102 protein-coding genes and 5 tRNA genes (1 of these 107 only partly in view) are annotated in these 114,384 nt (G+C 63.2%); 69 read left to right on the top strand and 38 right to left on the bottom strand.

Translation table 11 applies throughout. The features are described 5' to 3' along the window. Positions 1–187: 187 nt before the first annotated feature. Both CAG44_RS04800 and CAG44_RS04795 read right to left on the bottom strand, forming a co-directional pair. The gene (locus CAG44_RS04800; RefSeq protein ID WP_170929275.1) at positions 188–607 is read right to left on the bottom strand and encodes a YbaN family protein; all 420 of its coding nucleotides are present in this window, start codon (positions 605–607) and stop codon (positions 188–190) included. Then, a complete protein-coding gene (locus CAG44_RS04795) occupies positions 561–1,148 on the bottom strand; it encodes a YecA family protein (RefSeq protein ID WP_025340148.1) in 588 nt (195 codons plus the stop codon). Before CAG44_RS04795 ends, CAG44_RS04800 begins: the two co-directional genes overlap by 47 nt. A 246-nt stretch (positions 1,149–1,394) precedes the next feature. On the opposite strand from CAG44_RS04795, the gene recQ reads away from it, so the two are divergent. Both recQ and CAG44_RS04780 read left to right on the top strand, forming a co-directional pair. After that, a complete protein-coding gene (gene recQ, locus CAG44_RS04785; RefSeq protein WP_025340147.1) occupies positions 1,395–3,542 on the top strand; it encodes a DNA helicase RecQ in 2,148 nt (715 codons plus the stop codon). Between the two features lie 150 nt (positions 3,543–3,692). Next, positions 3,693–4,130 (top strand): MarR family transcriptional regulator, encoded by a 438-nt coding sequence (locus tag CAG44_RS04780; protein WP_085691673.1) that lies wholly within the window; start codon positions 3,693–3,695, stop codon positions 4,128–4,130. Positions 4,131–4,252: 122 nt separating this feature from the next. Here the strand turns inward: CAG44_RS04780 and CAG44_RS04770 are convergent, their stop codons facing one another. Then, positions 4,253–6,439: a patatin-like phospholipase family protein gene (locus tag CAG44_RS04770; protein ID WP_085691672.1), complete on the bottom strand. Its 2,187-nt coding sequence runs from the start codon at positions 6,437–6,439 to the stop codon at positions 4,253–4,255. A 67-nt stretch (positions 6,440–6,506) separates the two neighbouring features. Here CAG44_RS04770 and CAG44_RS04765 point away from each other — a divergent pair, with 67 nt between their 5' ends. After that, the gene (locus CAG44_RS04765) at positions 6,507–6,788 is read left to right on the top strand and encodes a SelT/SelW/SelH family protein (RefSeq protein ID WP_025340145.1); all 282 of its coding nucleotides are present in this window, start codon (positions 6,507–6,509) and stop codon (positions 6,786–6,788) included. Position 6,789: 1 nt separating this feature from the next. Here the strand turns inward: CAG44_RS04765 and CAG44_RS04760 are convergent, their stop codons facing one another. Both CAG44_RS04760 and CAG44_RS04755 read right to left on the bottom strand, forming a co-directional pair. Beyond that, entirely contained in the window at positions 6,790–7,680 is an 891-nt protein-coding gene (locus CAG44_RS04760) for a DMT family transporter (RefSeq protein ID WP_025340144.1), read from the bottom strand. A gap of 178 nt (positions 7,681–7,858) precedes the next feature. After that, complete coding sequence (locus CAG44_RS04755) at positions 7,859–8,632, bottom strand: AraC family transcriptional regulator (protein ID WP_085691671.1); 774 nt, start codon at positions 8,630–8,632, stop codon at positions 7,859–7,861. 131 nt (positions 8,633–8,763) lie between these two features. On the opposite strand from CAG44_RS04755, the gene CAG44_RS04750 reads away from it, so the two are divergent. After that, entirely contained in the window at positions 8,764–9,576 is an 813-nt protein-coding gene (locus CAG44_RS04750; protein ID WP_085691670.1) for a UDP-2,3-diacylglucosamine diphosphatase, read from the top strand. An 82-nt stretch (positions 9,577–9,658) separates the two neighbouring features. Here CAG44_RS04750 and CAG44_RS04745 read toward each other — a convergent pair whose 3' ends face one another. Further along, positions 9,659–9,970 carry a DUF962 domain-containing protein gene (locus CAG44_RS04745; protein ID WP_025340141.1) on the bottom strand — a complete coding sequence of 104 codons (312 nt, stop codon included), beginning with the start codon at positions 9,968–9,970 and terminating at the stop codon, positions 9,659–9,661. A gap of 152 nt (positions 9,971–10,122) precedes the next feature. On the opposite strand from CAG44_RS04745, the gene CAG44_RS04740 reads away from it, so the two are divergent. Continuing rightward, positions 10,123–11,184 carry an AraC family transcriptional regulator gene (locus CAG44_RS04740; RefSeq protein WP_025340140.1) on the top strand — a complete coding sequence of 354 codons (1,062 nt, stop codon included), beginning with the start codon at positions 10,123–10,125 and terminating at the stop codon, positions 11,182–11,184. On the opposite strand, the gene CAG44_RS04735 is transcribed toward CAG44_RS04740, so the two are convergent. Further along, positions 11,141–12,595 carry a TrkH family potassium uptake protein gene (locus CAG44_RS04735; protein ID WP_013973677.1) on the bottom strand — a complete coding sequence of 485 codons (1,455 nt, stop codon included), beginning with the start codon at positions 12,593–12,595 and terminating at the stop codon, positions 11,141–11,143. The two genes, CAG44_RS04740 and CAG44_RS04735, sit on opposite strands and share 44 nt — an antisense overlap. A 102-nt stretch (positions 12,596–12,697) precedes the next feature. Here CAG44_RS04735 and CAG44_RS04730 point away from each other — a divergent pair, with 102 nt between their 5' ends. Next, positions 12,698–13,255 (top strand): nitroreductase family protein, encoded by a 558-nt coding sequence (locus CAG44_RS04730; RefSeq protein ID WP_085691669.1) that lies wholly within the window; start codon positions 12,698–12,700, stop codon positions 13,253–13,255. Between the two features lie 235 nt (positions 13,256–13,490). Here the strand turns inward: CAG44_RS04730 and CAG44_RS04725 are convergent, their stop codons facing one another. The 5 genes from CAG44_RS04725 to CAG44_RS04705 all read right to left on the bottom strand — a co-directional run bounded on the left by CAG44_RS04725 (position 13,491) and on the right by CAG44_RS04705 (position 17,125). Then, the gene (locus CAG44_RS04725) at positions 13,491–14,831 is read right to left on the bottom strand and encodes a HAMP domain-containing sensor histidine kinase (protein ID WP_085691668.1); all 1,341 of its coding nucleotides are present in this window, start codon (positions 14,829–14,831) and stop codon (positions 13,491–13,493) included. Between the two features lie 60 nt (positions 14,832–14,891). Beyond that, positions 14,892–15,308, bottom strand: coding sequence for a Spy/CpxP family protein refolding chaperone (locus CAG44_RS04720; RefSeq protein ID WP_025340137.1), 417 nt, complete (start codon positions 15,306–15,308; stop codon positions 14,892–14,894). A 101-nt stretch (positions 15,309–15,409) separates the two neighbouring features. Next, the gene (locus tag CAG44_RS04715; RefSeq protein ID WP_025340136.1) at positions 15,410–16,087 is read right to left on the bottom strand and encodes a response regulator transcription factor; all 678 of its coding nucleotides are present in this window, start codon (positions 16,085–16,087) and stop codon (positions 15,410–15,412) included. Between the two features lie 143 nt (positions 16,088–16,230). Beyond that, positions 16,231–16,530 (bottom strand): YciI family protein, encoded by a 300-nt coding sequence (locus CAG44_RS04710; protein WP_015271283.1) that lies wholly within the window; start codon positions 16,528–16,530, stop codon positions 16,231–16,233. A gap of 1 nt (position 16,531) precedes the next feature. After that, positions 16,532–17,125, bottom strand: coding sequence for a septation protein A (locus CAG44_RS04705; protein ID WP_003259096.1), 594 nt, complete (start codon positions 17,123–17,125; stop codon positions 16,532–16,534). A 67-nt stretch (positions 17,126–17,192) separates the two neighbouring features. Between CAG44_RS04705 and CAG44_RS04700 the strand changes: the two genes are divergently transcribed. The 6 genes from CAG44_RS04700 (at position 17,193) to CAG44_RS04675 (ending at position 23,806) form a co-directional block, all read left to right on the top strand. Further along, a complete protein-coding gene (locus CAG44_RS04700; protein ID WP_085691667.1) occupies positions 17,193–18,053 on the top strand; it encodes a PHP domain-containing protein in 861 nt (286 codons plus the stop codon). A 13-nt stretch (positions 18,054–18,066) separates the two neighbouring features. Beyond that, positions 18,067–18,696 (top strand): L-threonylcarbamoyladenylate synthase, encoded by a 630-nt coding sequence (locus tag CAG44_RS04695; protein ID WP_038408376.1) that lies wholly within the window; start codon positions 18,067–18,069, stop codon positions 18,694–18,696. A gap of 125 nt (positions 18,697–18,821) precedes the next feature. Then, positions 18,822–19,547 (top strand): ScpA family protein, encoded by a 726-nt coding sequence (locus CAG44_RS04690; protein ID WP_162276787.1) that lies wholly within the window; start codon positions 18,822–18,824, stop codon positions 19,545–19,547. Further along, positions 19,534–20,304 carry an SMC-Scp complex subunit ScpB gene (scpB, locus tag CAG44_RS04685; protein ID WP_085691665.1) on the top strand — a complete coding sequence of 257 codons (771 nt, stop codon included), beginning with the start codon at positions 19,534–19,536 and terminating at the stop codon, positions 20,302–20,304. The genes CAG44_RS04690 and scpB overlap by 14 nt, the downstream gene beginning before the upstream one ends. A gap of 274 nt (positions 20,305–20,578) precedes the next feature. Continuing rightward, positions 20,579–21,646 carry a 23S rRNA pseudouridine(2605) synthase RluB gene (gene rluB, locus CAG44_RS04680; RefSeq protein WP_075045968.1) on the top strand — a complete coding sequence of 356 codons (1,068 nt, stop codon included), beginning with the start codon at positions 20,579–20,581 and terminating at the stop codon, positions 21,644–21,646. 741 nt (positions 21,647–22,387) lie between these two features. Then, on the top strand, positions 22,388–23,806 hold the full coding sequence (locus CAG44_RS04675; RefSeq protein WP_075047028.1) for an amino acid permease: 1,419 nt from the start codon (positions 22,388–22,390) through the stop codon (positions 23,804–23,806). Between the two features lie 178 nt (positions 23,807–23,984). Here the strand turns inward: CAG44_RS04675 and CAG44_RS04670 are convergent, their stop codons facing one another. After that, positions 23,985–24,869, bottom strand: a complete 885-nt coding sequence (locus tag CAG44_RS04670; RefSeq protein WP_013973663.1) for a LysR substrate-binding domain-containing protein — start codon at positions 24,867–24,869, stop codon at positions 23,985–23,987. 152 nt (positions 24,870–25,021) lie between these two features. Between CAG44_RS04670 and CAG44_RS04665 the strand changes: the two genes are divergently transcribed. Further along, complete coding sequence (locus CAG44_RS04665; RefSeq protein WP_085691664.1) at positions 25,022–28,042, top strand: FAD-binding and (Fe-S)-binding domain-containing protein; 3,021 nt, start codon at positions 25,022–25,024, stop codon at positions 28,040–28,042. 136 nt (positions 28,043–28,178) lie between these two features. Here CAG44_RS04665 and CAG44_RS04660 read toward each other — a convergent pair whose 3' ends face one another. From CAG44_RS04660 to phhA, 4 genes are all read right to left on the bottom strand, one after another. After that, entirely contained in the window at positions 28,179–29,378 is a 1,200-nt protein-coding gene (locus tag CAG44_RS04660; protein WP_085691663.1) for an MFS transporter, read from the bottom strand. A 90-nt stretch (positions 29,379–29,468) separates the two neighbouring features. Then, positions 29,469–29,597, bottom strand: coding sequence for a hypothetical protein (locus tag CAG44_RS29065; protein WP_256202935.1), 129 nt, complete (start codon positions 29,595–29,597; stop codon positions 29,469–29,471). Between the two features lie 291 nt (positions 29,598–29,888). Continuing rightward, complete coding sequence (locus tag CAG44_RS04655) at positions 29,889–30,245, bottom strand: 4a-hydroxytetrahydrobiopterin dehydratase (protein WP_003254532.1); 357 nt, start codon at positions 30,243–30,245, stop codon at positions 29,889–29,891. A gap of 39 nt (positions 30,246–30,284) precedes the next feature. Beyond that, positions 30,285–31,073 (bottom strand): phenylalanine 4-monooxygenase, encoded by a 789-nt coding sequence (phhA, locus tag CAG44_RS04650; RefSeq protein ID WP_025340130.1) that lies wholly within the window; start codon positions 31,071–31,073, stop codon positions 30,285–30,287. A gap of 256 nt (positions 31,074–31,329) precedes the next feature. Here phhA and CAG44_RS04640 point away from each other — a divergent pair, with 256 nt between their 5' ends. Next, entirely contained in the window at positions 31,330–32,889 is a 1,560-nt protein-coding gene (locus CAG44_RS04640; RefSeq protein WP_024087504.1) for a sigma-54-dependent phenylalanine hydroxylase transcriptional regulator PhhR, read from the top strand. A 155-nt stretch (positions 32,890–33,044) separates the two neighbouring features. On the opposite strand, the gene CAG44_RS04635 is transcribed toward CAG44_RS04640, so the two are convergent. After that, complete coding sequence (locus tag CAG44_RS04635; RefSeq protein ID WP_003260110.1) at positions 33,045–33,299, bottom strand: DUF2790 domain-containing protein; 255 nt, start codon at positions 33,297–33,299, stop codon at positions 33,045–33,047. A gap of 398 nt (positions 33,300–33,697) precedes the next feature. Here CAG44_RS04635 and acs point away from each other — a divergent pair, with 398 nt between their 5' ends. From acs to astE, 13 genes are all read left to right on the top strand, one after another. After that, complete coding sequence (gene acs / locus CAG44_RS04630) at positions 33,698–35,659, top strand: acetate--CoA ligase (protein ID WP_015271271.1); 1,962 nt, start codon at positions 33,698–33,700, stop codon at positions 35,657–35,659. Positions 35,660–36,281: 622 nt separating this feature from the next. Then, complete coding sequence (locus tag CAG44_RS04625; RefSeq protein ID WP_054903345.1) at positions 36,282–37,067, top strand: ABC transporter substrate-binding protein; 786 nt, start codon at positions 36,282–36,284, stop codon at positions 37,065–37,067. Between the two features lie 88 nt (positions 37,068–37,155). Beyond that, a complete protein-coding gene (locus tag CAG44_RS04620; protein ID WP_003260113.1) occupies positions 37,156–37,845 on the top strand; it encodes an ABC transporter permease in 690 nt (229 codons plus the stop codon). Then, positions 37,842–38,540 (top strand): ABC transporter permease, encoded by a 699-nt coding sequence (locus CAG44_RS04615; protein ID WP_085589096.1) that lies wholly within the window; start codon positions 37,842–37,844, stop codon positions 38,538–38,540. Before CAG44_RS04620 ends, CAG44_RS04615 begins: the two co-directional genes overlap by 4 nt. Positions 38,541–38,562: 22 nt before the next feature. Beyond that, a complete protein-coding gene (locus tag CAG44_RS04610) occupies positions 38,563–39,327 on the top strand; it encodes an ABC transporter ATP-binding protein (protein WP_085691662.1) in 765 nt (254 codons plus the stop codon). Positions 39,328–39,425: 98 nt separating this feature from the next. Further along, positions 39,426–40,406, top strand: coding sequence for a transcriptional regulator ArgR (gene argR / locus CAG44_RS04605; protein WP_085663961.1), 981 nt, complete (start codon positions 39,426–39,428; stop codon positions 40,404–40,406). A 342-nt stretch (positions 40,407–40,748) separates the two neighbouring features. Beyond that, positions 40,749–41,969, top strand: coding sequence for an aspartate aminotransferase family protein (locus CAG44_RS04600; RefSeq protein WP_013973653.1), 1,221 nt, complete (start codon positions 40,749–40,751; stop codon positions 41,967–41,969). A 148-nt stretch (positions 41,970–42,117) separates the two neighbouring features. Then, a complete protein-coding gene (gene aruF, locus CAG44_RS04595; RefSeq protein WP_025340125.1) occupies positions 42,118–43,137 on the top strand; it encodes an arginine/ornithine succinyltransferase subunit alpha in 1,020 nt (339 codons plus the stop codon). 78 nt (positions 43,138–43,215) lie between these two features. Beyond that, positions 43,216–44,244 (top strand): arginine N-succinyltransferase, encoded by a 1,029-nt coding sequence (gene astA / locus CAG44_RS04590; protein WP_085589092.1) that lies wholly within the window; start codon positions 43,216–43,218, stop codon positions 44,242–44,244. Next, entirely contained in the window at positions 44,245–45,708 is a 1,464-nt protein-coding gene (astD, locus tag CAG44_RS04585) for a succinylglutamate-semialdehyde dehydrogenase (protein ID WP_085691661.1), read from the top strand. 23 nt (positions 45,709–45,731) lie between these two features. Then, positions 45,732–47,081, top strand: coding sequence for an N-succinylarginine dihydrolase (gene astB / locus CAG44_RS04580; RefSeq protein ID WP_085589089.1), 1,350 nt, complete (start codon positions 45,732–45,734; stop codon positions 47,079–47,081). 14 nt (positions 47,082–47,095) lie between these two features. Beyond that, complete coding sequence (locus CAG44_RS04575; RefSeq protein ID WP_003256592.1) at positions 47,096–47,386, top strand: topoisomerase II; 291 nt, start codon at positions 47,096–47,098, stop codon at positions 47,384–47,386. A gap of 10 nt (positions 47,387–47,396) precedes the next feature. Further along, entirely contained in the window at positions 47,397–48,404 is a 1,008-nt protein-coding gene (gene astE / locus CAG44_RS04570) for a succinylglutamate desuccinylase (RefSeq protein ID WP_075045959.1), read from the top strand. Between the two features lie 21 nt (positions 48,405–48,425). Here astE and CAG44_RS04565 read toward each other — a convergent pair whose 3' ends face one another. After that, entirely contained in the window at positions 48,426–49,706 is a 1,281-nt protein-coding gene (locus CAG44_RS04565) for a M91 family zinc metallopeptidase (RefSeq protein WP_085691660.1), read from the bottom strand. A gap of 265 nt (positions 49,707–49,971) precedes the next feature. On the opposite strand from CAG44_RS04565, the gene alaS reads away from it, so the two are divergent. The 8 genes from alaS to mgtE all read left to right on the top strand — a co-directional run bounded on the left by alaS (position 49,972) and on the right by mgtE (position 57,047). Continuing rightward, positions 49,972–52,596, top strand: a complete 2,625-nt coding sequence (gene alaS / locus CAG44_RS04560; protein WP_025340119.1) for an alanine--tRNA ligase — start codon at positions 49,972–49,974, stop codon at positions 52,594–52,596. Between the two features lie 245 nt (positions 52,597–52,841). Continuing rightward, positions 52,842–54,077, top strand: a complete 1,236-nt coding sequence (locus tag CAG44_RS04555; RefSeq protein ID WP_013973645.1) for an aspartate kinase — start codon at positions 52,842–52,844, stop codon at positions 54,075–54,077. A gap of 164 nt (positions 54,078–54,241) precedes the next feature. After that, on the top strand, positions 54,242–54,430 hold the full coding sequence (gene csrA, locus CAG44_RS04550; RefSeq protein WP_003254503.1) for a carbon storage regulator CsrA: 189 nt from the start codon (positions 54,242–54,244) through the stop codon (positions 54,428–54,430). 72 nt (positions 54,431–54,502) lie between these two features. Beyond that, positions 54,503–54,593 (top strand) — tRNA-Ser (locus tag CAG44_RS04545). Between the two features lie 106 nt (positions 54,594–54,699). Beyond that, positions 54,700–54,776 (top strand) — tRNA-Arg (locus CAG44_RS04540). A 71-nt stretch (positions 54,777–54,847) separates the two neighbouring features. Beyond that, positions 54,848–54,924, top strand: a tRNA-Arg gene (locus CAG44_RS04535). Positions 54,925–54,997: 73 nt separating this feature from the next. Further along, positions 54,998–55,074, top strand: a tRNA-Arg gene (locus tag CAG44_RS04530). A 530-nt stretch (positions 55,075–55,604) separates the two neighbouring features. Next, positions 55,605–57,047, top strand: a complete 1,443-nt coding sequence (mgtE, locus tag CAG44_RS04525) for a magnesium transporter (RefSeq protein ID WP_085691659.1) — start codon at positions 55,605–55,607, stop codon at positions 57,045–57,047. Between the two features lie 226 nt (positions 57,048–57,273). On the opposite strand, the gene CAG44_RS04520 is transcribed toward mgtE, so the two are convergent. Then, positions 57,274–57,600 carry an Arc family DNA-binding protein gene (locus CAG44_RS04520; protein WP_012273554.1) on the bottom strand — a complete coding sequence of 109 codons (327 nt, stop codon included), beginning with the start codon at positions 57,598–57,600 and terminating at the stop codon, positions 57,274–57,276. A 345-nt stretch (positions 57,601–57,945) separates the two neighbouring features. Here CAG44_RS04520 and phnN point away from each other — a divergent pair, with 345 nt between their 5' ends. The 3 genes from phnN (at position 57,946) to CAG44_RS04500 (ending at position 60,354) form a co-directional block, all read left to right on the top strand. Next, positions 57,946–58,539 carry a phosphonate metabolism protein/1,5-bisphosphokinase (PRPP-forming) PhnN gene (gene phnN, locus CAG44_RS04510; RefSeq protein WP_085589085.1) on the top strand — a complete coding sequence of 198 codons (594 nt, stop codon included), beginning with the start codon at positions 57,946–57,948 and terminating at the stop codon, positions 58,537–58,539. A gap of 111 nt (positions 58,540–58,650) precedes the next feature. Next, a tRNA-Arg gene (locus CAG44_RS04505) sits at positions 58,651–58,727 on the top strand. 298 nt (positions 58,728–59,025) lie between these two features. After that, a complete protein-coding gene (locus CAG44_RS04500; RefSeq protein WP_085589083.1) occupies positions 59,026–60,354 on the top strand; it encodes an MFS transporter in 1,329 nt (442 codons plus the stop codon). A 188-nt stretch (positions 60,355–60,542) separates the two neighbouring features. On the opposite strand, the gene CAG44_RS04495 is transcribed toward CAG44_RS04500, so the two are convergent. Next, a complete protein-coding gene (locus CAG44_RS04495; RefSeq protein ID WP_085691658.1) occupies positions 60,543–60,869 on the bottom strand; it encodes an AzlD domain-containing protein in 327 nt (108 codons plus the stop codon). After that, on the bottom strand, positions 60,866–61,600 hold the full coding sequence (locus tag CAG44_RS04490) for an AzlC family ABC transporter permease (protein ID WP_085691657.1): 735 nt from the start codon (positions 61,598–61,600) through the stop codon (positions 60,866–60,868). The genes CAG44_RS04495 and CAG44_RS04490 overlap by 4 nt, the downstream gene beginning before the upstream one ends. A gap of 121 nt (positions 61,601–61,721) precedes the next feature. Between CAG44_RS04490 and CAG44_RS04485 the strand changes: the two genes are divergently transcribed. After that, positions 61,722–62,600 carry a LysR family transcriptional regulator gene (locus tag CAG44_RS04485; RefSeq protein ID WP_085691656.1) on the top strand — a complete coding sequence of 293 codons (879 nt, stop codon included), beginning with the start codon at positions 61,722–61,724 and terminating at the stop codon, positions 62,598–62,600. A 91-nt stretch (positions 62,601–62,691) separates the two neighbouring features. Beyond that, entirely contained in the window at positions 62,692–63,690 is a 999-nt protein-coding gene (locus CAG44_RS04480) for a diguanylate cyclase (protein WP_085691655.1), read from the top strand. Between the two features lie 243 nt (positions 63,691–63,933). On the opposite strand, the gene lpdA is transcribed toward CAG44_RS04480, so the two are convergent. From lpdA to CAG44_RS04455, 4 genes are read right to left on the bottom strand one after another with little or no spacing between them, the layout of a single operon-like run. Continuing rightward, the gene (gene lpdA / locus CAG44_RS04470) at positions 63,934–65,313 is read right to left on the bottom strand and encodes a dihydrolipoyl dehydrogenase (RefSeq protein ID WP_085691653.1); all 1,380 of its coding nucleotides are present in this window, start codon (positions 65,311–65,313) and stop codon (positions 63,934–63,936) included. Between the two features lie 2 nt (positions 65,314–65,315). Further along, positions 65,316–66,602 (bottom strand): dihydrolipoamide acetyltransferase family protein, encoded by a 1,287-nt coding sequence (locus tag CAG44_RS04465; protein ID WP_085691652.1) that lies wholly within the window; start codon positions 66,600–66,602, stop codon positions 65,316–65,318. After that, positions 66,603–67,661 (bottom strand): alpha-ketoacid dehydrogenase subunit beta, encoded by a 1,059-nt coding sequence (locus CAG44_RS04460; RefSeq protein ID WP_015271253.1) that lies wholly within the window; start codon positions 67,659–67,661, stop codon positions 66,603–66,605. A 1-nt stretch (position 67,662) separates the two neighbouring features. Next, the gene (locus tag CAG44_RS04455) at positions 67,663–68,895 is read right to left on the bottom strand and encodes a 3-methyl-2-oxobutanoate dehydrogenase (2-methylpropanoyl-transferring) subunit alpha (protein WP_085614551.1); all 1,233 of its coding nucleotides are present in this window, start codon (positions 68,893–68,895) and stop codon (positions 67,663–67,665) included. A gap of 198 nt (positions 68,896–69,093) precedes the next feature. On the opposite strand from CAG44_RS04455, the gene bkdR reads away from it, so the two are divergent. Continuing rightward, positions 69,094–69,579, top strand: a complete 486-nt coding sequence (gene bkdR, locus CAG44_RS04450) for a Bkd operon transcriptional regulator BkdR (protein WP_012273540.1) — start codon at positions 69,094–69,096, stop codon at positions 69,577–69,579. Positions 69,580–69,672: 93 nt separating this feature from the next. Here the strand turns inward: bkdR and CAG44_RS04445 are convergent, their stop codons facing one another. Beyond that, on the bottom strand, positions 69,673–70,254 hold the full coding sequence (locus CAG44_RS04445) for a hypothetical protein (RefSeq protein ID WP_085691651.1): 582 nt from the start codon (positions 70,252–70,254) through the stop codon (positions 69,673–69,675). A 247-nt stretch (positions 70,255–70,501) separates the two neighbouring features. Between CAG44_RS04445 and CAG44_RS04440 the strand changes: the two genes are divergently transcribed. Next, entirely contained in the window at positions 70,502–71,842 is a 1,341-nt protein-coding gene (locus CAG44_RS04440; protein WP_003257254.1) for an MFS transporter, read from the top strand. 341 nt (positions 71,843–72,183) lie between these two features. Here the strand turns inward: CAG44_RS04440 and CAG44_RS04435 are convergent, their stop codons facing one another. From CAG44_RS04435 to flgA, 4 genes are all read right to left on the bottom strand, one after another. Next, positions 72,184–72,927, bottom strand: a complete 744-nt coding sequence (locus tag CAG44_RS04435) for a flagellar brake protein (RefSeq protein WP_025340106.1) — start codon at positions 72,925–72,927, stop codon at positions 72,184–72,186. A gap of 80 nt (positions 72,928–73,007) precedes the next feature. Continuing rightward, positions 73,008–73,475 (bottom strand): flagella synthesis protein FlgN, encoded by a 468-nt coding sequence (locus CAG44_RS04430; protein ID WP_039612676.1) that lies wholly within the window; start codon positions 73,473–73,475, stop codon positions 73,008–73,010. Positions 73,476–73,524: 49 nt separating this feature from the next. Beyond that, positions 73,525–73,839 carry a flagellar biosynthesis anti-sigma factor FlgM gene (flgM, locus tag CAG44_RS04425; protein WP_085691650.1) on the bottom strand — a complete coding sequence of 105 codons (315 nt, stop codon included), beginning with the start codon at positions 73,837–73,839 and terminating at the stop codon, positions 73,525–73,527. Positions 73,840–74,003: 164 nt separating this feature from the next. Further along, positions 74,004–74,756, bottom strand: a complete 753-nt coding sequence (gene flgA, locus CAG44_RS04420; protein ID WP_015271246.1) for a flagellar basal body P-ring formation chaperone FlgA — start codon at positions 74,754–74,756, stop codon at positions 74,004–74,006. 77 nt (positions 74,757–74,833) lie between these two features. Here flgA and CAG44_RS04415 point away from each other — a divergent pair, with 77 nt between their 5' ends. From CAG44_RS04415 to CAG44_RS04340, 16 genes are all read left to right on the top strand, one after another. Further along, a complete protein-coding gene (locus CAG44_RS04415; RefSeq protein WP_039612677.1) occupies positions 74,834–75,763 on the top strand; it encodes a chemotaxis protein CheV in 930 nt (309 codons plus the stop codon). 51 nt (positions 75,764–75,814) lie between these two features. Continuing rightward, positions 75,815–76,642 carry a protein-glutamate O-methyltransferase CheR gene (cheR, locus tag CAG44_RS04410; protein WP_015271244.1) on the top strand — a complete coding sequence of 276 codons (828 nt, stop codon included), beginning with the start codon at positions 75,815–75,817 and terminating at the stop codon, positions 76,640–76,642. A gap of 349 nt (positions 76,643–76,991) precedes the next feature. Then, positions 76,992–77,402 (top strand): flagellar basal body rod protein FlgB, encoded by a 411-nt coding sequence (gene flgB / locus CAG44_RS04405; protein WP_015271243.1) that lies wholly within the window; start codon positions 76,992–76,994, stop codon positions 77,400–77,402. Positions 77,403–77,404: 2 nt separating this feature from the next. Beyond that, positions 77,405–77,848 (top strand): flagellar basal body rod protein FlgC, encoded by a 444-nt coding sequence (gene flgC / locus CAG44_RS04400; protein WP_003257260.1) that lies wholly within the window; start codon positions 77,405–77,407, stop codon positions 77,846–77,848. A 15-nt stretch (positions 77,849–77,863) separates the two neighbouring features. Then, positions 77,864–78,568, top strand: coding sequence for a flagellar hook assembly protein FlgD (gene flgD, locus CAG44_RS04395; RefSeq protein ID WP_075045943.1), 705 nt, complete (start codon positions 77,864–77,866; stop codon positions 78,566–78,568). Between the two features lie 31 nt (positions 78,569–78,599). Beyond that, positions 78,600–79,955 carry a flagellar hook protein FlgE gene (gene flgE / locus CAG44_RS04390; RefSeq protein ID WP_075045942.1) on the top strand — a complete coding sequence of 452 codons (1,356 nt, stop codon included), beginning with the start codon at positions 78,600–78,602 and terminating at the stop codon, positions 79,953–79,955. Positions 79,956–80,027: 72 nt separating this feature from the next. Next, positions 80,028–80,213, top strand: a complete 186-nt coding sequence (locus tag CAG44_RS04385; protein WP_039612679.1) for a hypothetical protein — start codon at positions 80,028–80,030, stop codon at positions 80,211–80,213. A gap of 274 nt (positions 80,214–80,487) precedes the next feature. Next, a complete protein-coding gene (locus CAG44_RS04380) occupies positions 80,488–81,228 on the top strand; it encodes a flagellar basal body rod protein FlgF (RefSeq protein ID WP_015271240.1) in 741 nt (246 codons plus the stop codon). A gap of 47 nt (positions 81,229–81,275) precedes the next feature. Then, positions 81,276–82,061: a flagellar basal-body rod protein FlgG gene (gene flgG, locus CAG44_RS04375; protein WP_015271239.1), complete on the top strand. Its 786-nt coding sequence runs from the start codon at positions 81,276–81,278 to the stop codon at positions 82,059–82,061. A 50-nt stretch (positions 82,062–82,111) separates the two neighbouring features. Further along, a complete protein-coding gene (gene flgH / locus CAG44_RS04370; RefSeq protein ID WP_085589051.1) occupies positions 82,112–82,807 on the top strand; it encodes a flagellar basal body L-ring protein FlgH in 696 nt (231 codons plus the stop codon). Positions 82,808–82,819: 12 nt separating this feature from the next. Continuing rightward, complete coding sequence (locus CAG44_RS04365; protein ID WP_015271237.1) at positions 82,820–83,929, top strand: flagellar basal body P-ring protein FlgI; 1,110 nt, start codon at positions 82,820–82,822, stop codon at positions 83,927–83,929. Positions 83,930–83,940: 11 nt separating this feature from the next. Next, positions 83,941–85,095, top strand: a complete 1,155-nt coding sequence (gene flgJ / locus CAG44_RS04360) for a flagellar assembly peptidoglycan hydrolase FlgJ (protein WP_075045940.1) — start codon at positions 83,941–83,943, stop codon at positions 85,093–85,095. A gap of 12 nt (positions 85,096–85,107) precedes the next feature. After that, complete coding sequence (gene flgK, locus CAG44_RS04355; protein WP_085589049.1) at positions 85,108–87,141, top strand: flagellar hook-associated protein FlgK; 2,034 nt, start codon at positions 85,108–85,110, stop codon at positions 87,139–87,141. 13 nt (positions 87,142–87,154) lie between these two features. Next, complete coding sequence (locus CAG44_RS04350; RefSeq protein ID WP_085589047.1) at positions 87,155–88,738, top strand: flagellar hook-associated protein 3; 1,584 nt, start codon at positions 87,155–87,157, stop codon at positions 88,736–88,738. Positions 88,739–88,814: 76 nt separating this feature from the next. Further along, the gene (locus CAG44_RS04345; protein ID WP_085589045.1) at positions 88,815–92,390 is read left to right on the top strand and encodes a glycosyltransferase; all 3,576 of its coding nucleotides are present in this window, start codon (positions 88,815–88,817) and stop codon (positions 92,388–92,390) included. A 54-nt stretch (positions 92,391–92,444) separates the two neighbouring features. Then, complete coding sequence (locus CAG44_RS04340) at positions 92,445–95,165, top strand: glycosyltransferase (protein WP_085691649.1); 2,721 nt, start codon at positions 92,445–92,447, stop codon at positions 95,163–95,165. 123 nt (positions 95,166–95,288) lie between these two features. Here the strand turns inward: CAG44_RS04340 and CAG44_RS04335 are convergent, their stop codons facing one another. From CAG44_RS04335 to CAG44_RS04305, 7 genes are read right to left on the bottom strand one after another with little or no spacing between them, the layout of a single operon-like run. Then, complete coding sequence (locus tag CAG44_RS04335) at positions 95,289–98,792, bottom strand: glycosyltransferase family 2 protein (protein ID WP_085691648.1); 3,504 nt, start codon at positions 98,790–98,792, stop codon at positions 95,289–95,291. A gap of 2 nt (positions 98,793–98,794) precedes the next feature. Beyond that, the gene (locus tag CAG44_RS04330; protein ID WP_085589204.1) at positions 98,795–99,523 is read right to left on the bottom strand and encodes a bifunctional 2-polyprenyl-6-hydroxyphenol methylase/3-demethylubiquinol 3-O-methyltransferase UbiG; all 729 of its coding nucleotides are present in this window, start codon (positions 99,521–99,523) and stop codon (positions 98,795–98,797) included. Positions 99,524–99,528: 5 nt separating this feature from the next. Beyond that, positions 99,529–100,308: a phytanoyl-CoA dioxygenase family protein gene (locus tag CAG44_RS04325; RefSeq protein ID WP_085691647.1), complete on the bottom strand. Its 780-nt coding sequence runs from the start codon at positions 100,306–100,308 to the stop codon at positions 99,529–99,531. Beyond that, positions 100,305–100,862, bottom strand: a complete 558-nt coding sequence (locus tag CAG44_RS04320; protein ID WP_085589037.1) for a GNAT family N-acetyltransferase — start codon at positions 100,860–100,862, stop codon at positions 100,305–100,307. Before CAG44_RS04320 ends, CAG44_RS04325 begins: the two co-directional genes overlap by 4 nt. After that, on the bottom strand, positions 100,859–101,839 hold the full coding sequence (locus tag CAG44_RS04315; protein ID WP_085691646.1) for a hypothetical protein: 981 nt from the start codon (positions 101,837–101,839) through the stop codon (positions 100,859–100,861). The genes CAG44_RS04320 and CAG44_RS04315 overlap by 4 nt, the downstream gene beginning before the upstream one ends. Then, on the bottom strand, positions 101,832–102,575 hold the full coding sequence (locus tag CAG44_RS04310) for a WbqC family protein (protein WP_178076912.1): 744 nt from the start codon (positions 102,573–102,575) through the stop codon (positions 101,832–101,834). The genes CAG44_RS04315 and CAG44_RS04310 overlap by 8 nt, the downstream gene beginning before the upstream one ends. After that, on the bottom strand, positions 102,572–103,690 hold the full coding sequence (locus CAG44_RS04305) for a DegT/DnrJ/EryC1/StrS aminotransferase family protein (RefSeq protein ID WP_085589031.1): 1,119 nt from the start codon (positions 103,688–103,690) through the stop codon (positions 102,572–102,574). Before CAG44_RS04305 ends, CAG44_RS04310 begins: the two co-directional genes overlap by 4 nt. Positions 103,691–104,001: 311 nt before the next feature. Between CAG44_RS04305 and CAG44_RS04300 the strand changes: the two genes are divergently transcribed. The 11 genes from CAG44_RS04300 to fliF all read left to right on the top strand — a co-directional run. Beyond that, positions 104,002–104,937, top strand: a complete 936-nt coding sequence (locus CAG44_RS04300; RefSeq protein ID WP_085589029.1) for a ketoacyl-ACP synthase III — start codon at positions 104,002–104,004, stop codon at positions 104,935–104,937. A gap of 251 nt (positions 104,938–105,188) precedes the next feature. Further along, the gene (locus tag CAG44_RS04295; RefSeq protein ID WP_015271225.1) at positions 105,189–106,037 is read left to right on the top strand and encodes a flagellin domain-containing protein; all 849 of its coding nucleotides are present in this window, start codon (positions 105,189–105,191) and stop codon (positions 106,035–106,037) included. 69 nt (positions 106,038–106,106) lie between these two features. Then, positions 106,107–106,466, top strand: coding sequence for a flagellar protein FlaG (locus CAG44_RS04290; protein WP_015271224.1), 360 nt, complete (start codon positions 106,107–106,109; stop codon positions 106,464–106,466). Positions 106,467–106,544: 78 nt separating this feature from the next. Next, positions 106,545–107,963, top strand: coding sequence for a flagellar filament capping protein FliD (gene fliD, locus CAG44_RS04285; RefSeq protein WP_085691644.1), 1,419 nt, complete (start codon positions 106,545–106,547; stop codon positions 107,961–107,963). Between the two features lie 134 nt (positions 107,964–108,097). Beyond that, positions 108,098–108,493, top strand: a complete 396-nt coding sequence (gene fliS / locus CAG44_RS04280; RefSeq protein ID WP_003257284.1) for a flagellar export chaperone FliS — start codon at positions 108,098–108,100, stop codon at positions 108,491–108,493. Positions 108,494–108,507: 14 nt separating this feature from the next. Beyond that, positions 108,508–108,804 (top strand): flagellar protein FliT, encoded by a 297-nt coding sequence (locus CAG44_RS04275; protein WP_075045931.1) that lies wholly within the window; start codon positions 108,508–108,510, stop codon positions 108,802–108,804. Positions 108,805–108,970: 166 nt separating this feature from the next. Further along, a complete protein-coding gene (fleQ, locus tag CAG44_RS04270) occupies positions 108,971–110,446 on the top strand; it encodes a transcriptional regulator FleQ (RefSeq protein WP_046614590.1) in 1,476 nt (491 codons plus the stop codon). Between the two features lie 383 nt (positions 110,447–110,829). Further along, on the top strand, positions 110,830–112,047 hold the full coding sequence (locus CAG44_RS04265) for a PAS domain-containing sensor histidine kinase (RefSeq protein ID WP_085691643.1): 1,218 nt from the start codon (positions 110,830–110,832) through the stop codon (positions 112,045–112,047). Beyond that, on the top strand, positions 112,047–113,402 hold the full coding sequence (locus CAG44_RS04260; protein WP_085589021.1) for a sigma-54 dependent transcriptional regulator: 1,356 nt from the start codon (positions 112,047–112,049) through the stop codon (positions 113,400–113,402). The genes CAG44_RS04265 and CAG44_RS04260 overlap by 1 nt, the downstream gene beginning before the upstream one ends. 209 nt (positions 113,403–113,611) lie before the next feature. Next, positions 113,612–113,944, top strand: a complete 333-nt coding sequence (gene fliE, locus CAG44_RS04255) for a flagellar hook-basal body complex protein FliE (RefSeq protein ID WP_013973606.1) — start codon at positions 113,612–113,614, stop codon at positions 113,942–113,944. 15 nt (positions 113,945–113,959) lie between these two features. Then, a protein-coding gene (gene fliF / locus CAG44_RS04250; RefSeq protein WP_025340086.1) for a flagellar basal-body MS-ring/collar protein FliF crosses the window boundary here: on the top strand, positions 113,960–114,384 show its start. Its footprint extends 1,354 nt past the window's final position; the window shows 425 of its 1,779 coding nt (coding positions 1–425); its start codon is at positions 113,960–113,962; its stop codon lies beyond the right edge, outside the window.

Raw genomic sequence — 114,384 nt, 5'->3', positions numbered from 1 at the left:
AGATTTCTTCATATCAAATTGCCATATAATATATAAATTGTCTAATAGGCCCGCAGGAGGACCCAGGGGAATGGCAGCGGAAAGTCCATGAAAGCCAATTAATACGGGGGTTTAGCAGAGTTCCAGAATCATTTCGGATAAGGAGAATAGTCGTTAGGCGAAATTGATATTTGGCGACAGAATATTGTCACTTTGGCTTGTGCAAAGTTTTCTGGCTGAGGATGTACAGGCTTACCAGTACGGCGCTGGTCAACATGAAGGCGCGCGCCCAGAACAGAGGCACCAGATAGCACGACAGGCCGATGCTGGCCCACATCAGGCCGATGGCGTAGACCTTGCCCTTGAGGGGGATGCCCTCACCACTGAGGTAGTCACGGATCCATGGCCCGAGCTTGGGGTGATGGACCAGCCAGTGGTGAAAGCGCGGCGAGCTGCGGGCAAAGCAGGCGGCCGCCAATAGCAGGAACGGGGTGGTGGGCAATACCGGCAGGAATATCCCCAACACCCCCAACGCGACGCTGAGCCAGCCGGTGGCCAGCAGCAGGTAGCGCACAGGCGACTTAGTGGTGGCGTGGCTTGAGCAGCGCCGGTTTTTCGTCTGGGGCATGCAGCAGCAGGAACAGCGCCGTCAGCGCTTCGGGGATCTGTACGATCATGTCGTCCTGCAGGTTGGCGTTGCTGGCGATGTCGGCGAACTCCGGCTGCTCGTCGAACAGGCCCGAGCCGACCATGATCGGCAGCAGCATCTCGCTGACTTCTTCCTCGGCGTTCTCGAACCAGGCCTCTTCACGCAGGAATACGCCTTCCATGAAGCCGATGCACCAGCCGCGCAGGTCGGAATCGTCCGGCTCGTCGGTCAGGTCGAGGTCGCATGGCAGCTCGAACTCGTCGTCGCTGGCCAGCTGGCGGGCGATGTGCGCTTTCAGCGCCACCAGGGTGGCCTCGATCTCGGTGCGCTGAGCATCGCTGGCGTAGTGCGGCTCTTCAGCGAACAGGGCGTCGATCCACTCGCGCTCGGGCACTTCCTCGGCATTGATCGAAAGGGCGGTGAGGTAGCCGTGGGCGGCGACATAGTCCAGCGCTTCCTCATGCAGCTCGTCGGCGTCGAGGAAGGCTTGCAGGCGGGTCAGTTGCTCGGCGAAGGACATTACAGGGCTACCTTGGGGAATAAACGATAACGAATTCTAGCACCTTGCGACGGCGGCGGGGTAAAGGGAACGTCTATCGCCGTGGTGTCCTGCGCGGGGCGGTGCTGCGGTATACTCCGCGATTTTTCATCCAGGGGCAGGGTTTGCCGGCTACCTGGCAAAAACCGCTTACGCATTTGGCGTGTGCGGGGCGGGTTTTTCGTCCAGCCTGTATCCGGGATGGTACGGCGATTTGTGGAGTTGCACATGCTCGAACAGGCTCAGCGCGTTCTCAAGGACGTCTTCGGCTACGACAGTTTCCGCGGGCGCCAGGCAGCGATCATCGACTGCGTGGCCAATGGTGGCGATGCCCTGGTGCTGATGCCCACCGGCGGCGGCAAGTCGTTGTGTTTCCAGGTGCCGGGGCTGCTGCGCCCGGGCCTGACGGTGGTGGTTTCGCCACTGATCGCACTGATGGACGACCAGGTCGCCACGCTAGACGAACTGGGTGTGCCGGCCGCTGCGCTGAACTCCACGCTGACCCCGGAGCAGCAGCGTGACCTGGCCGGGCGCCTGCGCCGTGGCGAAGTGAAGATGCTGTACCTGGCGCCGGAGCGCCTGGTGCAGCCGCGCATGCTCGACTTCCTGCGCGACCTGGATATCTCGTTGTTCGCCATCGACGAGGCCCACTGCGTGTCGCAATGGGGCCACGATTTCCGCCCCGAATACCTGCAACTGGGCCAGCTGGCCGAACTGTTCCCGCATGTGCCGCGCATCGCGCTGACCGCCACCGCCGACATGCGCACCCGCGAGGAGATTGTCCAGCGCCTGCACCTGCAAGGCGCCGAGCGCTTCCTGTCGAGTTTCGACCGGCCCAACATCTTCTACCGCATCGTGCCCAAGGAGGCGCCGCGCAAGCAGCTGATGGCGTTCCTCGGCGAGCGCCGCGGCAACGCCGGTATCGTCTATTGCCTGTCGCGCAAGAAAGTCGACGAAACCGCCGCATTCCTCTGTGACCAGGGCTTCCCCGCGCTGCCGTATCACGCCGGCCTGGCTGCCGAGACGCGTGCAGCCAACCAGCACCGCTTCCTCAACGAGGAAGGGCTGATCATGGTCGCCACCATCGCCTTCGGCATGGGTATCGACAAGCCCAACGTGCGCTTTGTCGCCCACCTTGACCTGCCCAAGTCGCTCGAGGCGTATTACCAGGAGACCGGCCGTGCCGGCCGTGACGGGCTGCCGTCCGATGCCTGGATGGCCTACGGGCTGCAGGACATGGTGATGCTCAAGCAGATGCTGCAGAACTCCGAAGGTGACGAGCGCCACAAGCGCATCGAGCAGCACAAGCTCGACGCCATGCTGGCCCTGTGCGAAGAAACCCGCTGCCGCCGCCAGTCGCTGCTGGCCTATTTCGACGAAACCCTCGAGCAACCGTGCGGGCACTGTGACAACTGTGTCGACCAGGTGCAGACCTGGGACGCCACCGAGCCGGCCCGTCAGGCGCTGTCGGCGGTGTTCCGCACCGGCCAGCGCTATGGCGTTGGTCACCTGGTCGATGTGCTGCTGGGCAAGGACACCGAGAAGGTGCGCAATTTCGGCCACGAGAAGCTCTCGGTGTTTGGCGTCGGCAAGGGGCTGGCCGAAGTCGAGTGGCGTTCGCTGTTCCGTCAGCTGGTGGCGCGTGGCCTGGTCGACATCGACCTGGAAGGCTACGGCGGCCTGCGCCTGTCCGACAGCTGCCGGCCGCTGCTGCGTGGCGAAGTGACCTTGCAGCTGCGCCGTGACCTCAAGCCGCAGACCACCGCCAGGACTTCGTCGTCCAGTGGCGGCAGCCCGGCCAGCCAGCTGGTGCGTGCCGAAGAGCGCGAACTGTGGGAAGCGCTGCGTACCCTGCGGCGCAAGCTGGCCGAGGAGCACAGCGTGCCGCCCTACGTCATCTTCCCCGACTCGACGCTGCTGGAGATGCTGCGCAGCCAGCCGGCCAGCCTCAGCGACATGGCCCAGGTCAGCGGCGTGGGCGCGCGCAAGCTGGAGCGTTATGGCCAGGCCTTCCTCGAGGTGCTGAACAACAGCGGCGGCACCGACGAAGCGCCGAAAGTGGTACTCGACCTGCGCCACGAACTGGTCAGCCTGGCCCGTGCCGGCATGACCCCGGCGCAGATCGCCGGGCAGCTCAACTGCAGCGAGAAGAACGTCTACAGCCTGCTGGCCGAGGCGCTGGGCCGCCAGGAACTGAGCCTGGAACAGGCCCTGGACCTGCCGGAAGATCTGTTGATGGAAGTGCAGGATGCCTTCCTCGATGGCGAGGGCGAGCTGCCACCGGTATCGGCAATTGCGCCGCTGTTCGGTGCGCGGGTGCCGGAGGGCGTGCTGTACTGCGTGCGGGCTGCGCTGGCGGCCGAGTTCGAGCTGTAAGTGACGACAGGATCGAAGGCAGAACTGCCATCTGCTGACCTTTGTCATGTTTTTTGACGATTATCGAACATTCCAGGGTGCCCGAGCCTTGCCTCGTGGGACGGGCCATGGTTAGCTGCCTAATAATTAGATCTGTTCAATGAGTTGCTTATGCCCCTGACCGACAACCAACACCGCTTCGGCATGCAGCTGGCCCAGATGTCCCGGGGGTGGCGTGCCGAGCTGGACCGCCGCCTGGCCGGGCTCAACCTGTCCCAGGCGCGCTGGCTGGTGTTGCTGCACCTGGCCCGTTTCGAAGAGGCCCCGACCCAGCGTGAGCTGGCCCAGAGCGTGGGCGTCGAAGGCCCGACCCTGGCGCGCCTGCTCGACAGCCTGGAGGCGCAGGGGCTGGTACGCCGGCAGGCGGTGCTGGAAGACCGGCGGGCCAAGAAGATTATGCTGTGCCCGCCGGCCAAACCGCTGATCGACCAGATCGAGACCATTGCCAATCAACTGCGGGTTGAGCTGTTCACCGGGGTGGACGAGGCGGAGCTGCAGGTGTGCATGCGGGTGCATGCCAAGATTCTGGCCAACCTGGAGAAATCCTGAGGGGCCTGGGGCCGCTTTGCGGCCTGTGGGAGCGGGTTTACCCGCGAAGAATGCAACGCGGTGTATGGCACCGGCTTCGCCGGTGTTCGCGGCTAAAGCCGCTCCCACAATGTGTCCGGCACCTAGAAGGTATGCCCAAGGTTCAGGTACACCGCCTGCTCATGCGCACTGTTGGCCCCGTAGCTCAGGTTCAACGGCCCCAGCGGCGTCTCCAGCCCCAGGAAGATGCTCGCCGCATTGATGTAGCCACTGTCGAAATCGTTGTCGTTGTTCCACGCCCGCCCTCGCTCCAGCGACCCGCCGATGTACAGCGGGAAGTCCAGCGGCACGTAGGCCCGTGGTGTCAGGCGGCGGTAGTAGACCATGCGCATCAGGCTCACGTTCTGCCCCGACACCGAGTCCTGGCGGAAGCCTGACAGCTCCCGCGCGCCACCCAGCACGAAGCTCGAGGTCACCACTTCGGTATCATCCAGCGTGCGCCCGTAGCGCCCGCCCAGCACGAAGGTGTTCGGCCCGCTGCTGAGGGCCTTGTCCAGGTTGAACATCCACTGCCGGTAATCCTGGTCGGAATCCAGCGACTGGTCATACTTGCGCAAGGTCAGGCCGATATCCTCGCCGCTGTGCGGGAAGTACAGGTTATCGAGGGTGTCGAACGAGTACTTCAGCTCGTAGAAACCTTCGTTGAAACTGACCTTGGGCAGGTCCTGATCACCGATGCGTACCTCGGCCTCGCCCCAGGCCTTGCCCACACCCAGGCGCACTTCACCGTTGGTGCCGATCTGCCGCCCCACGTTAAGGCCAAAGCCGTAACGCTCCAGGCGGTACTCGGCCACCGGGTCGTTGTCCAGTGTGGCTTCGATGTTCTGCGAGCTGAAGTCCAGGTACGGCGCGATGAAGTAGCGCGAGCCCACGTCCAGCGGCTGGTAGAACTCGCTGTACAACTCCTGCTGGTCGCCGATCTGGCCACGGGTCAACCATTCGGCGCCGAGGCTGTTGATGCCGTTGACCCGGTAGCTGGCGCCCAGGTTGAAGGCGCTGTCGCCGCGCAGGTCGTCCGACAGGTTCAGGCCCAGGCGCAGGTAGTCGGTGCCACCGCGTCGGCCGCGGGCGTTGATCACCAGGGTGTTGTCGTCGCCCTTGTGCACCACGCGGTACTGCACCCGGTCGAAGTAGTCCAGGCCGTACAGCGTGCCCATGTCGGTCTGCAGGCGGCCTAACTCCAGCGGCGCATCGATCGGTTGGCGGATGTACGAGCGGATGACCTCGTCGCTGACCTTGGAGTCGTTTTCGATCCTGATCGCGGTGATCGTCGGCGTGCGTTGGCGCGGCGAGCGGGCCACGGCCAGGCTGCTGTCACCTTCGGGCTGGCGCAGGGCGGCAAGGCGCGGGTCGAGCAGGCGGGTGGCGCGGTAGCCGGCCTCGATCATTTCCCGAGCGCGGCCAAAGTCGGTGACGCCAAAGGCGGTCAGTGGTGGCTGGATGAGGATGTCGTCGCGGTGCAGGCTGGCCAGTTGTTCTTCCGAGTTGCGCCGGGTCATCAGGGTGATCGACTGGTTGAGCACATCGACCACCGTGGCCAGCTGCTTGCGGTCACGCAGCGGGGTGCCGATGTCGACCACGATGGCCAGGTCCACACCCATTTCGCGGGCGACGTCCACCGGGATGTTGTCGACCATGCCGCCGTCCACCAGCAGCCGGCCGTCCAGTTCGACCGGGGCGAATACCGCCGGGATCGACATGCTGGCGCGGATCACCTGGGGCAGGTGGCCACGGCGGAACACTACCTTTTCGCCACTGGCGATGTCGGTGGCCACTGCGCGGAAGGGAATGGGCAGCTTGTCGAAGTCACGGGTGTCGGCGGTGTGCGCCAGCTTGCTTTCCAGCAGCAGCGCCAGGTTCTGGCCCTGGATCACCCCCAGCGGCAGGCCCAGGCTGCCGTCGTCGCGAAAGCTGAGCTTCTGCTTGACCAGGAAGTCGCGGTCATCCTGCTTGCGCCGGAACGGCACATCCTTGCGCGGCGGGGCATCGGACAGCGCCTGTTGCCAGTCGAGGGTGGTGGCAAGCTTTTCCAGCTCTTCGACACTGTAGCCCGAGGCATACAGGCCGCCGACCACCGCGCCCATGCTGGTGCCGGCGATGGCGTCGATGCGCACGCCCTGTTCCTCCAGGGCCTTGAGCACACCAATGTGGGCCAGGCCACGGGCCGCGCCCCCCGACAGCACCAGGCCAACCTTGAGCCTGGCCGGTTCGGCGGCGAATACCGTGAGGGAGGTGAGGGTGAGCAGGAAACAGAACAGCAAACGGCGCATCGTGAGTCTCAAACCGTGGGCTAAAGACCGCTAGTATAAGCGGCCCCTCACCTGGAGATGCCTCACCATGGCCGACAGCAAACCGGAAATCGTCATCACGTATTGCACGCAGTGCCAATGGCTGCTGCGTGCCGCCTGGCTGGCCCAGGAACTGCTCAGCACCTTCACCGACGACCTTGGCCGGGTGGCCCTGGAGCCTGGCACCGGCGGTATCTTCCGCATAACCTGCAATGGCGTGCAGATCTGGGAGCGCAAGGCCGACGGTGGCTTCCCCGAGGCCAAGGTGCTGAAGCAGCGGGTGCGCGACCAGATCGACCCGCAGCGTGACCTGGGCCACAACGACCGCTGAATCAGGCGCCCTCGGCCAGGGGCCGCTGCCTGGGCGGTTGCTCGGCGGCCAGGCGGCTGGACAGCACGATGGCGAAGATGATCAGCGCGCCGCCCAGCAGCATGCGCAGGGTCGGGGTTTCGGCGAACACCACCCAGGCCACGGCAATGCCGTAGACCGGTTCCATGCCGAACACCACGGCGGCGGTGCGCGCCTTGATCACCGACAGGCTGGCGACGAACAGGCTGTGCGCCACGCCGGTGCAGAAGATGCCGAGCAGGGCGATCCACAGCCAGTCCATGGTGGCTACGCCGGCCAGGTCCGGTGCCGCGAACGGCAGCAGGCACAAGCCCACCACCAGGTTCTGCCACAGCGCCGCCTGCACTGCAGGTAGGCGGCCGGAGCCGGCGCGGTTGGTGAGTGACAGCAGGGAGAACAGCAGCCCCGACAGCAATGACCAGAGCAGGCCGCCGGTGGCTTCACTGGCCAGGTCGAATGCCGGTGTGACCAGTACCAGGCCGATGCTGACCAGCAACACCAGCAAAGCCTCGTTGCGGCGGATGCGTTCGCGGAACAGCAGGCCTTCGAGGATCACGGTAAAGGCCGGGAAGCTGGCGAAGCCGAGGGTGGCGATGGCCACGCCGGCGACCTTTACCGCAATGAAGAAGCTGACCCAGTGCCCGGCCAGCAGCACGCCGCCGAGCAGCAGGCGGCGGGCGTCCTGGCCGCTCAGGCGTTGCCAGCCCGGCCCGGCCAGGCTGGCGAACAGGGCCAGGGCGAGCACGGCGAAGGCGGCGCGTCCGAAGACGATGATCGCCGGGCTGGCGCTGGCGGCCAGTTTGCCGAAGACGCCGGTGAGGCCGAAGAACAGCGCGCCGATGTGCAGGGCGCCGAGGGCGGTGCGGTGGTTCATGGGTGGTCCTTGCTCAAGATCTCTACTGGCTGTGCCGGCCTCTTCGCGGGCATGCCCGCTCCCACAGGTACTGCACAGGTGTTGAAAACGGTGCAACACCTGTGGGAGCGGGCGCGCCCGCGAAAGGGCCGGCACAGGCTCAGTGTATAGGCTCAGAAGGATGCATTCTGTCGCAAGGCTAGTGTGAGTTGTCGCCAGACTCTCGCCGCAATGCCAACGGCGTACACCCGAACGCCCGCAACATCGCCGCCGAAAACGCACTCTGCGAGCTGTACCCCACCTGCGCCGCAATCTCCCCCATCGGTAGCAAGGTCTGCATCACCAGCCGCCGCGCTTTGAGCAAGCGCCGCTGGCGAATGTAGTCCATCGGCGTCATCCCGCATTCTGCGGTAAAGCGCGCATGCAGGCGGGCACTGGACAACCCGGCGATGCGCGCCAGGTCAGCCACTTGCAGCGGGTAGGCGGCATGCCGCTCGATATGCGCATCGAAGGCGGCATAGGGCAGGCGCTGGCTGGCTGCGACGCTGGCTGCCGCCGTTGGGTTGAGGCTGGCCAGCAGCAGCGCTGCCCCTTGCCGGGCAATCAGCGGGTCGTGCATGGGGCTGGTCGCCAGCCAGTCCACCAATTGCTGCTGGCGCTCGTCCAGGCCCAAGGCGGCGGGGCGGTCGAGCAGGCGGCGGCTGGCATCGGCATGTTCGCCCAGTTGCTCGCGCAACCAGTGGTCCCCTGGTACATCCAGCACCAGGCAATCGCTGCCGCCATCGCTGGCGCAGGTGTGATGGGCGCCCGCCGGTACCACGATCAGCCCCTGTCGATCGATCCCGGCGCCATGCCCCTGCACCTCGAACTCCAGGCGACCGCGCAGGCCGAACACCAGTTGCGGGTGTTCGTGGCTGTGGGCGATCAGGCTGTCGCGGTAATGGCGCAGCGAGAGGATCGGGCCGGCGGTCATGGGGAGAGTCGTCCTCGCAGGGCAGAACCGCATTGTGCCTCATTCCCTGCAGTCCATCACTCGTAACGGTTTTGCCACTGCGCTGTCATCCGCGCCTGCCAGTCTCCAGCAAACTGCGCCGGAGCCTGCCCATGACCCATGCCGAACTGTCCCGTCCCTCGCGCAAGCAACGCGTGCGTACCCTGTGGATTTCCGATGTGCATCTGGGCACCCGCGACTGCCAGGCCGAACACCTGTCGCAGTTCCTCAAGGGCTACCAGGCCGACCGCATCTACCTGGTGGGCGATATCATCGATGGCTGGAAGCTGCGCGGCGGGATCTACTGGCCTCAAGCCCACACCAACGTGATTCGCCGCCTGCTGACCATGAGCAAGCGGGGCACCGAGGTGATCTACGTCACCGGCAACCATGACGAATTCCTGCGCCGTTACTCCAAGCTGATCCTCGGCAACATCCAGCTGGTGGACGAGGCCGAGCACCTGACCGCCGATGGCCGCCGCCTGCTGGTGATCCATGGCGACCAGTTCGACGTGATTACCCGTTACCACCGCTGGCTGGCGTTCCTCGGCGACCGTGCCTACGAGTTCACCCTGGTGCTCAACCGCTGGCTCAACCACTGGCGTGCCCGCTATGGATACGGCTATTGGTCACTGTCGGCATACCTGAAGCACAAGGTCAAAGGCGCGGTGAACTTCATCAGCGACTTCGAGGATGCCATTGCCCACGAGTGCACCCGCCGCGGTTTTCATGGGGTGGTGTGTGGGCATATCCACCATGCCGAGATTCGCCAGGTGGGGGAGGTGGAGTACCTCAATTGCGGGGATTGGGTGGAGTCGTGCACGGCCCTGATCGAGCATTGGGATGGCACGATCGAGCTGTACCGGTTGGCCGAGGCACAGGCGCGGGAGGCGCAGGCAGCGGCGGCGGTGCGCGAACCGGCGTAGGGTTTGAGGGCCAAGGGGGCTGCTTTGCAGCCCATCGCGACACAAGGCCGCTCCCACAGGCCGCAAAGCGGCCCCAAAAAATCTACAGGCTGATCTTGCCCAACAGGATATCCCTGAACATCACGAAATCCCCGATCAGGCTGTACAGCGGATGGGTAAAGGTCGCAGGCCGGTTCTTTTCGAAAAAGAAATGCCCGACCCAGGCAAAGCCGTAGCCGAACACGGGCAAGGCCAGCAGCAGCAACCATTTGCCACTGCCGATGATATAGGCCAGCAGGGCTATCACCAGGCTGGTGCCGACGAAGTGCAGGCGGCGGCAGGTGGGGTTGCTGTGCTCCCCCAGGTAGTAAGGGTAGAACTCGGCAAAACTGCGAAACTGCGCTGTGCGGTTCATGACAGTGCTCCGGGATTAATACTTCTGGACAAGATGTACGGCGTGGAGCCTGAATCGAGTCTAGAGTGACTGGCGAGGCCTATCAGTGACAATAGGCGCCAATTGAATATCCTTGGGGTTCACCGCAGGAGCGGTCAGCATAAATGCCTTTCATGAGCGAAAGAACCACGTCAGCCAGCTGGGCATCAGGGATCGTGAAGGCACTCGAGCTGGAAGGGCTGGACTGCCGGGCCATGTTCAAGCAGCTGGGGCTGGATTTCGCTGCCCTCGACGACCCCGACGCGCGCTTCCCCCAGGACTCCATGACCCGGCTGTGGCAACTGGCGGTGGAACTGTCGGGCAACGAGGCCATAGGCCTGAACATGGCGCGGGTGGTGCGCCCGGCGTCGTTCCATGTGGTGGGCTATGCGTTGATGTCCAGCCGCACCCTGGCCGAAGGCTTCGAGCGCCTGGTGCGTTACCAGCGCATCATCGCCGAAAGCTCCGACCTCAGCTTCGTCCTCGGCCCCGAGGGTTATTCGCTGATCCTGACCGTACACGGCGACCATCTGCCACCGACCCGGCACAGTGCCGAGGCATCGCTGGCCTGCGCGCTGGCGCTGTGCAGCTGGCTCAGCGGTCGGCCGGTGCAACCGCGCCGGGTGCTGGTGCAGGGGCCGCAGCCAAAGAATATCGAGCCGTACAAGGTGGCGTTCCATTCGCCGCTGGTGTTCGGGGCGCCGCACGATGCGCTGGTGTTCGAACGCGCCGACATGGAGGCGCCGCTGCCCACCGCCAACGAAGCCATGGCCATCCTGCATGACCGCTTTGCCGGCGAATACCTGGCGCGTTTCTCGGAAAGCCGGGTCACCCACCGCGTGCGCCAGGTACTGTGCCGCATCCTGCCGCAGGGCGAGCCCAAGCGCGAAACCCTGGCCCAGGCCCTGCACCTGTCGCAGCGCACCTTGCAGCGGCGGCTGCAGGAAGAAGGCACCAGCTTCCAGACCCTGCTCGACGATACCCGCCGCGAACTGGCCGAACAGTACCTGGCGCAGCCAGGCATGACCCTGCTGGAAACCGCCTACCTGCTGGGTTTTGCCGACCCCAGCAACTTCTACCGGGCGTTCCGCCGCTGGTTCCATGCCACACCCAGTGAGTACCGCGCCCGCCTGGGTGCCGAGCCTGAGGTGGTCAGTGACGCCAGAACGCCGGCATGCACAACACTAGCACGGTGATGATTTCCAATCGGCCGAGCAGCATGCCGCTGGCGAGAATCCACTTGGCAGCGTCCGGCAGCGTGGCGTAGTTGCCCGACGGGCCGATCACTTCACCCAGGCCCGGGCCCACACCCGAGACCGTGCCGGCAGCGCCGGTCAGGGCGGTCATCCAGTCCACGCCAAGCAACGACAGCAGCAGCGCCATGACGCAGATGGTGATGGCGAAGAAGAACGAGAAAGTCAGGATCGAACGCACGATTTCTTCGTCGAGGCGGTGGCCGTTGTACTTCTGCTTGATCACCGCGCGTGGATGGATCAGCTGGTTGAGGCTGGCCTTGAGCAGGATGTAGGCGACCTGGAAGCGGAAGATCTTGATGCCACCCGCCGTAGAGCCGGAGCAGCCACCGACGAAGCCCAGGTAGAAGAACAGCATCAGCGAGAAGTTGCCCCACAGGCTGTAGTCACCCAGGGCGAAGCCGGTGGTGGTGACCACCGAAGTCACGTTCAGCGCCACGTGGCGCAGGGCGTCGAGCCAGTGCAGGTTGGTGGTGGCCCAGTACCAGGTGCCAAGCACCAGCCAGGTGACCACCAGCATGCCCAGCAAACCCTGCACCTGCTGGTCGCGGATCAGTGCCTTGCGGTTGCCGCGCAGGGTCGCCACGTAAAGGGTGAAGGGCAGGCTGCCGAGGATCATCACCACCACCGCGACCCAGTGCACGGCCGGGATATCCCACTTGGCCAGCGACTGGTCGGAGGTGGAAAACCCGCCAGTGGAAATCGCCGACATGGCGTGGTTGATCGCATCGAACGGGCTCATGCCGGCCCACCAGAAGCCCAGCGCGCCCAGGATCGAGAAGCCGACGTATACCCCCACGATCGACTTGGCGACCATGTGCGAGCGCGGCATGACCTTCTCCGAGCGGTCGGACGATTCGGTCTGGAACAGGCGCATGCCACCGATGCGCAGCAGCGGCAGGATCGCTACCGCCATGCCGATGAAGCCGATGCCGCCGAGCCAGTGCAGCATCGAGCGCCACATCAGGATGCCCGGTGACATGTTGTCCAGCCCGCTGAGCACGGTGGCGCCGGTGGCGGTGATGCCCGACATGCTTTCGAAGAAGGCGTCGGTGTAGCTGATGTGCTGGGTCAGCAGGAACGGCAGGGCGGCGAACACGCACACCACCAGCCAGCTGCTGACGGTCAGCAGGTACATGTCGCGCGGGCGCAGGTGCACATGTTCGGGGCGGCCCTGGAGCACCAGGGCCAGGCCGGCGATGAAGGTGATCAGGCTCGACCAGAGGAACGACGGCATGTCACGGGTGCGTTCGAAGATCACCAGGGTCGCCATGGGCACGGCCATGCTGACGGCGAGGGTAATCAGGAAGATGCCGATGATGAAACCAATGATCCTTAAGGTCGGCAACGCCATGTGATCTGCTCTGACTCGAAACGGAAGGGCGCCATTCTACCTATGGGTCTGGTGATGTAAACGCTAGAATGGCGGCACATTTACCTGCCAGGAGGGTAGCCGATGGAGGCTCTCGACGCATTGCTCAACCGTGTTTCCGTGCCACGCCTGACCGACCCGGCGCCCAATGCCGCCCAGCGCGAGGCGCTGTTCCAGGCCGCCCTGCGCGCCCCGGACCACGGTCAGCTGCGGCCGTGGCGCTTTCTCACCATCGAAGGCCAGGGCCGCGAGAAGCTGGGTGAGCTGTTCGCCGAAGCGCTGCAGCACAAGGGGGATGCCACCCAGGCAGCCCTGGACAAGGCCCGCGCCATGCCCCTGCGGGCGCCGTTGCTGATCGTGGTGGTTGCCAAGCTGCAGGACCACTTCAAGGTGCCCAAGTCCGAGCAGCGGCTGGCGGCAGGCTGTGCGGCGCACGGCATCCTGATTGCGGCGCATGCGCAAGGTATCGGTGCGGTGTGGCGCACCGGGGACATGGCTTTCGATGCCCATGTGCACAAGGGCCTGGGGCTGGCCGCGAACGAGGAGCTGATCGGGTATCTGTATGTGGGTACGCCGCTGACCGAGCCGCGCACCGCGCCGATTCTGGAAACTGCTGATTTCGTCAGTGCCTGGGGCGAGTAACGCAGCCTTGGGCTGATTGCCGTATCAAGGCATCCGGCCCTTTCGCGGGTAAACCCGCTCCCACAGGTGTTGCGCAAATTTCAGGCCTTGCACAGTACCTGTGGTAGAGGGCGGGTGCCTTTACAGCACATCAACCGCCCGCCGCTCCCACAGGAGGTGCGAAAATTTCACGCCTTGCACAGGTACCTGTGGGAGCGGGTTTACCCGCGAAGAGGCCGGGAGCATTTGCATCAAATCAACTGCCTGTCGCTTCAGTCACAGGCAACTCCAGCCGCGCCACAAAGCCCCCCTGTGGATGGTTCTCCAGCACCAGGCTGCCGCCATGCCGCTCCGCCGCCTTGCGTGCAATCGCCAACCCCAGCCCATGCCCCGGCGCATCCTGCCCCGGCGCACGGAAGAACGGTTCCCCCAGCTGCGCCAGGTGTTCCGCCGCCGCCCCCGGCCCATGGTCACGCACGCTGATCACGATACGGTCCTGCTCGCGCATGGCGCTGACTTCGATCGGCTGGCCCTGCGGGTTGAAGCGCAGGGCGTTGCGCAGCAGGTTGTCCACGGCACGCTCGATCAGCGTTGGCCAACCCTGCAAGGTCAACCCCGGCTGTGCCTCCAGGCGCACATCCTGCTCTGGTGCGCTGAGCTGGGCGTCCTTGCGCACGCTGCCGAGCAGGGCGTTGAGGTCGACCGGCTCGGCATGGGCCTGTTCGGCATCGACCCGCGCCAGGGCGAGAATTTCGCTGATCAGGTCTTCCAGGCGGTCGCATTCGCGGGTCAGGCGTGGCCACAGCGCCTCACGCTGCTCAGGCTCGGCGCGCTCGGCCAGGGCCAGGGCGATACGCAGCCTGGCCAGCGGTGAGCGCAGTTCATGGGACACATCGCGCAGCAACTGGCGCTGGCTGCCGATGGTGCTTTGCAGGCGCGCGCCCATCTTGTTGAAGTCCTTGGCCAGCACGCCGAACTCGTCACGCCGCGCCGCCAGCTGCGCCAGGCTGTTCTGCTGGTAGGTGGTCTGGCCCAGGTCATGCACGGCGCTGCGCAGGCGGCTGAGCGGGCGGGTGATGGACAGGGTCACCAGCAGGCTGAACAGGGTCAGCACCACCAGGGCAATGCCCAGCGCACTGAGCGGCCATAACAGGCTTTCGCGGTGCCAGGCATCCAGCGCCGGGTGGGGGATGCGGTAGATCAGCAGGTACGTCTCGCCGGTGTCGGGGCTGGTGTACTCCTCGGTCAACCGGCGCCACGGCAGGCGCCGCTGGTCATTGTGCTGGCGTGCCTCGAAGGCCGCCGCACGGCGCGGGAAGGTGCCGGGCACCACGGCTTCGCCACTGTCGTCGAGCACCTGCACGTCGATCTTGTAGCGGTCCTTGCGCCGTTCCAGGAAGTGCTGTGCCGAAGCCAGGCCTTCCTGTTCGTAATGCTTGGCCCACTTGCTGGCCAGGGTATTCAGGCCCGGGTGGCGGCTGAGGATCCAGGCGTCCTGGTTGAGCATATGGCCCAGCAGGATCGACAGGCCCGCAACCAGGGTGATGGCCAGCCAGAAACTGGCCAGGATGCGCCAGAACAGTGAACGCAAGTGCACCTCCTGCAAACAAGAAAAGCCCGGCTCGCACTGAGGCGGGCCGGGCATCGGGCGGACAGCTTACTGGGCCTTGTTGCCTTTTTCAGCTTTCCAGGCCTGGAACTCCTGCCACTCGGCTTTCTGTGCGGCGCGTTCCTTCTGCAGTTCGTCGAACTTCTTCTGCTGCTCAGGCTTGAGCAGGGCACGGACCGCGCTGTCGGTCTTGTCGCGGTTGGCCTGCAGTTCGTCCTTCATCGCCTTCTGGTCGGCGGCCGGCAGTTTGGACAGGTAGCGCTCGGTGATGTCGCGGCGCTGTTTCATCTGCTCGCCCATCAGTTTGCCGATCTGCTGGCGCTGGTCACGGCTCAGGTCCAGCTGGTGGAAAGGCGCATCACCGCGATGATGTGGGCCGTCGTGGCGCGGGCCGCCTTCAGGCATGGCCATGGCCACGGTCGGCAGGGCGGCGGCGAACATCAGGGCGATAAGGGTCTTGCGCATGGTGTCTCTCCTTTCATGGGCCGGTGGTTACCGGATGAGCACAGTCTAGGAAGATCACCGTCAAGCGCGGTCAGTGGATGGTAAAGGCTCGGTAAAGATGTTCAGAGGCAGTAGTAATAACCACGGCTGCGCAGGGCAACGATGCGCGGCCGGCCATCGGCGTGGGGGCCGATTTTCTTGCGCAGGTTGCTGACGTGCATGTCCAGGCTGCGGTCGTACAGGGTCAGCTTGCGGCCCAGGCCGATCTGCGCCAGTTCCTGCTTGTCCAGCGGCTCGCCGGGTTGGCGCAGCAGGGCTTCGAGAATGCGGCTTTCGGACAGGGTCAGGGTCATTTCGCGGCCATCGATGCTGGCCACGCCACGGGCAGGGCTGTAGACCAGGTCGCCCAGTTCCACCTGGCTGGTGGTGGCGGTGGGGTGGCTGCGGCGCAGCACGGCACGCAGGCGAGCGGTGAGTTCACGCGGGTCGCAGGGTTTGGCCAGGTAGTCGTCGGCGCCCAGTTCCAGGCCGAGGATGCGGTCCAGCGGCTCGCCGCGGGCCGAGAGCATCAGCACCGGCAGTTCGGCATGCTCGCTGCGCAACTGCTTGAGCAGTTCCAGGCCACTGCCGTCGGGCAGCATCACGTCCAGCACCACGGCCGCCGGGGCATGCGTGGCCAGGGCCTGGCGTGCGCTCTGGCCATCGTGGCAGGCGCGCACGGTAAACCCTTCCTGGGTCAGCCAGCTGCCGAGCAGCTCGCACAGCTCCTGGTCATCATCTATCAGTAACAGCTCGCTCATGACTCACTCAATTCAACCATTGACGGCGGCTATTCGGCCCGCCAGTGGCAAAGATACCGCAGACTGATGGCAACAGTATAACTGCCGGTACCGCGTGGGCTTCTTCGCGGGCAAGCCCGCGAAGAAGCCCACGCGGTCTCAGATCAAGGCAGCACTTGCTTGAACGGCTTGACCACCACCTTGTCGTACACGCCCGCGGCAATGTAAGGGTCGGCATCGGCCCAGGCCTGCGCCGCGGCCAGGGAGTCGAACTCGGCAACGATCAGGCTACCGCTGAAACCCGCTTCACCCGGGTCGTTGCTGTCGATGGCCGGGTGCGGGCCGGCCAGTACCACGCGGCCCTCGGCCTTCAGCTGCTGCAGGCGTTCGATGTGCGCCGGGCGGGCGGCCAGACGCTTTTCCAGGGAGTTTGCGACGTCGCTGGCGATGATGGCGTAGAGCATGTCAATCCTTGGGTTTGGAGGTAGAAGGGTCGTCGTGCAGGTGGCGCGACAGGTACACGCCCTGCGCTACCAGGAACATCACGGTCATGCCCAGGCTGCCGAACACCTTGAAGTCGACCCAGAAGTCCTGGAAGGTGAAGGCGACGAACAGGTTGGCCGCGCCGCAGAACAGGAAGAAGCCGATCCAGGCCAGGTTCAGGCGGGTCCAGATGGCATCGGGCAGGCTCAGGGCGTGGCCCATGATGCGCTTGATCAGCACCCGGTCGCCGATGAAGTGGCTACCGGCGAAGCCCAGGGCGAACAGCCAGTTCACCACCGGCGCCTTCCACTTCAGGAAGGTTTCGCTGTGGAAGGTCAGGGTCAGGCCGCCGAACACCAGGCAGGCCACCAAGGTCAGCCACTGGCCCTTTTCCAGCTTGCGCTGGCGCAGGAACAGCGCGCCGTAGACCACCAGCGAGCTGATGATCAGCATGGCCGTGGCGCTGTAGATGCCGCCGAATTCGAAGCTGTGGCCGGCGACTTCCATGGGGCGCGGGTCGAGCTTGTAGACGATGAAGAACAGCAGCAGCGGAATGAAATCGATGAATTGTTTCACAATGGCAGCCAGAATCGGGATGTGACGGCATAATAACAAACATCGATTCCAGCGAAAGCGCTCCTCCATGAATGTTGATCTGCACTGTCACAGCACGGCCTCCGACGGCGCCCTGTCGCCCTCGATACTGGTCGCCCGGGCCCATGAGCATGGGGTGCAAACGCTGGCACTGACCGACCATGACACCATCGAAGGCCTGCCCGAGGCGCGCCAGGCGTGCCGCGACAAGGGCATGCACTGGGTCAGCGGGGTGGAGCTGTCGTGCACTTGGGGTGGCGCGACCATCCATGTGCTGGGCTACGACTTCCCGCTCGACGCACCGCCCCTGCTGGCGGCGATCGAAGCGCTGCACCGCGGCCGCTGGCTGCGCGCCGAAGAAATCGACAAACGGCTGGCGGCCAAGGGCATGCCCGGTACCCTCGACGGCGCCCGCGCCGTGCAGCACGAACTGGGCGATAGCGGCAACGCCCCGGCGCGCCCGCATTTTGCCGAGTACCTGGTGCGTGCCGGGCACGTCAAGGACCGCGGCGAGGCGTTTCGCAAATGGCTGGGCGCCGGCAAGCTGGGGGACGTCAAGCAGCACTGGCCTACCCTCGATGAAACCGTCGCCACCCTGCGCCAGTCCAACGCTTGGGTGAGCCTGGCGCATCCCATGCACTACGATCTGACCCGCAGCAAGCGCAGAAGGCTGATTGCCGACTATATTCAGGCAGGCGGGCAGGCGCTTGAAGTGGTCAACGGGTTGATGCCTGCCGAGCAGGTGGGCACCATGTCCATCCTCACCCGTGAGTTCGGCCTGCTGGCAAGCGCTGGCAGTGACTTCCACGGCCCCGGCACCTGGGGCGAGATCGGTGCCTACCGGCCTTTGCCCGAGGACCTGCCACCTCTGTGGCGCCGATTCAGCCATGAACAGCCTTTGGCGGTATGAACAGGACGACTACGTGAGCCAATTTTTCCAGATTCATCCGGAGAACCCGCAGCAGCGCCTGATCAAGCAGGCCGTCGAGATTATCCGCAAGGGCGGTGTAGTGGTGTACCCGACGGATTCGGCCTATGCGCTGGGTTGCCAGATGGGTGACAAGGCGGCCATAGAACGGGTGCGGCGCCTGCGCGGGCTGGACAAGACCCACAACTTCACCCTGATGTGCTGCGACATGTCGCAGCTGGGGTTGTACGCCAAGGTCGACACCGGCACGTTCCGGCTGCTCAAGGCACATGTGCCGGGACCTTACACGTTCATCCTCAACGGCACGCGCGAAGTGCCGCGCCTGCTGTTGCACGATAAACGCCGCACCATCGGGCTACGGGTGCCGGCCCATGCCATTACCCTGGCCCTGCTGGCCGAACTGGGCGAGCCGTTGATGAGTGTGAGCCTGATCCTGCCGGGCGACACCGAGCCGATGACCGACCCTTACGAGATCCGCGAGCGCCTGGAGCACCATGTCGACCTTGTGATCGACGGCGGTTTCGGTGACCTCAAGGCATCGACCATCATTGACCTGTCCGGCGATGAACCGGAACTGGTCCGTGAAGGCTGCGGCGACCCCACGCCGTTCCTGGTCAACGCGTGAGCCAGGTGGAAACGCCCGAGGCTCCGGCCGAACAGGCCGAAACGCCTCGGCAGCTGCAGCTGGCACTGGTCTATGGCGAAGCCCTGACCGAGCTGCCGCTGGACCTGTACATCCCGCCGGACGCCCTGGAAGTCATCCTCGAAGCCTTCGAAGGCCCGCTGGACCTGTTGCTGTACCTGATCCGCAAGCAGAACATCGACATCCTCGACATCCCGGTGGCGGAAATCACCCGCCAGTACATGGGCTACGTGGAGCTGATGAAGAGCGTGCGCCTGGAGCTGGCCGCCGAATACCTGGTGATGGCTGCCATGCTCGCCGAGATCAAGTCGCGCATGTTGCTGCCGCGCTCGGCCGACGTCGAGGAGGAGGAGGGCGACCCGCGCGCCGAACTGATCCGCCGGCTGCAGGAGTACGAGCGCTTCAAGGCCGCCGCCGAAGGTATCGATGAATTGCCACGGGTTGGCCGCGAGGTGGTGGTGCCGCGCCTGGAGGCGCCGCAGGCCAAGGTGCGCAAGCTGTTGCCCCAGGTCAGCCTGGAGGAGCTGCTGGTGTCGATGGCCGAGGTGATGCGCCGCAACGACCTGTTCGAAAGCCATCAGATCACCCGCGAGACCTTGTCCACTCGCGAACGCATGAGCCAGGTGCTGGAACGCCTGAAGGGCGGCGGTTTCGTGCCGTTCGTCGAGCTGTTCGCCGCCGAGGAGGGCAAGCTGGGTGTGGTGGTGACGTTCATGGCGATTCTCGAGCTGGTGAAGGAATCGCTGATCGAACTGGTGCAGAATGAACCCTTCGCCGCCATCCACGTGCGGCTTCGCCCCGCGCTTGTTGAAGAACCTGATGAACCTGAATGAACCCCGCGACCTGGCGTCGCTGATCGAAGCCTTCCTGCTGGCTTCGGGCAAGCCGCAATCCCTGGAGCGCCTGTACGAACTGTTCGAGGAAGCCGAGCGACCGGAGCCCAAGGTCTTCAGGCAGGCTCTGGAGCTGCTGGGCAAGTCGTGCAATGGCCGCGCCTTCGAGCTCAAGGAGGTGGCCAGCGGTTACCGCCTGCAGATTCGCGAGGACTTTGCGCCGTGGGTCGGGCGCCTGTGGGAAGAACGCCCGCAGCGCTACTCGCGCGCGCTGCTGGAAACCCTGGCCCTGATCGCCTACCGCCAGCCCATCACCCGTGGCGAAATCGAGGATGTGCGGGGCGTGGCGGTGAACAGCAACATCATCAAGACCCTGATGGAGCGCGAGTGGATCCGCGTGGTCGGCTACCGCGAAGTGCCCGGGCGGCCGGCGATGTTCGCCACTACCAAGGCGTTTCTCGACCATTTCAACCTCAAGAGCCTGGACGAGCTGCCAGCCTTGGCCGAGCTGCGGGAGATGGAGCCCGAGCCGCTGCTCGACCCGGATGATGCGCCAGTGCCGGCGCACCTGCAGGCATTGGCGGATGCCAGCCTTGGGGAAGAGGAAGAGGTTGCCGAGCCGAAGGAGGAGACCAGCTTCCGTAGCCTGCTGGTGGAGCTGGATGCGATGGAAGAGGGGCTGAAGACCGATTTCGATGATTTGCGCGAGGTAGAGGCTGAGGCCTCGTTGGAAGAAGAGGGCAAGTCACTGCCCTGATTCCTTCGTTGCCTGTACCGGCCCATTCGCGGGCTCGCCCGCTCCCACAGGTACTGCGCAGCCCTCAGGACCTGTGATATCCCTGTGGGAGCGGGCGTGCCCGCGAAAGGGCCGGCCATGCCCACACACCACCATTAGGCAGAAACCCCTCGCAAAGCCCACAAAACCCTCTACCCTCCAGTGCGTTCCCCCGCCGAACCGCGTATGATGCGCGACCTTTTGGCGCGTTCGTCGCCAGAACCCTTATTTCATTCCTACACCGGGAGGTGCCCAGATGAGTGAGCAAGACCTGCAAGATACCGAAATCACCCCTCCATCCGGCGAAAAGCTGCAGAAAGTGCTGGCGCGCATTGGCGTTGGCTCGCGCCGTGACGTCGAGGCCTGGATCAGCCAGGGCCGCATCAAGGTCAACGGCGTCGAGGCCACCCTCGGCCAGCGCGTCGACCTGCACGACGCCATTGCCGTGGATGGCAAGCTGATCAAGCGCGAAGAGGCCGCCGAGGCCACCCGCCGGGTGATCATGTACAACAAGCCCGATGGCGAAATCTGCACCCGTGACGACCCGGAAGGCCGCCCGACCGTGTTCGACCGCCTGCCACGGCCGAAAGAAGGCCGCTGGATCAACATTGGCCGCCTCGACATCAACACCACCGGCCTGCTGCTGTTCACCACCGACGGTGAACTGGCCAACCGCCTGATGCACCCGTCCTACGAGATGGACCGTGAATACGCGGTACGTGTGCGTGGTGAGGTCGACGACGAGATGATCGAGCGCCTGAAGGCCGGCGTGATGCTGGAAGATGGCCCGGCCAAGTTCACCGACATCCAGAAGGCACCAGGTGGCGAAGGTTTCAACCACTGGTACCACTGCGTGGTGATGGAAGGCCGCAACCGTGAAGTGCGTCGCCTGTGGGAGTCTCAGGGCATGGTGGTCAGCCGCCTGAAGCGCGTGCGTTTCGGCCCGGTGTTCCTCAACTCCGACCTGCCGATGGGCCGCTGGCGTGAAATGAGTCAGGGCGAAATCGACATCCTCGCTGCTGAAGTGGGCCTGCAGCCGGTGGCGCTGCCAGCCATGAAGCTCAAGGCCAAGGACAAGATGGAGCGCCTGCAGCGCAAGTCGACCCGCCCGCTGGGCCGTGGCGAGCGCGTGCGCAACCTGCGCCCGGCTCACGAAGGTGCTGCTGCTGGCGAACGCCCGGCGCGCCAGCCGCGTGAAGAGGCCCCGCGCAAGACCGGCCGTGGCAGCACCGTGGCCGAACGCCCGAGCGAGATGCGCAAGCGTCCGGCCAAGCCTGAAGGTGACAAGCCGGCAGGGCGTGGCCGCGGCAAACCGCGTGGCTGATTGGCCTGTGTGGTAATCGAGAAACCAGCCTTCGGGCTGGTTTTTTATGCCTGTCAGATTTTGGGGCTGCTTTGCAGCCCATCGCCGGCAAGCCAGCTCCCACAGGGTCACCACAATGGCCGCACCTGTGATCATCCTGTGGGAGCTGGCTTGCCGGCGATGGGCCGCAAAGCGGCCCCAAGATATTGAACAAAAAGAATTTTCGGACGACTGGCAAGTTCCCGAACCACCCTGTAAAGAAAATTGTACGAATGTGGTCGGTTTCAGCCCGGATTTCAGATTAGGTCGAATCGTGTAAACAAACCTTGCCGCCGACTCCCGGTCAAAACAGCCAGCCTAGCCCCACCCACTCTTGCCCAAAGCCCCGCCCCACGGTGTTATAGCCGCCATTGCCGTGTGCAAAAGCCTGTCCACAGAGCCAGGCTGACAAAACAACAAATGGAGGCGCCATGTACGCCGATCACTTCGCCTTTCAAGGCCCACACCACAGGATCGCTGCGTTTTTTCCCGAGGAAACGATGCAACGCGTTGACGCCTGCGCGTTTGCAGGGGTATACAGTGCGCCGCGTTTTACCTGTGACTCCCTTGCGTACCGCGCACTCTTGATCACGCCTGGTTGACCCGCCCCGGCGGCACCTGAGGTCAGGAAACCCAAGGTAACCACCTTGCCCATTCCGCTGCGCCACGAGCGCGGTGGGTCCGATTCCGTCACAGATAAAAACAATGCAGGTGACTTCGTTCATGAGTGGACAAAACATGCATTCAGGCGAGCTCAAGCGGGGCCTGAAGAACCGCCATATCCAGTTGATCGCCCTCGGCGGTGCGATTGGTACCGGCCTGTTCCTCGGCTCGGCAGGCGTGATGAAATCCGCTGGCCCGTCGATGATCCTTGGCTACGCCATCTGCGGCTTCATCGCCTTCATGATCATGCGCCAGCTCGGCGAAATGATCGTCGAAGAGCCGGTGGCCGGCTCGTTCAGCCATTTCGCCCACACCTACTGGGGTGGTTTCGCCGGCTTCCTGTCGGGCTGGAACTGCTGGGTGCTGTACATCCTGGTGGGCATGTCGGAGCTTTCGGCGGTCGGCAAGTATGTCCACTACTGGTGGCCGGAGATCCCTACCTGGGTCACGGCGGCAGCGTTCTTCGTGCTGATCAACGCCATCAACCTGATGAACGTGAAGTTCTTCGGTGAGGCCGAATTCTGGTTTGCCATCATCAAGGTGGTGGCCATCGTCAGCATGATCGGCCTGGGTGCCTACCTGCTGACCAGCGGCAGCGGCGGCCCTGAAGCCACCGTGGCCAACCTGTGGTCGCACGGCGGCTTCTTCCCGAACGGTGTCAGCGGGCTGGTGATGGCCCTGGCCTTCATCATGTTCTCCTTCGGTGGCCTGGAAATGCTCGGCTTCACCGCCGCCGAGGCCGACAAGCCGAAGACCGTGATTCCCAAGGCGATCAACCAGGTCATCTATCGTATCCTGATCTTCTATGTCGGTGCCCTGGTGGTGCTGCTGTCGCTGACCCCATGGGACAACCTGGTCGCCAGCATCGATGCGTCCGGCGGCAGCTATGGCAGCAGCCCGTTCGTGCAGGTGTTCTCGCTGCTGGGCAGTGACGTGGCTGCGCACCTGCTGAACTTCGTGGTCCTGACTGCAGCGCTGTCGGTGTACAACAGCGGCACCTACTGCAACGCCCGCATGCTGCTGGGCATGGCCGAGCAGGGCGATGCCCCGGCGTCGCTGGCCAAGGTCGACAGCCGTGGTGTACCGGTGCGCTCGATCCTGGTGTCGGCAGGCGTGACGCTGATCGCGGTGCTGCTCAACTACCTGATGCCGCAAAACGCGCTGGAGCTGCTGATGTCGCTGGTGGTGGCCACCCTGGTGATCAACTGGGCGATGATCAGCTACTCGCACCTGAAGTTCCGCCAGCACCTGGACCGCACTGGCCAGAAGCCGCTGTTCAAGGCGCTGTGGTACCCCTATGGCAACTACATCTGCCTGGCGTTCGTGGTGCTGATCCTGGGCATCATGGCGATGATCCCGGGTATCCAGGTTTCCGTGTATGCGATCCCGGTGTGGCTGTTCGCCATGTTCGTGGTCTACATGGTCAAGCCGCGTCGCAGGGCGCAGGCGCTTGGGGCTGCTGGTAGCGTGGCCAAGTAAGGCGCTGCGGCGATAGAAAAACCCGAAGCCGGGTGACTGGCTTCGGGTTTTTTGTTGCCTGTGCCGCCCCTTTCGCGGGCACGCCCGCTCCCACAGGATCACCACAGGTTCCAGCTCAGCGCGGTCCCTGTGGGAGCGGGCGTGCCCGCGAAAGGGCCGGTACAGGCAGCCCAGACATTCAGATCTGCTCCAGCAACCAACTGCGAAACGCCCGCAGCGACGGCAGCGCCTCATTGCGCGGTGGGTAGATCAGGTAATAACTGCGCTGACTGGCAAATGCCACCCCAGGGCTGTACAGCTCACCCTTGGCCAGTTCTTCCTCCACCAGTATGCGCGGCACCAGGCCGATGCCGATCCCGGCCCGTACCGCCTGGATCAGGTGCGAGGTCAGCTCGAAGCTCGGCCCCAGGCGCATCGCCCGGTGCGCCAGGCCATGGTGCGAGAACCACTCGCCCCAGGCATGCGGGTTGTTGGCCACATTCAGCAACACCTCTTCACTGATGCGTGCAGGGCTCCAGCCCTGGCTGTCCGCGCCAGCCTCCGGCGGCAATATCACCACCAGTTCCTCGGCATGCAGGCGATGGCAGATCAACCCCGGCAGGTCGTGGCTGGCCACGCCGATGGCGGCATCGATCTCGCTGGTGTCGAAGTTGATGGCTTCGATGCGTGAATGTATGTGCACCAGCATGCCCGGGTGGGCGCTGTAGAAGGCGTGCAGCCGTGGCAGCAGCCATTTCGAGCCGAAGGTGGGCAGGGTGGCCAGGCGCAAGGTGCCCACCCCCGACTGGTAGGCCAGTGCCTGCAAGGTGGCGCTGCGAATGCGCCCCAGTGCCTCGCTGAGCTCGCGCTGGTACAGGCGGCCGACGTCGGTCAGTTGCACCTGGCGCCCCTCGCGGCGGAACAGGGTCAGGCCCAGTTGCTGCTCCAGCGCCTGCACCTGGCGGCTGACCGCGCTCTGGGTCAGTGACAGCTCGGCGGCGGCGCGGGTGTAGCTTTCATGCCGGGCGGCAGCCTCGAAAGCCAGTAGCAGCGACATGGATGGGGTCAGATGGCGGTAATTCATTCATGAAAGTCATCAATAGCGGCAGGATTATCCGTTTGCCCCTGAAGCGAAACTACAGGAACATTGGCCTGCACGTCACCTCCGCATGCCATCACCCATGCCGGAACGACAGGAATCCCGTGAATTAGCCAATATCAAGAGGCCATCCTTCGATGATCGCCCAGCTGCCGACCGTTGCCCCGAGCGCCAACTACCCCGAATTCCTCGAAGCCCTGCGCAACAGCGGCTTCCGTGGCCAGATCAGTGCCGACTACGGTACCCGCACGGTGCTGGCCACCGACAACTCGATCTACCAGCGCTTGCCACAGGCGGCGGTGTTCCCGCTGGACGCCGACGATGTGGCGCGGGTCGCCATGCTGATGGCCGAGGAGCGCTTCCAGCAGGTCAAGCTGACCCCGCGCGGTGGTGGTACCGGCACCAACGGGCAGTCGCTGACCGACGGTATCGTCGTCGACCTGTCGCGGCACATGAACAAGATCCTCGAAATCAACGTCGAGGAACGCTGGGTACGGGTGCAGGCCGGTACCGTCAAGGACCAGCTCAACGCCGCGCTCAAGCCGCACGGGCTGTTCTTCGCCCCCGAGCTGTCCACCTCCAACCGCGCCACTGTCGGCGGCATGATCAACACTGATGCCAGTGGCCAGGGCAGCTGCACCTATGGCAAGACCCGCGACCACGTACTGGAGCTGCACAGCGTGCTGCTCGGTGGCGAGCGCCTGCACAGCCTGCCGATCGACGATGCCGCGCTGGAACAGGCCTGTGCCGCGCCCGGCCGGGTCGGCGAGGTGTACCGCATGGCGCGGGAAATCCAGGAAACCCAGGCCGACCTCATCGAAACCACCTTCCCCAAGCTCAACCGTTGCCTGACCGGCTACGACCTGGCGCACCTGCGCGACGAGCAGGGCCGCTTCAACCTCAACAGCGTGCTGTGCGGTGCCGAGGGCTCGCTGGGCTATGTGGTCGAAGCCAAGCTCAATGTGCTGCCGATCCCCAAGTACGCCGTGCTGGTCAACGTGCGTTACACCAGCTTCATGGATGCTCTGCGTGACGCCAACGCGCTGATGGCGCACAAGCCGCTGTCGATCGAGACCGTCGACTCCAAGGTACTGATGCTGGCGATGAAGGACATCGTCTGGCACAGCGTCGCCGAATACTTCCCGGCCGACCCCGAGCGCCCGACCCTGGGCATCAACCTGGTGGAGTTCTGCGGCGACGAGCCGGCCGAGGTCAATGCCAAGGTGCAAGCGTTCATCCAGCACCTGCAGAACGACACCAGCGTCGAGCGCCTGGGCCACACCCTGGCCGAGGGGGCCGAGGCGGTGACCCGCGTCTACACCATGCGTAAACGTTCGGTGGGCCTGCTGGGCAACGTCGAGGGCGAAGTACGCCCGCAACCGTTCGTGGAAGACACCGCGGTACCGCCGGAGCAACTGGCCGACTACATCGCCGACTTCCGTGCACTGCTCGATGGCTACGGCCTGGCCTACGGCATGTTCGGCCACGTCGATGCCGGCGTGCTGCACGTGCGCCCGGCACTGGACATGAAGGACCCGGCCCAGGCCGCACTGGTCAAGCCGATTTCCGACGCCGTGGCGGCGCTGACCAAAAGCTATGGCGGCTTGCTGTGGGGCGAGCACGGCAAGGGCCTGCGTTCGGAATACGTGCCGGAGTATTTCGGCGAGCTGTACCCGGCGCTGCAGCGCCTGAAGGGCGCTTTCGACCCGCACAACCAGCTCAACCCGGGCAAGATCTGCACCCCGCCAGGCAGCGCCGAAGGCCTGACCAAGGTCGATGGCGTAACCCTGCGCGGCGACCTCGACCGCACCATCGACGAACGCGTGTGGCAGGACTTCCCTAGCGCCGTGCATTGCAACGGCAACGGCGCCTGCTACAACTACGACCCCAACGACGCCATGTGCCCGTCGTGGAAGGCCACCCGTGAACGCCAGCATTCGCCCAAGGGCCGTGCTTCGCTGATGCGCGAATGGCTGCGCCTGCAGGGCGAGGCCAACATCGACGTGCTGGCGGCGGCGCGCAACAAGGTGTCGTGGCTCAAGGGCCTGCCGGCACGCCTGCGTAACAACCGTGCGCGCAGCCAGGGCCAGGAAGACTTCTCCCATGAGGTGTATGACGCCATGGCCGGCTGCCTGGCGTGCAAGTCGTGCGCCGGGCAGTGCCCGATCAAGGTCAACGTGCCGGACTTCCGCTCGCGCTTCCTCGAGCTGTACCACGGCCGCTACCAGCGCCCGCTGCGTGACTACCTGATCGGTTCGCTCGAGTTCACCATCCCGTACCTGGCCCACGCGCCCGGGCTGTACAACGCGGTGATGGGCTCGAAGTGGGTGAGCAAGCTGCTGGCCGACAAGGTCGGCATGGTCGACAGCCCGCTGATCAGCCGCTTCAACTTCCAGGCCACCCTGACCCGCTGCCGTGTCGGCGTGGCCAGCGTGCCGGCCCTGCGTGAACTGACCCCGGCCCAGCGCGAGCGCAGCATCGTGCTGGTGCAGGATGCCTTTACCCGTTACTTCGAGACACCGCTGCTGTCGGCCTTCATCGACCTGGCGCACCGCCTGGGCCACCGGGTGTTCCTGGCGCCGTACAGTGCCAACGGCAAGCCACTGCACGTTCAGGGCTTCCTCGGTGCGTTCGCCAAGGCGGCGATCCGCAATGCCACCCAGCTCAAGGCCCTGGCCGAGTGCGGCGTGCCGCTGGTGGGCCTGGACCCGGCGATGACCCTGGTGTATCGCCAGGAATACCAGAAGGTGCCGGGCCTGGATGGCTGCCCGCAGGTGCTGTTGCCGCAGGAGTGGTTGATGGATGTGCTGCCGGAGCAGGCACCGACCGCGCCGGGCAATTTCCGCCTGATGGCGCATTGCACCGAGAAGACCAACGTGCCGGCCAGCACCAGGCAGTGGGAGCAGGTGTTCGCCCGCCTTGGCCTGAAGCTGGTGACCGAGGCGACTGGCTGCTGCGGTATGTCCGGTACCTATGGGCACGAGGCGCGTAACCAGGACACTTCGCGGACCATCTTCGAGCAGTCGTGGGCGACCAAGCTGGACAAGGAAGGCGAGCCGCTGGCGACCGGTTACTCGTGCCGCAGCCAGGTCAAGCGCATGACCGAGCGGCAGATGCGCCACCCGCTGGAAGTGGTGCTGCAGTACGCTCAGCGCTGACCTTCAGGGCCCCGGGGGCTGCCTTGCAGCCCATCGCCGGCAAGCCAGCTCCCACAGGTGTAGCGTCAGCCTTGGTTCATGCGGACCCTGTGGGAGCTGGCTTGCCGGCGATGGGCCAGTGCAGGCAGTACATAAATCAGGTTTCCTGTGCGCGATCCCGCCTTCGCTGCGCCTGCCGATACAGATACAAACTCAACACCAGCCCGCAAGCCGCCGCCGCTGCCGCAAACAGAAACATCGAAGCAAACCCGAACCCCGCCGCCACCGCGCCCACCAGCGGCCCGGTCACCCCCAGCGACAAATCGATGAACAGCGAATAAGCCCCCACCGCCGCCCCGCGGTTGGCCGCCGACACCTGGTTCACCGCCTCCACCCCCAGTGCCGGGAACACCAGCGAGAAGCCGAACCCGGCCAGCGCGGCCCCCGCCAACGCCAGTTCGGCGCTGGGCGCCAGCCACAGCATCAGCAGCCCGAGCGTTTCCACCGACAGGCAGGCAATCGCCACCCGGAACCCGCCAAGCCGGTTGATCAGGTTGCCGAACAGCAGTCGCGCACTGATGAAGCTGGCGCCGAACAGGCTCAGGGTCAGTGCTGCATTGGCCCAGCCACGGCTGGCGTAATACAAGGTGATGAAGGTGGCGATGGTGCCAAAGCCGATCGAGCCCAAGGCAAGCCCCGAGCCGTGCGGGAACACCTTGCCCAGCACCCGCAGGAACGGCAGGCGCACGCCACTGACGATCGGTGCGGCCTGTTTGGGCCAGGCCAGCAGCAACCCGAGCGCACACAGCAGAATGATGCTCACGCCCATGCTCCACAGGCCCAGGCTCTTGACCATCAGCACGCCCAGCGGAGCGCCGATGGCCAGCGCGCCATAGCTGGCGATGCCGTTCCAGGAAATGACCTTGGCCGTGTTTTCGGCACCTACGCGGCCAATGCCCCAGCCAATGGCACCGGAGCCCACCAGGCTTTCCGCACTGCCAAGTACCAGGCGGCCGACCAGCAGGCAGGCCAGGCTCAGCCAGGGCAGGTGGGTGAGGAAGGCGCAGGCCAGCATGAACACCCCGCTGAGCCCGCAGCCGACCAGGCCATACATGACCGCCTTCTTGCTGCCGTGGTTGTCGATGATGCGGCTGGCGGTGGGCCGGCTGAGCAGGGTGGCCAGGTACTGCACGCTGATCACCAGGCCCGCGACCACGGCACTGAAGCCCAGATCGTTGTGCACATAGCCGGGCAATACGGCCAGCGGGATGCCGATGTTCAGGTAGCCGATGAAGGTGAAGAGGACGATGGAGACGACTTGCAGGGTGACCGCAAGGGGGCGCGGTGAGTGGGGCATGAGGGCCTACGTGGGTTCTGGACGGTGTGAAAACGTGATGACGGGGGTAGCCCGCAGGTCAGCCGTTTTCACACAGTCGGGGATGCGCGGTTATTCCTGGTCAGCGCTGGATTGATCGTCACCATCCTGCTCGACGGCAGTTGCCGGTTCGGCGTGAACGGTAACGGTTGGCTCTTCTGGGTTCAGGCTTGGGAAGGGAAGATTCGGGATTTCATGCATCTCGTCGTTCCTCGCAAGTGTGAGTGAAAAGTCTGCGCCAGGCGCGTTTGAAGCTTCGCAAAGCTGGGGCAGGATACACAAGTCTGGATGACAGTTTGGGTTTTTTTGGCGGTCGCTTGTCGGTTTTGCGGGCGAACAGCGGACATTTTTCCCATAAAAAATGGGGCCGCTTCGCGCCCCTTCGCGGGCTTGCCCGCTCCCACAAGGACCGCGAAAATCAAGGATTACGCGGTCCCTGTGGGAGCGGGCGTGCCCGCGAAGGGGCGCGAAGCGGCCCCAGTTTCTCTGTGCTTACTTGCGGCCTTCAGCCGTCTCCGCCACCTTGTCGGTGCGTGCGCACATGATGAAGTCATTGCGGTGCAGGCCTTTGATCGAGTGGCTCCACCAGGTCACGGTAACCTTGCCCCACTCGGTCAGCAGGCCCGGGTGGTGGCCTTCGGCCTCGGCGATCTCGCCCACGGCATTGGTAAACGCCAGGGCGTGCTTGAAGTTCTTGAACAGGAACACGCGCTCCAGCTCCATGTGGCCGTCACGTACTTCGATGTTCCAGTCCGGGATTTCGCGAATCAGCTCGGCCAGCTCTTCGTCGGTGACCTTTGGTGCGTCGGCGCGGCAGGCTTCGCAATGGGCTTGGTTCAAGGCATTCATGTGGTGTTTTCCGGTTCGAGTTGTTATCGGCAAGGTCGCTCAGGCAGCGACCTTGGGTGGAAACTTCGGTGCGTGCAGGCCCAGCTGCATGGCTTTGTGAACCATGCCCATGATGTCTTCGTGGGCCAGGTCGAACAGGCACTTCATGTTCGGCAGCACGAAATACAGTGGCTGCAGGATGTCGATGCGATACGGTGTGCGCATGGCCTCGATCGGGTCGAAGGCCTGGTGCTCGGGCTCGCCAGACAGACTGTAGACGGTCTCCTTTGGTGACGAGAGGATGCCGCCGCCATAGATCTTGCGGCCCTGCGCGGTTTCCATCAGGCCGAACTCGATGGTCATCCAGTACAGGCGCGCCAGGTACACGCGTTGTTCCTTGGTCGCGGCCAGGCCGAGCTTGCCGTAGGTGTGGGTGAATTCGGCGAACCAGGGGTTGGTCAGCAGCGGGCAGTGGCCGAAGATCTCGTGGAAGATATCGGGCTCTTGCAGGTAGTCCAGCTCTTCCGGGGTGCGGATGAAGGTGGCCACCGGGAAGCGCTTGCTGGCCAGCAGTTCGAAAAAGGTCTGGAAGGGGATCAGCGCAGGGACCCGGGCAACCTGCCAACCGGTGGTGGCGCCCAGCACCTTGTTGATCTCGCCCAGTTGCGGAATACGGTCATGAGGCAGCTTGAGCTGGTCGATGCCGTCCAGGTATTCCTGGCACGCGCGGCCTTCGATCACTTTCAGCTGACGGGTGATCAGGGTGTTCCATACCGCATGCTCTTGCTGCGGGTAATCGATAAAACCATGCGCATCGGGCTCGCGTGCCACGTATTGCGTCTGTTTCATGTGGCTCTCCTGGTGAGGGCTTTTCTTGTTATGTGCAGGACATGCCTTAGGAATATCCCTTCACTGACCGCTTTGCACTGGGTGGGCCAGTGGGCGGGGCTGGCTTTGGGCGACGTTTTCGTAACGATAATTTTACAAAAAGGCGCAGGTGTCGGAAAATCCGAGGCATCTGGCTGAGGCTTCGGCTGTTTTTGTCAGCTTATCTTTACGACTTTTCCGCGCGGTGTTGAAAAACATTGGCGCTTCGAGAGCCCTCATGCGTATCAAAGTGCATTGCCAGAACCGTATTGGCATCCTGCGCGACATCCTCAACCTGCTGGTGGAGTACGGCATCAACGTGCTGCGCGGCGAGGTGGGCGGTGACCATGGCAACGCCATCTACCTGCATTGCCCGAACCTGATCAATTTGCAGTTCCAGGCGCTGCGGCCGAAGTTCGAGGCGATTGCCGGGGTATTCGGCGTCAAGCGCGTGGGGCTGATGCCCAGCGAGCGCCGGCACATGGAGCTGAATGCGCTGCTGGGGGCGCTGGACTTCCCGGTGCTGTCGATCGACATGGGCGGCAGCATCGTCGCCGCCAACCGTGCCGCTGCGCAGCTGCTGGGGGTGCGGGTGGACGAGGTGCCGGGCATGCCACTGGCGCGCTATGTGGAGGACTTCGACCTGCCAGAGCTGGTGCGCGCCAACAAGTCGCGCATCAATGGCCTGCGCATCAAGGTCAAGGGCGATGTGTTCCTGGCCGATATCGCGCCGCTGCAGTCCGAGCACGACGACAGCGAGGCGCTGGCTGGCGCGGTGTTGACCCTGCACCGCGCCGACCGTATCGGTGAGCGCATCTACAACGTGCGCAAGCAGGAGCTGCGCGGTTTCGACAGTATCTTCCAGAGCTCGCGGGTGATGGCTGCGGTGGTGCGCGAGGCGCGGCGCATGGCGCCGCTGGACGCACCATTGCTGATCGAGGGCGAGACCGGCACCGGCAAGGAGTTGCTGGCGCGTGCCTGCCACTTGGCCAGCCCGCGCGGCCAGTCGCCGCTGATGGCGCTCAACTGCGCCGGGTTGCCCGAGTCGATGGCCGAGACCGAGCTGTTCGGTTACGGCCCCGGGGCATTCGAAGGGGCGCGGGCCGAGGGCAAGCTGGGGCTGCTGGAGCTGACCGCCGGTGGCACGCTGTTCCTTGACGGGGTAGGGGAGATGAGCCCGCGCCTGCAGGTGAAGCTGCTGCGTTTTCTGCAGGATGGCTGCTTCCGTCGTGTCGGCAGCGATGAAGAGGTATACCTGGATGTGCGGGTGATCTGCGCGACCCAGGTGGATTTGTCCGAATTGTGTGCCCGTGGCGAGTTTCGCCAGGACCTGTATCACCGGCTCAATGTGTTGTCGCTGCACATTCCGCCATTGCGCGAATGCATGGATGGTCTGGAAGGGCTGGTGCAGCACTTTCTCGACCAGGCCAGCCGACAGATCGGCTGCGCCATGCCGCGCCTGGCGCCGGCGGCGATGGACAAACTTGGCCAGTATCATTGGCCGGGTAATGTAAGGCAGTTGGAAAACGTGTTGTTCCAGGCGGTTTCGTTATGCGAAGGCGGCGTGGTCAAAAGTGAACATATACGTTTGCCGGATTACGGCGTGCGCCAACCGCTGGGTGAGTTTTCGCTGGACGGGGATCTTTCGCAGATTGTCGGGCGCTTTGAAAAAGCGGTGCTGGAAAGTTTGATGGGGGAATTCCCGAGTAGTCGGGCTTTAGGTAAAAGACTGGGTGTTTCGCATACGACTATTGCCAACAAGTTGAGGGATTATTCGTTGGGCAAGTCGGTAGATTAATAAGCGGTTGGTCAATAACCTGTTAATCAGGTGCAATATTCTTCGCGGGCTTGCCCGCTCCCACAAGTACCGCGCCAAATTCAAGGCAGGCGCTGTACCTGTGGGAGCGGGCAAGCCCGCGAATGGGGCCCGCAGGGCCCCCAATTCACAAGGTGTCAGCCGTTCGAGCAGCCGTTCCCCATCACGCGGTATTCGAGAATGTGCTTCTGGCCCTTGGAGTCCTCGTAGGTCATGCGGGCTGGCACGACTTCGCACACATTGGGCACTTCGCTCATGGAAATGACGCGGGCAATGTCCAGGTGCTGCGAGTAACTGTACTGTTCAACCGGAATCTGCTCGGCATCTTTGGCTTCGCCGGCCATCGCCGCGCCGCAAAGACTGCCAAGTACCAATACCAGTAAAGCTTTCATTTTCAATTTACCTGTCTAAGGTCGTGAGGGGGCACGCGGCGCTTATGGCGCCGCGAGTATTGCTAGTTTTAACTATCGGGTTTGGATGGGGATTAACGTTTGCCTTCGTGGGGGCTGTTACCAGTTGTTAATCGCCTTGCCGTTGCTGGCGAGGTGAATTTTATGGCTGGGGCCAAGGCCGAAACAGTGGGTCTTTTGATAAAGTGTTTTGACAGAATCTGTAACAATCCTCTGGTAAAGGGCCCCATTTTTTCCTCGCCATGGCTGTAAGGTGCGTGCCAGAGCGCTTTGTAAGGACGGGCGTACCAAATTACTACCAACGTCGAATGGCTTTTGTCGCTCTGGTACAGTTACAAACGGTTCCATACAAAAACAACTATTACACCGAGGTAACACAGATGAGTGCGGCTCCACTGTATCCCGTTCGTCCCGAGGTTGCGGCCACCACCCTGACCGACGAGGCCACCTACAAGGCCATGTACCAGCAATCGGTGATCAACCCGGACGGCTTCTGGCGCGAGCAGGCCCAGCGCATCGACTGGATCAAGCCGTTCACCAAGGTCAAGCAGACCTCCTTCGACGACCACCACGTCGATATCAAATGGTTCGCCGACGGTACTCTGAACGTTTCCTCCAACTGCCTGGACCGCCACCTTGAAGAGCGCGGCGACCAGCTGGCCATCATCTGGGAAGGCGACGACCCTTCCGAACACCGCAACATCACCTACCGCGAACTGCACGAGCAGGTCTGCAAGTTCGCCAACGCCCTGCGTGGCCAGGATGTGCACCGGGGTGACGTGGTCACCATCTATATGCCGATGATCCCTGAGGCCGTGGTCGCCATGCTGGCCTGTGCCCGTATCGGTGCGATCCATTCGGTGGTGTTCGGCGGCTTCTCGCCCGAGGCGCTGGCCGGCCGTATCATCGACTGCAAGTCCAAGGTCGTGATTACCGCCGACGAAGGCGTGCGCGGTGGCCGGCGTACCCCGCTCAAGGCCAACGTCGACCTGGCGCTGACCAACCCTGAAACCAACAGCGTGCAGAAGATCATCGTGTGCAAGCGCACCGGTGGCGACATTGCCTGGCACCAGCACCGCGACATCTGGTACGAAGACCTGATGAAAGTCGCCTCCAGCCACTGCGCGCCGAAAGAGATGGGTGCCGAGGAAGCGCTGTTCATCCTTTATACCTCCGGCTCCACCGGCAAGCCGAAGGGCGTGCTGCACACCACCGGCGGCTACCTGGTATACGCCGCGCTGACCCATGAACGCGTGTTCGACTATCGCCCGGGCGAGGTGTACTGGTGCACCGCCGACGTGGGTTGGGTCACCGGCCACAGCTACATCGTCTACGGCCCGCTGGCCAACGGCGCCACCACCCTGCTGTTCGAAGGCGTGCCGAACTACCCCGACATCACCCGCGTGTCGAAGATCGTCGACAAGCACAAGGTCAACATCCTGTACACCGCGCCAACCGCCATCCGCGCGATGATGGCCGAAGGGCAGGCTGCTGTTGAAGGTGCCGATGGCTCCAGCCTGCGGCTGCTGGGCTCGGTGGGTGAGCCGATCAACCCCGAAGCCTGGAATTGGTACTACAAGACCGTGGGCAAGGAGCGTTGCCCGATCGTCGATACCTGGTGGCAGACCGAGACCGGCGGCATCCTGATCAGCCCGCTGCCGGGCGCCACCGGCCTCAAGCCGGGCTCGGCAACCCGCCCGTTCTTCGGCGTGGTGCCGGCGCTGGTGGACAACCTGGGCAACCTGATCGAGGGCGCTGCCGAAGGCAACCTGGTGATCCTCGATTCCTGGCCGGGCCAGTCGCGTTCGCTGTACGGCGACCACGACCGTTTCGTCGATACCTATTTCAAGACCTTCCGTGGCATGTACTTCACCGGCGACGGTGCGCGCCGCGACGAGGATGGCTACTACTGGATCACCGGCCGCGTGGATGACGTGCTGAACGTGTCCGGTCACCGCATGGGTACTGCCGAGATCGAAAGTGCCATGGTGGCGCATGCGAAAGTGGCCGAGGCCGCGGTGGTGGGTGTGCCGCACGACATCAAGGGGCAGGGCATCTATGTGTATGTCACCCTCAATGCCGGTATCGAGGCCAGCGAGCAGCTGCGCCTGGAGCTGAAGAACTGGGTGCGCAAGGAAATCGGCCCGATCGCCTCGCCGGATGTGATCCAGTGGGCGCCGGGGCTGCCGAAGACCCGGTCGGGCAAGATCATGCGCCGCATCCTGCGCAAGATTGCCACGGGTGAGTACGATGCCCTGGGCGATATCTCGACCCTGGCCGACCCGGGCGTGGTGCAGCACCTGATCGATACCCACAAGGCCATGAGCCTGGCTTCGGCCTGATAGCGAAGCAGGGCGCGGCCCCTGTAGGCGCCGCTTTGGGTGGGAGCGGGCATGCCCGCGAACACCGGCGCAGCCGGTGCCATCCACCGCGCCGCCTGCTTCGCGGGCACGCCCGCTCCCACACAAGGCCGCTCCTACAGGGGCGTGTGCCGCCAACAAAACCCCGTCCGGGCAACCGGCGGGGTTTTTTGCTTTACTGTTACCCGACATTCATCGGTAACTGTTCTGTCACCGGCGCCGCACAATATCGGGGCGCCAGGAAACAAATCCGGCCTGTTTCAGTGCGTTTTCGCAGCCTTTTTTGCGACACGGCACGCTGCACTTGCCGTAGTACAAGGCTTTGCCAATAATAGGCCCGGGAATTGCTAGTACTATAGGTTCTATTTCTTGCGCTCTTGCATATTTTGCAATGGCTGTCAACATCGCCCGCTGCCGTTTCAAGCGCTTCTGTAAGTAGTTGTCGCTTTGAAGAAATATCGACTACCGGGCTGTCGTTAAAATGCCAATCACTCGCTCGTGGTCTGCGACCTTGGTCGAACCCTGCGCGGCTCGCGTTGTACCCATTCGCATAGAGGGCAGCCGTTACCTGCCTTGTATTGCTCCGTACCGATGGAGTTACCTGATGAAGAAGCTCGCACTGCTTGGCGCCCTGGCGCTGTCCGTGTTTTCCCTGGTGTCGCAGGCCGATGAAAAACCGCTGAAAATCGGCATCGAAGCCGCCTACCCACCCTTCGCCTTCAAGCAGCCAGACGGCAGCATTGCCGGTTTTGACTACGACATCGGCAACGCCCTGTGCGAAGAGATGAAAGCCAAGTGCACCTGGGTCGAGCAGGAGTTCGACGGCCTGATCCCGGCGCTGAAAGTGCGCAAGATCGACGCCATCCTGTCGTCCATGTCGATCACCGAAGACCGCAAGAAATCGGTCGACTTCACCAAGCGCTACTACCTGACCCCGGCGCGCCTGGTGATGAAGGAAGGTACCGCCGTCAGCGACAGCCTGGATGAGCTCAAGGGCAAGAAGATTGGTGTGCAGCGCGGTTCGATCCACGACCGCTTCGCCAAGGAAGTGCTGGGCGCCAAAGGTGCCACCGTGGTTCCTTACGGCACCCAGAACGAAATCTACCTGGACGTGGCAGCTGGCCGCCTCGATGGCACCGTGGCTGACGCCACCCTGCTGGAAGACGGCTTCCTCAAGACCGACGCCGGCAAGGGCTTCGCCTTCGTAGGCCCGGCCTTCACCGACGCCAAGTACTTCGGTGACGGCATCGGTATTGCCGTGCGCAAGGGTGACAAGGCCAACGTCGACCGCATCAACGCTGCCATCGACGCCATCCGTGCCAACGGCAAGTACAAAGAAATCGAGAAGAAGTACTTCAACTTCGACATCTACGGTCCAGACTCGAACTAAGACGTCGGGTTTCACCTGTGCAATGGTGCAAACAGCAGAGGCTCTGAGGTTTGCACCATTTTTCATTCTCTAGGTCGAGGACCTCATCATGTTGAAAGGCTACGGGGCAGTCATCCTCGACGGGGCGTGGCTGACGCTTCAGCTCGCCCTGTCGTCGATGGCCCTGGCCATCGTGCTCGGCCTGATCGGTGTGGCACTGCGCTTGTCGCCGGTGCGCTGGCTGGCCTGGCTGGGCGATCTGTATTCCACGGTGATTCGTGGTATTCCGGACCTGGTCCTGATCCTGCTGATCTTCTACGGCGGGCAGGACATCATCAACCGGGTTGCGCCGCTGCTCGGTTATGAAGACTACATCGACCTGAATCCGCTGATCGCGGGTATCGGTACCCTGGGCTTCATCTTTGGTGCCTACCTGTCGGAAACCTTCCGCGGTGCGTTCCTCGGTATTCCGAAAGGCCAGGCCGAAGCGGGTGTGGCGTATGGCATGAGCAACCGCCAGGTGTTCTTCCGCATCCAGGTGCCGCAAATGATTCGCCTGGCGATCCCGGGCTTCACCAACAACTGGCTGGTGCTGACCAAGGCCACCGCGCTGATTTCGGTAGTGGGCCTGCAGGACATGATGTTCAAGGCCAAGCAGGCGGCCGACGCCACCCGCGAGCCTTTCACCTTCTTCCTGGCGGTGGCGGCCCTGTACCTGGTGCTGACCAGCATCTCGCTGCTGGCCCTGAAGTATCTCGAGCGCCGCTACTCGGTTGGCGTCAAGGTGGCTGAACTATGATCTTCGACTACAACGTCGTCTGGGAGGCACTGCCGATGTACTTCGGCGGCCTGCTGACCACCCTCAAGCTGCTGGCGATTTCGCTGTTCTTCGGGCTGCTGGCGGCCATTCCGCTGGGCCTGATGCGGGTGTCCAGGCAGCCAGCGGTCAATCTCGTGGCGTGGCTGTACACCTACGTGATCCGCGGCACGCCGATGCTGGTGCAGCTGTTCCTGATCTACTACGGCCTGGCGCAGTTCGAGGCGGTGCGCGAAAGCTTCCTGTGGCCGCTGCTGTCCAGCGCTACCTTCTGCGCCTGCCTGGCGTTCGGCATCAACACCAGTGCCTACACCGCCGAAATCATCGCCGGCAGCCTCAAGGCCACGCCCCATGGCGAAATCGAGGCGGCCAAGGCCATGGGCATGTCGCGCATGAAGATGTACCGGCGCATCCTGCTGCCGTCGGCCCTGCGCCGGGCGCTGCCGCAGTACAGCAACGAAGTGATCATGATGCTGCAGACCACCAGCCTGGCGTCGATCGTCACCCTGATCGACATCACTGGCGCTGCGCGCACGGTCAATGCCCAGTACTACCTGCCTTTCGAGGCCTATATCACGGCGGGCGTGTTCTACCTGTGCCTGACCTTCATCCTGGTGCGCCTGTTCAAGATGGCCGAACGCCGCTGGCTCGGCTACCTGGCGCCGCGCAAGCACTGACCGCTTTGTGAGAATCGACAGCATGTACAAACTCGAAGTCCAAGACCTGCACAAGCGCTACGGCAGCCATGAAGTGCTCAAGGGCGTGTCCCTGTCGGCCAAGGCAGGCGATGTCATCAGCATCATCGGCTCCAGCGGTTCGGGCAAGTCGACCTTCCTGCGCTGCATCAACCTGCTGGAGCAACCGCACGCCGGCAAGATCCTGCTCAACAACGAAGAGTTGAAGCTGGTACCGGGCAAGGACGGCGCGCTCAAGGCCGCCGACCCGCGTCAGCTGCAGTGCATGCGCTCGCGCCTGTCGATGGTTTTCCAGCACTTCAACCTGTGGTCGCACATGACCGCGCTGGAAAACATCATCGAAGCGCCAGTGCATGTGCTGGGCGTGAACCGCAAGGAAGCCCTGGAAAAGGCCGAGCACTACCTGGCCAAGGTGGGTGTCGCTCATCGCAAGGACGCTTTCCCGGGGCACATGTCCGGCGGCGAGCAGCAGCGTGTGGCAATTGCCCGGGCGCTGGCCATGGAGCCGGAGGTCATGCTGTTCGACGAGCCGACCTCGGCGCTGGACCCGGAACTGGTGGGCGATGTGCTCAAGGTGATGCAGGCGCTGGCCCAGGAAGGCCGCACCATGGTGGTGGTGACCCACGAAATGGGCTTTGCCCGTGAGGTGTCCAACCAGCTGGTGTTCCTGCACAAGGGCCTGGTGGAAGAAACCGGCTGCCCGCGCGAAGTGCTGGCCAACCCGCAGTCGGAGCGCCTGAAGCAGTTCCTCTCCGGCAGCCTGAAGTAAAAACTGCAATTTTGCACCAGAATAGGGCATGCTGCGCGGCGAGCGCAGCCTGACCCGGCGCACAGACTCGAACGACCTCAGGTTTCGGACCGCACCCTATGACCACCCAGCGAATCGGTTTTCTCATTTGGCCCAGCACCCGGCCCTTGACCCTGGCGCTGGCCGAGGAAGTGTTGCAGGTGGCGCAGCGGGTGCACCCGGAGGTGGTCTACGAGCTGGTCTTCCTGCAGGCGGAGCCGGCGCAAGAGGGCAGCTGGCGCCTGCCGGGCGAGCCGTGGAACGGCCGCCTTGAGGGGTGCCACAAGCTGTTCCTGTTGGCTGACGAGCAGCCGCCGGCGGTGGGGGCTGCGTTGTCGGCGGCGCTCAAGCAACTGGCGCGCAGTGGCTGCATGATCGGCGGCCTGTCGGCTGGGGTCTACCCCTTGGCGATGCTGGGCCTGCTCGACGGTTACCGGGCTGCGGTGCACTGGCGCTGGCAGGATGATTTTGCCGAGCGCTTCCCCAAGGTCATCGCCACCAGCCACCTGTTCGACTGGGACCGCGATCGCCTGACCGCTTGTGGCGGCATGGCCGTTACCGACCTGCTGCTGGCGGTGCTGGCCCGTGACCACGGGGCGGAGCTGGCCGGGGCAGTGTCGGAGGAACTGGTGGTCGAGCGCATCCGCGAGGGTGGCGAGCGCCAGCGCATTCCGCTGCAGAACCGCCTGGGCTCCAGCCACCCCAAGCTGACCCAGGCGGTGCTGCTGATGGAGGCCAACATCGAAGAGCCGCTGACCACCGACGAAATTGCCCAGCACGTGTGCGTTTCGCGCCGGCAGCTGGAGCGTATCTTCAAGCAGTACCTGAACCGCGTGCCGAGCCAGTACTACCTGGAGCTGCGGCTGAACAAGGCGCGGCAGATGCTGATGCAGACCAGCAAGTCGATCATCCAGATCGGGCTGTCCTGCGGCTTCTCCTCGGGGCCGCATTTTTCCAGTGCCTACCGCAACTTCTTTGGCGCAACGCCGCGGGAAGACCGCAATCAGAGGCGTAGCAGCAGCCCGTTCGAACTGAGCTCGGCGCCTGCCGAAAAAGGCTGATTGCCCTGTAGTCTGTACTGGCCCTATCGCCGGCAAGCCAGCTCCCACAGGATCACCACAGGCCTTGATGGTTACGGGGCACTTGTGGGAGCGGGCGAGCCCGCGAATCGGCCGGTACAGGCAACCACGCTTCTATATGTGTACACCCGTTCACCCAGCCCCCTCTCTCCCGTACACTGCGCGATTGCGACAGTGTTTGTCGCATTGCCGAAAGCCTTGTCAAAACTGGGTTTTGCGCTGTAACAAGTTGTCGCTTGGCCGCAAGGACAGGCGCGGATCAGTCCTTACAATCCCCCCATCGCTCGCCACTTCCAGGCCAGCGTTCCTCTTCAGGAGACTCAGATGTCCGTTGAGCAAGCCCCGGTGCAACGTGCCGATTTCGACCAGGTCATGGTCCCCAACTATTCTCCGGCGGCCTTCATTCCTGTGCGAGGCGAGGGTTCCCGCGTCTGGGACCAGTCGGGTCGCGAATTGATCGACTTTGCCGGTGGCATCGCGGTCAACGCCCTGGGCCACTGCCACCCGGCACTGGTCAAGGCCCTGACCGAGCAAGCCAACACCCTCTGGCACGTATCCAACGTGTTCACCAACGAGCCGGCCCTGCGCCTGGCCCACAAGCTGGTGGACGCCACCTTTGCCGACCGTGCGTTCTTCTGCAACTCCGGCGCCGAGTCCAACGAGGCCGCCTTCAAGCTGGCCCGTCGTGTTGCCCACGACCGCTTCGGCCCGGAAAAGCACGAAATCATCGCCACCGTGAACAGCTTCCACGGCCGTACCCTGTTCACCGTCAGCGTCGGTGGCCAGCCGAAGTACTCCGATGGCTTCGGCCCGAAGATCACCGGCATCAGCCATGTGCCGTACAACGACCTGGAAGCGCTGAAGGCACAGATTTCCGACAAGACCTGCGCCGTGGTGATCGAGCCGATCCAGGGCGAGAGCGGCGTGGTGCCGGCCGACAAGGCCTACCTGGAAGGCGCGCGCAAACTGTGTGACGAACACAACGCCCTGCTGATCTTCGACGAAGTGCAGACCGGCGTTGGCCGTACCGGTTCGCTGTATGCCTACCAGCACTACGGCGTTACCCCGGACATCCTGACCAGCGCGAAGAGCCTGGGCGGCGGTTTCCCGATCGGTGCCATGCTGACCACCACCGAGCTGGCCAAGCACCTGGCCGTTGGCACCCACGGCACCACCTACGGCGGCAACCCGCTGGGCTGCGCTGTCGCCTGCGCGGTGCTGGACGTGGTCAACACCCCGGAAACCCTGGCCGGCATCAAGGCCAAGCATGAGCGCTTCAAGGTCCGCCTGGAGCAGATCGGCCAGAAGTACAACCTGTTCAGCCAAGTGCGTGGCGTTGGCCTGCTGCTGGGCTGCGTGCTGACCGAAGCCTGGAAAGGCAAGGCCAAGGACGTGCTCAACGCCGCCGAGAAAGAAGGCGTGATGGTGCTGCAGGCCGGCCCGGATGTGGTCCGCTTCGCACCAAGCCTGGTGGTTGAAGACGCCGACATCGACGAAGGCCTGGACCGCTTCGAGCGCGCCGTGGCCACCCTGACCAAGGGCTGATCCGCCTGCGGTTCCTTCGCCGGCCCCGGTACAGGCTCAACCCGAGCCTGTACCGGGGCCGGTGATACCCGATTCCAGTGCAGGTGCCAGTGCACCTGCCGTTTTTCCGTGCCGCCGTGAGCGGCCCGTATTCCAAAGGAGTGACACCATGCTGGTGATGCGCCCCGCGCAAATGGCTGATCTGAACGAAGTGCAGCGCATGGCTGCAGACAGCCCCATTGGTGTCACCTCGCTGCCGGACGACACCGCTCGCCTGGGCGACAAGATCGCCGCATCCGAGACTTCCTTCGCCGCCGAGGTCAGCTTCAACGGTGAAGAAAGCTATTTCTTCGTGCTCGAGGACAGCGAAACCGGCAAGCTGGCCGGTTGTTCCGCCATCGTCGCTTCGGCCGGCTACTCCGAGCCGTTCTACAGCTTTCGTAACGAGACCTTCGTGCACGCCTCGCGCGAGCTGAAGATCCATAACAAGATCCACGTGTTGTCGCTGTGCCATGACCTGACCGGCAACAGCCTGCTGACCAGCTTCTATGTGCTGCCGGAACTGGTGAACAGCGGCTGGGCCGAGCTCAATTCGCGCGGCCGCCTGCTGTTCATGGCCGCTCACCCGGAGCGTTTCGCCGACTCGGTGGTGACCGAGATCGTCGGCTACAGCGACGAGCAGGGTGAATCGCCGTTCTGGGATGCCATCGGCCGCAACTTCTTCGACCTCAACTATGCCCACGCCGAGCGCCTGTGCGGCCTGAAGAGCCGCACCTTCCTCGCCGAACTGATGCCGCACTACCCGATCTACGTGCCGCTGCTGCCTGACCTGGCGCAGGAAGCCATGGGCCAGGTGCACCCGCGGGCGCAGATTACCTTCGACATCCTCATGCGCGAAGGCTTCGAGACCGAGCACTACATCGACATCTTCGATGGCGGCCCGACCCTGCATGCGCGTACCTCGGGTATCCGCTCCATCGCCCAGAGCCGGGTGGTGCCGGTGAAGCTCGAGGACGCCCCGGTCAAGGGCGGGCGCCCGTACCTGGTGTGCAACGGCCAGTTGCAGGACTACCGGGCGGTACTGCTGGACCTGGACTGGGTGCCGGGCAAACCGGTCAGCCTGAGCCCGGCCGCCGCCGAGGCGCTGGGGGTGGGCGAGGGTGCCAGCGTGCGTCTGGTTGCGGTCTGAGGTCTGGCAACAGACGTTTCGGGATTGATGCGTTAGAAGAGTTTCGCGCCGGCCGCCGCCGCCGCAAAAGGAGATAGCATGATCGTTCGTCCTGTACGCAGCAGCGATTTGCCTGCGTTGATCGAATTGGCACGCAGCACCGGTACCACCGGGCTGACCACGCTGCCGGCCAACGAAGAGCGCCTGGGGCATCGCGTTGGCTGGGCGGAGAAGAGCTTCCGCGGCGAAGCCGAGCGTGGCGACACCGACTACCTGTTCGTGCTGGAAAACGACGAAGGCATGGTGGTGGGCATCAGTGCCATCGCCGGTGCCGTCGGCCTGCGCGAGCCTTGGTACAACTACCGGGTCGGCCTGACGGTCAGCGCCTCGCAGGAGCTGAAGATCTACCGCGAAATCCCCACCCTGTTCCTGGCCAACGACCTGACCGGCAACTCCGAGCTGTGCTCGCTGTTCCTGCGCAGCGACTACCGCTCCGGCCTCAACGGCCGCTTGCTGTCGCGGGCGCGCATGCTGTTCATCGCCGAGTTCCCCGAGCTGTTCGGCAAGAAGATCATCGCCGAAATGCGCGGCATGTCCGACGAGCAGGGCCGCTCGCCGTTCTGGGAAAGCCTGGGCCGGCACTTCTTCAAGATGGAGTTCAGCCAGGCCGACTACCTCACCGGCGTGGGCAACAAGTCGTTCATTGCCGAACTGATGCCGAAGTTCCCGCTGTACACCTGCTTCCTGTCCGAAGCGGCGCGCAACGTGATCGGCCGCGTGCACAAGGACACCGAGCCGGCGCTGGCCATGCTCAAGCAGGAAGGCTTCAACTACCAGGGCTACGTCGACATCTTCGACGCCGGCCCCGCCATCGAGTGCGACACCTCCAAGATCCGCGCCGTGCGCGAGAGCCAGACCCTGGTGCTGGCGGTGGGCACGCCGGGCGATGACGCGACGCCTTACATCATCCACAACCGCAAGCGCGACGACTGCCGCATCACGGCTGCACCTGCGCGGCTGGCTGCCGGTACCCTGGTGGTCGACCCCCTGACCGCCAAGCGCCTGCGCATGGGCGCCGGCGACAACGTGCGCGCCGTGCCGCTGTCGGCAAGCCGGGAGGCCCAGTAAATGACCACGCATTACATCGCAGGCAATTGGCAGGTTGGCCAGGGCGAAACCCTACAGTCGCTCAACCCGGTGACGCAAGCCGTCGTCTGGGAGGGGCAGGGCGCTGACGCCAGCCAGGTGGATGCCGCCGTGCAGGCAGCCCGTCAGGCCTTCCCGGCCTGGGCGCAATTGAGCCTGGAAGCGCGTATCGATTTGCTGGAGAAGTTCGCCACGCAACTGAAAGCGCATGCCGAAGCCATGGCCCAGTGCATCGGTGAGGAAACCGGCAAGCCCCTGTGGGAGTCGGCGACCGAAGTCACCAGCATGATCAACAAGGTAGCGATCTCGGTGCAGAGCTACCGCGAGCGCACCGGCGAAAAGAGCGGCCCGCTGGCCGATGCCACGGCCGTGCTGCGGCACAAGCCCCATGGTGTGGTGGCGGTGTTCGGCCCTTACAACTTCCCCGGCCACCTGCCCAACGGCCATATCGTGCCGGCGCTGCTGGCGGGCAACTGCGTGGTGTTCAAGCCCAGTGAGCTGACGCCCAAGGTCGCCGAGCTGACCGTCAATTGCTGGATTGCCGCCGGGCTGCCGGCGGGTGTGCTCAACCTGGTGCAGGGCGCGCGCGAAACCGGTGTGGCGCTGGCCGCCAACCCGGGTATCGATGGCCTGTTCTTCACCGGCTCCAGCCGCACCGGCAACCTGTTGCACCAGCAGTTCGCCGGCCGCCCGGACAAGATTTTGGCCCTGGAGATGGGCGGCAACAACCCGCTGGTGGTGGACGAGGTCAAGGACCTCGATGCGGCGGTGTACACCATTATCCAGTCGGCGTTCATTTCCGCCGGCCAGCGCTGCACCTGCGCCCGCCGTCTGCTGGTGCCGCAAGGCGCCTGGGGCGATGCGCTGATCACGCGCCTGGTCGAGGTGAGCAAATCCATCACGGTCGGTGCGTTCGACCAGCAGCCGGCGCCGTTCATGGGCTCGGTGATTTCGCTGCAGGCAGCGCGGGCGCTGATTGCAGCCCAGGCCGAACTGGTCGCCAAGGGCGCCGTGAAGCTGCTGGAAATGACCCAGCCACAGGCCGATGCCGCACTGCTGACCCCGGGCATTGTCGATGTCACCGCGGTGGCCGAGCGCCCGGACGAAGAGTTCTTCGGCCCGCTGCTGCAGGTGATCCGCTATGCCGACTTCGATGCCGCCATCGATGAGGCCAACAACACCCAGTACGGCCTGGCTGCCGGCTTGCTGTCCGATTCCCGCGCCCGTTACCAGTACTTCTGGCTGCGCAGCCGCGCTGGCATCGTCAACTGGAACAAGCAACTGACCGGTGCCGCCAGCAGTGCACCGTTCGGCGGCGTGGGCGCCAGTGGCAACCATCGCGCCAGCGCCTATTACGCAGCGGACTACTGCGCTTACCCCGTGGCTTCGCTGGAGACCGCCAGCCTTGCCTTGCCGGCAACCCTGACGCCGGGCGTCACCCTATAACAACAGGTCACGGAGCCTAGCCGATGAAATCCTATGAAGTGAATTTTGATGGCCTGGTGGGGCCTACCCACAACTATGGCGGCCTGTCCTACGGCAACGTGGCTTCGCAGAGCAACAGCCAGCAGGGTTCCAACCCGCGCGAAGCCGCGCGCCAGGGCCTGGCGAAGATGAAAGCGCTGGCCGACATGGGCTTCAAGCAGGGCGTGCTGGCGCCGCAGGAGCGCCCGGACGTGGCCGCACTGCGCCGCCTGGGCTTCAGCGGCAGCGATGCCGAAGTGATCCAGCGTGCCGCCAAGGAGGCCATGCCATTGCTGGTGGCCAGCTGCTCGGCCTCGAGCATGTGGGTGGCCAACGCCGCCACGGTCAGCCCCAGTGCCGACACTGCCGATGGCCGCGTGCACTTCACTGCTGCCAACCTCAACTGCAAGTACCACCGCAGTATCGAGCACCCGACCACCAGCCGAGTGCTGGGTGCCATGTTCAGCAACGACAAGCACTTTGCCCACCACGAGGCACTGCCTGCCGTGGCACAGTTCGGTGACGAGGGGGCAGCCAACCACACGCGCTTCTGCCGTGCATATGGCGAGGCCGGCGTGGAGTTCTTCGTCTACGGCCGCAGCGCCTTCGACAGCCGCTACCCGGCGCCGCAGAAGTACCCGGCCCGGCAAACCCTGGAAGCCTCCCAGGCTGTGGCTCGGCTGCATGGCCTGAGCGATGACGGCGTGGTCTACGCTCAACAGAACCCGGCCGTGATCGACCAGGGCGTGTTCCATAACGATGTAATTGCGGTGGGTAACGGCGAGGTGCTGTTCTATCACGAGGACGCTTTCCTCGACACCGAGGCGGTACTTGGCCAGCTGCGAGCTAAACTGGCCAGCAAGGGTGGCAACTTCCAGGCCATCTGCGTGCCGCGGGCAGCGGTGACGGTAGAGGACGCGGTGCGTTCCTATCTGTTCAACAGCCAGCTGCTCAGCCGCGACGACGGCTCCATGCTGTTGGTGGTGCCGGAAGAGTGCCGCAACAACGAGCGGGTCTGGGCCTACCTGGGCCAGTTGACCAGCCAGGGCGGCGCGGTGAAGGAGGTCAAGGTATTCGACCTCAAGCAGAGCATGCAGAACGGCGGTGGGCCAGCTTGCCTGCGTTTGCGCGTGGCGTTGAAGGAAACGGAACTGGCAGCGGTCAACCAAGGCGTTATCATGACCGCCTCGCTGTACGACACCCTGTTGCAGTGGGTCGACAAGCATTACCGCGATCGCCTTGGCGAGGCGGACCTGGCCGACCCGCAGTTGCTGGTGGAATGCCGTACGGCACTGGACGAATTGACCCAGATCCTGAAGTTGGGCTCGGTGTATCCGTTCCAACGCCAACCTTGAAGAGAGACTTTGCAATGACCGACGCCCTGCGCCTTATCCTGGAAGATGAAGACGGCACCCAGCTGGAAACTTCCTGCACCCGCTTTGCCGTGGTCTGGCAAGGCAAGGAAGTGTGGATTCAACAGGATGGTCGTGGCCAGCTGCTGATCGGCGTGGATGTCGAGGAAGACGACACCGAGTACGCCAACTTGCTGCTGCGCCCGATGGCCACCAACCTGGTCAGCCTGCAGCTGGAAATGGAACCGGCGGAGGTCGGCGAAGACGACGATCACGTCCATGGCCCCGACTGCGGCCACCACCACTAAGGAAGTACCTATGCTCGCCCTTGGCAAATTGCTTGAGCTGACCCTCACCGATCACGAACCGGCCGAGAAGACCCAAGTGACACCCAAGGGCGCGCGTTTGCGTTGGCTGGGGGAGGGCGCGCTCGAAGTGCGCCCGGCCGAAAACGAGGATTGCGGGCTGGACTTGCTGTTGTCCGCCGGCATCCACGGCAACGAAACGGCACCGATCGAGTTGCTCGAGCGGCTGCTGCATGGCGTGGCCAACGGCAAGATCAAACCCAAGGCCCGGGTGCTGTTCCTGTTCGGCAACCCGGCAGCGATCCGCAAGGGCGAGCGCTTCATCGAGCAGGACATCAACCGCCTGTTCAACGGCCGCCACGAGCTGTCCAGTGGCTTCGAGGCATTGCGTGCCGCCGAGCTGGAACAGTTCGCCAGGGTGTTCTTCAGCAAGCCGGGGCGCAACCGCCTGCACTACGACCTGCATACCGCCATCCGCGGCTCAAAGATCGAGCAGTTCGCCTTGTACCCTTATAAAGAGGGGCGCAAGCATTCCCGTCGCGAGCTGGCACGCCTGGCGGCGGCGGGCATGGAGGCGGTGTTGCTGCAAAGCAAATCCTCCATCACCTTCAGCGCCTTCACCTACGAGCAGCTGGAGGCCGAGGCCTTTACCCTGGAACTGGGCAAGGCTCGACCGTTCGGCCAGAACGAGCTGGTCAACCTGGACAAGCTGGAAGCGAGGCTGATCCACATCATCGAAGACACCGAGCCACAGGGCGAAGGCTCTCTGGATGGCCTGCAGCTGTTCAGCGTGTCCCGTGAGATCATCAAGCACAGCGACAGCTTCCACCTGCACCTGCCGGCGGACATCGAGAATTTCTCCGAGCTGAGCAAGGGTTACCTGCTGGCCGAAGACCTGGCCGAGACGCGCTGGGTAGTCGAGGAGGAGGGCGCGCGCATCATCTTCCCCAACCCCAAGGTCAAAAATGGTCTCAGGGCGGGGATTCTGATCGTTCCTGACTCCGGCCAGCGACTAGGCTGAGCTGGCCCCGATACCCTGGGCTCACGGCTGTGTGCGCAGCTCCAGTTGCAGCGCCTGGCGCAGCCCGTTTTCAGTGAAGGCGGGTGGGTTGGTGTTCAGGGCGGTGCTGCCGCCGAATGTGAACTTGCAATCGGTGGGTAAGCCGATGCTTTGCAGGAGCAGGTTGTCCACCGGATAAGCGCCGTTTTTGCCTTTAACCTCGGTCTGGCCCGGAAAGACGGTGCCTGACATCGAGTTCCAGCCTTGGCAAAGGCAGCGGTAAAGGTCGAGTAGTGGCAGTTGCGCAGCGGTCGACCAGCCTGGGTTGTATGCCAGGGTGCCGCCACTGTAGCCCCAGCTACTCTGGTTTTCGTCGATGATGAAGTGGCCTTCGTCTTCATCTTCTTCGTGGTCACTGGGTGTATAGGTCGTGAATTGGTGTCTGGATGCTTCGATCAGGCTGATCGGTGTCCCGGACTGCCCGGCCTTTTTATCCAGGGCCGCCAGTAGCGCCTGGCCGCAGGGTAGTTTGCGCAGCAGCTCCAGCGCATCCTGTGCCGCTTGCCTGAACGGGTCGCTACCCGTCACTCGCACGCCGATATTGCCCAGGGCCTGATGTTCGGGCGTCACGGGCCGGGCCAGTCGTGCATCGTTTTCGGTATCGCGGTAGAGCTCGACCCTGGAGGACTCGCGGCCAAGCAGGCGGTGCCCCGTGACGTTGACAACCGCGTCGCCCTTGTCGATGAGTACCGGGCCGCTACCGACCACAATCTGGTGCGTGCCGGTATGGGCATCGATGTGGACGATACCTGCGCCGGTCTCGATCCTGTTGCCGCTCCCGATCATGTCGATCAGCACCGTCTTCTTCACCTCCGGGGCGATGACGACGTGGTGATTGCCATCGGTGAGGCGAATGGCGATGGCTTGGGCGGTATGCGCGGCGACCATGAATACCGCATCGTTGATGGTCACTTCCAGCAGGCATTCGCGCGGGGCGATACGTACGCGCTTTTGCTGCTCATCCGCGCGCAGCGCACGCGGGGCCACGTTGAAGACCAGCAGCTCGCTGTTCTGGGTGCTGCGGCGATAGCGCCGCCCCAATGGATAGGCGCGTTCGAGGGTGATTCGCACATTTTCGTCGGCCTGGATGTACTTGACCTCGGTCTGCTGCCGAGGGTTGTCTTCGTTATTGTCGAAGGCGGTTTGCGAGTGGCCGGGTTCCCGTGCGTCGATGTAGTAGATCGGTCTCGGGTTGGCCTGCATGATGCCGTGGGGTAGCGGATGCGGGTCCGAGTGGAGTTTGGAGAGGTTCAGCTCAGGCATGGAGTGCTCCGGCAGTGAGGGTGGGCCGGCAGGATCCCGTTCCACTGCGCGGGTCAGGTGTTGCTTATGTACCGCATGGGTGGGCCTGCAGGTCTGCTTTTCCGCCTTGGCCGTGCTCATGAACGGCTTTTCATCCGCCGATTGCTGTTCTGGTGTACAAACACACTGTATCTCCCGTTCAGGCTGGATATAATGGCGCCCTTTGCCGTCGTTTCGTCGATTCGACGTATTAGCCCAAACGGCCGCCGTTTCCGTGGAAGAACCTATGAAAAGCGCAGAAATCCGTGAAGCCTTCCTTCGCTTCTTCGAAGAGCAGGGACATACCCGAGTCGCCTCCAGTTCGCTGATCCCGAACAACGACCCGACCCTGCTGTTCACCAATGCCGGCATGAACCAGTTCAAGGACTGCTTCCTCGGTGCGGAGAAGCGTGCCTACACGCGTGCCGTCAGCAGCCAGAAGTGCGTGCGCGCCGGCGGCAAGCACAACGACCTGGAAAACGTCGGTTACACCGCGCGTCACCACACTTTCTTCGAAATGCTGGGCAACTTCAGCTTCGGTGACTATTTCAAGCGCGATGCGATCACCTTCGCCTGGACCTTCCTGACTTCGGAAAAATGGCTGAACCTGCCCAAGGAAAAGCTCTGGGTCACCGTCTACGCCACTGACGACGAAGCCTACGATATCTGGACCAAGGAAGTCGGCGTGCCGGCCGAGCGCATGGTGCGCATCGGCGACAACAAGGGCGCCCCGTACGCCTCCGACAACTTCTGGACCATGGGCGACACCGGCCCGTGCGGCCCGTGCACCGAGATCTTCTACGACCACGGCCCGGACATCTGGGGCGGCCCACCCGGCTCGCCGGAAGAAGACGGCGATCGCTACATCGAGATCTGGAACAACGTCTTCATGCAGTTCAACCGCACCGCCGACGGCGTGCTGCACCCGCTGCCAGCGCCGTCGGTAGACACCGGCATGGGCCTGGAGCGCGTCAGCGCCGTGCTGCAGCACGTGCACTCGAACTACGAGATCGACCTGTTCCAGAACCTGCTGTCGGCCGCGGCCAAGGCCATCGGTTGCGGCAATGAGGGGCAGGCCTCGCTGAAAGTGGTCGCCGACCACATCCGTTCGTGCGGCTTCCTGATCGCCGACGGCGTGCTGCCGTCCAACGAAGGCCGTGGCTATGTGCTGCGCCGCATCATTCGTCGCGCCTGCCGCCACGGTAACAAGCTGGGCGCCAAAGGCAGCTTCTTCTACCAGATCGTTGCCGCGCTGGTCGCCGAAATGGGCGAGGCCTTCCCGGAACTGAACAGCCAGCAGGCGCACATCGAACGCGTGCTCAAGGCTGAAGAAGAACAATTCGCCAAGACCCTGGAGCAGGGCCTGCGCATCCTCGAGCAGGACCTGGCCCAGCTGAAGGGCGAGGTGGTGCCGGGCGATGTGGTGTTCAAGCTGTACGACACCTACGGCTTCCCGATGGACCTGACCGCCGACATCGCCCGCGAGCGCGAGCTGACCATCGACGAAGCCGGCTTCGAGCGCGAGATGGACGCCCAGCGTGAGCGCGCCCGTTCCGCCAGCGCCTTCGGCATGGACTACAACAGCCTGGTCAAGGTCGACAGCGCCACCGAGTTCCTCGGCTACGAGGCCACCGAAGGCCAGGGCAAGATCATCGCCCTGTACAAGGACGGCCAGGCTGTCGACCAGCTGGGTGAAGGCGAGCAGGGCGTGGTCGTGCTCGACCGCACGCCGTTCTACGCCGAATCCGGTGGCCAGGTGGGTGACACCGGCTACCTGCAGGCTGGCGCTGCGCGCTTCGACGTGCGCGACACCACCAAGACCGGTGGTGCCTTCCTGCACCACGGCGTGGTTGCCAGCGGTGCGCTGGTGATCGGTTCGCCGGTTCAGGCCAAGGTCGATGCCGACGTGCAGCACGCCACCTCGCTGAACCACTCCGCCACCCACCTGCTGCACGAAGCGCTGCGCCAGGTGCTGGGCGAGCACGTGCAGCAGAAAGGCTCGCTGGTCGACAGCCAGCGCCTGCGTTTCGACTTCAGCCACTTCGAGGCGGTGAAACCGGAGCAGATCAAGGCCCTGGAAGACATCGTCAACCGCGAAGTGCGCAAGAACACTGCGGTGGAAACCGAACTGACCGACATCGAAACCGCCAAGGCCAAGGGTGCCATGGCGCTGTTCGGCGAGAAGTACGGCGACACCGTGCGTGTGCTGAGCATGGGCGGCGATTTCTCGGTGGAGCTGTGCGGCGGTATCCACGCCAAGCGCACCGGTGACATCAGCCTGTTCAAGATCATCAGCGAAGGCGGCGTGGCCTCTGGCGTGCGCCGTATCGAAGCGGTCACCGGCGCTGCTGCGCTGGCCTACCTGAACGCTGCCGAAGAGCAGGTCAAGGAAGCCGCGCAGCTGGTGAAGGGTAACCGCGACAACCTGATCGACAAGCTGTCGGCTGTGCTCGAGCGCAACCGCCAGCTGGAGAAGCAGCTGGAACAGCTGCAGGCCAAGGCCGCCAGCGCCGCCGGGGATGATCTCTCCAATGCGGCCGTTGAGGTCAAGGGCGCCAAGGTGCTCGCCGCCCGCCTGGATGGGCAGGACGGCAAGGCCCTGCTGGCGCTGGTCGATCAGCTGAAGAACAAGCTCGGCCACGCAGTGATCCTGCTGGGCAGCGAGCATGAGGGCAAGGTCGTGCTGGTGGCCGGCGTGACCAAGGACCTCTCCAGCCAACTCAAGGCTGGCGATCTGATGAAACAAGCCGCTGCGGCGGTGGGTGGCAAGGGCGGTGGCCGTCCGGACATGGCCCAGGGTGGTGGCGTCGACGTCGCTGCACTGGACCAGGCCCTGGCGCTGGCCGTGCCATTCGCAGAGCAGGGACTTTGAGATGAGGGGGCCGGCGGTCTAGTGGCCTGTACGGCTAATTCTTGCGCTCAAATTCGAGTGCCAGGGTTTGCCGCGCAAGGCGCCGCGACGAGTCGTAGCCGGGCTACGGCGAGGAGTGGCAACGCAGCGAGGCGAATCCTGGTGCCGAATTTGGGTGCAAGAATTAGCCACACAGGCCACTCCCATCCGGCCTCTTCATGTTGGATTGTTTTTTGGGGCCCTGTATGGGCTGAGGCACCATTGAAATGGCGTTGATCGTACAGAAATTTGGCGGCACCTCTGTCGGTTCCATCGAGCGGATCGAGCAGGTAGCCGATAAGGTCAAGAAACACCGTGAGGCGGGCGACGACCTGGTGGTTGTGTTGTCGGCCATGAGCGGTGAAACCAATCGCCTGATCGACCTGGCCAAGCAGATCACCGATCAGCCGGTTCCGCGTGAACTGGACGTGATCGTGTCGACCGGTGAGCAGGTCACCATTGCCTTGCTGACCATGGCCTTGATCAAGCGTGGTGTGCCAGCGGTGTCCTACACCGGCAACCAGGTGCGCATTCTCACCGACAGCGCGCACAACAAGGCGCGCATCCTGCAGATCGACGACCAGAAGATTCGTGCCGACCTCAAGGAAGGCCGCGTGGTCGTGGTAGCGGGCTTCCAGGGCGTCGACGAGCACGGCAGCATCACCACCCTGGGCCGTGGCGGCTCCGACACCACGGGCGTGGCCCTGGCGGCTGCGCTGAAGGCTGACGAGTGCCAGATCTACACCGACGTCGATGGCGTCTACACCACCGACCCGCGCGTTGTGCCACAGGCCCAGCGCCTGGAGAAGATCACCTTCGAAGAGATGCTGGAAATGGCCAGCCTCGGTTCCAAGGTGCTGCAGATCCGTTCGGTGGAGTTCGCCGGCAAGTACAACGTTCCGCTGCGCGTGCTGCACAGCTTCAAGGAGGGTCCGGGTACCCTCATTACCATTGATGAAGAGGAATCCATGGAACAGCCGATCATTTCCGGTATCGCCTTCAACCGTGATGAAGCCAAGCTGACCATTCGCGGCGTGCCGGACACCCCGGGCGTGGCCTTCAAGATCCTCGGCCCGATCAGCGCCTCGAACATCGAGGTCGACATGATCGTGCAGAACGTTGCCCACGATAACACCACCGACTTCACCTTCACCGTACACCGCAACGAGTACGAGAAGGCGCAGAGCGTGCTGGAAAACACTGCCCGCGAAATCGGTGCCCGTGAAGTGATCGGCGACACCAAGATCGCCAAGGTCTCGATCGTCGGCGTCGGCATGCGTTCGCACGCCGGTGTTGCCAGCCGCATGTTCGAAGCCCTGGCCAAGGAGAGCATCAACATCCAGATGATCTCCACCTCCGAGATCAAGGTTTCGGTCGTGATCGAAGAGAAGTACCTGGAGCTGGCCGTACGCGCGCTGCACACCGCGTTCGAGCTCGACGCCCCGGCACGACAGAGCGAGTAATACGCTGCCTGGAAGGGCGCGGCTTGCCGCGCCCTTCGCGTTTCTGCTCGCCACACAGGCCTGTCCTGCCCTGTGTGGCGATCAACCGGGCCCAGGTCGTCGTCCACGACCAGGCCGCGACACCCAAGACTGTTACCCCTGAATGTTTGCGTAAGGAGAAAGCTATGTTGATTCTGACTCGTCGGTGCGCCGAGAGCCTGATCATTGGAGACGGCGAGATCACCGTGACGGTGCTCGGCGTCAAAGGCAACCAGGTGCGTATTGGCGTCAGCGCCCCGAAAGAAGTGGCTGTGCACCGCGAGGAAATCTACCTGCGGATCAAGAAAGAGAAGGACGAGGAGCCAAGCCTTTAATTTTTTTGAAGTTTTTTTCAAAAAAAGGGTTGCAAACGAGGAAGAGCCTGTTTAATATTCGCCTCGTGTTGCGGTGAGGTGGCCGAGTGGCCGAAGGCGCTCCCCTGCTAAGGGAGTATACCTCATAAGGGTATCGGGGGTTCGAATCCCCCCTTCACCGCCATTATTCGCTTAGGGCGCTGTAAACAGTAAGAACGCTAAGTAGTTGATTTTAAACGAAAAAGTTCTTGCAAAAATGTTTCAGCGACCTATAATGCGCGGCAAGACACGGACTCATAGCTCAGCTGGATAGAGTACTCGGCTACGAACCGAGCGGTCGGAGGTTCGAATCCTCCTGAGTCCGCCACTTTTGAAGTGGCTTTGTTTGCAAGGCTGCTTCAAACAACCAGTGGTAATCTGGTCTAAAACTACCATCGCGGACTCATAGCTCAGCTGGATAGAGTACTCGGCTACGAACCGAGCGGTCGCAGGTTCGAATCCTGCTGAGTCCGCCACTTTTTGAAGTGGCTCTGCTTGCAAAGGCACTTCAACCAACCAGTGGTAACCTGGTCTAAAAAATACCACCACGGACTCATAGCTCAGCTGGATAGAGTACTCGGCTACGAACCGAGCGGTCGGAGGTTCGAATCCTCCTGAGTCCGCCACACCAAATCAAGAAGCCCGCTCATTTGAGCGGGCTTTTTGTTTTTCCGCGCCAATGAATTGTTGGTGATGTCGATCTAAGCTCTTCTGTAACGATTGTAGTGTAGCTTGGGGCCGCCATGCGGCCCATCGCCGGCAAGCCAGCTCCCACAGGTATCGCGCTGCTCTCTGGACTGTGTTGTCCCTGTTGGAGCTGGCTTGCCGGTGAAAGGGCTGCAAAGCAGCCCCGAATTCGATCAGGTATCGCATACACATCCAGGCACACAACAAATGTGCTTTAACCGCCAGACCCACCGTCGCACTGATAGCTTCGAGCGTTGTCCCAGCTTTATCACGCAAACGATTGTTCTGGCCAAAATTTTAAGCGATCTGACAGCTTTAGCAGTGTATGATTGCGCCCGTCAGCCCCGCCGGGGCTTGTGGAAAACCACCATGGACTTACCCAGTAGTTACTCGCTAACAAGATTCATACAGAAAGATCTGACCGATTGATTCTCCCGGCGTGCTCCGCTGCTGGGAGTGGAGTTCGCCTATGACTGAAATAGAAGTAAAAAAAGCGCAGGAAAGCCTGCAGGACCGCCTGGCCCAGGTGGTCGAACTGCTGCAACGCCAGCGCGTGGTCGAAGACCTGACCCACCGTCAGGAAGGTGCCCACAACGACCTGGTGGAAAACCTGGTCCACCGCCAGAACCTCGTCGAGCTGCAGCGCAAGCTCGATGACCTGCACCCCGCCGACATCGCCTACATCCTCGAAGCCTTGCCCCTGGAAGACCGCCTGACGGTCTGGCAGCTGGTGCGCTCGGATCGCGATGGCGACATCCTGCTGGAAGTGTCCGACGCCGTGCGGCAATCGCTGATCGCCGACATGGACGATCACGAACTGCTCGCCGCCGCCAAGGAAATGGACGCCGACGAGCTGGCCGACCTGGCTCCTGAGCTGCCGCGTGACGTTGTTCACGAGCTGATGGAAACCCTCGATGCCCAGCAACGCGAGCGCGTGCGTTCGGCGCTGAGCTACGACGAGGAGCAGGTTGGTGCGCTGATGGACTTCGAGATGGTCACCATCCGCGAAGACGTCAGCCTGGAAGTGGTGTTGCGCTACCTGCGCCGCCTGAAAGAGCTGCCGAACCACACCGACAAACTGTTCGTGGTCGACTATGACGGCATTCTCAAGGGCGTATTGCCGATCAAGCGCCTGCTGGTCAATGACCCGGAAAAGAAGGTGGCGGAGGTCATGGCGACCGACCCGGTCTCCTTCCACCCCGAGGAAGATGCGTATGATGCGGCGCAGGCCTTCGAGCGTTATGACCTGGTATCCGCGCCGGTCGTGGACAAGAACGAACGCCTGATCGGCCGCTTGACCATCGACGAAATGGTCGACCTGATTCGTGAAGAAAGCGAAAGCGAAGTGCTGAACATGGCCGGTTTGCGCGAGGAAGAAGACATCTTCGCCTCGGTCTGGCGTTCGCTGCGCAACCGCTGGGCCTGGTTGGCCATCAACCTGATTACTGCTTTCGTTGCATCGCGAGTGATCGGCCTGTTCGAAGGTTCGATCGAGAAGCTGGTGGCCCTGGCTGCGCTGATGCCGATCGTGGCGGGTATTGGTGGCAACTCCGGTAACCAGACCATCACCATGATCGTGCGCGCCATGGCGCTGGACCAGGTGTCGCCGGGCAACACCAGCCGCCTGATGCGCAAGGAGCTGGCGGTATCGCTGCTCAACGGCCTGATCTGGGGCGGGGTGATCGGTGCGGTGGCGTTCTGGCTGTATGGCAGCTGGTCGTTGGGTCTGGTGATGACTGCGGCGATGACCTTGAACCTGCTGTTGGCGGCCTTGATGGGAGTGTTGATCCCGATGACCCTGACGCGCCTGGGGCGCGACCCGGCGATGGGCTCCAGCGTGATGATTACCGCGGTGACCGACAGCGGCGGGTTCTTCATCTTCCTCGGGCTGGCCACGCTGTTCCTGCTGTAGCCGTTTAACTTCCACAAGCTGATGAGGTCCTTGTGGGAGCGGCCTTGCGTCGCGAAAGGGCTGCAAAGCAGCCCCGGAAGTATGCGCAGTGCCGCTGACATCGCGGGGCCGCTCTGCGGCCCTTTCGCGACACAAGGCCGCTCCCACAAAGGCAGTGATCCTACAGCGGCGGTAAGCCCACAAAAAAGCCAGCTTACGCTGGCTTTTTCATGTTCGGCTGCAAACCTCAGGAGGCGTCGGTAGCCATTTCCACATCGTGAGCGATGAGGGCGACCAGCGCGTTCTGCTGGCGGTGCGACAGTTGGCGGAAGCGTTGCAGCAACTCGCGTTCATGCAGGGACAGTTCAGGGCTGTCCAGGCGCATGCTCAACTCGTCACCCAGCGCACCTTCCTGGATAAGGCTCTGTTCCAGGCGCGCGATGATTTCGGAGTTCATGCTGCGGTGATGGTTGCGCGCTACCTCGGCAATGCGCTCACGCATCCCGTCTGGCAGGCGGACGACGAACTTGTCAGCGGTGCGGCTCGAATAAATAGCCTGTTTCATTGGGCGCATATAAATTGACCGGATTTTGGTTCAGGGGAAGCGGTTCTCAAATTGGCCGCACGGGGTGGTAGTACGACCGTGGCGACGACGAAATGTTCAACCGTCTGTGAAAAATGGATGCTCATCTTGCCTCATGGTCGCCGTTTCCTTGGCGTCAATTCTGTGACAAATAGTGAGCCGGATAAAGGCTTTGTGCCAGTACCAATTATCAGAAATGAGTACTGGTTTGAAAAGTTTTACATGCTCCAGCTTGCCCAATCGTCAGACTTTTGCCGTCAAAAACTGGTAAAACGCAGCAAAAGGCTGGGAAAGCCCCTAGAATGTGCCGGTTTCCCTCCATAGAGCATAGTGGCTATGCAACATGACGCAAGCGACCGCCAATCAGGGACAGGCCGGTTGATATATCTGGTAGGACCGTCGGGTTCCGGGAAAGATTCCCTGATCGATGCTTCTCGTGAGCGATTGGCAGCCGCCGGGGTGGAAATCGCCCGTCGCGTCATTACCCGGTCGGCCGAAGCCAAGGGCGAAGCCGCCCATGGAGTCTCGGCCGAACAGTTCGAAGCACTGCGCGCGCAAGGCGCGTTCGCCATGCATTGGCGAGCCAATGGCCTGGATTACGGCATTCCACTACAGGTGGACCAGTGGCTGGCGGAGGGCAGGGCGGTGCTGGTGAATGGTTCGCGGGCCTATCTGGCCGAGGCGCGTCGGCGCTACCCGAACCTGTTGGCAGTGCTGGTCGAGGTCCGGCACGAGGTGCTGCGCGAGCGCCTGGTGGCCCGCGGCCGGGAAAGCGCAGAGGAAGTCGAGCAGCGCCTGGCACGTAATGCACGCTTGCAGGCGCTGGCCGATCCGTCGCTGCATGTGCTGGACAACTCCACCACCCTGGAAACCGCGGTCGCGGCATTGTTCGCGCTGCTGCGTGATGAAGGCGTGCTGCCGCAGGTGTAGCATTGGCAGAAAAGGATTACGCGAAAAAGCCCGCGTGAGGCATGACAAACGCCAGCATGCTGGTTAACATGCTGGCCGTCCTGCTGTGCAGCGTCCGCTGCCGGTACTTGCGTCTCAGTAGCTCAATTGGATAGAGCATCCCCCTCCTAAGGGGAAGGTTGCAGGTTCAATTCCTGCCTGGGACGCCATTTCCTATCTCCCACACCCCTCTCACCCAGCGTTGGCCAGCAACGATGGCGTGCTCCATATGCCGCTCGCTTGTGCCTGCGTTCGCCTGCCATCGCAGCCGTCCCGATGTGCTTGACCGAGATGTCGCATTCTTTGGAGTAATCCTTACATCACCCCAGGTCATGTGAGTTTACTGTCTTCGCCATGAGCTTCATGGATGGCTCAGCAGCGATCGATTGCACTCCAATAATAATCGGATCTCCCCGCAGGCCAACGCTTGCGGGCGGTCTGCGCCGAGCAGCAACAAAGGCCAAACCCATGACCAATAAACATAATATTTCCCTGGAAGACGCCCCGCTCAACAGCTTCCACAAGAAGCTCGCCATCTACTCCTCGGGTGCGCCGTTTCTGGATGGCTATATCCTGAGCATCATTGGCGTGGTCCTGGTGCAACTCAGCCAGTCGCTACAACTGTCCGTGCTCGAAGAGGGCCTGGTAGCCGCCGCATCGCTGGTTGGCATGTTCTTCGGCGGTTTCGTCGGTGGGCTGTTTACCGACAGGTTGGGCCGCAAGACGCTGTATGTGCTGGTACTGGTTGCACTCACGCTGTTTTCTCTCGGCCAGTTCTGGGTCACATCAGCCGCCGCACTGATTGCCCTGCGCTTTGCTCTGGGTGTCGCCATTGGCGCCGACCACCCACTGGCGACTTCGCTGCTGGCCGAGTTCCTGCCGCGCAAGCAGCGGGGTTCGATTCTCGCCAGCCTGGTGATGATGTGGTTCGTCGGTGCTGCCATGGCCTATGTGGCCGGTGAGTTCATCCTGCGCAGCATGGGGCCGGAAGCCTGGCGCTGGGCCTTGGCGAGTGCGGCGGTGCCTGGCGTGCTGTTCCTGATCATGCGCGCCGGCACCCCGGAATCGGCCCGTTGGTTGCTGAGCAAGGGGCGCATCGAAGAGGCCGACCAGGTAGTGAAAAGGGTTTATGGCAACAGCTTTTCCATCACCGACCTGGCCGAAGCGCCGTCGATTCGCAAGGTGTCGGTCTGGTCGCTGTTCCACTCCAGCTATGGCAAGCGCATCTTCTTCGTCAGCATGTTCTGGACCTGCTCGATCATCCCGCAGTTCGCCATCTACGCCTTCGCCCCGAAGATCCTTTCGGCCATGGGCCTTACCGGTGACCTGGCGGCGTGGGGCGCTGTGGCGATCACCGTCATCTTCGTGTTCGGTTGCTTGCTGGGCGTGAAGCTGATCAACCCCATGGGTCGGCGCAACATGCTGATCCACAGCTTCCTGTGGTCGGGCCTGGCCTTGCTGCTGCTGGGGCTGTACCCGGACGGGGCAGGGCTGGTGACCCTGGCGCTGTTCGGCAGCTATGCATTGTTCATTGGCGGGGCGCAGGTGTTGCAGTACGTGTACCCGAACGAACTGTTCCCAACCGAGGTTCGGGGTTCGGCCGTTGGCCTGGCAACCTCCTTGTCGCGTATCGGTGCCGCCATCGGCACCTACCTGGTGCCCATGTCGCTGGAGTCGCTCGGCATTGCCAACACCATGATCGTGGCGTTCGGCATTTCGATGGTCGGGCTGCTCTGCACCTGGCTGATGGCGCCGGAGACACGCTCGCTGGACCTGGCCAAGGCCAGCGCGGTCTGATACTGCAAGAAGCCACCGAGCGGACGCTGGCCGTGTAGGAGCGGCCTTGTGTCGCGAAAGGGCTGCGCAGCAGCCCCGGCCATGTCAGCTGTGAAGCCAAAATCCTGGGGCCGCCTTGCGGCCCTTTCGCGACACAAGGCCGCTCCTACAGGGGCCGTGTAGAGCAGGAATATCAGCGCTGACGCATCCTACATCCCCAAATGCTTCAAGGCCCACAGCACTCCCATGCCCACAATCAGCGTCAGCATCGTGCTGCGTGTACGCCACGCCACCAGCGCGGCCAGTATCGCTGCCGGTATCTGCGGGTTCATCCAGTCGAACCCCGCCTGCCGGTCAGGGAATACCACGGCCGGCAGTACCAATGCCGCCAGCACGCTGGCCGGCACATACGCCAGGGCGCGGCGAAACAGTGGGGGGATGCGCAGCACCGTGTGCAACTCGATGAACGACAGGCGGATGGCGAAGGTGCCCAGGCCGATCAGAATGAAGGTTATCCACTGGATCGTTTCGCTCATGATGCTTCCTGCTCGGTATTGGCGTCTGCCACAGTTTGCTGTTTTTGCCAGCTCTCGATGGCCAGCCCGGCGATGATGCCGCCCAGCGCGCCAGCCAGCAGGCCGAGGTTGTAGGGCAGGTTGGCGGCCAGCACGGCGAGCACGCCGCCGGTCAGTGCTGCGCCAAGCGTGGCCGCATTGCGAATGCCGGGTATCAACAGGGCCAGGAATGACAATGGAATGGCAAAGCCCAGCGACCAGTCTTCAGGAATGCTCGCGCCCAGGTACATGCCCGCCAGCACCGAGAGGTTCCAGCCGAAGAACATGGTGATTGCCGTACCGGCATAGTAGGGGTAGGCATACTGCCCGAGCCCGCCGGAGCCCATCTTCAGCGTGCACAGGGCGAAGGACTGGTCTGACAGCATGTACGCCATCGGCCACTTGTGGCGGCGCGGCAGCTGGCCCAGGTGCGGGGCCAGGCTGGCGCTGTACATCAGGAAGCGCAGGTTGATCACCAGTGCGGTGACTACCATGGTCACCGGCAGGGCGGCGCTTTGCATCAACTGCATCACCACCATTTGCGCCGAACCGGAGTAGAACAGCAAGGTCATGCCGATGGCATCGGTTGGCGACAGGCCCATGCCGATCGCCGTGACCCCGGTGATCAGGCCGAAGGGCACGATGCCGGAGGTCAATGGCAGGGCGCTGTGGGCACCTTGCCTGAACGCTTGGGTCCCGTTTGGATACGGCATTTGAAATCCTTGAAAGTGTGCAGACGGTGCAAGGGCGGTACGTCCACGTTAATGCGCGCGACAGTTGGCCTCAACGTCAGATTTCTGGAATGGTAGGCCTAAAAAAAATAGGCCTGAAACCGTGTACCTCGATACTCCTACCCGGCACTCGCTGCAGCTCAATGCCCTGCGTGCCTTCGAAGCGTCAGCCCGCCTGGGCGGTTTTGCCCGTGCCGCACTCGAGCTGAAGGTGACCCCAGGGGCCATCGCCGCCCTGGTCAAGACCCTGGAAAGCGAATATGGCGCAGCCTTGTTCGAGCGCCATGCCAAAGGCGTGCGCCTGACGCCCTTGGGCGAAAGCGTGAAAGGCCAGTTCACCGAGGCGTTCGACGCAGTGGAAGCCGCTGCACGCACACTGCGCCGCCTGGCCGCACCGCAGCGGGTGCATATCGTCACATCGCCTGCCCTGGCGCAGTTGTGGATAGGGCCACGCCTGCCGGAACTGACCCGGCTGCTGGCACCCATCGAGATCTCGGTGACGGCGGTGGATGAGCCGCCCAACCTGAAGCGCAGCCCGTTCGACCTGTGCCTGTTCTACACCGAAAAGCCCGAGCGCTGGCAACGCCGGATAGCCACGGAAGAAGTCCTGCCCGTGTGCGTGCCGGCCCTGGCCGCCAGCATCGCCAAGCCCGAGGACCTTGCCGACGCCCGTTGCATCGCCGACGTGGGCTGGAACGACTGGGCGGTGTGGACGGGGGCGGTGATGCCCGGGCACAAGTTCGTTGCCCGTGGGCCGGGTTTTTCCCTGTACTCGATCGCCCTGCAGCAAGCCTTGCTGGCCGCCGGGGTGCTGATAGGGCGCAGAAGCCTGGTGCAACGCTACCTCGACAGCGGCGAACTGGTCGCCCCCATCGACCGCGCGGTGCCACTGGGCATGACCATCGCCACATGGCGGCTGCCCGGTGCAAAGGGCAACCAGGTGGTTGCCGCAGTGGAGGAGGCGCTGTTGCATCTGGCTTGAGCGTCCTCGATCCATGCCTGTCTTCAGCGCCGCAAAAACAGGGCGTCGGGGCTATTCTGTTCGGGTGCGCCAGAAGCCAGGGAGAGCGTCCATGAGTCAGGAAACCCGGCCGGTACCCGCCGGCTTCAGTGAACAGCAGTTGCATACGTTGTTCGATCTGATCAGCGATGGTATCTGGGACTGGAATGCCAATACCGGCTACGTCTATCGCAACCCGGGCTGGTACGCCATGCTCGGCTACCCCAGCCACTCCATGGCCAACTCGGTGCTCACCTGGGAAAGCGTGATCCACCCGGAGGACTACCCGCGGGTGATGGCGCATTTCGAGGCGTACATCAACCAGCGCAACGAGCATTACCTCGTCGAATACCGCTGCCGTTGCCACGATGGCAGCTACCTGTGGATCGAAGACAGCGGCTACATCATCGCCCATAACGAGGACGGCTCGGTGGCGCGCATGCTCGGTGCCCACCGCAACATCGACGCCAACAAGCGCCTGGTGGCGCAACTGGAGCAGAGGAACCAGTCGCTGGAAAGCCAGGTGGCCGAACGCACCCGCGAGCTGTCCTGGGTGAACCAGCAGTTGCAGCGGCAGCTGGACGAAAACCGCGAGCTGGCCGAGCGCGACGCGTTGACCCGCATTGCCAACCGCTATCGGCTGGAGAAGGCGCTGCAACTGGAGTGCGAGCGTGCACAGCGCTTTCGCCAGCCGTTATCGCTGATAGCCATGGACCTGGACGACTTCAAGCCGATCAATGACCGCTATGGCCATGCCCGTGGCGATGCGGCGCTGGTGCGGGTGGTCGACGTCCTGCATACCTGCCTGCGGGCGCAGGACCTGCTGGCGCGCTGGGGTGGGGACGAGTTCGTCATCGTATTGCCGCAGGCCTCGCTGGGCGAGGCGCTGGAAGTGGCAGCACGCTTGCGCCAGGCGATGGTGCAGGTGGAGCCGGTGGGCGATTGCCGGCTGACCATGAGTTACGGCGTGGTGCAATGGCAGGAAGGGGAGGACCAGCATGCACTGCTGGCGCGTGCCGACACGGCGCTGTACCGGGCCAAGGATGCTGGCAAGAACGCGATAGCCGAATAGGCCGCCTGGCGCAGATCCCCTGTAGGAGCGGCCTTGTGTCGCGAAAGGGCTGCGAAGCAGCCCCAGGGTTTCAGCGAGGATGCACAAATTGCCGGGGCTGCTTCGCAGCCCTTTCGCGACACAAGGCCGCTCCTACAGCGGTCGCGCTAGCTTCAGCGTCTTGGACCGCCGTAAGGCCTGAATGAAAAAAGACCCGCAACGCCTGGGGCGCTGCGGGCCAAATCGGCCTCGGCCGCTTCAGTGTCAGATATGCAGGGCGTGGCCCAGGGCGCGCAGTGCCGCTTCCTGTACCGCCTCACCCAGGGTCGGGTGGGCATGGATGGTGCCGGCCACGTCCTCCAGGCACGCGCCCATCTCCAGCGACTGGGCAAACGCCGTCGACAACTCGGAAACCGCCACGCCAACCGCCTGCCAACCCAGGATCAGGTGGTTGTCACGGCGCGCCACCACCCGCACGAAACCGCTTTTCGATTCCAGGCTCATGGCCCGGCCATTGGCAGCAAACGGGAACTGCGCGACGATGCAGTCCAGCCCTTGCTGGCTGGCTTGTTCCGGGGTCTTGCCGACCACCACCACTTCCGGGTCGGTGAAACACACCGCGGCGATCGCGCTGGGTTCGAAACGGCGTGCCTTGCCGGCGATGATCTCGGCGACCATCTCGCCCTGGGCCATGGCCCGGTGCGCCAGCATCGGTTCGCCAGCCACGTCGCCGATGGCCCAGACATTGCGCATGCTGGTCTGGCAGCGTTCGTCGATGGCGACGGCGGCGCCGTTCATCTTCAGGTCCAGGCACTCCAGGTTGAAACCTTGCGTGCGCGGCCGACGGCCCACGGCCACCAGCACCTGGTCGGCTTCCAGGCGCAATTGCGCACCCTGGCCATCACGGGCCAGCAGGCAGCCGCCCTCGTAACCCTCGACGCTGTGGCCCAGGTGCAGGGTGATGCCCAGCTTCTTCAGCGATTCGGCCACCGGTGCGGTCAGCTCGCTGTCGTAGGTCGGCAGGATGCGCTCGCGCGCTTCCACCACGCTGACCCGTGCGCCCAGCTTGCGGTAGGCGATGCCCAGCTCCAGGCCGATATAGCCGCCGCCCACCACCACCAGGTGCTGCGGCAGGGTTTTTGGTGCCAGGGCTTCGGTCGAGGAAATGATCGGCCCGCCCAGCGGCAGTATCGGCAGTTCGACACTGCTGGAGCCAGTAGCCAGCAACAGGTGCTCGCACTGGATACGCTGGCCATCGACCTCGACCTGCTTGCCGTCGAGCACCTTCGCCCAGCCATGGATCACCTTGACCCCGTGCTTTTTCAGCAGGGCGGCGACGCCGGTGGTCAGGCGGTCGACGATGCCGTCCTTCCAGGCCACGCTCTGGCCGATGTCCAGGCGCGGCGAGGCGACGCTGATGCCCAGCTCCGACGGGCCGGCAAAGCGCGAGGTCTGGTGGAACTGCTCGGCGACGTGGATCAGCGCCTTGGACGGGATGCAGCCGATGTTCAGGCAGGTACCGCCCAGTGCCTGGCCTTCCACCAGCACGGTGGGAATGCCCAGTTGCCCGGCACGGATGGCAGCCACGTAGCCGCCAGGGCCGCCGCCGATGATCAACAGGGTAGTCTGGATAGTCTGTTGCATGCTCACTCCACGAACAGGCAGGCGGGTTGTTCGAGCAGGCCGCGCACGGCCTGGATGAACAGCGCGGCGTCCATGCCATCGACCACGCGGTGGTCGAACGAGCTGGACAGGTTCATCATCTTGCGCACGACGATCTGGCCGTCGATCACCACAGGCCGCTCGACCATGCGGTTGACGCCGACGATCGCCACCTCCGGGGTGTTGACCACCGGTGTGCTGACGATGCCGCCCAGGGCGCCCAGGCTGGTCAGGGTGATGGTCGAACCGGACAGCTCGTCGCGGCTGGCCTTGTTGTTGCGGGCTGCGTTGGCCAGGCGCGAGATCTCGCCGGCATTGCTCCACAGGCTGCCAGCTTCGGCATGGCGCAGCACCGGCACCATCAGGCCGTTGTCACCCTGGGTGGCGATGCCCACATGCACCGCGCCATGGCGAGTGATGACCTGGGCTTCGTCGTCATAGGTGGCGTTGATCTGCGGGAAGTCGCGCAGTGCCACGACCAGGGCACGCACCAGGAACGGCAGCAGGGTCAGCTTGCCGCGGCTGTCGCCGTGCTTGCTGTTGAGTTGCTGGCGCAGGGCTTCCAGGGCGGTGACGTCGATTTCTTCCACATAACTGAAGTGCGCGACCCGGCGCTTGGCATCCTGCATGCGCTGGGCGATCTTGCGGCGCAGGCCGATCACCGGCACCTGCTCGCTGTCGGTGCGCTTGGCATAGCCGCTCGACGCTTGTCCGCCAGTGCTGTGCGGCTTGCTCATGAAGGCGTCGAGGTCTTCGTGCAGGATGCGCCCGGCCGGGCCGCTGCCATGCACGTAACGCAGTTCGATACCGGCATCCAGGGCACGCTTGCGCACCGCCGGCGAGGCCAGCGGCTTGTCGCCTGGCTGGCGCGGCACGATCGGGGCTGCCTCGTGGTTGACGGGCGCCTGGCACGCGGCCGGTCTTGCTTCCTTCTGCGGTTCTGGCTTGGCGGCTACCGGGGCAGCGGGGGCTTCGACCTGTTCGGGCTTTGGCGCATCCTTGGTGGGCACATCCACATGGTTGCCGCTGCCTTCCACTTCGATGCGGATCAGCTCGCTGCCGACCGCCATCACTTCACCGGGCTGCCCACCCAGGGCCAGCACCTTGCCGCTGACCGGCGAAGGGATTTCCACGGTGGCCTTGTCGGTCATGACGTCGGCCACTACCTGATCTTCGGCGATCATGTCGCCGACCTTGACGAACCACTCGACCAACTCGACCTGCGCGATGCCTTCGCCAATGTCCGGCATCTTGATGACGTGCGTGCCCATTCAGACCTCCATGACCTTTTTCAATGCCGCACCTACCCGCGAAGGCCCTGGGAAGTAAGCCCATTCCTGTGCGTGGGGGTAGGGGGTGTCCCAGCCGGTGACGCGCTCGATCGGCGCCTCCAGGTGGTGGAAGCAGTGTTCCTGCACCAGCGACACCAGTTCGGCGCCGAAGCCGCAGGTGCGGGTGGCCTCGTGTACCACCACGCAGCGGCCGGTCTTTTTCACCGACTCGACGATGGTCTCCAGGTCCAGCGGCCACAGGCTGCGCAGGTCGATCACCTCGGCGTCGACGCCGGTTTCTTCGGCGGCCACCTGGGCCACGTACACCGTGGTGCCGTAGGTCAGCACGGTCACGTCATTGCCGGGGCGGGTAATGGCCGCCTTGTCCAGCGGCACGCTGTAGTAGCCATCGGGCACGGCGCTTTGCGGGTGCTTCGACCACGGCGTGACAGGGCGGTCGTGGTGGCCGTCGAACGGGCCGTTGTACAGGCGCTTGGGTTCCAGGAAGATCACCGGGTCATCGCATTCGATCGAGGCGATCAGCAGGCCCTTGGCGTCATACGGGTTGGACGGCATGACAGTGCGCAGGCCGCACACCTGGGTGAACATCGCTTCCGGGCTCTGGCTGTGGGTCTGGCCGCCATAGATCCCGCCACCGCAGGGCATGCGCAGCGTCAGCGGGGCGATGAACTCGCCGGCCGAACGGTAACGCAGGCGCGCCATCTCGGAAACGATCTGGTCGGAGGCCGGGTAGAAGTAGTCGGCGAACTGGATTTCCACCACCGGGCGCAGGCCGTAGGCACCCATGCCCACGGCGGTGCCGACGATGCCGCTCTCGGAGATCGGCGCGTCGAACACACGGGACTTGCCGTACTTGTTCTGCAGGCCTTCGGTGCAGCGGAACACGCCGCCGAAGTAACCGACGTCCTGGCCGTAGATCACCACATTGTCGTCGCGCTCGAGCATGACATCCATGGCCGAGCGCAGGGCCTGGATCATGGTCATGGTAGTGGTGGCCATGGCGGTTTCCGGGTTGATGCTGTTGTTGTGGTCGTTCATCTCAAACCCCCAGTTCCTGGCGTTGACGGCGCAGGTGGTCGGGCATTTCCTTGTACACGTCCTCGAACATCGAGGCGGCACTCGGGATGTGACCGTTGGCCAGGGTGCCGTACTGCTCGGCTTCCTTCTGCGCGGCGATCACCGCGGCTTCCAGCTCGGCAGTGGTGGCCTGGTGTTCTTCCTCGGACCAGTGGCCGATCTTGATCAGGTGCTGCTTCAGGCGGGCGATCGGGTCGCCGAGCGGGAAGTGGCTCCAGTCATCGGCCGGGCGGTACTTGGACGGGTCGTCCGAGGTCGAGTGCGGGCCGGCACGGTAGGTGACCCACTCGATCAGGCATGGGCCCAGGCCGCGACGGGCGCGTTCTGCGGCCCAGCGCGAGGCGGCGTACACGGCGACGAAGTCGTTGCCGTCAACCCGCAGCGAGGCAATGCCGCAACCCACGCCACGGCCGGCGAAGGTGGTCGACTCGCCACCGGCGATGGCCTGGAAGGTGGAGATCGCCCACTGGTTGTTGACCACGTTGAGGATCACCGGGGCGCGGTACACGTGGGCGAAGGTGAGGGCGGTGTGGAAGTCCGACTCGGCGGTTGCGCCGTCGCCGATCCACGCCGAGGCGATCTTGGTATCGCCCTTGATCGCCGAGGCCATGGCCCAGCCGACCGCCTGCACGAACTGGGTCGCCAGGTTGCCGCTGATGGTGAAGAAACCGGCGTCGCGTACCGAATACATGATCGGCAGCTGGCGGCCCTTGAGCGGGTCGCGCTCGTTGGACAGCAGCTGGCAGATCATCTCGACCAGCGACACGTCGCGGGCCATCAGGATGCTTTGCTGGCGGTAGGTGGGGAAGCACATGTCGGTGCGGTTCAGCGCCAGGGCCTGGCCGCTGCCGATGGCTTCTTCACCCAGGCTCTGCATGTAGAAGGACATCTTCTTCTGGCGCTGGGCGACCACCATGCGGCTGTCGAAAATCCGTGTCTTGAGCATGGCGCGCATGCCCTGACGGAGAACTTGCGGGTCGATGTCTTCGGCCCACGGGCCTTGCGCGTCGCCTTGCTCGTCGAGCACGCGGATCAGGCTGTAGGACAGGTCCGCGGTGTCGGCAGCGTCGACATCGACTGGGGGTTTACGGGCTTGACCTGCATCGTTCAGGCGCAGGTAGGAGAAATCGGTCTGGCAGCCTGGCCGGCCGGTAGGCTCGGGCACATGCAAACGCAGGGGGGCGTACTCGTTCATGCTTTTTACGCTCGCTCGGGTATTTGTTTTTGTGAGCTCTGAAGCGGCCGCCGCTGAGTACCGGCTTGTGACTGGTAGGTCAGCGTCCCCTACATCTTAGTGGGCCGGCAGGAGAATTTTTCTCTCAAGTTGATTGCCTTTGCCGAGCAGGGCAGATAAACATTCCGCATAAACACAAAAAACCGGTGATTTTGTCTCATGCGCAAACTCGATCGTACCGATATCGGCATTCTCAACAGCCTGCAGGAAAATGCCCGCATCACCAACGCCGAGCTGGCCCGCTCGGTGAACCTGTCCCCCACACCCTGCTTCAACCGGGTGCGGGCCATGGAAGAACTGGGGGTGATCCGCCAGCAGGTGACCTTGCTGTCGCCCGAGGCGTTGGGGCTGGACGTGAACGTGTTCATCCATGTGAGCCTGGAAAAACAGGTCGAGCAGTCGTTGCACCGTTTCGAGGAAGAAATTGCCGAACGGCCCGAGGTGATGGAGTGTTACCTGATGACGGGCGATCCGGACTACCTGCTGCGGGTACTGCTGCCCAGTATCCAGGCACTGGAACGGTTCCTGGATTACCTGACGCGGTTGCCAGGGGTGGCCAATATCCGTTCCAGTTTCGCCTTGAAGCAGGTGCGCTACAAGACGGCCTTGCCGCTGCCGGCCAATGGCATGACCTTGCGGGAATAGGTGTGGCCTGACTGATGATTGGCCTTGGCAATGCCTCTTTGGTTCTGAGAGGCAGGGCACCTCCTGACAGGGCCTTCGCAGTGATGCCGGGTTTCAGGCTAGCCGGATGTTCTCCAGGTAGAACGTGAGTATCTCTCCCGGCGTTGCGCTTGCATTCAGAAATCTGTCAAAGGTGAGGGACAGGTCTGTGGATGCATCCTCAGGCCTTGTCGATGCAACACGATGGCCGTGTTTGTCGCGTAGGTAGAACGGAACGCTATCGGCGCTGTTCAGGTCGCCATTCCAATAATCTTGTGTATCGATTTTCCAGTAGTCGCCAAGCCCTGCCAGCTGCGGCTTGAAGTTCGCCACGGCGTCCGTGACTCTGCCGATCACGCCTGTCCCATACAGGCCGAGCCAGCCTCTGGAATTTTGCTCAAGCCTCGCGCCTGCGAATTTCCAGTGGTTGTTGCACGAGATGTAGTAGAGGTCCCGTCCCTTCTCCGATGTGATGTACTTGAAATCGAACGCGATACGTACGATCTCGTCCCGCGCATGCGCCTTTCGGTGATTATCGACGCACAACCAGCCGTCCTCATCCAGCCATGTGAATGGGTGTTGCCCGACGGATGATTCTGCAACTACCACTCGGCCTGCATGGGTATGCAGTTCGGCGGTGAAATCAGCTTTGATCATGTAACCTCCAGTCTCAGTTGCTCCCGGGATGGGACGAGGCAAGCTAACCCTTCGGCTGGTGAACAATGAGATGGAAACGCTTGGAGCGCAGCTTGGTCCGATGATGCAAGTGCATGATCACGACATGACCGACACTGGACGCGCCCTTGATTCACGATTTGTCAGGCAGGGGACTGCGCCGCAGCAATTTTGCTTTTATGCTTGGCTGCAACCCATCGCCACCTGACCCGGGAGCCGCAAGGGACCTATGCGAAATATATGGAAGCCGTTTCAGTCGTTGTATTTCGCCGCGCTGATGATGTTGATCGGCTCGGGCCTGCTCAGTACCTACCTGGCCCTGCGCCTGGCAGCCGATCATGTCGACAGCCTGTGGGTGGGTGCCTTGATGGCGGCCAACTACTTTGGCCTGGCGGTAGGCGGCAAGGTCGGCCACCGGTTGATTGGCCGGGTAGGGCACATTCGCGCCTATGCCACTTGCGCCGGCATCGTCGGCGCGGCGGTGCTCGGCCATGGCCTGACCAGCTGGTTGCCGGCCTGGGTCGGGCTGCGAATGATCGTCGGCCTGGGGATGATGTGCCAGTACATGGTCATCGAGAGCTGGCTGAACGAGCAGGCCGACGTGAAGCATCGCGGCGCGGTGTTCAGCGGCTACATGATCGCCTCGTACCTGGGCCTGGTGCTCGGCCAGCTGATCCTGGTGGTGCACCCACAGCTTGGCCTGGAGCTGCTGATGCTGGTGGCCATGTGTTTCACCCTGTGCCTGGTACCGGTCGCCATGACCCGGCGCATTCACCCGGCGCCGTTGCGCCCGGCACCGATGGAGCCGAAGTTCTTCATCAAGCGCGTGCCGCAGTCGCTCAGCACGGTGCTGGGTTCGGGGCTGATCGTCGGCTCGTTCTATGGCCTGGCGCCCTTGTATGCCTCCAGCCAGGGCATGACTACCGAGCAGGTCGGTCTGTTCATGGGTAGCTGCATCTTTGCCGGCCTGCTGGTGCAGTGGCCGCTGGGCTGGTTGTCCGACCGCTACGATCGGGCCGTGCTGATCCGCAGCGTGGCGGTGGGGTTGGCGTTGGCCTCGGCGCCGCTGGCGATGCTGCCCAGCGTGCCGCTGGAGTTGCTGTTCGGCATAGGCTTCGTGATTTCGTTGCTGCAGTTCTGCCTGTACCCGCTGGCGGTGGCGTTTTCCAACGACCATGTGGAAAGCGAACGGCGGGTGTCGCTGACCGCGATGCTGCTGGTGACCTACGGCGTGGGTGCCTGTATCGGGCCGCTGGCGGCAGGCGTGCTGATGAAGGTACTGGGCCCGCAGATGCTGTATGCCTTCTTCGTGTTCTTTGCCCTGGTGCTGGTGTGGCGCATTCGGCCGAAGGCGGTCACTGGGCTGCACCAGGTGCAGGATGCGCCTTTGGGCCACGTTGCCATGCCGGCTGCCGGTTCGCCACTGTCGGCGGCGCTGGACCCACGGGTGGATGAGCAGACGGTACAGGAGGTGATGCAGGCACCGGTGGCGGCGGAGGATACCGAGGCGGAAGAAAAGGGGGCTGACAAGGAGCCTGAGCCGGAAGGTGAGGTCAGCAAGTCGGTGTAGGCCTGTGCCGGCCTCTTCGCGGGCACGCCCGCTCCCACATGAAGTTGCGCCGGGCTCAAGGCTTGCGCTGTACCTGTGGGAGATCTGTCGCGTAGAGAACTGAATCCGCAAGCAGTACGCGTACCCTGTGGGAGCGGCTTTAGCCGCGAAGAATCCAACGCGGTGCATGGCACCGGCTGCGCCGGTGTTCGCGGCTAAAGCCGCTCCCACAGAGTCCCTGCTAATTCAATGAGTTATGTGCAGTTCTGTGGGAGCGGGCGTGCCCGCGAAAAGGCCGGCACAGGAGAAGCACAAATGAAAACGCCACCTTGATAGGTGGCGTTTTTGTACTCGGCCGACGATCAATAGTCGTCCTTGTCGAACCGCCGCGCTTCACGCTGCAACTGGTACACAAAGCTCTCGACCTTGCGCTGCGCCTGCCCGGTAAGGTTATGGAAGCGCACGCCGGCAAAGGTGGTGTTGATCCGCTCTTCATAGTGCAGGTGGCGCAGCTCGACCATGGTGTCGACCAGGCCCAGCGGGTTGCCAGCCTTGAAACGCTCGTACACCTGGCCCAGTTGCAGGCGATCCTCGACATTGCCTTCGAAGCGCAGCTTGCAGCCGGTGGCGGAGATGTCCAGCAGCTTGCCACGCAGGGCGCCGTTGCCCTTGAGGTGGGCGCCATCGAGGATGACATCGACCAGCTGCGACAGCTTCAGCGCGGCGCGGAAGGCATTGCGGCGCTGGTGGTAGGTCATTTCCAGAGGCATGGCGCCGCGGTAGCAGCGGTGGCCGTCGACTTCACTGATCTTCAGCTCGTGGTTGCAGTCCCAGGCGATGCGCACGCCATCGTGGAAGCCTTCGACGCGGAAGTGTTCGCCGTTCTCGATGAACTTTTCACCGTCACGCGGGATCATCTCGTCCAGCGCCAGGGTGTTGCTTTCACGGTCCACGTGCACCACGTAGCTCTGGAAGCGCTGGCTGCGGTCGTGGAAGGTGATGATCAGGGGGTCGTGGCTTTCCTGCAGCTGCCGCAAGTTGGCCGCAATCTCCAAAGGGGTGTTCAGCACCTTTGGCGGCTGCGGGGCATCGGATTCATTGAACACGGCTTATCGTTCTCCAGGCAAAAGCGACACACGCAATTAACGGCATTTTGCCAGTATGTTCCGTGCCTTGATAGAAAAAATCACACTTGGCTGAGCGCCCGTGGCTTGGCCAGTGGCGAGGTGCTGCCGCGGCTGTCGTAGAGCGACGGAGAATCGCCGCCCATGAGGATCCGGATCTGGTTGTTGGTGACGTGTTGCTGCACCTGGATGATCCGGCCATTGGTCTCGTTGAGCTGCTGGCAGGCTTGCATCAACTGGCTGATCACATCGAGTTGCTGCAGCAGCAGTTCACCGTTCGGCGATTGTGCCGCCACGGCCTCCACTCCGGCGCGATCAGGGCTCAGGCCAAGGCTGGCAAGCAGGTTGTTGCGCCGCAGGCCTTGCTGCTCCAGCAGCACGATCAAAGACTGCTTGCGGGCCAGGATATTCTCCAGTGGCGCCATGTCGCGGCCATGCAGGGCAATGGCCTCCTTCTGCAGGAGATCGAGCAGTTCCTGCATCGGGGCAATGTCATCTTCGATCAGTTGCAGCAAGGTGGTGTCGTGCATGGCTAACTCTTGGCTTTTCTAGCGTCCGTGAAGTCAGCGCGCCGAACGGTCAGCGCTGGACTTCGAAATCGAGCAGTTTGCTGGCGACCCGGCCGGCATCGACCTGGTAGCTGCCGTCGGCGATCGCCTGTTTCAACTGGGCCACACGGGCACTGTTGACCACTGGCTCGTCGCGCAGCTTGTCGCTGATCTTCTGCAACTGCTGGGCCTCTTGGCTGAGGTGTACCGCTTCTCCGCTGGCGCTGGTGGCGGTTGCCGCTTCCTGGCTGGCTGCCGGTTTTTCGGCGCTGCCGTTCGCGGTGTTGCCGCGCACGCCGCCCGTGACGGACGGAGAGTTATTCAAACGACTGAAGTCGATGACCATGATCAGAAACCTCTGGGTATTTGGACGCTTGCCTTGTTTTCGGCCAACCCGAAAGAAACTTTAGGCACAAATGCATAGCCGCCTGTCAGCAAGCTCGCGAACCCGTTTTCTGACACAGTTTAGGAAAAGCGGTTCCTCACCGCCAGCGCAAATCAATGGGCTGGCTACATACTTACCTCGACCTGGCCGGGGCCGGTCACCCTGGCTTTGATCACTCGTTTGGAATTGAGGTTGCGCACCCGGATCTGTTCGCTCAGGCCGCCCTTGCTCAGGGCTTCTCCGGGCATGCGCACACTCAGGCTGCCACTGCGGGCGATGATCACCACGTGGTCGCCCTTGCGCACCACCTCGGCCTGTTCCAGGTGTTGCGGGGTGAGTACCTGGTCGATCACCGTGGGGCGCAGCATCTTCATGCCCACCGCCTGCTCCAGTTCGGTCAAGAAGCCTTGGCCCAGGGTGCCGACATCGCGCTCGCGCAGGGCCACGTCGCCTTCGCCCACCACGTTGTCGCGCTTGAGCGGCCGGGTCACCACCACCACGTCGCGGAACAGCCGCACGGTGGCCGGCACGAACACGGTCCATGGTGCCGAGCCTTCGCAGCGTACCTTTACCGTGACGCGGCCCAGCGGCTGGGCCGGGCTTTCCAGCGAGGCGTCCAGCTGCTGGCTGCACAGTGGCATGCGCAGGCGCGGGTCCAGCGGGTTGACCTGGATCTCGTAACGGCCGGCGGTCTGGGTGGTGGCCAGATAATCTTCGACGCTGAATTCAAGAAACCCTTGAGTGACACCGATAAGCTGTTCAGGCAAGGTAAACGCGTCCGCTACCGTGCGAACGCCGGGCACCAGAAGGCACAGCATGGCCAGCGAGCCAGTCAGCAGGCGCGTCAATCGTCGGAAAAATGTCGTTTTCGTGTACATGGCGCTCAAAAAAGCAAAGCCCGTGCCGACTCGCTACCTGAGTTGCAACGAAAGGCTGAAACATAAAGGAGTCTGGCATGGCAGGTGTTATGGATTCGGTCAACCAGCGCACGCAGCTGGTGGGGCAGAATCGCCTGGAATTGCTGCTGTTCCGCCTCAATGGCGAGCAGCTTTACGGCATCAACGTATTCAAGGTCAGGGAAGTGCTGCAATGCCCTGCGCTGACCCTGCTGCCCAAGGCGCACCCGGTGGTGCGCGGTGTTGCCAATATTCGCGGGGCGACCATCCCGATCCTCGACCTGTCGATGGCCACCGGGTTGCGGCCGCTGCAGGAAGACACGCGCAACAGTTTCGTGATCATCACCGAGTACAACACCAAGACCCAAGGCTTCCTGGTGCACTCGGTGGAGCGCATCGTCAACATGAACTGGGAAGAAATCCATCCGCCACCCAAGGGCACCGGCCGCGACCACTACCTGACCGCGGTCACCCGGGTGGACAACCGCATGGTCGAGATCATCGATGTGGAGAAGGTGCTGGCCGAAGTGGCGCCGTCGTCCGAGTCGGTGTCGGCCGGGGTGATCGATGCCGAGGTGCAGGACAAGGCCGTGCTGCTGCGGGTGCTCACCGTCGACGATTCGTCGGTGGCGCGCAAGCAGGTCAGCCGCTGCCTGCAGACCGTGGGGGTCGAGGTGGTGGCGCTCAATGACGGCCGTCAGGCCCTGAACTACCTGCGCCAGCTGGTGGACGAGGGCAAGAAGCCGGAAGAAGAGTTCCTGATGATGATCTCGGACATTGAAATGCCGGAAATGGACGGCTATACGCTAACGGCGGAGATCCGCAGCGATCCGCGCATGCAAAAATTGCACATCTGCCTGCATACTTCGCTTTCCGGGGTGTTCAACCAGGCGATGGTCAAGAAGGTCGGTGCCGATGACTTCCTGGCCAAGTTCAAGCCGGACGACCTGGCCCAGCGGGTGGTCGACCGGATCAAGGCAACGCATTGAAGCAGCCGGGGGCAGGCCCCCGGCACCAGTGATTTAAAAGAGGCGGCAGTAGTGTCTACGGGTAATTTGGATTTCGAACAGTTCCGGGTCTTCCTGGAGAAAGCCTGTGGCATCCTGCTGGGCGAGAATAAGCAGTACCTGGTCTCCAGCCGTCTCAACAAGCTGATGGAGCAACAGGGCATCAAGAGCCTGGGCGAGCTGGTGCAGCGCATCCAGGCCCAGCCACGTGGCGGCTTGCGCGAGCAGGTGGTCGATGCCATGACCACCAACGAGACCCTGTGGTTTCGCGATACCTACCCGTTCGAGGTGCTGAAGAACAAGGTCATCCCCGAGTTCATCCGCAATAACCCCGGCCAGCGCCTGCGCATGTGGTCGGCAGCCTGTTCGTCGGGGCAGGAGCCGTATTCCATCTCGATGGCCATCGACGAATTCGAGCGCAGCAACCTCGGCCAGTTGAAGATGGGCGCGCAGATCGTTGCCACCGACCTGTCCGGCACCATGCTGACCAACTGCAAGACCGGCGAGTACGACAGCCTGGCAATTGCCCGTGGCTTGTCCCAGGAGCGCCTGCAGCGCTACTTCGACACCAAGGGGCCGGGGCGTTGGGCGGTCAAGCCGGCGATTCGCAGCCGCGTCGAGTTCCGCTCGTTCAACCTGCTCGACAGCTATGCCAGCCTGGGCAAGTTCGATGTGGTGTTCTGCCGTAACGTGCTGATCTATTTCTCGGCGCAGGTGAAGAAGGACATCCTGTTGCGTATCCACAGTACCTTGAAGCCGGGTGGGTATCTGTTCCTCGGGGCTTCCGAGGCGCTGAACGGGTTGCCGGACCATTACCAGATGGTGCAGTGCAGTCCGGGGATCATCTACCAGGCGAAGTAACCAAGAGGGCCGGCAGGGAAAGTTGCCGGCCTTTTTGTTTGCCTGTGCCGGCCTCTTCGCGGGCATGCCCGCTCCCACAGGCTGGCGCCAATACCTGTGGGAGCGGGCGCGCCCGCGAAGAGGCCGGCACAGGAAAAATACTGACGTCAATTTTTTGTTTTGCCGCTTTTGCCGCCCGGCAATTGCCGCTTTCGCCGCCCAAGGCGGAAGGCCTTTGCCGCTTTTCTGGCATCACTCTGACAGCACCTTGCCCCGCAAGCCCGTATTTCCGGGCTTTCTGTTGGTTGGCACAGCCCTTGCTATACCTTGCCCAACGATATTCCGGTCAACCTCCGAAGGTTTCCCCGACATGAGCATCAGCTTCGACAAGGCGCTTGGTATTCACGAAAAGGCCCTGGGCTTCCGCGCCCAGCGCGCCGAAGTGCTGGCCAACAACATCGCCAACGCCGACACGCCCAACTACAAGGCGCGCGACATGGACTTCGCCTCGGTGCTCGCTGCCGAAAGCGACAAGCAGCAGAGTGGCGGCCGTTTCAGCCTCGATCGTACCAACAGCCGCCATATCGAGGCCGAGGGCCTGGCCATGGCCGACGATACCCTCAAGTACCGCACGCCAACGCAGCCGTCGATCGACCAGAACACCGTGGACGCGCAGATCGAGCAATCGAACTACACCGAAAACGCCGTCGGCTTCCAGGCCAGCTTCACCTTGCTCAACAGTAAATTCAAAGGGCTGGTTTCGGCCCTGCGGGGAGAATGACCATGTCCCTTTCCAGTGTCTTCAACATTGCCGGTAGCGGCATGAGTGCGCAGAACACGCGCCTGAACACCGTTGCTTCCAACATCGCCAACGCCGAGACCGTGTCCTCGAGCATCGACCAGACCTACCGCGCCCGCCACCCGGTGTTCGCCACCACCTTCCAGGACGCGCAGGCCGGCGGCAGCCAGTCGCTGTTCGAAGATCAGGGCGAGGCAGGGCAGGGCGTGCAGGTAAAAGGCATCGTCGAGGACCAGAGCAACCTGGAGGCCCGTTACGAGCCCAACCACCCGGCGGCGAACAAGGACGGCTACGTCTACTACCCGAACGTCAACGTGGTCGAGGAGATGGCTGACATGATCTCCGCCAGCCGCGCGTTCCAGACCAACGCCGAGTTGATGAATACGGCCAAGGCCATGATGCAGAAGGTCCTGACCCTCGGTCAGTGATAAGGAAACCAGACCATGGCAATCGATACCAACGGTGTAAACCTCAACGACGTGCTCGCGGCGTCGGGTGTAGGTACCAGCACCAAGAAGACCACGGACACCGCCTCCAAGACCGGCAACGACTCGCTCGGCAAGGACGCGTTCCTGCAATTACTGGTCACCCAGATGCAACACCAGAACCCGCTGGACCCACAGGACAACGGTGAGTTCGTTGCCCAGCTGGCGCAGTTCAGCAGCCTGGAAGGCATTACCTCGCTGAACGAATCGGTCAACTCCATCACCAGCGCCATGGCCTCGTCCCAGGCCCTGCAGGCGTCGTCGCTGGTCGGGCGTTCGGTGGTGGTGCAGAACGACAAGGCCGTGGTCGACACCGCAGAAAGCTTCAATGCGCAGTTCGTCGTGCCGCAAGCCATCGGCGAAGCGAAGATCACCATCAAGGACAAGGACGGCAATACCGTCAAGACCATCGAGCTGGGCGAGCAGAAAGCCGGTTACGCCGATTTCATCTGGGACGGTACCAACAGCAGTGGCCAGAAAGTCGACCCTGGTACTTACACCTTCACTGCCACCACTACGGTGGATGGCAAGTCGGTGCAGATGAACACGCTGTTGCCAGCCAAGGTGACCAGCGTCAGTTTCAGTGCCGCCGGCGAAATGGTGCTCAACCTCGCCGGTGTTGGCAAAGTGTCCCTCTCCGACGTGCAAACCATCGGTATCTAAGGCCCGCTAGAGCGGCAAAAGGAGCGAATTCATGTCTTTCAATATCGGCCTTAGCGGTCTGTACGCAGCAAACAAGCAACTGGATGTCACCGGCAACAACATCGCCAACGTCAACACCAACGGCTTCAAGTCGTCGCGTGCCGAGTTCGCCGATGTCTATGCAGGTTCCAACCGCCTGGGTGTGGGCAAGAACCAGGTGGGTAACGGTGTGCGCCTGGCAGCGGTTTCCCAGCAGTTCACCCAGGGTGACGTCAACACCACCGGCAACGTGCTGGACATGGGGATTCAGGGGCAGGGCTTCTTCGTGCTGTCCGATAACGGCTCGCGCGTATACACCCGTGCGGGTGCTTTCCAGGCCAGCAAGGACAACTTCGTGGTTACCTCGGACGGCTTGCGCCTGCAGGGCTATGCCGCCGACTCGACTGGCAAGATCCAGAAGGGCGTGCTCACCGATCTGCAGATCGATACATCGTCGCTGCAGCCAAAGGCAACGTCCCTGATCGACCAGGGTATCAACCTGAATTCTTCGGCCGCCGATATCCCGTTGGAAGTGGACGATGGCACTGGCGTGATGGTGCCGAACCTGCCGTTCGATCCTTCCGATCAGACGACTTACACCAAGTCTTTCCCGACCAAGGTGTACGACAGCCAGGGTAACGAGCACACCATGGAGCAGTTCTATCGCAAGACTGGCACCAATGAGTGGACCATGTACACCCTGGTCGATGGGCGCAACCCGTTTTCCCCATCCTCCACCGTGCCGCTGACTGGCACCATCAGCTTCAACAGCGATGGCTCGGTCAAGAGCATGACTGCGGACAATACCGGCCACCCGGCGGGCTCGTCGTTCACCGTGACCAACAACACCTTCACCATGACTGGCTGGGTGCCGGCGGTGGAAGATTCTGCGGGTAACTGGATTTCCAATGGTGCGGTGGGCAATGCCGATGGCATGCGCCTGGCGATGAACAGCACCACCTCCTACAACACCGAGACCGCGCGCATGTCGCAGTCTCAGGACGGCTACGCGACCGGTATCCTGTCGAGCCTGAGCATCGACTCGACCGGTGTGCTGTTCGCCAGCTTCAGCAACCAGCAATCCCGTGCCATTGGCCAGGTGGCCCTGGCCAGCTTCGCCAACGAGCAGGGCCTGCAGCAGATTGGTGGTACCCGCTGGACCGAAACCTACACGTCCGGCATCCCGGGCATCGATGCGCCGAAGACGGGTACCCTGGGCAGCGTCGAGTCCAACGCGCTGGAAGGCTCGAACGTGAACCTGACGCAGGAGCTGGTAGAGCTGATCAAGGCGCAGAGCAACTACCAGGCGAACGCCAAGACTATCTCCACTGAAAGCACCATCATGCAGACCGTCATCCAGATGGCCTGATGGTCGCTGGCTGAGTGTGTGTGGGCGAACCCCTTTTTCATGAAGGGGTTCGTCGTCTTTGCCGGAGGGGTCATGAAAAGGCTGGTTGTCACATTGGTCGCTGCTTTCTGCCTGTACCAGGCCCAGGCCGGTACCGCGCCCTGGTGGCGCTGGGAAAGCCAGGTGGATGGGCGCCTGGTCTGCTCGCAATGGCCGCCGGGGGATGGCTGGAAGAAGTTCGCCGGCCCCTACAGCAATGGTGGTTGCCGCGAGCCTTGAATAAACCTGTACTGGCCTTTTCGCGGGTGAACCCGCTCCCACAGGTGCCGCGCTGTACCTGTGGGAGCGGGTTCACCCGCGAAGAGGCCGGTACAGGTTTGCCGCCATCGGCAACCAGGCGCCGGATAACCGGCGTCCAACATGCCAACTGCCCCCTCGAAAGCCCGTATCCACGGGCTTTTTCATGATTTCGCAAAGTTGGTTCGGAACTTGCTTTCTAGCTCGCATAGCAACGGCGAGCGGCAAACGACCGCCAGTGCAATGGAGGATGACTGTGGACAAGATGCTTTACGTGGCCATGACCGGTGCCAGCCAGAATGCGCTGGCGCAGAAGGCGCACGCCAACAACCTGGCGAACATTTCCACCAACGGTTTTCAGCGAGACCTGGAGCAGGCTCGATCGATGCCGGTGTTCGGCGACAGCTTTCCGTCGCGCGCCTTTGCCATGACCGAGCGCCCGGCCACCGACTTCAGCGAAGGTCCGATGGTTGAAACCGGCCGCGATCTGGATGTGACGGTGACCGGCAAGGGCTTCATCGCCGTGCAGGCGCCCGATGGCAGTGAAGCCTACGTGCGCACCGGTAGCCTGAACATCGATGCCCTCGGTGTGCTGCGTGCCGGCAACGGCATGCCGGTGATCGGCAATGGCGGCCCGATTGCGATTCCGCCAGAGCAGAAGGTCGAAGTCGGCGCCGATGGCACCATCAGCATCCGCTCCATGGGGGAAGACCCGCGCGTGATGGCCGAAGTCGACCGCATCAAGCTGGTCAACCCCGATACCAAAGGCCTGACCAAGGGCCTGGATGGCCTGATCCATACCCGCGACGGCCAACCGGCCGACGCCGACGTCAACGTGCGGGTGGTGTCGGGCTTCCTGGAAGGCAGCAATGTCAACGCTGTGGAAGAAATGACCTCGGTGCTGGCGCTGTCCCGTCAATTCGAACTGCACGTCAAGATGATGAACGCGGCCAAGGAAGGCGACGAAGCCATGGCGCGTGTTTTGCAAATCGGCTAATCACTTTTGAACGGGTGCCGTAAAACAGGCGCACGAGGAGAACTTACATGCTTCCGGCTCTTTGGGTCGCTAAAACCGGCCTGTCCGCCCAGGACACCAACCTGACGGTCATCTCCAACAACCTGGCCAACGTCTCGACCACCGGCTTCAAGCGTGATCGCGCCGAGTTCCAGGACCTGCTGTACCAGATCAAACGCCAGCCGGGCGCGCAGTCCACCCAGGACAGCGAGCTGCCTTCCGGCCTGCAGGTCGGTACTGGTGTGCGCATTGTCGGCACCCAGAAGAACTTCCAGACCGGCAGCCTGCAGACCACGGAAAACCCGCTGGACATGGCGGTCAACGGCCGTGGTTTCTTCCAGGTATTGCAGCCGGACGGCACCGTTTCGTACACCCGTGACGGTACCTTCCACCTGAACTCCGACGGCCAGATCGTCACCGCCAACGGCTTCGCCCTGGAGCCTGCCATCGTCGTGCCGAACGACGCGCAGACCTTCACCGTCGGCCAGGACGGCACCGTGTCGATCACCACCGCCGGCAACCCGGCTGCGCAGGTGATCGGCAACATCCAGACCGCCGACTTCATCAACCCGGCCGGCCTGCAGGCGATTGGCGACAACCTGTTCCTCGAAACCGCCGCCAGTGGCGCGCCGCAAGTCGGCACCCCGGGCCTGAACGGTTTCGGCACCACCCTGCAGCAGACCCTGGAAAACTCCAACGTCAGCACCGTGGAAGAGCTGGTGAACATGATCACCACCCAGCGTGCATACGAGATGAACTCCAAGGTCATTTCCACTGCTGACCAGATGCTGTCGTTCGTTACTCAACAGCTCTGAAGCAGGCAGCTCTAACCCCGTCACTCCGTTGCACCCGTGAGGTAAGCGTCATGAATCGTCTGTTGTCCGTTTTCGCCCTGGGGGGGGCGGTGTTGCTGGCAGGTTGCGTCGCACCGACGCCCAAGCCCAACGACCCGTACTACGCGCCGGTACTGCCGCGCACCCCGTTGCCGGCAGCGGCCAACAACGGTTCGATCTACCAGGCTGGTTTCGAGCAGAACCTGTACAGCGACCGCAAGGCGTTCCGGGTGGGTGACATCATCACCATCACCCTCAACGAGCGCACATCGGCCAGCAAGAACGCCGGCTCGCAGATCCAGAAAAACAGCAACGCCAACATCGGCCTGACATCGTTGTTCGGCACTACGCCCAACACCAACAACCCGTTCGGCGGCGGTGACCTGTCGCTGGAGGCCGGCTACAGCGGCGAGCGCGCCACCAAGGGCGACAGCAAGGCCACTCAGGGCAACACCCTGACCGGTTCCATCACCGTGACCGTGGCCGAAGTGCTGCCCAACGGCATCATCGCCGTGCGCGGCGAGAAGTGGCTGACCCTGAACACCGGCGAGGAGCTGGTGCGCATTGCCGGCATGATCCGCGCCGACGACATCGCCACCGACAACACCGTGCCGTCCACTCGCGTGGCCGACGCGCGCATCACCTATTCCGGTACCGGCTCGTTCGCCGATGCCAGCCAGCCCGGGTGGCTGGACCGCTTCTTCATCAGCCCGCTTTGGCCTTTCTGAGTACGGATGACCATGTTCAACGTGAGGCAGCTGATTGCCGCAACCCTGCTCCTGTCCTGTGCCTTCGGCGCCCAGGCCGAGCGCCTGAAGGACATCGCCAGCATTTCTGGCGTGCGCTCCAACCAGCTGATCGGTTACGGCCTGGTGGTGGGGCTCAATGGCACGGGTGACCAGACCACCCAGACGCCGTTCACCCTGCAGACCTTCAACAACATGCTGTCGCAGTTCGGCATCAAGGTGCCGGCCGGCTCCGGCAACGTGCAGTTGAAAAACGTTGCGGCAGTGTCGGTGCATGCCGACCTGCCGGCGTTCGCCAAGCCAGGCCAGGTGGTGGACATTACCGTGTCTTCGATCGGTAACTCCAAGAGCCTGCGCGGCGGCAGCCTGCTGATGACCCCGCTCAAGGGTATCGATGGCAACGTCTATGCCGTGGCTCAGGGTAACCTGGTGGTGGGCGGCTTCGATGCCGAGGGCCGTGACGGTTCGAAGATCACCGTCAACGTTCCGTCGGCCGGTCGTATCCCGGGCGGTGCTACCGTCGAGCGTGCAGTGCCGAGCGGCTTCAACCAGGGCAACAGCCTGACCCTGAACCTCAACCGCCCCGACTTCACCACTGCCAAGCGCATCGTCGACAAGGTCAACGACCTGCTCGGCCCGGGCGTGGCCCAGGCCGTGGACGGCGGTTCGGTGCGGGTCACTGCGCCGATGGACCCGAGCCAGCGCGTGGACTATCTGTCGATCCTCGAAAACCTCGAGATTGACCCAGGCCAGGCAGTCGCCAAGGTCATCATCAACTCGCGCACCGGCACCATCGTCATCGGCCAGAACGTCAAGGTGTCGCCGGCCGCGGTGACCCACGGCAGCCTGACCGTGACCATTACCGAAGACCCGATCGTCAGCCAGCCGGGGCCGTTCTCCAATGGCCAGACCGCCGTGGTGCCGCGTTCGCGGGTCAACGCCGAGCAGGAAGCCAAGCCGATGTTCAAGTTCGGCCCGGGCACCACGCTGGATGAAATCGTCCGTGCGGTGAACCAGGTGGGCGCAGCGCCCAGCGACCTGATGGCCATCCTCGAAGCCCTGAAACAGGCCGGCGCCCTGCAGGCCGACCTGATCGTGATCTGAGGACGGCGCGGATGAACAGCAAAAGCCTGGTTTCCGGCAGCGCCGACAGCGGCGCCTACACCGACCTCAACCGCCTGAGCTCGCTCAAGCATGGCGACCGCGACAGCGACGCCAACGTGCGCAAGGTGGCCCAGGAATTCGAGTCGCTGTTCATCAGCGAAATGCTCAAGGCCTCCCGCAAGGCCAGCGATGTGCTTGCCGACGACAACCCGATGAACACCGAAACGGTGAAGCAGTACCGCGACATGTACGACCAGCAGCTGGCCGTGAGCATGTCCCGCGAAGGTGGCGGCATCGGGCTGCAGGACGTACTGGTGCGCCAGCTGTCGAAGAACAAGGGCACACCGGCCAACACCAGCCCGTTTCCGCGTATCGAGGGCAATGCCCCGACGCTGTGGGGCAACAAGGTGGCCGAGCCCGTGCATGCCGCGCAGTCGACTGCCACCCGCAACGACGTCGCCGCGCTCAATTCACGACGCCTGGCGCTGCCGAGCAAGCTCACCGACCGCCTGATGGCCGGCATCGTGCCGTCGGCGGCCAGCACCAATACCGCAGCCGTGCCGGCCCGTGACGGCCAGCAAGTGGCCAAGGCCTTCGCCGTGCCGGACAACGGCCTGCGCATCCTCGGGCGCGCCGTGGCCCAGCCACCGCTGGCACCGAAAAAAGCCTTTGCCGACAGCGACGAATTCGTCGCCACCATGCTGCCGATGGCCGAGCAGGCAGCCAGGCGCATCGGTATCGACCCACGCTACCTGGTGGCGCAGGCCGCCCTGGAAACCGGCTGGGGCAAGTCGGTCATGCGCAACACCGATGGCAGCAGCAGCCACAACCTGTTCGGCATCAAGGCAACCGGCAACTGGGAAGGTGGCGAGGCGCGGGCGATCACCAGCGAGTTCCGCGATGGCCAGTTCGTCAAGGAGACGGCGGCGTTCCGTTCCTACGATTCCTACCAGGACAGCTTCCACGACCTGGTCAGCCTGCTGCAGAACAATTCGCGCTATCAAGATGCGGTGAAGGCCGCCGATAAACCAGAACAGTTCGTGCAAGAGTTGCAAAAGGCCGGGTACGCCACCGACCCGAATTACGCCAGCAAGATCTCGCAGATCGCAAGACAGATGAAGTCGTACGAGCACTACGCAATGCTCGGTACCGCAACGAAACTTTAAGGGCATGGAACCATGGCGAGTCTGATCAACATTGGTATGTCGGGGCTTGGCGCCGCGCAATCGGGGATGTACACCCTCGGTAACAACATCGCCAACGCCGATGTCGAAAGCTACTCGCGCCAGCAGAACGTGCAGAAGACCAAGGGCGGGCAGCAAGTCGGCCAGGTGTTCATCGGCAGCGGTACTACCCTGGCGGATGTGCGCCGGGTCTATAACGCGTTCCTCGAGAACCAGCTGCGCAGCACCACCTCGCTGAGCAGCGATGCCACCTCGTACCTGAACCAGATCACGCCGCTGGATACCGCCCTGTCGAGCAGCGACACCGGTATCACCGCTGCACTGAAAAGCTTCTTCAGCGCCATGCAGGATGCCGCGGCCAAGCCGACCGAGGACGCCTCGCGCCAACTGCTGCTGACCAGCGCGCAGTCCCTGGCCAAGCGCTTCAATACCCTGTCGGCGCAGTTGAACCAGCAGAACAGCGATATCAATGCCAACATGGCGTCGATCGCTGACAAGGTCAACGCGCTGACCAAGTCGATTGCCGACCTCAACGGCCAGATCTCCAAGATGACGGCCGTCAATGGCCAGCCCAACGACCTGCTCGACCAGCGCGACGGCGCGGTGCGCGAGTTGTCGGCGCTGATCGGTGCCGATGTTGTAGAGCAGAAGAACGGCAACTACGACATCTACCTGAAGAACGGCCAGGCCCTGGTGCTGGGCAACACCACCCAGACCATCGGCGTGCAGCCGAGCGCCACCGACCCGACCCGCATGAGCCTGATCCTCAATCGCGGCTCGACCAAGATGGACATCACCAGCACCACGACCGGTGGTGAGCTCGGCGGCCTGATCCGCTACCGCAAGGATACCCTCGACCCGGCGCTCAACGAGCTCGGTCGCGTGGCCTTGGTAGTAGCCGATGCGATCAACAGCCAGCTGGCCCAGGGCATCGACAAGAACGGTGACTTCGGTGCCACCCTGTTCGGCGATATCAACAGCGCCGCGGCCATCAGCCAGCGCAGTGTCGCCAAGACCGGCAACAGCGCCGGCTCCGGCAACCTCGATGTGACCATCAAGGACACCGGCAAGCTGAGCACCAGCGATTACCAGGTGACCTTCACCAGCGCCACTGGCTACAGCGTGCGCAAGTTGCCGGAAGGCACCGACATGGGCAGTTTCGACCTCACCGACACGCCGCCTCCGGTGATCGACGGGTTCACCCTGTCGCTCAATGGTGGCGGCCTGAGTGCTGGCGACAGCTTCAAGATCACCCCGACCCGCAATGCGGCCGCCGGCATCGACACTGTCCTGACCGACCCGAAGCGCCTGGCCTTGGCTTCGCCACTGACCGCCACCAGTGGGTCGGGCAATAAAGGTACCGGCGTCATCACCCAGCCGACGCTGACCTCGGAGATGGACATCTACGATGCCGCCCAGCGTTCGCAATTGCAGGCTGGCCTGAAGTATTCGACCCCGGTCAAGCTGGTGTTCGGCGATGACACCAGTTCGCCCCAGGCCTACAAGATGTACGACGCCAAGGGTACCGAGATCGGCAGCGGCACCATCGTGCCGGGCCAGGAGAACAAGTTGCAGCTGTCGGTGCCGATGGTCGATGGCAGCGGCAATTCGCTGGGCGGCAATTTCACCTTCGAGATGAGCGTTTCCGGCGCGCCGAAGAACGGCGACAGCTATACCGTGGGGCTGACCGGCGCAGGTTCGGCGGACAACCGCAACGCCTTGTCGGTGATCGACCTGCAGACCAAGTCCACGGTCGAGGTTGGCGCCAACGGCAAGGGCATCAGCTTCACCGATGCCTACGCCAAGCTGGTCTCCAATGTTGGCGGCAAGGCCGGCCAGGCACAGATGGACAGCGATGCCACCACTGCCTTGCATGCCTCTGCAGTGGAAAGCCGCAACGGCCTGTCGGGTGTGTCGATCGATGAAGAGACCGGCAACCTGGTCAAGTTCCAGCAGTACTACACCGCGTCGTCGCAGATCATCAAGGCGGCCCAGGAAACCTTCGCCACCCTGATCAACAGTCTTTAAGGAGCCGTAGATCGTGAGCGTACGCATCTCTACTTCGCAGTTCTACAACACCAACCAGGCCAACTACCAGAGCAACTTCGCCAAGACGGTGAAGAGCCAGCAGGAGGCAAGCGATGGCATTCGCGTGCGTTCGGCCAAGGATGACCCGGTGGGGGCGGCGCGTCTGCTGCAACTGGAGCAGCAGCAGAACATGCTGAAGCAGTACAGCGGCAACATCGTCAACGTACGTAACGCCCTGGGCACTGCCGAAAGCACCCTGAACTCCATCGGCACCATCCTGCAGCGGGTCAACGAGCTGGCGGTGAGCTCTGGCAACGGTACGTTCACCGATGCCGACCGCAAGGCCAACGCCGATGAACTGGCGTCGCTGGAAGACCAGCTATTCTCGTTGATGAACAGCAAGGACGAGAACGGCAAGTACATCTTCTCCGGCTCCAAGGGCGATACCCCGCCTTACGCGCGCAATGCCGATGGCACCTACAGCTACCAGGGCGACCAGGGCAAGCTCAACCTGCAGGTGGGTGACATGCTCAGCCTGGCGGCCAATGAAACCGGCTACGACGCCTTCGAGCAGGCGCTCAACACCAGCCGTAGCCAGACCAGCCTGACCGCGCCGGCCACCGACGATGGCCGCGTCAGCCTGTCCAACGGCCAGGTCTCCGGCAACAGCCTGTACAACGATCGCTTCCGCAGTGGCGAGCCGTACAGCATCGAATTCCTCAGCAGCACCGAATACAAGATCACCGACGTCGACGGCAATGACGTCACGCTCGAGGCCAGCCAGGGCGGCAAGTTCGACCCCAATGGCGACAACACCAGCATCAGCTTCCGCGGTGTCGATCTGCGCCTGGACATCACCTTCAAGGACGGCGACAAGGGTAATGAAGATGCCGCTATCGCAGGGCATACGTTCAGCCTGAGTTCCAAGGCCGATGAGGTTTCCGGCACCCGCAGCCCTGGCAATACCTCCTCCGAGCAGGTGACGGGCGCGACCATCACCGATCAGGCCGCCTACAAGGCCGCTTTCCCGGGCGGTGGCGCGGTGCTCAAGTTCACCGGCAGCAGCACCTTCGAGCTGTACGCCGCGCCGGTCACTGCTGACAGCCGCCCGGTGGCATCGGGTGCGCTGGGCGGGCCGAACGGCACCACCGCCACCGCGGCTGGGGTCAGCTTCGAGCTGTCCGGCGCACCGAATGCCGGGGACTCGTTCGCGGTAAAGGTCGATACCCACCAGACCCAGAATATCCTCGACACCATCGGCAAGCTGCGTACCGCGCTGACCAGCCCGGTGGACAACGACCCGGTGGCCCGGCAGAACTTCCTCGCCGCGCTGGATTCGGCCGTTGGCAACATCGCCAGCGCCACCAACCAGGTTTCGTCGTCGGTCAGTGCGATCGGTGGCCGTGGCCAGGCGCTGGATGTGCAGTCCGAAACCAACGAGGCGCTGAGCACCGAGAACACCAAGACCCAGAGCTCTATCCGCGAAAGCGACCCGGCTGAAGTGATGCTGCGCCTGCAGATGCAAACCAACATGCTGCAAGCGTCGCTGCAGGCCTATGCCAAGGTCGCCAGCTTGTCGTTGGTCAACTACATCTGATTTCACCTCTCTCGCGTCATCCGGCGTGTGCCAGCCCATTCGGAGCTGGCCACGCCACCTCTTCAAGGTCTTCGCCGTGAATCAACAGACCCTCGTCAGCATCGCCATTCCAGCCTTCAACCCCGAGTTCTTCCGCGCCACGTTGCTCAGCGCGCTCAACCAGGATTACTCGACGCTGGAGGTACTGGTCTGCGATGACAGCCGGGGCCTGGAGATCCAGCGTATCGTCGACGAGGTGGTAGGTGAGACCGGCAAGCCGGTGCGCTACGTGCGCAATCCGCAGACCCTTGGGTTCGCCCGCAACCTGCTGGCGTGCCTGGAGCATGCTGAAGGGCCGCTGATCAAGTTCCTCTGCGACGACGACCGACTGTTCCCCGAATGTGTCGGCCTGCAGGCCGCGGTCATGGAACAGCATGCCGATGTCAGCATGACCATCTGCCAGCGCATGCTGTGCGCGGCCGACGATGCCTTGCTACCGCCGCGCATGCTCAATGCGGTGATGTGCCCGGAGGATGCGGTAGTCAAGGGCAGCGACTTGCTCGAAGCGTTGGAGACCAACGCCCCCAACCTGTTCGGTGGCCTCAGCCATGCACTGATGCGCCGTGACCTGGTGGCCGAGTTCCTGCCGGCGTTGGTGCAGGAGGGCAGCGGGTTTGCCGCGCGCCTGGACATGGCGCTGTACATTTGCCTCATGCGCCGAGGCAACCTGGGGCACCTGTCACGCTTCCTCAGCATGGAGCGTCTGCACCCTGCGCGCCTGAGCCACCAGGCAGGCATGACCCTGGCCTTCCCCATCGAGACCGACTGGATAAAGGCAATGCTGGCCGCGCGGGCAAGCGAGGCCGCACCGGCCAGTGGCTGGGTGCGCTACTTGTCGCTGGAGCGGTACCAGGGCGAGCAGGGTGCGCAGTGGGACGAGTACGAACTCAACCGCCTGTACGGGGCACAGCAGGCCCGCCAGGCGCAGCAGGTTGGCACTGACTGCCTGTCGTTTGAAGAGGTGTATGCCCAGTGGCTGGAGTGCCGTGACCTGTCGGCTGCACAGCTCAAGGCGTTGCCCAAGCGCTTCGAACAGTGGCCCCGGCAGCCGCGTATCGTCCCGGTGATCTGGGCCGAGGCGGGTGAGGAACTGGCCCTGCGCGCGACCCTGGACAGCCTTGCCGCGCAGTCCTGTTCGGCAGCCGGCACCTGGCTGCTGGCACCGGCGACGCTGGAATTGGCAGGCCACCCGGTCGCGGTTGAACGCATGCTCGTTCAGGGTAATGGCCTGGCCCAGCTGCAGGCGCGCCTGGCGCGTGCCGACGATGCCGACTGGATACTGCTGTTGCGCGCTGGCGATCGCCTGGTGCCCCATGCTCTGGCGATCATGGGCGAGCGCATGGCACTTCGCGAGCGGGCCTGCATCTATGTCGACGAAGGTAGCCATGACGGGCTGCGCCCGACAACACCCATCTTCAAGCCGGACTTCAACCTCGACCTGATGCGCAGCCTGCCATATGTAGGGCGCGTACTGGCATTCAACTGTACGGCGCTGCGCGAGGTCGGCGGCTTCGACCCGGACTTCGATACCCTTGCACCCCACGACCTGCTCTGGCGCCTGGCGGAACACCAGGGCTTGCAGGTCATCGAGCACATCGACGAACTTCTGGTGCATTGCCAGCACGACTTTGGCCAGTGGCTGCACGATCCGCGCTGCGCACAGCAGGCGCCACGCGTGGTGCGGGCCCATCTGCAGCGGCTGGGCGTCGATGCCGAGGTTGTCGGTGCCGAAGGCATGTCGTTGTGCCAGGTGGCGTACCGGCACCCGGAGCAAGCCCTGGTCTCGATCCTGGTTACGCTCGGGGACGACCTGAGCGCGGCGATGCGTTGTGTCGAGTCCGTGTTCGAACACACCCGGTATGGCCATTTCGAGGTGCTGCTGATCGCCTCGCCGGATACGCCTGCCGACCTGCGTCAATGGCTGCAGGCCATGCAGGGGCTGGGCAGCAGCCAATTGCGGGTGATCGAGGTGGCCAGCGGCAGCCAGCTGGTGCAGTTGAACCAGGCCAGCGAGGCTGCCCGTGGCGACTACCTGCTGATGCTCGACAGCGCCTGCGCCGCCTTCGACCGGCCCTGGCTGGAGCAGTTGATGGCCCAGGCCCAGCGCCCGGAGGTCGGCGTGGTGGCGCCCAAGCTATGTACCCAAAGCGGCGAGATCTTTGGCGCCGGGCTGGTCCTGGGGCTGCATGGCGGCGTCAGCAGCCCGTTCGTTGGCATGCCGGCTGACAGCGGCGGCTACATGCTCCGGCTCAATGCCGTGCAGAACTGGAGCGCGCTGAGCCTGGACTGCCTGCTGGTGCGCCGCGAGCTGTTCGCCGCGCTGGGCGGTTTCGATGTGCAGGGCCTCAAGGGCGGCCTGCAGGACGCCGACCTCTGCCTGCGCATCCGCGAACAAGGCTATCTGGCGGTGTGGACGCCCCATGCAGTGCTCGTTCGCTTCGCTTCGACCCGCGACGTGCGGACCGACAGCCAGCGCAAGGTGCTGGACAAGGACATCTTCCATGAACGCTGGTTGGCCAAGGTTGCCCGCGACCCTGCCTATAACCGCAACCTGAGCCTGAAGATGGCCAGCTTCAACCTCGATGCCGGACAGCGTCGTGGCTGGGACCCGTTCATCAGCCGTGTGCTGCCGTCGGTGTTGGCGTTGCCGATCAACACTTCGGCGGTCGGTCACTACCGGGTGGCACAGCCGTTCACCGAGCTGGAGCGCGCTGGCTGGATCCAGGGGCGGCTTGATTACAGTACTCCGGAGATGATCGAGATCGAGCGCGAGAAGCCCGACGTGATGATCTTGCAGTGTCGCTACACGGTCAATTCGATCGATGAAATGACGCGCTTCAAGCGCCTGTCGAACGCCCGACGCATCTACGAGATCGACGACTACATCATCGAGGTGCCGGAAAAGAACGCCCATGCGCGGAACATACCGGCCAACATGCGCGAGCTGGTCACCCAGGGTATTGCCTTGTGCGACCGGGTGGTGGTGTCGACCCAGCCGCTGGCCGATGCACTGTCGAGCATGCACCACGATATCCGTGTAGTCCCCAACATGCTTGCCGCCCCGCTGTGGGCCGGGCTGGCCAGCGAGCGCCAGACTAGCGCGCGGCCGCGCGTGGGCTGGGCGGGGGGCACCAGCCACCGGGGCGATCTGGAGCTGTTGCTGGACGTCATCAAGGCCCTGGCCGACGAGGTCGACTGGGTATTCTTCGGTATGTGCCCGGATGCCTTGCGGCCTTATGTGAAGGAATTCCACAAAGGCGTGCCCTTGGCGTCGTACCCGCAGAAGCTGGCCAGCCTGAACCTTGACCTGGCACTGGCGCCGCTCGAACAGAACCTGTTCAACGACTGCAAGAGCAACTTGCGCCTGCTTGAGTATGGTGCGTGCGGCTTCCCGGTGATCTGCACCGACACCAAGGCCTATGACGGCTACCTGCCTTGCACGCGGGTGCGCGACAACACCTCGGAACAATGGCTGGATGCGATCCGCATGCACCTGGCCGACCCCCAGGCCAGCTACCGCCAGGGTGATGCCCTGCGCGAAACGGTGCTGCGGGACTACGTGCTGATGCCACACCACCTGCAACAGTGGGCCAACGCCTGGCTGGCGGATTGAACCTTGGGGCCTGCCACCGTCGGGCGCCAGACCAACAACATGAACAGGTGCCCTATGGCCGAAACCGTAATCGGGTCGCACAACCAAGTGACCGTCGTCCTGCTTGGGCATGAACAGCCGGACCATCGTGCCCGAGCCATCCATTACTATCGCCAGGCGGGCATTCCCTGCCTGGCCCTGGAGCCACTGCAGGCGGACACCGCGGGCGCGCAGTGCAGCGCTCGCCTGGCCCTGGCCTTGCAACAGGTCGCCACTCCGTTCGTGACCCTGGCCCTGGATGCCGATTTCGTGTTGGCGTCGGCCCTGCAGCAGGCCGCTGCCTGCTTGCATGCGCAACCTCAGGTGCAGGGCGCTCAGGGCTACGCGTTGGGCTATGCGCCGGGCAATGCCCAGGTTGCCTACCACAAGATGGGCTCGGCCTTCGAGGCCGCAGCCGATGACAGTGCGCGCGCACGCCTGCGCCAGTACGCCATGGCTGGTCAGCAGGCCTGGCGTGCGGTGCTGCGAATCGGGGCAGTGCAGGCGCTGCTCGACACCTTGCCGGGCGAGCTGGATTTCGCTGGCTGGCGTGTGGCCTTGTCTTGCGCCCTGGTCGCCGCGGGCAGAATCGCGCAACTGGCGCAGACCGATGTGATCTGCGAGTTTGCGCCGAGCATGCTGACCCCCGTGGCTCGCGACGAACAGCTGACCCGTACCGTGCGCCTGCTGCGCGAATGGGGGGGCGAGCTGTGCAATGACGAGGCCGGTTTTGCCGTACTCAATCGTTTTGTGCGCGCGACCTACGACCAGGGCGAAGCACCTTTGCTGTTCACCTCGCCATGGGGCACGGTGATCGGCGAACCGGAGCGCATTTTCGAGCCGCGGCAGTATGTCGAGTTGCCTTACTACAATGGCGCGCTGTTCGAGCGCCTGAGCGCGCTGGAATTCCTCTGCCATGCCTGGCCGACCGGGCAAGCCCACCGCCAGGCGCTGGAGGGCACCTGGGTGCGCCAGCGCGAGTTGTTGCAGGTGCACCCCAACGACACCGCCGCAACCTTGCAGCAGCGTTACTGGAAAGCGTTGGCGCTGGGCCTGTTCAACCTGGAGGTCTGCCAGCGCCTGGTACCGACCCTCACCGGCAATGACGATGGTGAGCGCGCCCGCGAACTGGGTGATTGGCTTGCGCGCCTGGAGGCGGTGCCCGGTATCGATGGCAACGGCTGGTTGCGCAGTACGAGGTCTGGCCAGGTGCTTGACGCGCTGGCCGCTGCCACGCCGGACAGGGCCGTACAGCAGCGCCTGTTGGCACAACTGAACAAGCGCCCGGGGGCGCAGGTCACCTTCGTGATTGCCGATCTGGGCGACGACGACCTGGCGTTGCAGGCAACCTTCGACAGCCTGCTGGCCAGCGGGTTGCGCCAGTTCAAGCTGGTGGTGCTCAAGGGTGGCAAGCCGCCGGCGATCACCACCGCCCGCGATACCCTGCATTTCGTGCAAGTCAATGAAAGCAACTGGGTCACCCACCTCAACCAGCAAGTGCGCCAACTGAGCAGCGATTGGCTGATGTTGCTGGAGGCCGGCGATACCTTGGTCAGCGGTGGCTTGCTGCGCTTGCAGCAGGAGCTGGCCGAAGCCCCGGGTTGCCAGGCGGTCTGTGCCAATGAAGTGCAGCGTGACACCGAGGGCCGCCTGCATGGCGTGGTTCGCCCAGGCAGCAACCTCGACCTGCTGCGTGCACAACCGGGGCTGATGTCGCGGCATTGGTGCGTGCGCCGCGAGACCGTGGTGGAGTTGGGTGGCTACAGCGAAACCTGCCGCCATGCATTGGAGTTCGACTTGCTGTTGCGCCTGGTGGAGCAGCATGGGCAGGGCGGCCTGGCACACATGGACGAATACCTCGTGGTGGGCAGCCAGGCGACGCCGGCGCTGCAGGCCGATGCGCTGCTTACGCTAAAGCGGCACCTGACGCTGCTGGGTTACCGTGGTGAAGTGCACGACCAGGGCGATGCTGGCCTGGTGGTGGACTTCCGCCATTCGGCCACACCGCTGGTGAGCATTCTGGTGGCCGCCGAAGGTGACGTGCAGCGTTTGCAGGCTTGCCTGACCAGCGTCCTGCAGCGCACCCGTTACCCGCGCTACGAGCTGCGGGTTGCCTGTAATTCCGAACACGCCGAAGCTACCGCTGCCGCGCTGCAAGGGTTTGGCCAGCGTGTCGTGCTGCTGGCAGGCACGGCGAGCGGGCGTGAGGCGCTGCTCAACCTGGCGGCGGAACAGGCTCGGGGTGAATACCTGCTGCTGCTTGCCGAGCACTGCGAAGTGATTTCGCCGGCCTGGATCGAAGGGTTGCTCAACGAGGGGCTCAGGCCTGAAGTGGGTGTCGTCGGCGCTCGTCTGCTCGCGCGCGACGGCACGGTTGTGCATGCTGGCTTCGACTTGTTGCAGGGGCCGGTGCTGCACCAGCCATGGCTGGGCATGTCGGTGATGGATTGCGGCAAGGCACGCTGGCCAGCGTCGGTGCGCAACTGCGCCGCGGTTTCTGCCGACTGCATGTTGCTCCGCCGTGATCTGTTCGACCATTGCGGTGGCCTTCAGCCGTTACGGGCGTTCGACCTGGACGTCTGCCTGGCGGCGGCGGCGGCGGGCTTGCTGGTGGCCTGGACGCCTGTGGCGCAGCTGTTCGACGATGCGCCGAACGTGGCCGACCCGGTGGCCTGTGGCGTGTTGCAGGCGCGTTGGCCTGACGCGTTTGCCAGCACTTGGGCCAGTGATGCGCTGAGTCCTGCGCGTCAGCACTGAGCCAGGCATTCGGCCAGCGTCGTCTGGCAATGCGGCAAAAAAAATCCGCTACCTGTCGTGGGTAGCGGATTTTTCATTGCCTGGCGGCAGTGGCGGCTGAGTGCGCGACTCAGCCACCATCGATCAACCTGGCAGCCAGGCCGCCGCCAGCCTCTGCAGGTAGGCTGCGTCAGCCATGGCTGCCTGGCCCACCTGCGCACGCAGTGCCGCGCCTTGGTGGTTCCGGGTTGGCTCATCGTCGACCAAGGCAGTGATGGCGTCGTTCCAGGCCGATACTTCATTGACCGCACGTGTGACGCACAGGCTGGCGGGCAGGGTGGCTACGTCGCTGCAGGCCACCGCATAGCCGCAGGCGCCGAGTTGCATCAGTGCCAAAGCGTCGTCGTATGCAGCCTGGGTGCTGTCGCTGCGAATCAGCAGGGCAGCATCAAGGTTCAGGCTGGCCAGCAGCCTGGGCGAATGCTGTACCTGTGCCGGGTGCAGTTCGCGGGCATGCTGTTGCAGGTGTGCCGGTACATCTCCCCAAAGTACCCAGTCCACGCGTGAGGCCCAGTGACGAACCACCTGCTCGGCCAGTTCGGCCGTGGCCGGATCGTTGTCGAGGAAGGCACAGCCGAGGCGAGGCTTGCCTTCGAGCCGAACAGGTCGCGGCAGGTCTGCCCATTGTCCATCGAGTCGGTTGTCGATGACCTGGATATCGTCATGCAGGCCCTCGAGATTGTTGGCCAGTGCCTGGCTGCAGACCACGATGCGGTCCACCATGCGCGCCGCTTGCTCGAGGGTGTCGCGTTCTGCGGCGGTGTTCGGCAGGGCAGTCACCTGAAGGATCTTGAACGCCGACGACAGGCCCAGCATCTGGCTCAGGCGCGGCAGCCGGCGAGCGTCGCAGGCGTGCTGGAGCACGATCACGTCAGGGCGCAGGCGTTGCACTTCGACCGGGCTGAGCAGGCGATCGCTAACGCAGCCGTCGATCTGCCCTGCGTCACGCAGGTTGTTGAATGCCGCTTGCAGTTGCGCCGCAGCATGCTCGTCCTGGCTCGGGCAGGCCAGCACCACGGGCAGCGGCCGCCAGCACAACGGCCGCCAGCTCAGCTCCATCAAACGCTCGAATTCAAAGCCGCTGCCATGCAGGGAAAGGTGCCGGTTGTGTGCCGGATCGTTGGCCAGCTGGGGCAGCCACTTGGCATAGGCATTGTGCTGATCCTGGGCGAAGCGTTCGCGCATCTGCGGCAGTTTGCGCACTTGTGCCCAGCTGGCGCCCCCTTCATGAACCAGCGTGGCATGCGGCGTCCAGACGTTCAGGTAGCCCATCTCGACCAGCTTCAGGCACAAGTCGAGATCGTTGCAGGTGACCTGGAAGTGTTCTTCGTCCATGCCGTTGGCAGCCAGGTAAAGCGCTTTATCGACCATCAGGCAGCTGGCACTGACAGCGCTCATGCTCTGGTCGACGTGCAGGCGCTGCAGGTAGCCGCTGGCGTTGGCGGGTTGGTCCAGCGATGGACTGCCGGCAGGGCCATGCAGGCCGCCGATCAGCCCGGCGTGCTGGATGCGCCCTGCAGGTGTCAGTAATTTGGCCCCGACCGCGCCGACTTCAGGGCGTTGGGCGTGGTTGAGCAGTTCGTCCAGCCAATGCCCGTCGAGCACAGCCACATCGTTGTTCATCAACACCAGGTATTCACCGCGGGCCTGCCCTGCGGCGAAGTTGTTGATGGCGCTGAAGTTGAACGGCCCAGGGTAGCGCAGCACGCTCAGGCGGTCCTGGCCGATCATGGCCATGTTGTTCAGCCAGTCATGGGTCTGCTGATCCTGGCTGTCGTTGTCGACCAGGATGATTTCAAAATGTGGGTAGCCTGTCTTTTCCAGCAGGCTTTCCACGCAGCGTTGCAGCAGGGCCAGGTTGTCGCGGGTCGGGATAACGATCGATACAAGCGGTTGCTGCGCATGACCGTACTTGATGTGGTAATGGCGAGCGGGGCTTTCCAGCACTTGCGCGTTGACGTAGCCGCGGTTGGCCAGATGTCGGCTGATGGCATTTCGCTCGTCGGCGTTGTCTTCGATCAAAGGGGTGTTGCTGACGATGAAGGCTTCATCGAGGTGAGCAATGCCGGCCAGGCCGTCCTGTTCGATCAGGCGCAGGGTCAGGTCCAGTTCCAATGCACGTGGCAGGCTCGGGTCGTAGCCGCCGACCTGCAGCGCCAAGGTTCGCCGTACCAGCCAGTGGGACGCCATGGCCAGCGGCAGGCTCAGCAGGTAGTCGAGGTTGACGCCTGGGCGCAATACGGCGCCAGGGCCTTCGGCGGAGCGGAACATGCCATCGCAGTACAGCATGCGGCAGCCTTCGGCACCGGCAAGTTCCAGGTCCAGCATCAGGGCGCCGGACGGCAGGATCTCGTCACCAGCGTCGAGCAGCATCATCCAGTCGCTGTCTTCGCTTTGCAGGGCCTCGTTCAGTTCGAGGGCGCCCGGGGCCGTGCAATGCAGCCAGCGCACACCTGCGGCAAGTGCTGGTGGCGCTGTCCGGGTGCTGAGCACCACGGTGCTCAGGCGGATGGAGGACGACGTGCGCCACCAGGCGATGCTGTCGAGCGTGTCCTGAAGTGCGGCGGCATCGCCTTTTTCATCACGTACCAGCAAGGTCAGGCTGGTCAGCCCCGACAGTTGCTGGCGACGTGCGTCGGTCAGCTGCTGCTGCACGGGGGTGAGTTGGCGCTGCAGCAGCCAGTCCCTGACTGAAGGCACCTGGCTTTGCACAACGTGGCGCACCGCCGCGCGCTGGGTGGTATCGATGAACCGCTGCAGTTGCGGCCAGAAGGCCCGCTCGATATCCAGCCAGCGCATACGCGCTTGCATCACGCTTGCACGGGCGCGCTCCAGCCCCCCGGGCTCGTGGTACAAGGCCGAACCGGCGTTACCGAACTGTTCGACGAATGGCTGGGCCGTGACATGGCCGCCTGGCATGTAGATGACCGGGCAGCCGCACAGCATGGCTTCTGTGCAGGTGGCGGAAATCTCGTAGCTGTACAGCACCGAGGCCTGACGGAAGATCTGCGCCAGTTGCGCAAGTGTCTTCGGGTTGGCCAGGCTCAGCACTTCGATGTCGTCCGGCAGCAGCGAGTAATCGACCTTGGTCTTGTCGAAGCGATTGAGGTAGAGGTAGTGACCGCGACGTTCGATCGGCTCGGCAGGTGGCGAGAACAGTTCCGAGTCGATTACCGGCAGCAGCAGCAGGTCGTCGCTCTTGGCATTACCGCGAAAATCCTGGGTGTAGTAGAAGAACAGGTCCGATTCCCGGGCATCGATGGCCCTGCCGGTCAGGAAGCCTTCACGGTTGAGGATGTAGCGGGCCACGATCGGTGCGCCGATCGGGTTGCCATCGGCGACTTCCGGGTACACCGCGATGGGGGCCAGGCCAAGGGCCATGTGGCGCAGGCGGATCTCATCGGTGAGGATCGGCGTGCGCAGTGCTGGGTTGACCTTGCAATGAGTCACGTAGGCTTCATGACCTGCCAGGTTCAGGGCGTGGCAAAGGTAATGCAGCACGCACACACCGGAAGAGGTTTCGCGGTAATCGGGTGCGCAGATGTAATAGGGGTGGCGCGGCTTGCCGTGCAGGCTTGCAGGGGTCATGTTCAGTTCTCGCAGACGACGTAGACGCTGGCGCACAGGTCCGGGTAGACCATGCCGAGGGCCTGGCAGGCATCCATGAATCGATCGTCGATCAGTTGACTCTGCAGGGCCTTGTCCAGCTGGAAGTTGGCCAGAGGCTTGAAGAACACGCCGCCTCGCTGGCGCACGGTCCAGCCGGCGCCACGTACTTCCTGCTCAAGGGTGTCGAGGCTGTAGGTCACGCGGTGGCCGTGCAGGCGCTCGCCTTCGGTGACGGCGCTGTTGTGCTCGATAAGACCCATCTTCACCGCGATCTGGCGCGATGGTGCGTTGGCGTTGGGGACGGCGATGAACAGCCGACCGCCGGGCGCCAGCCAGCCACGCACACGCTCCAGCACGCCACGGCGGTCGTCCAGGTGTTCCAGCGTGTGGATCAGGAAAATGTTGCTGTAGCGCGGTTCGACCTGGGCTTGTTCGAACGTGCTGCAGATGAACTGGATGGGCGCATCGACACGCTTGCGCGTCACCTCGATCAGGTCGCTGGCCGCCTCGATCACCGTCAGGTCGGGGAAACGCTTGGCGAACAGGGCGGTGAAGGCGCCTTCGAAGCAGCCCATCTCCAGCGCCGGGCCGTTGACCAGCCAGGGCGAGAAGGTGTCCAGCATGTAGCCCCTGAGCCGCGCATCGAAATCATAGAAATAGCTGCGGTGCGCGTTGTCCTGGAACTCTTTGTTGTAGTCGCGTGTGGTCATGGGGCTCATCCCTGGTTCTTGCGGTAAAAGCGCTGATCTTCAGGCTGGTACCACTCATGAAGGGTTGTCGGGGTACGGGCATACCAGCCGAGCAGTTGTTGGACCGCAGGCGGTTGCGAGACGCAGAAGGCTTCGCCGAGCGCCCGGCAGTAGTCGAATTGCGGCTTGAAATGGCTGCGGGTGAAGGTCAGGGTAAGGCAGCGGCGGGGCCGGGTGGTGCGGTTGACCCCGGCGGCGTGCCAGATGCGCGAATCGAACAGATAGATCGAGCCTGCGTGGCCCAGGGCCGTATGCGCCTGGGCTTCAAAAATGGCGTCGGTGGGCTTGTGCGGGGCGCCATGTGAACCCGGCAGGAACAGCGTTGCACCGTTGTCGGCGGTGAAGTCGTCCAGCAGCACCAGGGCCTGGGCCATCTGCATGTTCTCGGCAGACCACGAACGGACATCACGGTGCACGTTGCGAACGTAGGCATCGGTACTGTTCAGGTTGTTCAAGCCGCCAAAGGAGTTGAGTATCGGCACACCGCCGAGCATGTGTGCGAGGGTGTCGACCAGCCCCCAGTCGGCGAACCTGGCCAGCAGTTCAGGGAAGTGGCTGTCACGGGTGATGATGTGGTGGGCCGTCTGTTCCGTGCGCTGGGTGATGCCGTTTTCCAGTTGTACCTGGCGGCAGCGCTCGATGGCCGTGGCCAGGTCGTTGCGCAAATGGTCGAGCAGCGGTTGGGCGATCAGGTCGGGTACGCAAGCGTAGCCATTGCGCTGCAGGGTTTCGTGCAGTGCATTCATCGGCCTTGCTCCTGCTCATCGCGCCAGTGGCGATAGTCTTCGGCGGTGACGCCGAGCAGGATCCGGTCCCAACGTTGCCCTTTTCGATAGTACCACTGGCGCTGGACCCCTTCGATGGACCATGGCACCTTGCGCGTGTAGGTGGCGAGGGAGGCTTCGTTGTATTCGATGATGGTCGTCCACAGGCGATGCAGGCCCAGTTCATCGAAGGCGTAGCGCATGACCGTGCTGATCACCTCGGTGCCATAGCCTTGGCCACGCAGTGAACTGTCGCCGATCATCATGCCGTGCTCTGCCGTGCCGTTCTTCCAGTCGATCCCCACCAGGTTGGCCGTGCCGATCAGGCCGTGCTGGGCGACCTCGATACCAAAGCGTTGATTAAGCGGGTCACCCTTGAGGCCTAGCAGCCAATCCCGCTGAGCTTCGCGCGAGACGGGGAAATGCCAGCCGCCCAGCAGGCTCCACAGGGCTTCATCGTTGGACCAGCGGTGCAACATGGGCAGGTCTTCGAGTTCCAGTGCTCTGAGCACGATGCGTTGGCCATTGATGCTCATGGTGTCCTCATATGCAGGATGACGGCGTCGGCCAGGCGGTGCATGTCCGTGGCCCCGTAGCGTTGGTCCATCGGCAGTGGCAACAGGCATTCGGCCAGATGCCGCTCCAGCGCGGGTGTCGTCGGGTTGTCGATCAGTTCCCGCCAGTAGCAGGGAACATAGATGGCTTGGTCGAGCAGGTGCCTGCGCAGGCGGTTTGCCTGGGCAGGCGAATCGAGCAGCAGCGGGTAGCACAGGGCTGCAGGCAGCTCGCCGGGCCAGGCGTGGAAGCGATTGCAGCCGTCCAGCCGCTCGCGCAGCAGGGTCAGATTGTTGCGGCGCCGGTCAGCCACGCTTGCATAGTCGATGCTGTCGAGGATGCGCGCGGTGCTGTCAGACATGGCTCGAACGCCTTGCTCGGCCAGTGCTGCCTCATTTGCCTGATATTCGTTGTAGTGCTGCTCGGCCGCCTGCTCGAGCCTTCCGAGCAGTGCCGCGAAGCGGTAGCGCGAAGCGCTGGGCTGTGCCTCGGGCATCCGGGCGGGGCCATTGACCAGCCAGCCACCATCGGCCACACCGACGAACTTGCGCGGCGAGTAGAGGGTGGCAATGCCTGGCAATGCCTGGCTGAACAATGCCTGGGAGTTGTCGATGATCAATTGCTGCCCGTAGCGGGGCGCGAGCACCCGGCGGACGTAGTCGGCCTTGAGCCCGAAGTAGTCGACGTACAACAGACCTTCGTCGGCAGCCACGTCAGGCAGGGCGGCCAGGGAGAGTTCGGCGTCCAGCGTGTAGCGGCACACTTCGATGTCCAGGCCGGCCAGCGCTTGTTCAAGGACGGTGCAGATATAGTGGGGCAGGTGGACACGGCGCAGATCACGCGCCTGCATCAGGGCGCGAAAGGCCGAGCGGGCACTGTTGAACGCCTTGGCTTGTGGGTAGGGGTGCTGGCCGCTGCGCAGTTCCAGTTCGAAATAGCCGCCTATGGCCTCAGGCACTTTGGATTTCTCCGAGTCTGGCCCAGGCACCCACCACTTCTGGCTCCTGGAACATCAAGGCGTCGAGGATCGACAGCCCGGCAACGAAGGGTTGGCTGTCGCTGCCCTGGGAATATGGGGGCAGCGTGGCGCCAAGCAGTTCCAGGGTGATGCCGGCTCGCTGGAATGCCTCGGCCTGGTACAAGTGCCCGCCACCGATCGGGTTGAGGTAATGGGTTGCGCCGCACGCCTGAACGATCTGAATGACCCGCTCCTGGCTCGAGGCCTCGCCGGTGATGGGCAGCGCGCTTGCGCGTGATATCGGTGTGTCGATGCCGAGCAGCGTGCAGCAGGCCTTGAGCAGGCGCTCATCAAGCGTTGCGATGCTGTCAGCGGGCGGGGTGAGCAGCGCTTCCAGCCAGGCCATCACCGGCGCGCGACGGGGCGCCTTGCGGTAGGCGAAGTCGAGCTTGTTGAGCAGGTCGGCGAGCTCGAACTGTTCGGCAATGCGCCGCTGCATGATGTGCTGGGTATGGCTGGCCTTGGCCAGGGCGATACGAAACCACTTGGCTTCGCCGTCGAGCAGATAACGGTTGCGCTCGATCCAGCCGTTCTTGATGAATTGCACATTGTCATAGAGGACAAAGTGATCCGCAGCAGCGATCAGCTGGAAATAACCCAGGTATGGCAGGAAGTACGGCTGCATCAAGGCAACCCGATGACGCCCGGGCGAACGGGGGGCGGTCTGTCGGGTCATGCCTGGCGAGCCTGCAGCAGGATGTCGATGATCTGTTCCTGGGATGGTACGTCCAGGTCCGGATAGATCGGCAGGCACAGCACCTGGCTCGAGATCCTCAGGGCGTTGGGCAGGCGTTCCAGATTGGAGCTGGCCAGGCCCCGGTACATGGGGAATTCGCAGATCAGTGGGTAGAAGTAACGGCGCACCAGGATGTCCTGGTCGCGATAGCGCTGGTACAGCGCATCGCGCGAGATACCGAAGCGTTGTTCATCGATCAGGATGGGGCAATAGGCGTAGTTCCAGTCGAGCCCTTCCGGCTGTTGCAGCAGGGAGATACCGTCAACGTCTTCCAGGGCCCGGCGGTAGCGCTCGAAGACCTGGCGGCGGCGCTGCAGGGCATCATCGATGTGGCGCAGTTGCAACACACCGAACGCTGCCTGGATCTCGTTCATCTTGCCGTTGATGCCGGTGGCCATGATCACGGTTTCATCGACAAAGCCGAAATTCTTCAGGAAATCGATACGGCGCTTGAGCTTTTCGTCCTGGCAGATGATTGCACCGCCCTCGAAGGTGTTGAATACCTTGGTGGCGTGGAAGCTGAGGATCGACAGGTCGCCATTGTCGAGAATGCTGCGCCCGTCCTGGCGTACACCAAAGGCGTGGGCGGCGTCATAGATCACCTTCAGGCCGTAGGTGTCTGCGATCTCCTGGATGGCACCGATGTCGCAAGGGATGCCATAGCAATGGACCGGGAGAATTGCCGTGGTCTCAGGGGTGATCGCTTCGATGACGCGTTGTGGGTCCAGGTTGTTGGTACGCGGATCGATGTCGACGAAGACTGGCTTGAGGTTGTTCCACAAAAGCGAATGGGCTGTGGCGACGAAGGAGTAGGGTGTGGTGATGACTTCGCCCGTCACGCGTAGCGCCTGCAGCGCTGTCACCAGCGCCAGGGTGCCATTGGAGAACAGCGATATGTGCTTGACGCCCAGGTATTCGGCCAGCTCACTTTCCAGCTGTTGATGGAACGGCCCTGCATTGGTCAGGCGCTTGCTTTCCCAGATACTCTCCAGATAAGGAAGGAACTCTTCCAGGGGAGGCAGGAGAGGGCTGGTTACGGTGATCGGTTTGGCCATGGCGGCACTGCTCGTTTTTTCGGTTATAGAAGCAGGGCAAGCTGGACCCTGCCGCTGTACAACGTGCGCAGACGAGGTTTCGCCATGAAACCGACGGCCGGCACCGGGTTGATGGGTTGATAGCAAGAAGTCGGCCAACCTTCTCCATTGGTATGATTGTGTTCAATCTGTCGTTGATCGTGACTTGGCAGTCGAAACGTGCATCTTTAATCTATTGAGTCTGTGGGTAGTCCCGTCGCCGTGGGGTGCAAGTTCTGGCAGCCATGGCCGCGTTACCTGCGAATTTTTGCCATTTCCATCGGGAAGCCACAATGATTGGCATCAAAAGCATCGCCAGTTACGTACCTGTAGAAGGCGTGGATAACTACGCTCAGGGTGCGAAATTCGGCAAGGATCAGGATTTCATCTTCGGCAAGATCGGTTCGACCTTCTTGCCGCGCAAGGATGCGGCCCAGGAAACCTCTGACCTGTGCGTCGAGGCGGCCAGGACGCTGTTCGCTGCCAATCCATCGCTTGACCCGGCGGCCATCGATGCGGTGATCGTGGTCACTCAGAATGGTGATGCCGAAGGCCTGCCGCATACGGCCGCGATCGTCCAGCACAAGCTGGGGCTTTCGACGCATGTCGCGGCGTTCGATGTTTCCCTGGGCTGCTCCGGCTACGTCTATGGGTTGTATGCGATGAAGGGCTTCATGGAAGCAGCGGGCCTGAAGAATGGCCTGCTGATTACCGCCGACCCCTATTCGAAGATCGTCGACCCCGAGGATCGCAACACGACCATGTTGTTCGGGGATGCCGCGACCGCGACCTGGATGGGCGAGGATGCTGCCTGGCAGCTCGGCAAATCGCTGTTCGGCAGCGATGGTGCAGGTGCCGAGCACTTGCGCACCACCGACGGCAAGTTCTTCATGAACGGCCGTCAGGTCTACAACTTCGCCCTGGTCAAAGTGCCTGCGCACCTGCAGCAGTTGCTCGAGGCCAGCCAGTTGCGCGCCGAGGACATCGACCTGTACTGCCTGCATCAGGGCAGCGCGGCGATCGTTGATGCCGTGTCTGCGCGCTTCGACGAGGGCGCGCACAAGCAGAAGTTCGTCAAGGACATGGTCGAGACCGGCAATACCGTGTCGTCGAGCATCCCGTTGCTGCTGGAAAAGCACGTGATGAACTCGCAGCACAAGCGCGTTGCGCTCAGTGGCTTCGGCGTCGGCCTGTCCTGGGGTTCGGCGATCATCGAGCGCAACGGCTGATCGAGCGTCACCCTTGCGTTATCAAAGAAGCGCTGCCCGCCTCGGGCCGCGCTTCTTTCGTTTCTGATGATGGTTTTCTGGCGTCAAACCCTTGATTTCATTGGGATGGCCGGATGCCAGCAAAAAAAGTGAGAAATCGCCCTAAAGCAAACTGCCCTGACGACGATAAACATTACGAAGGTTCTCTGTGCCACACCCGGCGAATTGCCAAGGCCGGAAGCCGTAGTACCCAATCCAACGAGGAATTCGTCATGGCTTTGACTGTTAACACCAACACCACCTCTCTGGGCGTTCAGAAAAACCTGAACCGTGCTTCCGATGCGCTGAGCACCTCGATGACCCGTCTGTCCTCCGGCCTGAAAATCAACAGCGCCAAAGACGACGCCGCCGGCCTGCAGATCGCTACCCGCATGACCTCGCAGATCCGTGGTCAGACCATGGCTATCAAAAACGCCAACGACGGTATCTCCATCGCCCAGACCGCTGAAGGCGCGATGCAAGAGCAGACCAACATCCTGCAGCGTATGCGTGAACTGGCCGTTCAGTCCCGAAACGACTCGAACAGCACCAACGACCGTGTCGCTCTGGACAAAGAATTCCAGTCGATGGCTTCGGAACTGACCCGTATCGCCAACAGCACCCAGCTGAACGGCAAGAACCTGCTGGACGGTTCGGCTTCGGTCATGACCTTCCAGGTTGGTTCCAACACCGGTTCGGCCAACCAGATCACCATCGACCTGAGCGCCAAGTTCACCGCTTCGGACCTGGGCGTCACTTCCTCGATCAACATTCAGGGTTCCGACACCACCACCGCCGAAGCCAACTTCAGCGCTGCTGTTTCGGCCATCGACGCCGCTCTGCAAACCATCAACAGCAACCGTGCTGACCTGGGTGCCGCGCAGAACCGTCTGACCAGCACCATCAACAACCTGCAAAACATCAACGAAAACGCCGAAGCTGCTCGTGGCCGTGTACAGGACACCGACTTCGCTGCTGAAACTGCCCAGCTGACCAAGCAGCAGACCCTGCAGCAAGCTTCCACCTCGGTTCTGGCCCAGGCCAACCAGCTGCCGTCGGCAGTACTGAAGCTGCTGGGCTAATCTGCCTGGTTGCTGGCGGGGAAGTGCTGGTAAGGCACTTCCCCGCCTTTTCATTGCGAGGTGGTGGGCATGGACATGAGCGTCAAGCTGAACCTGTCTTATCCGGCCGCACGTCCGGCCGAGCAGGTTGCCGAAAAACCGGTTGCCCGGTCGACGGAAAACGTAAAACCCGAAGACGACAAGAAAGACGCCAAGGCGGTGCAGGATGCCGACAAGGTCAAACATGCCGTTTCGGAGATCGAAAAGTTCCTGAAGGCGTCGCAGCGCAATCTGGAATTTTCCACGGATGAAGAATCCGGCAAGATCGTGGTCAAAGTCATCGCTACCGACAGTGGTGAACTGATTCGCCAGTTGCCCTCGGAAGAGGCCCTGCGGATCGCTCACAGCCTGAGCGATGTCAAAAGTGTTCTGTTCGACGCCAAGGTATAGTTGGCGGCGAACACCAATGAAGTGAAGCATGTCTGTCCCGCAGGAGCGGGTTGACGCGTTGATGAGAGGGACTACAGCATGGCAAGCCCGATTACTTCCAGTACAGGCCTGGGTTCTGGTCTCAACATTACCGAGATCGTGACCGCGTTGGTCAAGGCCGATACATCCGCCAAGCAGGCGCAGATCACTCGGCAAACCAGCAACAACACTGCGATGATTTCGGGTATTGGCTCGCTGCGCAGTGCCCTCACGGCATTCCAGGACGCCATGAAGGCGCTCAACAACAAGGATGCGCCGTCGTTCAACGCCTATGCAGCGACCTCGGCCAACGAGTCGGTGGTCAAGGTCAAGTCGAGCAACTCGGCGGTAGCGGGTAGCTACGACATCGTGGTGGACAAGCTGGCCACCAGCTCGAAAGTGGCCAGCCAGCAGTTCAGCGGTGGTGCCACCAGCCCGATCAGTGCTGGCCAGCTGACCATCAGCCAGAACGGCAAGACCTACAACCTGGACGTGGCCAGTGGTGCGACGCTGCAAAGTGTGCGCGACCAGATCAACAAGGAAATGAGCGCCAACGGCATTTCCGCCAACATCGTCAACGAGGAAGGCGGCTCGCGCCTGGTGCTCAGCTCGACCACCACAGGTGCGGGGACTGACATCTCCCTGAGCGGTATCGCCGAGCTGGCAATCGATGGCACCACGCAGATGTCCGGGACCGGTGCGGGCTTCATCACTGCCAAGGCCCAGGACGCCGAACTGACCATCGACGGCTTGAAGGTCAAGAGTGCCTCCAACACGCTCGATAGCGCCATCAGCGGCATGACCCTGGAGTTGACCGGGGTGAGCCCGAAGGCCAGCGGCGTCGGCACTGGTACGCCGACCGCGGTCACCGTTGCGGCGGACAACGATGGCCTGAAGAAGTCGGTCCAGAGCTTCGTCGATGCCTACAATACGCTGCAGAAGGCGATCACGTCGCTGACGTCGACCAGCCGTGATGACGATGACAAGCTGGTGCTCGGCCCGCTCACCAACGACCCGACCACCCGCTCTCTGTTGGGTGATGTGCGCAAGGTGCTGAGTGAGGTGGGGGCCGGCGACCAGCTGACCACGCTGAGCCAGTTGGGTATCAACACCCAGAAAGATGGCACGCTCGAATTCAACAGCAGCAAGTTCACCGCGGCGATGAACGACAAGAAGCTCGGCCCGGAAGTGCAGGAGCTGTTCACCGGTACCGACGGCATCTTCGAGCGCATGAACAAGGCCATCGATCCTTACAACAAGACCGATGGCAGCCTTGCAACGCGCAAGTCGAACCTCGACAAGGCGGTCTCGGAACTGGCCAACCAGCAGGCCGCGCTTGATCGCCGCACCGAGTCCCTGACCGAATCGCTGACCAAGAAGTACGTGGCCCTGGACACCGCCCTGGGCAAGATGAAAGCCCAGGCCGACCAGATCACCTCGATCTTCGAAGCGATCAACGCCCAGGCCAAGAAATCCTGATCGGCTGAACATGCCAAAAGCCCGGCGGCGTCCGCGAGACGCCCCGGGCTTTTTGCTTTTCCCCTAAAGTTTTTTGACGTACAGGCGATACAGCAGGTACAAGCAACTTTTTACCGCAGCAACGAGGCAGATCCATGAACCCGATGTTGGCCCTTCGGCAGTACCAGAAAGTCAACGGCGCAGCGCAGACGTCCGAAGCCAGCCCGCACCGCCTGGTGCAGATGCTCATGCAGGGCGGCCTTGATCGCATGGCGCAGGCCAAGGGCGCCATTGCCCGCAACGACATCGCGCAAAGGGGCATCCTCATCGGCAAGGCCATCGACATCATCGGCGGCCTGCGCGAAGGCCTGGACCTGGAAAACCATGCCGACAGCCTGGCTGAGCTGGACAGCTTGTACATGTACATGAGCCGCCGCCTGATCGAGGCCAACGTCAAGGGTGACCCGGCCATCATCGACGAGGTCGCGCGCCTGCTGATCACTGTGAAGGAAGGTTGGGACGCAATCGGCGATCAGTCGTCGGCTTCCTGATAAAGGAGGATGACATGAACGAAGTAATCGCCCGGATCGAGCAGACTCGGGAAATGTTGCTGGCGGCGCTGGCCGAGCGCAACTGGGAAGCGGTGGGTGAGCTGGACCTGGAATGCCGCTTGCGCATCGGTGACATGGTGAGCGAGGCTAAAGGCAACGAGGCCGATGTCAGTGCCAGCCTTGAGCAGTTGTTGGCCGTATACCGTCAACTAATCGATGTTGCAAGTGGCGAACGTCAATCCTTGGTGGATGAAATGACGAAAATCCGTCAGGCGAAGAACGCGGCAAAGGTATACCATCTATTCACCTGACCACAGATGTTGCCAAAAGCCATGCGCCATTAATTTGACTGGCTGGTTTTTTTTGACTTTACTAGTGGCTGTTTTCGAATTTCAGACGTCCGAACACTGACCATTCAGTCGGAATGATGTCGAGCACGCCCTCGGGCGCCGATATGACTAGGGAAGTTGCTATTGCATGTGGCGTGAAACCAAGATTCTGCTGATCGACGACGACAGCGCACGCCGCCGCGACCTGGCGGTGGTGCTTAACTTCCTCGGCGAAGAAAACCTCGCTTGCTCCAGCCAGGACTGGCAGCAGGTGGTCGAGCCATTGTCTTCGAGTCGCGAAGTGCTGTGCGTGCTTATCGGCACTGTAAACGCCCCGGGCAGTGTGCTTGGGCTCGTTAAGACAGTGGCTGGGTGGGATGAGTTCCTTCCGGTTCTGCTTTTAGGTGAAATTTCTTCTGCGGAGTTCCCGGAAGACCTTCGCCGCCGGGTGCTTTCCAACCTGGAAATGCCGCCAAGCTACAGCCAGCTGCTGGATTCGCTGCACCGTGCCCAGGTCTATCGCGAGATGTACGACCAGGCGCGCGAGCGTGGTCGCCAGCGCGAACCCAACCTGTTCCGCAGCCTGGTCGGTACCAGCCGTGCCATCCAGCACGTGCGGCAGATGATGCAGCAGGTGGCCGATACCGATGCCAGTGTGCTGATCCTGGGTGAGTCCGGCACCGGCAAGGAAGTGGTCGCGCGCAACCTGCACTACCATTCCAAGCGCCGCGAAGCGCCGTTCGTGCCGGTCAACTGCGGCGCGATCCCGGCCGAGCTGCTGGAAAGCGAACTGTTCGGCCACGAGAAGGGCGCCTTCACCGGGGCGATCACCAGCCGTGCCGGGCGTTTCGAGCTGGCCAACGGCGGTACCCTGTTCCTCGACGAAATCGGCGACATGCCGTTGCCGATGCAGGTCAAGCTGTTGCGCGTGCTGCAGGAACGTACCTTCGAGCGCGTGGGTAGCAACAAGACCCAGAGCATCGATGTGCGCATCATTGCCGCGACCCACAAGAACCTCGAGACCATGATCGAGGAGGGCACGTTCCGCGAAGACCTGTACTACCGCCTGAACGTGTTCCCCATCGAGATGGCGCCGCTGCGTGAGCGGGTGGAAGACATCCCGCTGCTGATGAATGAGCTGATCTCGCGCATGGAGCACGAGAAGCGCGGGTCCATCCGCTTCAACTCCGCGTCGATCATGTCGCTGTGTCGCCACGGCTGGCCGGGCAACGTTCGCGAGCTGGCCAACCTGGTCGAGCGCATGGCGATCATGCACCCGTACGGGGTGATTGGCGTGTCCGAGCTGCCGAAGAAATTCCGTTACGTCGATGACGAAGACGAGCAGATGGTCGACAGCCTGCGCAGCGACCTGGAAGAGCGCGTGGCGATCAACGGCCATACGCCGAACTTCAGCAACCACGCCATGCTGCCACCTGAAGGCCTGGACCTGAAGGACTACCTGGGTAGCCTGGAGCAGGGCCTGATCCAGCAGGCGCTGGACGATGCCAACGGTATCGTTGCGCGCGCGGCTGAACGTTTGCGTATACGTCGTACCACCCTGGTCGAGAAGATGCGCAAGTACGGCATGAGCCGCCAAGGTGGCGAGGAACAGGCGGAGGATTGACGCCTGGCGGTTGCCTGTACCGGCCTCTTCGCGGGCGCGCCCGCTCCCACAGGATCGATGCACAGCTTGAATTCAGTGATATCCCTGTGGGAGCGGGCAAGCCCGCGAAGAGGCCGGCACAGGGAGCCAAAATCTCCAGTACTACGCAAGGCTTGAAGCCTGCACGGTCCCTGTGGGAGCGGGCAAGCCCGCGAAGAGGCCGGCACAGGGAGCCAAAGTCTCCAGTACTGCGCAAGGCTTGAAGCCTGCGCGGTCCCTGTGGGAGCGGGCAAGCCCGCGAAGAGGCCGGCACAGCCAACCCAAATCCCTATCTCCGGCACGGCTATTGCTACACCGCTGGCAACACACCGTTTTTATGACGGTCAGCCACGCGAGAGAGCAAGATGCCCCAGGCCGCCCACGTATCCCTAGCCCCCGATCCGCAGGGGCAAACCCCGATCGAGCAGGAAAGCCGTCAGGGTGTCGAGCAGGCCTTCGCCCTGTTCAATCAGGTGTCCAGCCAACTGAGCCAGTCCTACAGCCTGCTAGAAGCCCGGGTCAGCGAACTCAAGGGTGAGCTGGCGGTGGTCAGCGCCCAGCGCATCGATGAACTGAGCGAAAAGGAACGCCTGGCCAACCGCCTGCAGAACCTGCTGGACCTGCTGCCCGGCGGGGTGATCGTGATCGATGGCCAGGGCCTGGTACGCGAAGCCAACCCGGCCGCCTGCGAACTGCTCGGCGAGCCGCTGGTCGGCCAGCTGTGGCGCCAGGTGATCGCCCGCAGCTTTGCCCCGCGCAAGGATGACGGTCACGAAGTCTCGCTGCGCGACGGCCGCCGTCTGTCCATTGCCACTCGCTCGCTGGATGCCGAGCCTGGCCAGTTGGTGTTGCTCAACGACCTGACCGAAACCCGTCGCCTGCAAGACCAGCTGGCTCGCCACGAGCGCCTGTCTTCGCTGGGGCGCATGGTCGCCTCGCTGGCGCACCAGATCCGCACGCCACTGTCGGCGGCGATGCTCTACGCCAGTCACCTGGCTGATCCCGAGCAAGAGCTGGGCGCGGAAACCCGCCAGCGCTTTGCCGGCACCCTGAAAGAGCGCCTGCACGAGCTGGAACACCAGGTGCGCGACATGCTGGTATTCGCCCGTGGCGAGCTGCCGCTGAATGATCGAGTCACGCCAAAAGCCTTGTTCCAGGCCCTGCAGCAGGCCGCCCAGGCGCATGTGCAAGGGCACGCCGTGCGCTGGCAGTGCGACAGCCACCTGGGTGAGCTGCTGTGCAACCGCGACACCCTGGTTGGTGCATTGCTCAACCTGATCGAAAATGCGCTGCAAGCCAGCGACGGCCCGGCGCGACTGAAGGTGCACCTGTTGCGCCGCGAGCGCAGTCTGCACCTGTGTGTAAGCGACGCCGGCAGTGGCATCGATGGCGACCTGCTCGGCCGCCTGGGCGAGCCGTTCCTGACCACCAAGGCTACCGGCACCGGCCTGGGCCTGGCTGTGGTCAAGGCCGTGGTGCGCGCGCACCAGGGTACGCTGCGCCTGCGCTCGAAGGTTGGCCGTGGTACCTGTGTGCAGGTGGAGCTGCCGTTGATCGACGGGCAACTGGCGGAGGGCATGTAATGGCGATCAAGGTGCTGCTGGTCGAGGACGACCGCGTATTGCGCCAGGCGCTGGGCGATACCCTGGAAATCGGCGGCTTCGCCTACCAGGCGGTGGGCAGTGCCGAAGAAGCGCTGGAAGCGGTGCTGGAGGAGGCCTTCAGCCTGGTAGTCAGCGATGTGAACATGCCTGGCATGGATGGGCACCAACTGCTGGCCCAGCTGCGCCGCCAGCAACCGCAACTGCCCGTGTTGCTGATGACCGCGCATGCCGCGGTGGAGCGTGCCGTCGAGGCAATGCGCCAAGGGGCTGCCGACTATCTCGTCAAGCCATTCGAACCCAAGGCCTTGCTCAGTCTGGTCGAGCGGCATGCCGCCGGGCGCGTGGCTGAAGAGGAAGGCCCGGTGGCCTGCGAGCCGGCCAGTCGACAGTTGCTGGAGCTGGCCACGCGGGTGGCGCGCAGTGACTCGACCGTGCTGATTTCCGGCGAATCCGGTACCGGCAAGGAAGTGCTGGCGCGCTTCATTCACCAGCAGTCGCCGCGGGCGGCGCAGCCCTTCGTGGCGATCAATTGTGCTGCCATCCCTGACAACATGCTCGAGGCCACCCTGTTCGGCCACGAGAAGGGTGCCTTCACCGGCGCCATCGCTGCCCAGGCCGGCAAGTTCGAGCAAGCCGAAGGTGGCACCTTGCTGCTCGACGAAATCTCGGAAATGCCAATGGCCTTGCAGGCCAAGCTGCTGCGCGTGCTGCAGGAGCGCGAGGTGGAGCGGGTGGGTGGGCGCAAGCCGATCAGCCTGGATATCCGCGTGCTGGCCACCACCAACCGTGACCTGGCTGGCGAAGTGGCGGCCGGGCGTTTCCGCGAAGATTTGTACTACCGCCTGTCGGTGTTCCCCCTGGCCTGGCGCCCGCTGCGCGAACGCCCGGGTGACATCCTGCAACTGGCCGAGCGCCTGTTGGCACGCCACGTGGCGAAGATGAAGCACGCCCCGGTGCAGCTGTCGCCCCAGGCCCGAGCCTGCCTGCAGGCGTATGCCTGGCCGGGCAACGTACGCGAACTGGACAACGCCCTGCAGCGGGCGCTGATCCTGCAGCAGGGCGGGGTGATCGAGGCGGCGGATTTTTGTCTGGCAGGCGCCATTCCATTGTCAGCTGGCCTCGAGCCATCACCTGAGGTGCTGGCCGAGCCTGGCGGGCTGGGCGATGACATGCGTCGCCATGAGTACCAGATGATCATCGACACCCTGCGCGCCGAGCGCGGCCGCCGCAAAGAGGCGGCCGAACGCCTGGGGATAAGCCCGCGTACCCTGCGCTACAAGCTGGCGCAGATGCGCGATGCCGGGTTTGACGTCGAGGCCAGCCTGTTCGGCTGAAGATCGAAAGGGGCTGCTGCGCAGCCCATCGCCGGCAAGCCAGCTCCCACAGAGCCCCGCGCTGTACCTGTGGGAGCTGGCTTGCCGGCGATGGGGCGCGAAGCGGCCCCAGATTGTCTGGCATACATAGGCTGGCACCTTTGTTGCTTTAGGTTGGCTATCCGCCGCATCACTGTCAAAAAAATGCGGCCGCAGGAGAGAGAAGGGTCATGAGCCAAGGTGTTGAATTCAATCGTCTGATGTTGGACATGCGGGCCATGCAGGCCGACGCCATGTCGCTGCCCAAGGTGGCCGCTGCCCCCGAGTTGGCACCCGGGCAAAGTACCTTTGCCGACATGCTCGGCCAGGCCATCGGCAAGGTGCATGAGACGCAGCAGGCTTCGACCCAGTTGGCCAACGCCTTCGAGATCGGCAAGAGTGGCGTCGACCTGACCGACGTGATGATCGCTTCGCAAAAGGCCAGCGTGTCGATGCAGGCCCTGACCCAGGTACGCAACAAGCTGGTCCAGGCGTACCAGGACATCATGCAGATGCCGGTTTGAGGACGGACGTAAACCATGGCTGAAGCAGTCGTCGACAACCCCCCTGCCAAAAGCGGCCCGCCCGCGGCCAAGCCGCCGCTGTTCGGCATGGCGTTTCTGGAAAACATCGCGCAGATGCCCATGCTGCGTCAGATCGGCCTTCTGGTCGGCCTGGCCGCCAGCGTGGCGATCGGCTTTGCCGTGGTGCTGTGGTCGCAACAACCCGATTACCGTCCGCTGTACGGCAGCCTGGCGGGCATGGACACCAAGCAGGTCATGGATACCCTGGCCGCCGCCGACATCCCCTACAACGTCGAGCCCAATTCCGGTGCTCTGCTGGTCAAGGCCGACGACCTCTCCCGTGCGCGCCTGAAACTGGCGGCCGCCGGCGTGGCACCAAGCGATGGCAACGTCGGTTTCGAGCTGCTCGACAAGGAGCAGGGCCTGGGCACCAGCCAGTT

Origin of the sequence: Pseudomonas sp. B13(2017), from assembly GCF_002113245.1 — a bacterium.
In the GTDB taxonomy this organism is placed as follows: domain Bacteria; phylum Pseudomonadota; class Gammaproteobacteria; order Pseudomonadales; family Pseudomonadaceae; genus Aquipseudomonas; species Aquipseudomonas putida_Z.
This window is presented reverse-complemented; position numbering and strand designations above follow the sequence as displayed.

Bases quoted from the DNA above. Each gene is read 5' to 3' on its own strand.
- CAG44_RS04800 (WP_170929275.1), bottom strand. From the start codon at position 607: ATGCCCCAGACGAAAAACCGGCGCTGCTCAAGCCACGCCACCACTAAG.
- CAG44_RS04795 (WP_025340148.1), bottom strand. From the start codon at position 1,148: ATGTCCTTCGCCGAGCAACTGACCCGCCTGCAAGCCTTCCTCGACGCC.
- recQ (WP_025340147.1), top strand. From the start codon at position 1,395: ATGCTCGAACAGGCTCAGCGCGTTCTCAAGGACGTCTTCGGCTACGAC.
- CAG44_RS04780 (WP_085691673.1), top strand. From the start codon at position 3,693: ATGCCCCTGACCGACAACCAACACCGCTTCGGCATGCAGCTGGCCCAG.
- CAG44_RS04770 (WP_085691672.1), bottom strand. From the start codon at position 6,439: ATGCGCCGTTTGCTGTTCTGTTTCCTGCTCACCCTCACCTCCCTCACG.
- CAG44_RS04765 (WP_025340145.1), top strand. From the start codon at position 6,507: ATGGCCGACAGCAAACCGGAAATCGTCATCACGTATTGCACGCAGTGC.
- CAG44_RS04760 (WP_025340144.1), bottom strand. From the start codon at position 7,680: ATGAACCACCGCACCGCCCTCGGCGCCCTGCACATCGGCGCGCTGTTC.
- CAG44_RS04755 (WP_085691671.1), bottom strand. From the start codon at position 8,632: ATGACCGCCGGCCCGATCCTCTCGCTGCGCCATTACCGCGACAGCCTG.
- CAG44_RS04750 (WP_085691670.1), top strand. From the start codon at position 8,764: ATGACCCATGCCGAACTGTCCCGTCCCTCGCGCAAGCAACGCGTGCGT.
- CAG44_RS04745 (WP_025340141.1), bottom strand. From the start codon at position 9,970: ATGAACCGCACAGCGCAGTTTCGCAGTTTTGCCGAGTTCTACCCTTAC.
- CAG44_RS04740 (WP_025340140.1), top strand. From the start codon at position 10,123: ATGAGCGAAAGAACCACGTCAGCCAGCTGGGCATCAGGGATCGTGAAG.
- CAG44_RS04735 (WP_013973677.1), bottom strand. From the start codon at position 12,595: ATGGCGTTGCCGACCTTAAGGATCATTGGTTTCATCATCGGCATCTTC.
- CAG44_RS04730 (WP_085691669.1), top strand. From the start codon at position 12,698: ATGGAGGCTCTCGACGCATTGCTCAACCGTGTTTCCGTGCCACGCCTG.
- CAG44_RS04720 (WP_025340137.1), bottom strand. From the start codon at position 15,308: ATGCGCAAGACCCTTATCGCCCTGATGTTCGCCGCCGCCCTGCCGACC.
- CAG44_RS04715 (WP_025340136.1), bottom strand. From the start codon at position 16,087: ATGAGCGAGCTGTTACTGATAGATGATGACCAGGAGCTGTGCGAGCTG.
- CAG44_RS04710 (WP_015271283.1), bottom strand. From the start codon at position 16,530: ATGCTCTACGCCATCATCGCCAGCGACGTCGCAAACTCCCTGGAAAAG.
- CAG44_RS04700 (WP_085691667.1), top strand. From the start codon at position 17,193: ATGAATGTTGATCTGCACTGTCACAGCACGGCCTCCGACGGCGCCCTG.
- scpB (WP_085691665.1), top strand. From the start codon at position 19,534: ATGAACCTGAATGAACCCCGCGACCTGGCGTCGCTGATCGAAGCCTTC.
- rluB (WP_075045968.1), top strand. From the start codon at position 20,579: ATGAGTGAGCAAGACCTGCAAGATACCGAAATCACCCCTCCATCCGGC.
- CAG44_RS04675 (WP_075047028.1), top strand. From the start codon at position 22,388: ATGAGTGGACAAAACATGCATTCAGGCGAGCTCAAGCGGGGCCTGAAG.
- CAG44_RS04670 (WP_013973663.1), bottom strand. From the start codon at position 24,869: ATGAATTACCGCCATCTGACCCCATCCATGTCGCTGCTACTGGCTTTC.
- CAG44_RS04665 (WP_085691664.1), top strand. From the start codon at position 25,022: ATGATCGCCCAGCTGCCGACCGTTGCCCCGAGCGCCAACTACCCCGAA.
- CAG44_RS04660 (WP_085691663.1), bottom strand. From the start codon at position 29,378: ATGCCCCACTCACCGCGCCCCCTTGCGGTCACCCTGCAAGTCGTCTCC.
- CAG44_RS29065 (WP_256202935.1), bottom strand. From the start codon at position 29,597: ATGCATGAAATCCCGAATCTTCCCTTCCCAAGCCTGAACCCAGAAGAG.
- CAG44_RS04655 (WP_003254532.1), bottom strand. From the start codon at position 30,245: ATGAATGCCTTGAACCAAGCCCATTGCGAAGCCTGCCGCGCCGACGCA.
- phhA (WP_025340130.1), bottom strand. From the start codon at position 31,073: ATGAAACAGACGCAATACGTGGCACGCGAGCCCGATGCGCATGGTTTT.
- CAG44_RS04640 (WP_024087504.1), top strand. From the start codon at position 31,330: ATGCGTATCAAAGTGCATTGCCAGAACCGTATTGGCATCCTGCGCGAC.
- CAG44_RS04635 (WP_003260110.1), bottom strand. From the start codon at position 33,299: ATGAAAGCTTTACTGGTATTGGTACTTGGCAGTCTTTGCGGCGCGGCG.
- acs (WP_015271271.1), top strand. From the start codon at position 33,698: ATGAGTGCGGCTCCACTGTATCCCGTTCGTCCCGAGGTTGCGGCCACC.
- CAG44_RS04625 (WP_054903345.1), top strand. From the start codon at position 36,282: ATGAAGAAGCTCGCACTGCTTGGCGCCCTGGCGCTGTCCGTGTTTTCC.
- CAG44_RS04620 (WP_003260113.1), top strand. From the start codon at position 37,156: ATGTTGAAAGGCTACGGGGCAGTCATCCTCGACGGGGCGTGGCTGACG.
- CAG44_RS04615 (WP_085589096.1), top strand. From the start codon at position 37,842: ATGATCTTCGACTACAACGTCGTCTGGGAGGCACTGCCGATGTACTTC.
- CAG44_RS04610 (WP_085691662.1), top strand. From the start codon at position 38,563: ATGTACAAACTCGAAGTCCAAGACCTGCACAAGCGCTACGGCAGCCAT.
- argR (WP_085663961.1), top strand. From the start codon at position 39,426: ATGACCACCCAGCGAATCGGTTTTCTCATTTGGCCCAGCACCCGGCCC.
- CAG44_RS04600 (WP_013973653.1), top strand. From the start codon at position 40,749: ATGTCCGTTGAGCAAGCCCCGGTGCAACGTGCCGATTTCGACCAGGTC.
- aruF (WP_025340125.1), top strand. From the start codon at position 42,118: ATGCTGGTGATGCGCCCCGCGCAAATGGCTGATCTGAACGAAGTGCAG.
- astA (WP_085589092.1), top strand. From the start codon at position 43,216: ATGATCGTTCGTCCTGTACGCAGCAGCGATTTGCCTGCGTTGATCGAA.
- astD (WP_085691661.1), top strand. From the start codon at position 44,245: ATGACCACGCATTACATCGCAGGCAATTGGCAGGTTGGCCAGGGCGAA.
- astB (WP_085589089.1), top strand. From the start codon at position 45,732: ATGAAATCCTATGAAGTGAATTTTGATGGCCTGGTGGGGCCTACCCAC.
- CAG44_RS04575 (WP_003256592.1), top strand. From the start codon at position 47,096: ATGACCGACGCCCTGCGCCTTATCCTGGAAGATGAAGACGGCACCCAG.
- astE (WP_075045959.1), top strand. From the start codon at position 47,397: ATGCTCGCCCTTGGCAAATTGCTTGAGCTGACCCTCACCGATCACGAA.
- CAG44_RS04565 (WP_085691660.1), bottom strand. From the start codon at position 49,706: ATGCCTGAGCTGAACCTCTCCAAACTCCACTCGGACCCGCATCCGCTA.
- alaS (WP_025340119.1), top strand. From the start codon at position 49,972: ATGAAAAGCGCAGAAATCCGTGAAGCCTTCCTTCGCTTCTTCGAAGAG.
- CAG44_RS04555 (WP_013973645.1), top strand. From the start codon at position 52,842: ATGGCGTTGATCGTACAGAAATTTGGCGGCACCTCTGTCGGTTCCATC.
- csrA (WP_003254503.1), top strand. From the start codon at position 54,242: ATGTTGATTCTGACTCGTCGGTGCGCCGAGAGCCTGATCATTGGAGAC.
- mgtE (WP_085691659.1), top strand. From the start codon at position 55,605: ATGACTGAAATAGAAGTAAAAAAAGCGCAGGAAAGCCTGCAGGACCGC.
- CAG44_RS04520 (WP_012273554.1), bottom strand. From the start codon at position 57,600: ATGCGCCCAATGAAACAGGCTATTTATTCGAGCCGCACCGCTGACAAG.
- phnN (WP_085589085.1), top strand. From the start codon at position 57,946: ATGCAACATGACGCAAGCGACCGCCAATCAGGGACAGGCCGGTTGATA.
- CAG44_RS04500 (WP_085589083.1), top strand. From the start codon at position 59,026: ATGACCAATAAACATAATATTTCCCTGGAAGACGCCCCGCTCAACAGC.
- CAG44_RS04495 (WP_085691658.1), bottom strand. From the start codon at position 60,869: ATGAGCGAAACGATCCAGTGGATAACCTTCATTCTGATCGGCCTGGGC.
- CAG44_RS04490 (WP_085691657.1), bottom strand. From the start codon at position 61,600: ATGCCGTATCCAAACGGGACCCAAGCGTTCAGGCAAGGTGCCCACAGC.
- CAG44_RS04480 (WP_085691655.1), top strand. From the start codon at position 62,692: ATGAGTCAGGAAACCCGGCCGGTACCCGCCGGCTTCAGTGAACAGCAG.
- lpdA (WP_085691653.1), bottom strand. From the start codon at position 65,313: ATGCAACAGACTATCCAGACTACCCTGTTGATCATCGGCGGCGGCCCT.
- CAG44_RS04465 (WP_085691652.1), bottom strand. From the start codon at position 66,602: ATGGGCACGCACGTCATCAAGATGCCGGACATTGGCGAAGGCATCGCG.
- CAG44_RS04460 (WP_015271253.1), bottom strand. From the start codon at position 67,661: ATGAACGACCACAACAACAGCATCAACCCGGAAACCGCCATGGCCACC.
- CAG44_RS04455 (WP_085614551.1), bottom strand. From the start codon at position 68,895: ATGAACGAGTACGCCCCCCTGCGTTTGCATGTGCCCGAGCCTACCGGC.
- bkdR (WP_012273540.1), top strand. From the start codon at position 69,094: ATGCGCAAACTCGATCGTACCGATATCGGCATTCTCAACAGCCTGCAG.
- CAG44_RS04445 (WP_085691651.1), bottom strand. From the start codon at position 70,254: ATGATCAAAGCTGATTTCACCGCCGAACTGCATACCCATGCAGGCCGA.
- CAG44_RS04440 (WP_003257254.1), top strand. From the start codon at position 70,502: ATGCGAAATATATGGAAGCCGTTTCAGTCGTTGTATTTCGCCGCGCTG.
- CAG44_RS04430 (WP_039612676.1), bottom strand. From the start codon at position 73,475: ATGCACGACACCACCTTGCTGCAACTGATCGAAGATGACATTGCCCCG.
- flgM (WP_085691650.1), bottom strand. From the start codon at position 73,839: ATGGTCATCGACTTCAGTCGTTTGAATAACTCTCCGTCCGTCACGGGC.
- flgA (WP_015271246.1), bottom strand. From the start codon at position 74,756: ATGTACACGAAAACGACATTTTTCCGACGATTGACGCGCCTGCTGACT.
- CAG44_RS04415 (WP_039612677.1), top strand. From the start codon at position 74,834: ATGGCAGGTGTTATGGATTCGGTCAACCAGCGCACGCAGCTGGTGGGG.
- flgB (WP_015271243.1), top strand. From the start codon at position 76,992: ATGAGCATCAGCTTCGACAAGGCGCTTGGTATTCACGAAAAGGCCCTG.
- flgC (WP_003257260.1), top strand. From the start codon at position 77,405: ATGTCCCTTTCCAGTGTCTTCAACATTGCCGGTAGCGGCATGAGTGCG.
- flgD (WP_075045943.1), top strand. From the start codon at position 77,864: ATGGCAATCGATACCAACGGTGTAAACCTCAACGACGTGCTCGCGGCG.
- flgE (WP_075045942.1), top strand. From the start codon at position 78,600: ATGTCTTTCAATATCGGCCTTAGCGGTCTGTACGCAGCAAACAAGCAA.
- CAG44_RS04385 (WP_039612679.1), top strand. From the start codon at position 80,028: ATGAAAAGGCTGGTTGTCACATTGGTCGCTGCTTTCTGCCTGTACCAG.
- flgG (WP_015271239.1), top strand. From the start codon at position 81,276: ATGCTTCCGGCTCTTTGGGTCGCTAAAACCGGCCTGTCCGCCCAGGAC.
- flgH (WP_085589051.1), top strand. From the start codon at position 82,112: ATGAATCGTCTGTTGTCCGTTTTCGCCCTGGGGGGGGCGGTGTTGCTG.
- CAG44_RS04365 (WP_015271237.1), top strand. From the start codon at position 82,820: ATGTTCAACGTGAGGCAGCTGATTGCCGCAACCCTGCTCCTGTCCTGT.
- flgJ (WP_075045940.1), top strand. From the start codon at position 83,941: ATGAACAGCAAAAGCCTGGTTTCCGGCAGCGCCGACAGCGGCGCCTAC.
- flgK (WP_085589049.1), top strand. From the start codon at position 85,108: ATGGCGAGTCTGATCAACATTGGTATGTCGGGGCTTGGCGCCGCGCAA.
- CAG44_RS04340 (WP_085691649.1), top strand. From the start codon at position 92,445: ATGGCCGAAACCGTAATCGGGTCGCACAACCAAGTGACCGTCGTCCTG.
- CAG44_RS04335 (WP_085691648.1), bottom strand. From the start codon at position 98,792: ATGACCCCTGCAAGCCTGCACGGCAAGCCGCGCCACCCCTATTACATC.
- CAG44_RS04330 (WP_085589204.1), bottom strand. From the start codon at position 99,523: ATGACCACACGCGACTACAACAAAGAGTTCCAGGACAACGCGCACCGC.
- CAG44_RS04325 (WP_085691647.1), bottom strand. From the start codon at position 100,308: ATGAATGCACTGCACGAAACCCTGCAGCGCAATGGCTACGCTTGCGTA.
- CAG44_RS04320 (WP_085589037.1), bottom strand. From the start codon at position 100,862: ATGAGCATCAATGGCCAACGCATCGTGCTCAGAGCACTGGAACTCGAA.
- CAG44_RS04310 (WP_178076912.1), bottom strand. From the start codon at position 102,575: ATGACCCGACAGACCGCCCCCCGTTCGCCCGGGCGTCATCGGGTTGCC.
- CAG44_RS04305 (WP_085589031.1), bottom strand. From the start codon at position 103,690: ATGGCCAAACCGATCACCGTAACCAGCCCTCTCCTGCCTCCCCTGGAA.
- CAG44_RS04300 (WP_085589029.1), top strand. From the start codon at position 104,002: ATGATTGGCATCAAAAGCATCGCCAGTTACGTACCTGTAGAAGGCGTG.
- CAG44_RS04295 (WP_015271225.1), top strand. From the start codon at position 105,189: ATGGCTTTGACTGTTAACACCAACACCACCTCTCTGGGCGTTCAGAAA.
- CAG44_RS04290 (WP_015271224.1), top strand. From the start codon at position 106,107: ATGGACATGAGCGTCAAGCTGAACCTGTCTTATCCGGCCGCACGTCCG.
- fliD (WP_085691644.1), top strand. From the start codon at position 106,545: ATGGCAAGCCCGATTACTTCCAGTACAGGCCTGGGTTCTGGTCTCAAC.
- fliS (WP_003257284.1), top strand. From the start codon at position 108,098: ATGAACCCGATGTTGGCCCTTCGGCAGTACCAGAAAGTCAACGGCGCA.
- CAG44_RS04275 (WP_075045931.1), top strand. From the start codon at position 108,508: ATGAACGAAGTAATCGCCCGGATCGAGCAGACTCGGGAAATGTTGCTG.
- fleQ (WP_046614590.1), top strand. From the start codon at position 108,971: ATGTGGCGTGAAACCAAGATTCTGCTGATCGACGACGACAGCGCACGC.
- CAG44_RS04265 (WP_085691643.1), top strand. From the start codon at position 110,830: ATGCCCCAGGCCGCCCACGTATCCCTAGCCCCCGATCCGCAGGGGCAA.
- CAG44_RS04260 (WP_085589021.1), top strand. From the start codon at position 112,047: ATGGCGATCAAGGTGCTGCTGGTCGAGGACGACCGCGTATTGCGCCAG.
- fliE (WP_013973606.1), top strand. From the start codon at position 113,612: ATGAGCCAAGGTGTTGAATTCAATCGTCTGATGTTGGACATGCGGGCC.